107 protein-coding genes and 3 pseudogenes (1 of these 110 cut by a window edge) are annotated in these 111,029 nt (G+C 62.9%); 53 read left to right on the forward strand and 57 right to left on the reverse strand.

What is annotated here, in order from left to right; translation table 11 throughout:
- The 6 genes from AC1DXU_RS06955 to AC1DXU_RS06980 all read left to right on the forward strand — a co-directional run.
- Positions 1-222: the 3' portion of a GNAT family N-acetyltransferase gene (locus tag AC1DXU_RS06955; protein WP_477366189.1), read on the forward strand. 237 nt of this gene lie to the left of the window's left edge; only the last 222 of its 459 coding nucleotides appear in the window; the start codon falls outside the window, past its left edge; it ends in the stop codon at positions 220-222.
- The gene (locus tag AC1DXU_RS06960; RefSeq protein ID WP_477366192.1) at positions 219-887 is read left to right on the forward strand and encodes a 4'-phosphopantetheinyl transferase family protein; all 669 of its coding nucleotides are present in this window, start codon (positions 219-221) and stop codon (positions 885-887) included. Before AC1DXU_RS06955 ends, AC1DXU_RS06960 begins: the two co-directional genes overlap by 4 nt.
- Before the next feature lie 120 nt (positions 888-1,007).
- The gene (locus AC1DXU_RS06965; protein ID WP_477366195.1) at positions 1,008-1,550 is read left to right on the forward strand and encodes a dihydrofolate reductase family protein; all 543 of its coding nucleotides are present in this window, start codon (positions 1,008-1,010) and stop codon (positions 1,548-1,550) included.
- Positions 1,551-1,756: 206 nt separating this feature from the next.
- Entirely contained in the window at positions 1,757-2,797 is a 1,041-nt protein-coding gene (locus AC1DXU_RS06970; protein ID WP_477366198.1) for a class I SAM-dependent methyltransferase, read from the forward strand.
- Positions 2,798-3,115: 318 nt separating this feature from the next.
- Positions 3,116-5,110 (forward strand): putative bifunctional diguanylate cyclase/phosphodiesterase, encoded by a 1,995-nt coding sequence (locus AC1DXU_RS06975; RefSeq protein WP_477366201.1) that lies wholly within the window; start codon positions 3,116-3,118, stop codon positions 5,108-5,110.
- Positions 5,111-5,152: 42 nt separating this feature from the next.
- A complete protein-coding gene (locus AC1DXU_RS06980) occupies positions 5,153-5,293 on the forward strand; it encodes a hypothetical protein (RefSeq protein ID WP_477366204.1) in 141 nt (46 codons plus the stop codon).
- A 200-nt stretch (positions 5,294-5,493) separates the two neighbouring features.
- On the opposite strand, the gene AC1DXU_RS06985 is transcribed toward AC1DXU_RS06980, so the two are convergent.
- The 6 genes from AC1DXU_RS06985 to AC1DXU_RS07010 all read right to left on the reverse strand — a co-directional run bounded on the left by AC1DXU_RS06985 (position 5,494) and on the right by AC1DXU_RS07010 (position 13,577).
- Positions 5,494-6,912: a coiled-coil domain-containing protein gene (locus AC1DXU_RS06985; RefSeq protein ID WP_477366207.1), complete on the reverse strand. Its 1,419-nt coding sequence runs from the start codon at positions 6,910-6,912 to the stop codon at positions 5,494-5,496.
- 246 nt (positions 6,913-7,158) lie between these two features.
- The gene (locus tag AC1DXU_RS06990) at positions 7,159-8,028 is read right to left on the reverse strand and encodes a patatin-like phospholipase family protein (RefSeq protein WP_477366210.1); all 870 of its coding nucleotides are present in this window, start codon (positions 8,026-8,028) and stop codon (positions 7,159-7,161) included.
- Positions 8,025-9,377, reverse strand: a complete 1,353-nt coding sequence (locus AC1DXU_RS06995) for a M16 family metallopeptidase (protein WP_477366213.1) — start codon at positions 9,375-9,377, stop codon at positions 8,025-8,027. The genes AC1DXU_RS06990 and AC1DXU_RS06995 overlap by 4 nt, the downstream gene beginning before the upstream one ends.
- Before the next feature lie 4 nt (positions 9,378-9,381).
- Complete coding sequence (locus AC1DXU_RS07000) at positions 9,382-10,734, reverse strand: M16 family metallopeptidase (protein ID WP_477366216.1); 1,353 nt, start codon at positions 10,732-10,734, stop codon at positions 9,382-9,384.
- A gap of 132 nt (positions 10,735-10,866) precedes the next feature.
- Positions 10,867-11,421 (reverse strand): 16S rRNA (guanine(966)-N(2))-methyltransferase RsmD, encoded by a 555-nt coding sequence (gene rsmD / locus AC1DXU_RS07005; RefSeq protein WP_477366219.1) that lies wholly within the window; start codon positions 11,419-11,421, stop codon positions 10,867-10,869.
- Positions 11,421-13,577: a pseudouridine synthase gene (locus AC1DXU_RS07010; protein WP_477366222.1), complete on the reverse strand. Its 2,157-nt coding sequence runs from the start codon at positions 13,575-13,577 to the stop codon at positions 11,421-11,423. The genes rsmD and AC1DXU_RS07010 overlap by 1 nt, the downstream gene beginning before the upstream one ends.
- A gap of 182 nt (positions 13,578-13,759) precedes the next feature.
- On the opposite strand from AC1DXU_RS07010, the gene AC1DXU_RS07015 reads away from it, so the two are divergent.
- Complete coding sequence (locus AC1DXU_RS07015) at positions 13,760-14,212, forward strand: nucleoside deaminase (RefSeq protein ID WP_477368870.1); 453 nt, start codon at positions 13,760-13,762, stop codon at positions 14,210-14,212.
- Positions 14,213-14,273: 61 nt separating this feature from the next.
- Here AC1DXU_RS07015 and AC1DXU_RS07020 read toward each other — a convergent pair whose 3' ends face one another.
- The 3 genes from AC1DXU_RS07020 to AC1DXU_RS07030 all read right to left on the reverse strand — a co-directional run bounded on the left by AC1DXU_RS07020 (position 14,274) and on the right by AC1DXU_RS07030 (position 19,162).
- Positions 14,274-14,954: a hypothetical protein gene (locus AC1DXU_RS07020; protein WP_477366225.1), complete on the reverse strand. Its 681-nt coding sequence runs from the start codon at positions 14,952-14,954 to the stop codon at positions 14,274-14,276.
- Between the two features lie 202 nt (positions 14,955-15,156).
- A complete protein-coding gene (gene ileS, locus AC1DXU_RS07025) occupies positions 15,157-18,120 on the reverse strand; it encodes an isoleucine--tRNA ligase (protein WP_477366228.1) in 2,964 nt (987 codons plus the stop codon).
- Positions 18,121-18,355: 235 nt separating this feature from the next.
- A complete protein-coding gene (locus AC1DXU_RS07030) occupies positions 18,356-19,162 on the reverse strand; it encodes a MipA/OmpV family protein (protein WP_477366230.1) in 807 nt (268 codons plus the stop codon).
- A gap of 214 nt (positions 19,163-19,376) precedes the next feature.
- Here AC1DXU_RS07030 and AC1DXU_RS07035 point away from each other — a divergent pair, with 214 nt between their 5' ends.
- Positions 19,377-19,931, forward strand: a complete 555-nt coding sequence (locus AC1DXU_RS07035) for an HdeD family acid-resistance protein (protein WP_477366233.1) — start codon at positions 19,377-19,379, stop codon at positions 19,929-19,931.
- Positions 19,932-19,947: 16 nt separating this feature from the next.
- Here the strand turns inward: AC1DXU_RS07035 and AC1DXU_RS07040 are convergent, their stop codons facing one another.
- The 3 genes from AC1DXU_RS07040 to AC1DXU_RS07050 all read right to left on the reverse strand — a co-directional run bounded on the left by AC1DXU_RS07040 (position 19,948) and on the right by AC1DXU_RS07050 (position 22,214).
- Positions 19,948-20,274, reverse strand: a complete 327-nt coding sequence (locus tag AC1DXU_RS07040) for a hypothetical protein (RefSeq protein WP_477366236.1) — start codon at positions 20,272-20,274, stop codon at positions 19,948-19,950.
- 78 nt (positions 20,275-20,352) lie between these two features.
- Positions 20,353-21,327 carry a bifunctional riboflavin kinase/FAD synthetase gene (locus AC1DXU_RS07045; RefSeq protein ID WP_477366239.1) on the reverse strand — a complete coding sequence of 325 codons (975 nt, stop codon included), beginning with the start codon at positions 21,325-21,327 and terminating at the stop codon, positions 20,353-20,355.
- 26 nt (positions 21,328-21,353) lie between these two features.
- Complete coding sequence (locus tag AC1DXU_RS07050) at positions 21,354-22,214, reverse strand: TIGR01459 family HAD-type hydrolase (protein ID WP_477320130.1); 861 nt, start codon at positions 22,212-22,214, stop codon at positions 21,354-21,356.
- A gap of 274 nt (positions 22,215-22,488) precedes the next feature.
- Here AC1DXU_RS07050 and AC1DXU_RS07055 point away from each other — a divergent pair, with 274 nt between their 5' ends.
- The 3 genes from AC1DXU_RS07055 (at position 22,489) to AC1DXU_RS07065 (ending at position 27,274) form a co-directional block, all read left to right on the forward strand.
- Positions 22,489-24,363 (forward strand): pilus assembly protein TadG-related protein, encoded by a 1,875-nt coding sequence (locus AC1DXU_RS07055; protein ID WP_477320132.1) that lies wholly within the window; start codon positions 22,489-22,491, stop codon positions 24,361-24,363.
- Positions 24,364-24,563: 200 nt separating this feature from the next.
- Positions 24,564-26,525, forward strand: a complete 1,962-nt coding sequence (locus tag AC1DXU_RS07060) for a TadE/TadG family type IV pilus assembly protein (protein ID WP_477366242.1) — start codon at positions 24,564-24,566, stop codon at positions 26,523-26,525.
- A gap of 116 nt (positions 26,526-26,641) precedes the next feature.
- Positions 26,642-27,274, forward strand: coding sequence for a LysE family translocator (locus AC1DXU_RS07065; RefSeq protein WP_477366245.1), 633 nt, complete (start codon positions 26,642-26,644; stop codon positions 27,272-27,274).
- Positions 27,275-27,370: 96 nt separating this feature from the next.
- Here the strand turns inward: AC1DXU_RS07065 and AC1DXU_RS07070 are convergent, their stop codons facing one another.
- On the reverse strand, positions 27,371-28,075 hold the full coding sequence (locus AC1DXU_RS07070) for a glutathione S-transferase family protein (RefSeq protein ID WP_477366248.1): 705 nt from the start codon (positions 28,073-28,075) through the stop codon (positions 27,371-27,373).
- A gap of 107 nt (positions 28,076-28,182) precedes the next feature.
- Here AC1DXU_RS07070 and AC1DXU_RS07075 point away from each other — a divergent pair, with 107 nt between their 5' ends.
- Complete coding sequence (locus AC1DXU_RS07075; protein WP_477366251.1) at positions 28,183-28,548, forward strand: winged helix-turn-helix transcriptional regulator; 366 nt, start codon at positions 28,183-28,185, stop codon at positions 28,546-28,548.
- Positions 28,549-28,566: 18 nt separating this feature from the next.
- Here AC1DXU_RS07075 and AC1DXU_RS07080 read toward each other — a convergent pair.
- Positions 28,567-28,965, reverse strand: a pseudogene (locus AC1DXU_RS07080) (VOC family protein).
- Positions 28,966-29,064: 99 nt separating this feature from the next.
- Between AC1DXU_RS07080 and AC1DXU_RS07085 the strand changes: the two are divergent.
- Positions 29,065-29,580, forward strand: a complete 516-nt coding sequence (locus tag AC1DXU_RS07085; RefSeq protein ID WP_477366254.1) for a CAP domain-containing protein — start codon at positions 29,065-29,067, stop codon at positions 29,578-29,580.
- Between the two features lie 67 nt (positions 29,581-29,647).
- Here the strand turns inward: AC1DXU_RS07085 and AC1DXU_RS07090 are convergent, their stop codons facing one another.
- The 4 genes from AC1DXU_RS07090 to AC1DXU_RS07105 all read right to left on the reverse strand — a co-directional run bounded on the left by AC1DXU_RS07090 (position 29,648) and on the right by AC1DXU_RS07105 (position 36,203).
- A complete protein-coding gene (locus AC1DXU_RS07090) occupies positions 29,648-32,329 on the reverse strand; it encodes an EAL domain-containing protein (RefSeq protein WP_477317126.1) in 2,682 nt (893 codons plus the stop codon).
- Positions 32,330-32,623: 294 nt separating this feature from the next.
- Positions 32,624-34,159 carry a DHA2 family efflux MFS transporter permease subunit gene (locus AC1DXU_RS07095; RefSeq protein WP_477366257.1) on the reverse strand — a complete coding sequence of 512 codons (1,536 nt, stop codon included), beginning with the start codon at positions 34,157-34,159 and terminating at the stop codon, positions 32,624-32,626.
- Positions 34,160-34,533: 374 nt separating this feature from the next.
- Positions 34,534-35,727, reverse strand: a complete 1,194-nt coding sequence (locus tag AC1DXU_RS07100) for an HlyD family secretion protein (RefSeq protein WP_477366260.1) — start codon at positions 35,725-35,727, stop codon at positions 34,534-34,536.
- A complete protein-coding gene (locus tag AC1DXU_RS07105) occupies positions 35,724-36,203 on the reverse strand; it encodes a MarR family winged helix-turn-helix transcriptional regulator (RefSeq protein WP_477366263.1) in 480 nt (159 codons plus the stop codon). The genes AC1DXU_RS07100 and AC1DXU_RS07105 overlap by 4 nt, the downstream gene beginning before the upstream one ends.
- A 248-nt stretch (positions 36,204-36,451) precedes the next feature.
- Here AC1DXU_RS07105 and AC1DXU_RS07110 point away from each other — a divergent pair, with 248 nt between their 5' ends.
- The 3 genes from AC1DXU_RS07110 (at position 36,452) to AC1DXU_RS07120 (ending at position 39,499) form a co-directional block, all read left to right on the forward strand.
- Positions 36,452-37,351, forward strand: a complete 900-nt coding sequence (locus tag AC1DXU_RS07110; protein WP_477366266.1) for a glucosamine inositolphosphorylceramide transferase family protein — start codon at positions 36,452-36,454, stop codon at positions 37,349-37,351.
- 117 nt (positions 37,352-37,468) lie between these two features.
- Positions 37,469-38,443 (forward strand): nucleoside hydrolase, encoded by a 975-nt coding sequence (locus tag AC1DXU_RS07115; protein WP_477366269.1) that lies wholly within the window; start codon positions 37,469-37,471, stop codon positions 38,441-38,443.
- Positions 38,444-38,623: 180 nt separating this feature from the next.
- Positions 38,624-39,499: a hypothetical protein gene (locus tag AC1DXU_RS07120; protein ID WP_477366272.1), complete on the forward strand. Its 876-nt coding sequence runs from the start codon at positions 38,624-38,626 to the stop codon at positions 39,497-39,499.
- Positions 39,500-39,599: 100 nt separating this feature from the next.
- On the opposite strand, the gene AC1DXU_RS07125 is transcribed toward AC1DXU_RS07120, so the two are convergent.
- Positions 39,600-40,484 carry a class I SAM-dependent methyltransferase gene (locus tag AC1DXU_RS07125; RefSeq protein WP_477366274.1) on the reverse strand — a complete coding sequence of 295 codons (885 nt, stop codon included), beginning with the start codon at positions 40,482-40,484 and terminating at the stop codon, positions 39,600-39,602.
- Between the two features lie 74 nt (positions 40,485-40,558).
- Here AC1DXU_RS07125 and AC1DXU_RS07130 point away from each other — a divergent pair, with 74 nt between their 5' ends.
- The 3 genes from AC1DXU_RS07130 (at position 40,559) to AC1DXU_RS07140 (ending at position 43,788) form a co-directional block, all read left to right on the forward strand.
- Positions 40,559-41,581 carry an aminopeptidase gene (locus AC1DXU_RS07130; RefSeq protein ID WP_477368872.1) on the forward strand — a complete coding sequence of 341 codons (1,023 nt, stop codon included), beginning with the start codon at positions 40,559-40,561 and terminating at the stop codon, positions 41,579-41,581.
- 198 nt (positions 41,582-41,779) lie between these two features.
- A complete protein-coding gene (locus AC1DXU_RS07135) occupies positions 41,780-43,318 on the forward strand; it encodes a winged helix-turn-helix domain-containing protein (protein ID WP_477366277.1) in 1,539 nt (512 codons plus the stop codon).
- A gap of 275 nt (positions 43,319-43,593) precedes the next feature.
- The gene (locus AC1DXU_RS07140; RefSeq protein WP_477366280.1) at positions 43,594-43,788 is read left to right on the forward strand and encodes a hypothetical protein; all 195 of its coding nucleotides are present in this window, start codon (positions 43,594-43,596) and stop codon (positions 43,786-43,788) included.
- Between the two features lie 138 nt (positions 43,789-43,926).
- Here the strand turns inward: AC1DXU_RS07140 and AC1DXU_RS07145 are convergent, their stop codons facing one another.
- A complete protein-coding gene (locus AC1DXU_RS07145) occupies positions 43,927-44,160 on the reverse strand; it encodes a hypothetical protein (protein ID WP_477366283.1) in 234 nt (77 codons plus the stop codon).
- A 444-nt stretch (positions 44,161-44,604) separates the two neighbouring features.
- Here AC1DXU_RS07145 and AC1DXU_RS07150 point away from each other — a divergent pair, with 444 nt between their 5' ends.
- From AC1DXU_RS07150 to AC1DXU_RS07175, 6 genes are all read left to right on the forward strand, one after another.
- Entirely contained in the window at positions 44,605-45,906 is a 1,302-nt protein-coding gene (locus AC1DXU_RS07150; protein ID WP_477366286.1) for an ABC transporter substrate-binding protein, read from the forward strand.
- Between the two features lie 156 nt (positions 45,907-46,062).
- Positions 46,063-46,989, forward strand: coding sequence for a carbohydrate ABC transporter permease (locus AC1DXU_RS07155; RefSeq protein ID WP_477242629.1), 927 nt, complete (start codon positions 46,063-46,065; stop codon positions 46,987-46,989).
- The gene (locus AC1DXU_RS07160; protein WP_477366289.1) at positions 46,982-47,848 is read left to right on the forward strand and encodes a carbohydrate ABC transporter permease; all 867 of its coding nucleotides are present in this window, start codon (positions 46,982-46,984) and stop codon (positions 47,846-47,848) included. Before AC1DXU_RS07155 ends, AC1DXU_RS07160 begins: the two co-directional genes overlap by 8 nt.
- Positions 47,849-47,881: 33 nt before the next feature.
- Complete coding sequence (locus AC1DXU_RS07165; RefSeq protein WP_477366292.1) at positions 47,882-48,985, forward strand: ABC transporter ATP-binding protein; 1,104 nt, start codon at positions 47,882-47,884, stop codon at positions 48,983-48,985.
- A gap of 69 nt (positions 48,986-49,054) precedes the next feature.
- The gene (locus tag AC1DXU_RS07170; protein WP_477366295.1) at positions 49,055-50,074 is read left to right on the forward strand and encodes a LacI family DNA-binding transcriptional regulator; all 1,020 of its coding nucleotides are present in this window, start codon (positions 49,055-49,057) and stop codon (positions 50,072-50,074) included.
- A 117-nt stretch (positions 50,075-50,191) separates the two neighbouring features.
- Complete coding sequence (locus AC1DXU_RS07175) at positions 50,192-51,025, forward strand: AraC family transcriptional regulator (RefSeq protein ID WP_477366298.1); 834 nt, start codon at positions 50,192-50,194, stop codon at positions 51,023-51,025.
- On the opposite strand, the gene AC1DXU_RS07180 is transcribed toward AC1DXU_RS07175, so the two are convergent.
- From AC1DXU_RS07180 to AC1DXU_RS07195, 4 genes are all read right to left on the reverse strand, one after another.
- Positions 51,022-51,957 (reverse strand): bifunctional helix-turn-helix transcriptional regulator/GNAT family N-acetyltransferase, encoded by a 936-nt coding sequence (locus AC1DXU_RS07180; RefSeq protein WP_477366301.1) that lies wholly within the window; start codon positions 51,955-51,957, stop codon positions 51,022-51,024. The two genes, AC1DXU_RS07175 and AC1DXU_RS07180, sit on opposite strands and share 4 nt — an antisense overlap.
- Positions 51,958-52,035: 78 nt before the next feature.
- Positions 52,036-53,175: a DSD1 family PLP-dependent enzyme gene (locus AC1DXU_RS07185; protein ID WP_477366304.1), complete on the reverse strand. Its 1,140-nt coding sequence runs from the start codon at positions 53,173-53,175 to the stop codon at positions 52,036-52,038.
- Positions 53,172-54,452 (reverse strand): D-arabinono-1,4-lactone oxidase, encoded by a 1,281-nt coding sequence (locus AC1DXU_RS07190; protein ID WP_477366307.1) that lies wholly within the window; start codon positions 54,450-54,452, stop codon positions 53,172-53,174. Before AC1DXU_RS07190 ends, AC1DXU_RS07185 begins: the two co-directional genes overlap by 4 nt.
- Before the next feature lie 8 nt (positions 54,453-54,460).
- Complete coding sequence (locus tag AC1DXU_RS07195; protein WP_477366310.1) at positions 54,461-55,642, reverse strand: MFS transporter; 1,182 nt, start codon at positions 55,640-55,642, stop codon at positions 54,461-54,463.
- Positions 55,643-55,769: 127 nt separating this feature from the next.
- Here AC1DXU_RS07195 and AC1DXU_RS07200 point away from each other — a divergent pair, with 127 nt between their 5' ends.
- The 3 genes from AC1DXU_RS07200 to groL all read left to right on the forward strand — a co-directional run bounded on the left by AC1DXU_RS07200 (position 55,770) and on the right by groL (position 58,590).
- Positions 55,770-56,396, forward strand: a complete 627-nt coding sequence (locus AC1DXU_RS07200; protein WP_477366313.1) for a TetR/AcrR family transcriptional regulator — start codon at positions 55,770-55,772, stop codon at positions 56,394-56,396.
- 177 nt (positions 56,397-56,573) lie between these two features.
- Entirely contained in the window at positions 56,574-56,870 is a 297-nt protein-coding gene (gene groES / locus AC1DXU_RS07205; RefSeq protein WP_006203049.1) for a co-chaperone GroES, read from the forward strand.
- Positions 56,871-56,934: 64 nt separating this feature from the next.
- Complete coding sequence (gene groL, locus AC1DXU_RS07210) at positions 56,935-58,590, forward strand: chaperonin GroEL (protein WP_477273667.1); 1,656 nt, start codon at positions 56,935-56,937, stop codon at positions 58,588-58,590.
- Positions 58,591-58,665: 75 nt separating this feature from the next.
- On the opposite strand, the gene AC1DXU_RS07215 is transcribed toward groL, so the two are convergent.
- A complete protein-coding gene (locus AC1DXU_RS07215; RefSeq protein WP_477317082.1) occupies positions 58,666-59,277 on the reverse strand; it encodes a TetR/AcrR family transcriptional regulator in 612 nt (203 codons plus the stop codon).
- Between the two features lie 101 nt (positions 59,278-59,378).
- Here AC1DXU_RS07215 and AC1DXU_RS07220 point away from each other — a divergent pair, with 101 nt between their 5' ends.
- Genes AC1DXU_RS07220 through AC1DXU_RS07230 form a run of 3 tightly spaced genes read left to right on the forward strand, consistent with a single transcriptional unit; the run spans position 59,379 to position 61,281 of the window.
- The gene (locus tag AC1DXU_RS07220; RefSeq protein WP_477317080.1) at positions 59,379-60,389 is read left to right on the forward strand and encodes a zinc-dependent alcohol dehydrogenase family protein; all 1,011 of its coding nucleotides are present in this window, start codon (positions 59,379-59,381) and stop codon (positions 60,387-60,389) included.
- Positions 60,390-60,421: 32 nt separating this feature from the next.
- Positions 60,422-60,871, forward strand: coding sequence for an OsmC family protein (locus tag AC1DXU_RS07225; protein WP_477366316.1), 450 nt, complete (start codon positions 60,422-60,424; stop codon positions 60,869-60,871).
- Between the two features lie 17 nt (positions 60,872-60,888).
- The gene (locus AC1DXU_RS07230) at positions 60,889-61,281 is read left to right on the forward strand and encodes a nuclear transport factor 2 family protein (protein ID WP_477366319.1); all 393 of its coding nucleotides are present in this window, start codon (positions 60,889-60,891) and stop codon (positions 61,279-61,281) included.
- 75 nt (positions 61,282-61,356) lie between these two features.
- Here AC1DXU_RS07230 and AC1DXU_RS07235 read toward each other — a convergent pair whose 3' ends face one another.
- Both AC1DXU_RS07235 and AC1DXU_RS07240 read right to left on the reverse strand, forming a co-directional pair.
- Positions 61,357-61,872: an OsmC family protein gene (locus AC1DXU_RS07235; protein WP_477366322.1), complete on the reverse strand. Its 516-nt coding sequence runs from the start codon at positions 61,870-61,872 to the stop codon at positions 61,357-61,359.
- 52 nt (positions 61,873-61,924) lie between these two features.
- Positions 61,925-62,350, reverse strand: a complete 426-nt coding sequence (locus tag AC1DXU_RS07240) for a GFA family protein (RefSeq protein WP_477366325.1) — start codon at positions 62,348-62,350, stop codon at positions 61,925-61,927.
- A gap of 11 nt (positions 62,351-62,361) precedes the next feature.
- Here AC1DXU_RS07240 and AC1DXU_RS07245 point away from each other — a divergent pair, with 11 nt between their 5' ends.
- Positions 62,362-63,555 carry an AraC family transcriptional regulator gene (locus AC1DXU_RS07245; RefSeq protein ID WP_477366328.1) on the forward strand — a complete coding sequence of 398 codons (1,194 nt, stop codon included), beginning with the start codon at positions 62,362-62,364 and terminating at the stop codon, positions 63,553-63,555.
- Between the two features lie 24 nt (positions 63,556-63,579).
- Here AC1DXU_RS07245 and AC1DXU_RS07250 read toward each other — a convergent pair whose 3' ends face one another.
- The 8 genes and pseudogenes from AC1DXU_RS07250 to AC1DXU_RS07285 all read right to left on the reverse strand — a co-directional run bounded on the left by AC1DXU_RS07250 (position 63,580) and on the right by AC1DXU_RS07285 (position 68,654).
- Positions 63,580-64,191 (reverse strand): LysE family translocator, encoded by a 612-nt coding sequence (locus AC1DXU_RS07250; RefSeq protein WP_477366331.1) that lies wholly within the window; start codon positions 64,189-64,191, stop codon positions 63,580-63,582.
- A gap of 262 nt (positions 64,192-64,453) precedes the next feature.
- Positions 64,454-64,837: pseudogene (locus tag AC1DXU_RS07255) on the reverse strand (YkgJ family cysteine cluster protein); the annotation flags it as partial.
- A 5-nt stretch (positions 64,838-64,842) separates the two neighbouring features.
- Complete coding sequence (locus tag AC1DXU_RS07260; RefSeq protein WP_477366334.1) at positions 64,843-65,025, reverse strand: hypothetical protein; 183 nt, start codon at positions 65,023-65,025, stop codon at positions 64,843-64,845.
- Between the two features lies 1 nt (position 65,026).
- Positions 65,027-65,434: a hypothetical protein gene (locus tag AC1DXU_RS07265; RefSeq protein ID WP_477366337.1), complete on the reverse strand. Its 408-nt coding sequence runs from the start codon at positions 65,432-65,434 to the stop codon at positions 65,027-65,029.
- The gene (locus AC1DXU_RS07270) at positions 65,434-65,661 is read right to left on the reverse strand and encodes a hypothetical protein (protein ID WP_477366340.1); all 228 of its coding nucleotides are present in this window, start codon (positions 65,659-65,661) and stop codon (positions 65,434-65,436) included. Before AC1DXU_RS07270 ends, AC1DXU_RS07265 begins: the two co-directional genes overlap by 1 nt.
- Before the next feature lie 291 nt (positions 65,662-65,952).
- Positions 65,953-66,162 (reverse strand): cold-shock protein, encoded by a 210-nt coding sequence (locus tag AC1DXU_RS07275; protein WP_010915421.1) that lies wholly within the window; start codon positions 66,160-66,162, stop codon positions 65,953-65,955.
- 295 nt (positions 66,163-66,457) lie between these two features.
- Positions 66,458-67,116, reverse strand: a pseudogene (locus tag AC1DXU_RS07280) (glutathione S-transferase family protein).
- A gap of 98 nt (positions 67,117-67,214) precedes the next feature.
- Entirely contained in the window at positions 67,215-68,654 is a 1,440-nt protein-coding gene (locus AC1DXU_RS07285; protein ID WP_477366343.1) for a patatin-like phospholipase family protein, read from the reverse strand.
- Between the two features lie 172 nt (positions 68,655-68,826).
- On the opposite strand from AC1DXU_RS07285, the gene AC1DXU_RS07290 reads away from it, so the two are divergent.
- The gene (locus tag AC1DXU_RS07290; RefSeq protein ID WP_477366346.1) at positions 68,827-69,006 is read left to right on the forward strand and encodes a CsbD family protein; all 180 of its coding nucleotides are present in this window, start codon (positions 68,827-68,829) and stop codon (positions 69,004-69,006) included.
- 49 nt (positions 69,007-69,055) lie between these two features.
- Here AC1DXU_RS07290 and AC1DXU_RS07295 read toward each other — a convergent pair whose 3' ends face one another.
- Entirely contained in the window at positions 69,056-70,189 is a 1,134-nt protein-coding gene (locus AC1DXU_RS07295; RefSeq protein WP_477366349.1) for a metallophosphoesterase, read from the reverse strand.
- A 134-nt stretch (positions 70,190-70,323) separates the two neighbouring features.
- Between AC1DXU_RS07295 and AC1DXU_RS07300 the strand changes: the two genes are divergently transcribed.
- The gene (locus AC1DXU_RS07300) at positions 70,324-70,917 is read left to right on the forward strand and encodes a hypothetical protein (protein WP_477366352.1); all 594 of its coding nucleotides are present in this window, start codon (positions 70,324-70,326) and stop codon (positions 70,915-70,917) included.
- 7 nt (positions 70,918-70,924) lie between these two features.
- Here the strand turns inward: AC1DXU_RS07300 and AC1DXU_RS07305 are convergent, their stop codons facing one another.
- Entirely contained in the window at positions 70,925-71,557 is a 633-nt protein-coding gene (locus AC1DXU_RS07305) for a TetR/AcrR family transcriptional regulator (RefSeq protein WP_477366355.1), read from the reverse strand.
- 149 nt (positions 71,558-71,706) lie between these two features.
- Here AC1DXU_RS07305 and AC1DXU_RS07310 point away from each other — a divergent pair, with 149 nt between their 5' ends.
- Positions 71,707-72,507, forward strand: a complete 801-nt coding sequence (locus tag AC1DXU_RS07310; RefSeq protein ID WP_477366358.1) for an NIPSNAP family protein — start codon at positions 71,707-71,709, stop codon at positions 72,505-72,507.
- A 10-nt stretch (positions 72,508-72,517) separates the two neighbouring features.
- Here the strand turns inward: AC1DXU_RS07310 and AC1DXU_RS07315 are convergent, their stop codons facing one another.
- The gene (locus AC1DXU_RS07315) at positions 72,518-73,345 is read right to left on the reverse strand and encodes an alpha/beta fold hydrolase (protein WP_477366361.1); all 828 of its coding nucleotides are present in this window, start codon (positions 73,343-73,345) and stop codon (positions 72,518-72,520) included.
- Entirely contained in the window at positions 73,342-74,280 is a 939-nt protein-coding gene (gene choX / locus AC1DXU_RS07320; protein ID WP_477366364.1) for a choline ABC transporter substrate-binding protein, read from the reverse strand. Before choX ends, AC1DXU_RS07315 begins: the two co-directional genes overlap by 4 nt.
- Before the next feature lie 108 nt (positions 74,281-74,388).
- On the opposite strand from choX, the gene betI reads away from it, so the two are divergent.
- Positions 74,389-74,991, forward strand: coding sequence for a choline-binding transcriptional repressor BetI (gene betI / locus AC1DXU_RS07325; RefSeq protein WP_477366367.1), 603 nt, complete (start codon positions 74,389-74,391; stop codon positions 74,989-74,991).
- 119 nt (positions 74,992-75,110) lie between these two features.
- Positions 75,111-75,872, forward strand: a complete 762-nt coding sequence (locus tag AC1DXU_RS07330; protein WP_477366370.1) for an SDR family NAD(P)-dependent oxidoreductase — start codon at positions 75,111-75,113, stop codon at positions 75,870-75,872.
- 14 nt (positions 75,873-75,886) lie between these two features.
- Here the strand turns inward: AC1DXU_RS07330 and AC1DXU_RS07335 are convergent, their stop codons facing one another.
- On the reverse strand, positions 75,887-76,837 hold the full coding sequence (locus AC1DXU_RS07335) for a LysR family transcriptional regulator (RefSeq protein WP_477366373.1): 951 nt from the start codon (positions 76,835-76,837) through the stop codon (positions 75,887-75,889).
- Positions 76,838-76,947: 110 nt separating this feature from the next.
- On the opposite strand from AC1DXU_RS07335, the gene AC1DXU_RS07340 reads away from it, so the two are divergent.
- The 4 genes from AC1DXU_RS07340 (at position 76,948) to AC1DXU_RS07355 (ending at position 80,365) form a co-directional block, all read left to right on the forward strand.
- Positions 76,948-77,427: a cupin domain-containing protein gene (locus AC1DXU_RS07340; protein ID WP_477366376.1), complete on the forward strand. Its 480-nt coding sequence runs from the start codon at positions 76,948-76,950 to the stop codon at positions 77,425-77,427.
- Between the two features lie 300 nt (positions 77,428-77,727).
- Positions 77,728-79,125, forward strand: a complete 1,398-nt coding sequence (gene fumC / locus AC1DXU_RS07345; RefSeq protein ID WP_477366379.1) for a class II fumarate hydratase — start codon at positions 77,728-77,730, stop codon at positions 79,123-79,125.
- A gap of 236 nt (positions 79,126-79,361) precedes the next feature.
- Entirely contained in the window at positions 79,362-79,784 is a 423-nt protein-coding gene (locus tag AC1DXU_RS07350; RefSeq protein ID WP_477366382.1) for a DoxX family protein, read from the forward strand.
- Between the two features lie 158 nt (positions 79,785-79,942).
- Entirely contained in the window at positions 79,943-80,365 is a 423-nt protein-coding gene (locus AC1DXU_RS07355) for a DoxX family protein (protein WP_477317026.1), read from the forward strand.
- Here AC1DXU_RS07355 and ppx read toward each other — a convergent pair.
- Both ppx and AC1DXU_RS07365 read right to left on the reverse strand, forming a co-directional pair.
- The gene (ppx, locus tag AC1DXU_RS07360; protein ID WP_477317024.1) at positions 80,358-81,890 is read right to left on the reverse strand and encodes an exopolyphosphatase; all 1,533 of its coding nucleotides are present in this window, start codon (positions 81,888-81,890) and stop codon (positions 80,358-80,360) included. The two genes, AC1DXU_RS07355 and ppx, sit on opposite strands and share 8 nt — an antisense overlap.
- Positions 81,890-84,091, reverse strand: a complete 2,202-nt coding sequence (locus AC1DXU_RS07365; RefSeq protein WP_477366385.1) for an RNA degradosome polyphosphate kinase — start codon at positions 84,089-84,091, stop codon at positions 81,890-81,892. Before AC1DXU_RS07365 ends, ppx begins: the two co-directional genes overlap by 1 nt.
- A gap of 144 nt (positions 84,092-84,235) precedes the next feature.
- On the opposite strand from AC1DXU_RS07365, the gene AC1DXU_RS07370 reads away from it, so the two are divergent.
- Together AC1DXU_RS07370 and AC1DXU_RS07375 are read left to right on the forward strand one after the other, a co-directional pair.
- Positions 84,236-84,481 carry a zinc-finger domain-containing protein gene (locus tag AC1DXU_RS07370; RefSeq protein ID WP_477366388.1) on the forward strand — a complete coding sequence of 82 codons (246 nt, stop codon included), beginning with the start codon at positions 84,236-84,238 and terminating at the stop codon, positions 84,479-84,481.
- Positions 84,482-84,500: 19 nt separating this feature from the next.
- Positions 84,501-85,730: an FAD-dependent monooxygenase gene (locus AC1DXU_RS07375; protein WP_477366392.1), complete on the forward strand. Its 1,230-nt coding sequence runs from the start codon at positions 84,501-84,503 to the stop codon at positions 85,728-85,730.
- Here AC1DXU_RS07375 and AC1DXU_RS07380 read toward each other — a convergent pair whose 3' ends face one another.
- The gene (locus AC1DXU_RS07380; protein ID WP_477366395.1) at positions 85,731-86,399 is read right to left on the reverse strand and encodes a TIGR02117 family protein; all 669 of its coding nucleotides are present in this window, start codon (positions 86,397-86,399) and stop codon (positions 85,731-85,733) included.
- A gap of 256 nt (positions 86,400-86,655) precedes the next feature.
- Here AC1DXU_RS07380 and AC1DXU_RS07385 point away from each other — a divergent pair, with 256 nt between their 5' ends.
- The 3 genes from AC1DXU_RS07385 to AC1DXU_RS07395 all read left to right on the forward strand — a co-directional run bounded on the left by AC1DXU_RS07385 (position 86,656) and on the right by AC1DXU_RS07395 (position 89,411).
- The gene (locus AC1DXU_RS07385; protein WP_477368874.1) at positions 86,656-87,612 is read left to right on the forward strand and encodes an ABC transporter substrate-binding protein; all 957 of its coding nucleotides are present in this window, start codon (positions 86,656-86,658) and stop codon (positions 87,610-87,612) included.
- Between the two features lie 99 nt (positions 87,613-87,711).
- A complete protein-coding gene (locus tag AC1DXU_RS07390) occupies positions 87,712-88,521 on the forward strand; it encodes an ABC transporter ATP-binding protein (protein ID WP_477366398.1) in 810 nt (269 codons plus the stop codon).
- Between the two features lie 11 nt (positions 88,522-88,532).
- On the forward strand, positions 88,533-89,411 hold the full coding sequence (locus AC1DXU_RS07395; RefSeq protein ID WP_477366401.1) for an ABC transporter permease: 879 nt from the start codon (positions 88,533-88,535) through the stop codon (positions 89,409-89,411).
- Positions 89,412-89,417: 6 nt separating this feature from the next.
- Here the strand turns inward: AC1DXU_RS07395 and AC1DXU_RS07400 are convergent, their stop codons facing one another.
- The 8 genes from AC1DXU_RS07400 to AC1DXU_RS07435 all read right to left on the reverse strand — a co-directional run bounded on the left by AC1DXU_RS07400 (position 89,418) and on the right by AC1DXU_RS07435 (position 97,743).
- Positions 89,418-90,809: a sensor histidine kinase gene (locus AC1DXU_RS07400; RefSeq protein ID WP_477366404.1), complete on the reverse strand. Its 1,392-nt coding sequence runs from the start codon at positions 90,807-90,809 to the stop codon at positions 89,418-89,420.
- Between the two features lie 3 nt (positions 90,810-90,812).
- Positions 90,813-91,487: a response regulator gene (locus AC1DXU_RS07405; protein WP_477366407.1), complete on the reverse strand. Its 675-nt coding sequence runs from the start codon at positions 91,485-91,487 to the stop codon at positions 90,813-90,815.
- A 114-nt stretch (positions 91,488-91,601) separates the two neighbouring features.
- Positions 91,602-92,405 (reverse strand): amino acid ABC transporter ATP-binding protein, encoded by an 804-nt coding sequence (locus AC1DXU_RS07410; RefSeq protein WP_477242543.1) that lies wholly within the window; start codon positions 92,403-92,405, stop codon positions 91,602-91,604.
- Between the two features lie 21 nt (positions 92,406-92,426).
- Entirely contained in the window at positions 92,427-93,590 is a 1,164-nt protein-coding gene (locus AC1DXU_RS07415) for an amino acid ABC transporter permease (RefSeq protein WP_477366410.1), read from the reverse strand.
- A gap of 4 nt (positions 93,591-93,594) precedes the next feature.
- The gene (locus tag AC1DXU_RS07420; protein ID WP_477317012.1) at positions 93,595-94,782 is read right to left on the reverse strand and encodes an amino acid ABC transporter permease; all 1,188 of its coding nucleotides are present in this window, start codon (positions 94,780-94,782) and stop codon (positions 93,595-93,597) included.
- Positions 94,783-94,846: 64 nt separating this feature from the next.
- The gene (locus AC1DXU_RS07425; protein WP_477317010.1) at positions 94,847-95,875 is read right to left on the reverse strand and encodes an amino acid ABC transporter substrate-binding protein; all 1,029 of its coding nucleotides are present in this window, start codon (positions 95,873-95,875) and stop codon (positions 94,847-94,849) included.
- Positions 95,876-96,254: 379 nt separating this feature from the next.
- The gene (locus tag AC1DXU_RS07430; RefSeq protein ID WP_477366413.1) at positions 96,255-97,097 is read right to left on the reverse strand and encodes a DUF2182 domain-containing protein; all 843 of its coding nucleotides are present in this window, start codon (positions 97,095-97,097) and stop codon (positions 96,255-96,257) included.
- A gap of 10 nt (positions 97,098-97,107) precedes the next feature.
- Complete coding sequence (locus tag AC1DXU_RS07435; RefSeq protein ID WP_477366416.1) at positions 97,108-97,743, reverse strand: DUF1326 domain-containing protein; 636 nt, start codon at positions 97,741-97,743, stop codon at positions 97,108-97,110.
- Between the two features lie 368 nt (positions 97,744-98,111).
- On the opposite strand from AC1DXU_RS07435, the gene AC1DXU_RS07440 reads away from it, so the two are divergent.
- From AC1DXU_RS07440 to AC1DXU_RS07460, 5 genes are all read left to right on the forward strand, one after another.
- Positions 98,112-99,284, forward strand: a complete 1,173-nt coding sequence (locus AC1DXU_RS07440; RefSeq protein ID WP_477366419.1) for a cystathionine beta-lyase — start codon at positions 98,112-98,114, stop codon at positions 99,282-99,284.
- Positions 99,285-99,520: 236 nt separating this feature from the next.
- Positions 99,521-100,609 carry an HPP family protein gene (locus AC1DXU_RS07445; RefSeq protein ID WP_477366422.1) on the forward strand — a complete coding sequence of 363 codons (1,089 nt, stop codon included), beginning with the start codon at positions 99,521-99,523 and terminating at the stop codon, positions 100,607-100,609.
- A gap of 104 nt (positions 100,610-100,713) precedes the next feature.
- Positions 100,714-101,388 (forward strand): RNA polymerase sigma factor, encoded by a 675-nt coding sequence (locus AC1DXU_RS07450; RefSeq protein WP_477366425.1) that lies wholly within the window; start codon positions 100,714-100,716, stop codon positions 101,386-101,388.
- A gap of 115 nt (positions 101,389-101,503) precedes the next feature.
- Positions 101,504-102,028 (forward strand): DUF4142 domain-containing protein, encoded by a 525-nt coding sequence (locus tag AC1DXU_RS07455; protein ID WP_477366428.1) that lies wholly within the window; start codon positions 101,504-101,506, stop codon positions 102,026-102,028.
- 5 nt (positions 102,029-102,033) lie between these two features.
- Positions 102,034-102,342, forward strand: a complete 309-nt coding sequence (locus AC1DXU_RS07460; protein WP_477366431.1) for a cupredoxin domain-containing protein — start codon at positions 102,034-102,036, stop codon at positions 102,340-102,342.
- Between the two features lie 48 nt (positions 102,343-102,390).
- Here AC1DXU_RS07460 and AC1DXU_RS07465 read toward each other — a convergent pair whose 3' ends face one another.
- The 4 genes from AC1DXU_RS07465 to AC1DXU_RS07480 all read right to left on the reverse strand — a co-directional run bounded on the left by AC1DXU_RS07465 (position 102,391) and on the right by AC1DXU_RS07480 (position 106,877).
- On the reverse strand, positions 102,391-103,260 hold the full coding sequence (locus AC1DXU_RS07465; protein ID WP_477366433.1) for a LysR substrate-binding domain-containing protein: 870 nt from the start codon (positions 103,258-103,260) through the stop codon (positions 102,391-102,393).
- A gap of 85 nt (positions 103,261-103,345) precedes the next feature.
- Complete coding sequence (locus tag AC1DXU_RS07470; protein ID WP_477366436.1) at positions 103,346-104,461, reverse strand: branched-chain amino acid ABC transporter substrate-binding protein; 1,116 nt, start codon at positions 104,459-104,461, stop codon at positions 103,346-103,348.
- A gap of 52 nt (positions 104,462-104,513) precedes the next feature.
- On the reverse strand, positions 104,514-105,836 hold the full coding sequence (locus AC1DXU_RS07475) for an aminotransferase class I/II-fold pyridoxal phosphate-dependent enzyme (RefSeq protein ID WP_477366439.1): 1,323 nt from the start codon (positions 105,834-105,836) through the stop codon (positions 104,514-104,516).
- Between the two features lie 132 nt (positions 105,837-105,968).
- On the reverse strand, positions 105,969-106,877 hold the full coding sequence (locus AC1DXU_RS07480; RefSeq protein ID WP_477366442.1) for a crotonase/enoyl-CoA hydratase family protein: 909 nt from the start codon (positions 106,875-106,877) through the stop codon (positions 105,969-105,971).
- Between the two features lie 81 nt (positions 106,878-106,958).
- Here AC1DXU_RS07480 and AC1DXU_RS07485 point away from each other — a divergent pair, with 81 nt between their 5' ends.
- Positions 106,959-107,558, forward strand: a complete 600-nt coding sequence (locus tag AC1DXU_RS07485) for a TetR/AcrR family transcriptional regulator (RefSeq protein WP_477366445.1) — start codon at positions 106,959-106,961, stop codon at positions 107,556-107,558.
- Here AC1DXU_RS07485 and AC1DXU_RS07490 read toward each other — a convergent pair.
- Positions 107,555-108,781: an anion transporter gene (locus AC1DXU_RS07490; RefSeq protein WP_477366448.1), complete on the reverse strand. Its 1,227-nt coding sequence runs from the start codon at positions 108,779-108,781 to the stop codon at positions 107,555-107,557. The genes AC1DXU_RS07485 and AC1DXU_RS07490 overlap by 4 nt on opposite strands.
- Positions 108,782-109,393: 612 nt before the next feature.
- On the opposite strand from AC1DXU_RS07490, the gene AC1DXU_RS07495 reads away from it, so the two are divergent.
- Positions 109,394-110,464, forward strand: a complete 1,071-nt coding sequence (locus AC1DXU_RS07495) for a sensor histidine kinase (protein WP_477366451.1) — start codon at positions 109,394-109,396, stop codon at positions 110,462-110,464.
- A 68-nt stretch (positions 110,465-110,532) separates the two neighbouring features.
- Here AC1DXU_RS07495 and AC1DXU_RS07500 read toward each other — a convergent pair whose 3' ends face one another.
- Entirely contained in the window at positions 110,533-110,877 is a 345-nt protein-coding gene (locus tag AC1DXU_RS07500; RefSeq protein WP_477366454.1) for a hypothetical protein, read from the reverse strand.
- Between the last annotated feature and the right edge of the window lie 152 nt (positions 110,878-111,029).

Here is a 111,029-nt window from a genome sequence, read left to right on the forward strand (position 1 = left end):
CGCGCCCATCAGGGCCGAGGCTACGGCAAGGCCGCTTTGCGTGAAGTGCTGGATGAAATCATCGGGCTCGGCCACATCAGGCACGTTTCGATCTGCTACGAGCCTGGGAATGAAGCGGCGCGCCACCTCTATCGCGCTGCCGGTTTCGTCGAAAAAGGGCTGGACGAGGACGGGGAAATGATCGCCGACCTCGCTTTGCCTAGACGGATCGACCAGCCGTGACACGGCTGCTCGACGGCGGCGCGAGCCTGTCAGCGCAGCTGCAGGCGGCCATGGTCACCATGGCGCCGATCGGCGTTCGGATCGGCTGCCGCACGATACGCGAAGGCGATGAGAACCACCTGCTGCCCGAGGAAGCACGCTCCATCCCGTCGCGCCAGCCGATGATGCGGCGAGCGAGCGGCGCGGCGCGGTGGATCGCGCGCGGGCTGCTGGCGAATATGGGCCTGAACGACGTCGCAGTTTTGCGCGCATCATCCGGCGCGCCGGTATGGCCCCCCGGAATAACGGGGTCGCTGGCTCACGACGACGAAACGGCTGTGGCGGCAGTCGCGCCCATTGGCCATATCGCCGCGCTCGGTATCGACGTCGAGCCCGCCCACCCCTTGCCCGACGACATCTTCGCGCTCGTTGCAATCCCTGCTGACCGGACCGACATAACCGACCGACATCTTGCTGGTCGCATCCTCTTTGCCGCCAAGGAAGCTGTCTACAAGGCCGCCTACCCGCTTGATCGCGAGGTGCTGGGCTATGAGGACATCACCGTCGATCTCAACGCAGGCGCTGCGATGACGAAGACAGGCCGCAGAGCGAGACTGGTTTACTGCGTTGCTCCGCGCGTCGTCGTCCTGGCGTTCGTCGACGGTGGCCGAGGTTCGTCCCTGTAAGCACGAACGGGATTCGCCAGCCCCCGACAATGCCACGCGCCTCCCCAGTGCATTATTTTTTCGAAGAGCGGTCGCAAAGGGCTCGCACGGTTCGTCCTCCGACAGAAGAAGGAGAGCGCCATGAGAAAACTTATTGTCACCGAGTTCATCAGCATCGATGGCATCGCCGAGGTCGAGAATCTGCCGGGCGTGACCTGGAACGATGAAATGCAAAGGTTCAAGGAGGACGAGCTTGCCGACAGCGGCGCCATGCTTCTAGGGCGCACGACCTATGAGATTTTTGCCAGCTCCTGGCCCAAGGAAACTGGAGACTTCGCCGACCGGTTCAACGCGCTGCCGAAATATGTCGCGTCGACGAGCTTGAAGGCACTCGACTGGAAACCGGCCGAGCTGTTGAAGGGCGCGCTACCGGAAGCGGTCCGGACCCTGAAGCAAGGCAGCGGCGGCAACATCTATGTGCATGGTAGCCTCAGCGTCGCGCAGGAATTGCTGCGCCATGGTCTGGTCGATCGCGTCAGGCTGCTCAGCTACCCCGGCGCTGTCGGCAAAGGCAAGCCGCTGTTCCCGCCCAGCGAGCAAGTGCCGCTTGAGCTGATTTCGGCCACGCCATTCGGCAACGGCGTGGTGGCGCTTGAGTATGCGCCTGCAGCAACGCGGCCATAGGGCGGGCCGCGTTTCGCCAGGGATCGCGCCGTCTTGCGCTCGGCCCCGCGCGCAAAACCGCGGGAATGGCCGTCGAAGCGGCCAGCGCCGCGGGTGGCCAAGGCCAGACCGTGGATCGTTCAAATTTAACTAAACTTTTATTAAACTATATGGGATCACCCTTGGCGCGCCTATAGTCTCAGACGGCGGATCACAGGGGATGCCGCATGGCGCGAAGCCCGGAAACGAAACTCGACGAACACAGCTTGATAACGTCGATATTGGTCAAGAGGCATCGAGCGGAAGCGCCCGATATTGTCGACGCCGACGAACTGAAGGAGCGGACGGCAGAGCTCGCACTTGTCCTTGACATCGCTCACCAGGCATTCGCCAGGAAAGGGCCGGCAGGACCGATAGTCGACCGTCTGGCAGGCCGACTCCACGAGCTTCGCAGGCAGTCGGCACCCGCGGTCTGGCAGGCACTCATTCCCCTGGCCCAGCAACATCGCGTTGCCAAGTATTTGATGCAGGATCCGTTCACGCGGTGGTCCTTCGAAAAGCCGCGCGGCTATTCCGGCGACGCGAGCCTGCTGGACATTTACTACAAGCACCCCAGCGCGGACGAGATGGTGGCTTCGTCGACCCCGCTTGGCCAGGAGATCTACGCCTATACCAGCGAGGCGGCGAGTTCTGCTGCCGGACGCGAGCGGCGCAACATCCTCGCCAAAACGGTGGACGAAACGGCTCGCCGGGTCGACAATGCCGAGGTGCTTGCGATTGCCTGCGGTCACCTACGCGAAGCCGAACTCTCCGAGGCGCTCTCCGAGGGGAAATTGAAGCGCTGGATTGGACTGGACCAAGATCCTGTCAGCGTCGACATCGTGAACCGCGATTTTGCCGGCACGGTGGTAGAGGCTATGGAAGGCTCCGTGCGCGGCATTCTTCGCCGCGCCTACCCTCTTGGCGCATTTGACCTCGTCTATGCGTCGGGTCTCTACGACTATCTGGCGCCCGCTATCGGCATCCGCCTGTTTCAGCGAGCCATGGAACTGGTCAAGCCTGGCGGCGAACTGCTTTTTGCTAATTTCAGCGACGAGATCACGACCGATGGCTACATGGAAACCTTCATGGATTGGCCGCTGATCCTGCGTTCGGCTGACGATATGTGGGACATCATCAATGCCGCGGTCGACAGGAATCGCGTCGAAGCTGACGTGTTCTACGGATCGAACCGAAACATTGTTTACGGCAAAGTCCGCAAAGCGTGATCCCAGAGCGTGGACGGCAGTGATATTCCGGGTCGGCTTGTGACACCAGGCGCGCAACTCCGAGCGCCTTGGTTTCTTTCGTCGAGGGCCATGAGGTCGAGAATTCGGGTTGAACGTCGGGCAACCGCCGCCGTCTGGCTGTCATTCAAACAAATTTAAGAAAAATGTCCGGGTCGCGCGAAACATTCCGTAAGGCCGCCTCCTTATAATTGTGATTTTCGTGAGGCTTGGCGCGACCGCGGCGCGGAACATCAGCGCTATCTTATGAAACGGGGCGTAGAATCCTGTCCAGCCGGAGCGAATCATTAGGATCAGTGCATGACCCAAACGTTGGCCGATGTGGTTGAAGACGAAGTCCTTCAGCAGCGGCAAGAGCCACTCCCGGGAGACCTGCGCAAGCTTTACCGAATGGAGGGCGAGAGTGCCCGCAGAAAGGCTGCCCGGCAGGGGCTCTGGCTCGCGGTTGCGTGCTATCTCTCGTTTTCCGTCACCGACATACTGCTGATCCCGGATGTCGCGGCTTACACGATCGGCGCGCGCTGTGCGGTCAGCGTAATCGCGCTCGTCGTCCTCGAAACACAGTATCGCCTGGGGTTCAAAACCGAAGGGCTTGATCTCACTTGCGCGGTCGCCCTGGTTTCGGGCTACATAGGCTGGCTGATTCCGGCGATAACGACGGGATACACCGAGAATTTCTCCTACTTCATGATTTTTGGTTCCATCTTCATGATGGGCGCCAACCTCTTCTTTCGCTTCCAGTTTGTGCTTTCGATTGTATCGTCTGGGCTGGTCCTCGCCGCGTTCTTCGTCGCTCTGTATTTGTTTCCTGCGACCTTGTCTTACCAGATCGCCCTCGGGACATTCTACATTTCGTGCTTCACGTTTACCTCCTACGTGAACTGGAAGCTGAATGGGGAGCGTTACAACGTCTTCCTCAATGCGCTGGAAGCCAAAATCCAGCACAAGGAGGCCACCGAACGCGGACAGGCGCTGCTCAATCTGTCGAGAACCGATCCACTTACAGGCCTGGAGAACCGGCGCGCGATTGACGAGAAGCTGCGGGACTACTGGAGTGGTTGGCAGAGGTCCGGCAACAGTTTTGTGGCGATCCTCATCGATGTCGACTTCTTCAAGAAGTACAATGACTGTTACGGCCATCAAGAGGGCGACCGCTGCCTGATCCTGGTCGCCAACGCTCTTAGCGATATGATCAAGCAGCACAATGGCTCGATCGGCCGCTACGGCGGCGAGGAATTCATTGTCCTGGCTCGCCTGGACGAGAAAGAGCAGGTCGTGGATCTTTCGGAAGCCATTCGCCGCACGGTGGAGGATCTGGCACTTACCCACGAACTGCGGCGGGACGGCATCTCGGTCGTGACGGTGAGCGTTGGCGCTGCATTCACCCGGCTGCAGACCGGTGCCAAGCTGGAGAAGATCATCCACGAGGCCGATCGCGCGCTTTATCTGGCAAAGGCCGGCGGACGAAATTGCGCCCGGCTGTTCGATCCATCCGATCCCCAGAGCAGTGACGAGAGTGAGAACATTGCGGCTTTGCTGAAGATCGCGATCGGCCAGGACCTCGTTTCACTCGTCTATCAACCGATCCAGGATGTCGCGTCGGGCCGAGTCGAGGCGGTGGAGGCTCTGATGCGCCTCAAAATGCTGGACGGCACATCGGTTCCGCCGAGCCTGTTCATTCCCGTCGCGGAACGAACCGGCGCAATCCTGGAACTCGGGCGCTGGGCAATAAGGACAGTGTGCGCCGAACTCCTGGCGGACGATCACGTCGCCGTCGTCAGCGTCAATGTCTCTCCAATCCAGCTCAAGACACCCGGCTTTGCCACCTCCGTTGCAGCCATTCTGGTCGAGACCGGCGTGGCTGGCAGCCGGCTGGCCTTCGAACTCACCGAGGGGCTGGAGATCGAGATGCACTCGGACATTCTCCGCTGTATCAGCGACCTCAAGCTGCTGGGGGTCAGGATATGGCTCGATGATTTTGGGACGGGCTTCGCGGGTCTGTCATGGCTTCGCCTGATCGATTTCGATACGGTCAAGATCGACCGCTCTTTTCTTCACGACTGCGCCTCGCCAAGGGGCAAGGCCATGCTCCAGGACATTATTGCCCTGGTCCGAAATCGCGGCCACAAAATCCTGGTCGAAGGGGTGGAAACCGACGAGCAGATGGCGCTCATGCGTGATTTCGGCATAGACAAGATCCAGGGCTATCGTGTCGGCCGCCCCGCTCTGGCCAAGAGTTTCCAGACGAAACTGGCCGCCCGCAAACCCCCACTCGTTATCCTCAAGTCCGCATGACAGGGGTGCCGGCAACTGATCATCAGCCAGCAACAGGAATTTGTGCTTGCCTGCGAGGTGGCGGAGGTTGCCGGCATCGTCAAACTGGCGCGTTCGCAGTGCCTGGCGCTCAAGAAGCAGGTGCTCGAAGCCTTACTTGCCAGCGCCAAGCTGCAGGAAGCCAATCTGCAGACCTTCGCATAGAGCCCATTCCCATCCCGATGAAAGATCGGGATGGGGTTCTATCTCTTTGTTTGAGCATGATCTTTTCCGAACCGAAGGTCAGCGCAGCAAAAACCGGGTTCCCACTTTTCGGGATCATGCTCTGTCTTCTTGTTTGAGCATGATCTTTTCCGAAACCCGGTTCCCACTTTTCGGGATCATGCTCCGAACCGCCTTCCCTGCTATGACGTCGCACGCAGGTTGCGGCGGGCGCGCCGCCTGTTTGTGGCGCGCGCCGCCTCCGCCACCGCGCCGTTGATTTCGACCACGACGCCTTCGCGTGGCTTGGCGTTGGTGACCCTGTGCAGGCGCTCATAGGGCAACAGCTCCTTGATCCGGGCATTGAGCGACGCGACTTCGGCTCGCAAATCCTCGCATTCCTGCCTCTGGACATCGTACTGCATTTGTTCAGACGCCTGCTGCAGGGAAAGCTGCGAATAATTTGCGTTCACCGCCGAAAGGTTCATCTTGTCGCTTTCGCTCTCCTTCATGAGCTCAGACAGTTTTTCATCCGCAACCTGCTTATCGGCCATGGCGTCGCTCCACTGAGCCCTAAGCGTGGCCATCTCGGCGGCGGCTGCGCTGCTCTCGTTCGAGGCCAGTTCCAGTCGCGACTGGAGGTTCTGAATTTCAGAACGCAAGCCGTCCATCTCCAGGTGATTGCGCGTGAGCTCGGCTTGCGTGTCACTTTCCATGAAACGGGCCGCTTCAGTCATTTCCGACATCTTCGTTTGCGCCATCTCGAACGATTTCTGAAGCCGCATTTCCTCCTTCTCGCTCTTGCCAAGCGCAGCCAGCAGTTCCGAAAGCCGCACCGCCTCGCTGGCATGAATCGTCGAGAGCTCATCGAGCCTATGGCGCGTCTCGGTTTCCCGCTTGTGCGCCTTGTCGAGATCAATCGACAGGCTGACATGCTTTTCCCGCAGCATCTTGTTCTCACGCAAGCGTCTATTGGCCTCGACCGTCTTGGCCGCAAGCGTCTTGACGATGTCGCCGAATTCCGCTTCGCGTTTTGCGCTTGCATTGGCTGCCTCGACGAGTTCCAGCCTCACTGCGGCCAGCGCGCCTCGAAGCGCCTCCTTGTCCTGAACCAGGCCTGCCTCATGCTGCTGCAAGACTTCGACGGCGCCTTCGCGCTCGCGCAGCTTTCTGGCTGCATCGTGGAGCTGTTCCGACAGAACTCTTTGGTGTGAGGTCAGGCCGGCATTTGCCAGCTCCAGTTCGTTGGCGCGAAGAACATCGCCGTGGAGGATGTTCAGGAATTCACGTGTCAGATGGTGCGAAGTCGCGATCTCCGACAGTTTCCCGTTGATCTCCTCCAGATAGTCCTGGGCATCGTGAAAGAGCCCATCAACCGCACTCAATGCAGCCAGCCGGGTTTGCGTATGCGACGTCAGCAGTCGTGCGGTCTCTGGACGGTCCGCACCATTCTCTGGCTGGGCGTTGTCGTTGTTTGTCGCGAGATTCTCGTCGGCGTTCTCCGGCGGCGACTGGTCGGCTAGTTTGAGACACTCATCGAACGCGTCCGCCAACTCGGCTTCGAGCTTCTCAAATGCTCTGTCGGAATTAGCGGCACGCCTCATCAACCCCTTGAAACTCATGGCCTAACACTCCCTGCACTCCCTCCATTCTTTTACTTAAGGAATTGCTAACATTCCTTTTTACATCCTCTTCTTCCGTTGGGGAAGCCCCGCCGGGGCCCTGAGCAGCCTTGGTCGATCGATATTTTCATGGGCGCATGCGCAGCAGCCGCGACGCCAGCCCGCGGCTCACCCTGTTTGCGTTTGGCCTTGGTGGCGCCGCCCTAAGGCAGATATCCGGTCACCGCGCAGGGGCCTCAAGCGCCCTCACCCGGCCGTGCGCTTGCCGCGTTTGCTCTTGCCGGCCCGCGCTTCAATCGCCTTCTCGATCTGCCGCTTCAGCTCGTCCTTGATGTCGACGGTCTCGGCCAGCAAGGCGTCGATCTTCATGAAATCGAGCACGCGGTATTTCGAGACCGGCGGGCGGATCAGGATGTCGGGCGGGTGCTGGCGCAGCTTGTTGGCGATGATCGACTGCATCATCAATTGCGTGGCGCCGTACATCAGGTCGACGGTGGTCGGGTGCTTGCGCTCGGCCTCGCTCGGCGCGCCCACCACGTCGATGGCGATGATAATGTCGGCGGCCTTTTCGATCAGGTCGAACGGCACCGGGTTGTAGATGCCGCCGTCGATCAGCACGCGGCCGTCGCGCTCCACCGGGCGGAACACGGCGGGAATGGCGGCCGAGGCGGCGAGTGCCGAATGCAGGTCGCCGTCCTCGAAGACCGCAAGCTTGTGGCCGAAATAGTCGGTCGCCGTCACCTTGAGCGGGATCTTCAGCTGGTCGAAGGTTTCGGGGATGGCGTCGGGCAGGAAGGCCTTGAGGATGCGCTCGATGTTGAACTGGCTGACGCGGATACCACCCTGCATGGCCTCCGCGATGGTGCCCGGTCGCGAGCGCCACATGCGCGCCGCAACCTCGGCGCGGCGGCTCAGGATCGAGCGGGCATAGTCGTGGATGTCTCGGCCAGCCATGCCCGAGGCCATGCCGGCACCCATGATGGCGCCGATCGAGGAACCGGCAATCGCAACCGGCTTGATGCCCAGCTCGTCCAGCGCTTCGATGACGTGGATATGCGCCAGCCCGCGCGCGCCGCCGCCGCCAAAGGCGATGCCGAAGCTCGGGCCAGCACTCATCCCTTGCCGCCCAGCGCCAGTTTCGGCCCGACGACCATGATCGCCGGCTCGGCGGAGAGCAATTTCTTGGCCGCCGCCTTGACCTGGTCCAGCGTCACCCCGTTGATGAGGGCGCCGCGCCGCTGCATGTAGTCGATGCCGAGCTTGTCTAGCTGCAGTTCGACCAGGGTCGCTGCAATCGCGCTCGAGGAATCCAGATTGTTGATGGCATAGGCGCCGACCATGTATTTCTTGGTCGCCTCAAGTTCTTCCTCGGTCGGCCCGACCTCGGCCATACGCTTGACCACCTCGCGCACGACGCCAAGCGTCTCGGCCGCCCTGTCGGAGCGGGTTGCGGTGGTGACGAGCAGCGCGTCGGCGTGTTTCTGGTCGATCAGGTCGGAACTGACGCTGTAGGCGAGGCCGCGCTTTTCGCGCACTTCGTCGAACAGGCGCGAGGTGAAGGTGCCACCGCCGAGGATCTCGTTCATCAGCACCGCGGCGAAAAAGTCCGGCGCGTCGCGTTTCACGCCGGGATAGGCCAGTTGCAGCGAGGTCTGCGGCAGGTCGTAATTGACCTCGAGCTGCTGGCCCAGTTTCGGCTCGATATCGGCGACGGGGTTCAGCGTCTGCTTTTCCGGCAGGTCGCCGAACAGCGCGTCGAGCTTTTGCTTCAGTGTCTCGGCGTCGATGTCTCCGACCACCGCCACATGCAGGCCGTCGCGGGCGAAATTGGCCTTGTGGAAGGCTTTCAGATCATCCGGCGTGATGGCGGCGAGGCTTTGCTTGGTGCCCTGGTCGGACCTGGAATAGGGGTGAGTGCCGTAGATCGCTTCCGCCCATTTGGTCTGGGCTATGGTGCCGGGGTCGTTCTCGCCGGCGATGATGCCGGACAGGATCTGCGACCGAATGCGGTCGATCGGCGCCTGGTCGAAGCGCGGTTTGGTGACCGCCAGCCGCAACAGGTCGAACGCCGCGTCTTTGCGTTCGGCCAGCGTGCGCATCGAGCCATAGGTGCCGTCGCGCCCGGCCTCGAAGCCCATTTCAGCGCCGACATCGTCCAGCTGTATCTGGAAGGCCTCGCTGTCGAGATCGCCGGCGCCCTCGTCGAACAGGCCGGTCATCAGATTGACCAGCCCCTCCTTGCCAGCCGGGTCCTGCGTCGAGCCGCCGTCGAAGACGAAACGGATGGCGATGATCGGCACCGTATGATCTTCCACCAGCCAGGCGGTGATGCCCTTCGGCGATTTCACTTCCTGGATGTCCATGGCGCGAGCGGCGAGTGCCGGCAGGATCAGGAAGACGACGGAAAGGAACAGGGTCGCCAGCGGCGTAGCGGTGCGGCGGGGCAGGATCGCGAGTCTATTCATCGGATCAGTTCCCCGCCTGGGTTTGCGGCAAGAGATAGCCGGTCGTCGAATGGTCGAGGATGAGATAGCGGACGGCGACAGCTTTCACATCGTCGGCGGTGACCTTGCGGATGCGGTCGGGCCATTCCTCGATATCCCTGACATTGCCGCCGACGGCCAGCGTCGAGCCATAGATGTTGGCCATGGAATCCTGCTTGTCGCGGGCGAAGATCATCGAGCGGACGTAGCGGGCCTTGGCCTTCTCCACCTCCTCGCCTGTGACCCCGTCCTTGGCAATGCGGATGATTTCGGCATCGACCGCCGCCTCGACATCGGCGAGCCTGGCATCACCGCGCGGCGCGCCATAGACGGTGAAATTGGTGGCATCGTGCATGGTTCCCTGGAAGAAGGCCCCGGCGCTGGCGGCTATGCCTTGCTTGACCACAAGCTCCTGGTAGAGCCGGCTGCGGCTGCCGCCGCCGAGGATTTCAGCCAGTATATCGAGCGCTTCGGCTTCGCCCGGTTTTGCCGTGCGATAGGACGGAACCACCCATTGCGTCGAAAAACTCGGGACGCTGACGCGCGCATCGGTGAGCGTCACCGTGCGCTTGGTGTTCTGCTCCGGCTCGACCGGACGGATGCGCGGCGGCAGGTCCGGACCGCGCGCGACTTTGCCAAAGGTCTTTTCGGCCAGCGCCTTGACCGCGTCCGGCTCGACGTCGCCGGCCACCACCAGCACGGCATTGTTGGGCGTATAATACTTGTCGTAGAAGGCCGTGGCGTCGGTGCGGTTCAGCTGCTCCATCTCCTGCATCCAGCCGATCACCGGAATGCGGTAGGGCTGGTTCTGCCACAGCGTGGCGTCGACTTCCTCGTCGAGAACCGCCTCTGGATTGCTGTCGATGCGCGCGCGGCGCTCTTCGAGGATGACGTCGCGCTCGGTCTTGATGACGTCGTCGGTGAGGATGAGGTTGCGCATGCGGTCGGCCTCGAAGCTCATCATGTCGCCGAGGGCCGAGGGCGCCACCGTCTCATGGAAGGCGGTGTAGTCATAAGAGGTGAAAGCGTTGTTGGAGCCGCCTATGGCCGAGATGGCGCGGTCGAACTCGCCGGCGGCATGGTTCTTGGTCGCCTTGAACATCAGATGTTCGAAGAAATGGGCGATGCCAGATTTTCCCGGCGGCTCATCGGCGCTGCCGATCTTGTACCACACCATATGGGTGACGATCGGCGCCCGGTGATCCGGGATGACGACGACCTCCATGCCGTTGTCGAGCAGGAAATCCGTCACCTTGCCGTCGTCCGATGCGGCCAGAACCGTGCCGGTGGTGACCAAGGCCAGCGCGGTCGTCAGCAGCATTCTGCGCAGAGATGTCATCAATGGCTCCGGATTTCATGCCGCGACGATAGGCAAGGTCTTGTGGACAAGCAAAGTGAATTGTTCGTCATGTCTCAGGCAAAGGCGGCGGCAAAGAGGCCGCCCGCGAGCGTGAAAGGGAGCTGCAAGCGGTCAGGCGGCTTCGATGAAGCGAATGACGGTCTCGCCATAGCCGCGCTCGTCGACCACCGCAAAACCGGGGCCAACCTCGAAAGCGGCTGCCGCCGCTTCCTCGACGACGCAGAGCGCCCCGGGCGAGAGCCAGCCGCCGGCCTTGGCCGAGCGCAAGGCAAGTTCGCCAAGACCCTTGCCGTAGGGCGGATCGGCAAACACCAGTCCGAAGGCGGCAAGGGTGCCGGCATCGCCAAGTGCCGAGGCATCCCGGCGAAAAATCTTGGTGCGCCCGGTCAGGCCGAAGGCTTCGACATTGGTGCGGATCAGGCCGCGTCCTTCCGCCGATTCCTCGATGAAGACGCCATAGGACGCGCCGCGCGACATCGCTTCGAGGCCGAGCGCGCCGGTGCCGGCGAATAGGTCGAGCACGCGTGCGCCGTCCAGTTTCTCGGGATAGCGATGCGCCAGCACGTTGAAGACGGCCTCGCGGGTGCGGTCACTCGTCGGGCGGATGCCGTTGCTGCGCGGCGTCGCCAGCGGACGCCCGCGAAACTCACCGCCGACGATCCGCATTACTTGCCCTTGGGGCCGTTACGCGGCCGGTCACTGCCGGGACGATCGCCCCGCGGCTTGCCGAACGGCTTGGTGCCGCCTGGCTTGCCATAGGCCGGTTTGAACGAAGCCTTGCGCGCCTTGGCATCGCTGGCCTTGGCCGCGTCGGCTTCCGCCCTGCCCTTGCCGATCGGCCGCGCGCCGGGCGCCATCCAGACATTGGCCTTGCGCTGGCCCGGCGGCTCGATCGGCCGCTGCTCGCGTTCCGGCCTTTTCCCGCCCGGCTTGCCGCCAAAGCCACCACGCGGCTTGTCGCCGAAGCCGCCGCGCGGTTTATCGCCAAAGCTGCGCTCGGGCCTCGGGCCACGCTCGCCAAAGCTCTTTTCCGGTCCCGCACTTCTGTCGGGACTTGTCGACAGCTTGCCCAGCGCCTCGTCGCGGCTGCCTTCGCGGCGCTTGCGGTTCTTGATCAGCCCGCCCTCGCCGATCGGACGGCGCTCGCCGTCGCGGGTGAATTTCGGCCGCTCGGGTTCTTCTTCGCGCTCACGCCGCACCGGCTTGTTGGAAAACGGCTTGGTGATCTCGGCGTCGAAATTGGCGCCGGATTCCTCGACCAGGCGCTCGCCAAGCTGGTCGCGCAGCACGCGGCCCTTGATCTCGAGAACATGGCCCTCCTTCAGATCATCCAGCTGGAACGGCCCGTAGGAAATGCGGATCAGCCGCGTGACGTCGAGGCCAAGCGAGCCAAGAATATTCCTGACTTCGCGGTTCTTGCCCTCGCGCAGGCCAAGCGTCAGCCAGGCATTGGTGCCCTGCTCGCGGTCGAGCGTCGCTACAATGGCGCCATAGAAGACGCCGTCGACGGCAATACCTTCGCGTAATCCGGCGAGCGCGCTTTCCTCGACCTTGCCGTGGACGCGCACGCGGTAGCGCCTGAGCCAGCCGGTGGCCGGCAGTTCGAGCACGCGCGACAGCCCGCCATCATTGGTGAGCAGCAAAAGGCCTTCCGTGTTGATATCGAGGCGACCGATGGTCATCAGCCGCGGCAGGTCTGACGGCAGCACGTCGAACACGGTTTTGCGACCCTCGGGATCGCGGTTGGTGGTGACCACGCCGGCCGGTTTGTGGAACAGGAACAGCCTTGTGCGCTCGATCGGCGGTATTTCCATGCCGTCGAGATGGATGATGTCGCCGGGCATGACATTGAAGGCCGGCGTGGTCAGAGCGCGGCCATTGACCTTGACGCGGCCGGCCGCAATCAGCTCCTCGGCGTCGCGGCGCGAGGCCAAACCGGCACGTGCCAGCCGCTTGGCGATGCGCTCGCCCGCCTCTTCCGTAGCCTCGGTGGCACGCGGGCGCGGCTTGAAACCACCGCCTGATGCGCCGCCCTGGGGCCGATCGCCAAAGTCGCGGTTGGGGCGATCAGCGAAGTCCCGCTTCGGCCGGTCGTCGCGCGGCTTGAAGTCACGCTTCGGGCGTTCGCCTTCGGCGGCCATCGGCCCATCGCCTCGTGGCGCATAGGGTTTGCGCGGCCCTTCGCGCTTTTCATAAGGCTTGCGCTCGCCTTCGGCAGCCATTGGACGGTCGCCGCGTGGTGCATAGGGTTTGCGCGGTCCTTCGCGCTTTTCATACGGCTTGCGTTCGCCCTCGGCGGACATCGGTCGGTCGCCGCGCGGTGCGTAAGGTTTGCGCGGTCCTTCGCGCTTTTCGTACGGCTTGCGCTCGCCCTCGGCGGCCATCGGCCGGTCGCCGCGCGGTGCGTAAGGTTTGCGCGGGCCTTCGCGTTTTTCAAACGGCTTGCCTTCGGGGCGCGGACCCTTGCTGAACGGCCGATCGCCGCTCTTGAAGTCGCGCTTCGGCCGCTCGCCGTCGGCGGCAATCGGACGATCGCCACGCGGGGCATAAGGCTTGCGCGGACCTTCGCGCTTTTCAAAAGGCTTGCCTTCAGGGCGCGGGCCCTTGCTGAATGGCCGGTCGCCGCTCTTGAAGTCGCGCTTCGGGCGCTCGCCCTCGGCGGCCATCGGCCGCTCGCCGCGCGGTGCGTAGGGTTTCTTGGCGCCGAAGGATGGCTTGCCGCCTTTGCCGGCGGCGCCATCGCGGCTGCGCGGTCCCGCGGCTTTCGGGCCGCCTCTGGCCGGACCCTTTTTGGGCCGGAATTTCTTGTCGTTGTCGTCCATGTGGCCTTTGCCTGTTTGCGCTGCTACAGCGTGGCGCATCCTTTCGGGCGCGCAAAGAACGCTGTAGCACTTTTGATTTGGCGCATGATCATTTCCGAAAACCGAGTCCGATTTTCGAGGTTATGCGCTCAATAACAGGATCACGCCTGAGTGGCGAGGAGATAATCGGGATGGAAACCCGCGTGAAGCGGCCGGATTTCATGGCGCTGGCGCTGCAAGAGGCCGAAGCCGCCGCCTTGCGCGGCGAAGTGCCGGTCGGCGCCGTCATTGCCAGCGGCAGCACGGTGGTGGCAAAAGCCGGCAATCGCACCCGCGAGTTGGCCGATCCGACGGCACATGCCGAGATGCTGGCGATCCGCGAGGCTTGCCAGAAGCTCTCCATCGAGCGGCTGACCGGCCACGATCTCTATGTGACGCTGGAGCCCTGCGCCATGTGCGCCGGCGCCATTTCATTCGCCAGGCTGCGCCGGCTCTATTTCGGCGCCGCTGACGAGAAGGGCGGCGCGGTGGTCAACGGCGTGCGCTTCTTCACATCGCCCACATGTCACCACACGCCCGACATCTATCCGGGCATGGCCGAACATGACGCTGCCTTGCTGCTGAAGGATTTTTTCCGGGAGCGGCGCGAACTCTAGAGCGAGTAGGGTTACAGCGTCCGTTGCGTCCAGGAACGCGCGGCGCTGGAAAGCCGCCTGCTTACCAGGGCAGCCAGTCGAACATGCCGCCGCTCTTGCTCTTGGCGGCTGCCTCCTTCTTGAGGCGGCGTTCCTTCTTGTATTCATCCTCGCCGAGCTGATCCTGCGGCGCGGTGTCGGCGGCGACGCGGTACTGCACCGGCGGCTCGCTCAGATATTTGCGCTTGGTCGGATCGCCCTGCTTGCTTTCTACCATGCGGCGCTGGATTTCGGCGGCACGACCCTTGTCCGAGTCAGCCGGCGACCAGCGTGGCGGATGGCTCGAACCCGAATCCGCCATCGCCTTCTTGATCGCTTCCGGGTCGGTCTGCACATCATCGACGATCTGCGACTGGTAGGCAGGATCGTCCTGATGCGCGGTGGCGTCGGCACGCAGGCGGGCGCGGCGTTGCTCGGGCGATTCGGGCCATTCGGCGCTCGCCGTCTCAATGCTGTCCTGCGGCTGCGGCAGCACTTCCTGCTGCCCCGGCGCCGGCTTCACCAGTTCGGGACGAGGCTTGTAGTCTATCTGTTGCTTATGCTTCGGCGCGATCGAAAAAGCGCTGGAGAGGTCACCCGCCAACTGTTCACCGGCGGTCTTGTCGGTGCCGTAGGTAGGCGAGCCCATGCAGCCGGACAGAGCGAGGCCAGACGCGACAAGCGGTGCCAGCAGCGCAACGCGCGCGTAAGTTCTCTCGGTCATGCCAAAAAGTCCCACTCTAGACAGCCTCTCGATCGCCACCGGCCAAAGGTCCGGTCCCCATCGTCCATGCTCTTGCGACGGAAATCCGGCGACAATTTGTCGTCCGGAGTTTCGCGTGTTTACCTCAACCACTCGTTAAGGGCAACGCGCGGGGGATTGTCAGCCCCTCGCCGTGTCATTTGTGCACCGATATGGCGGCTACTCAAACGCGCCCAAGCGCCTTCAACTCATGCAGGACAGCGGCATCCCGGGCCGAAACATCGGGGAATTCTGCATCCTGTCCGACATCGGCGGTGTAGCGCCACGAGCGCGCGCATTTCGCCAGGCCCCGGTCCTGCGCCTTCTCGACCACGACCGCGATGCCCTTGACGTCGTCCAGGGTGAAGGCGCCGGAAGACGCGTTGCCGTGGGTGATGACGAGATCGCTGGTGATCGCCATCTCGGCCATGTCGACATCCGCTATCGCCGCTTCGAGCGCGGCATCGTCCAGCGTGACCACCGGCACTGCTTCCAGCGACGAGCCGATCACCTTCTGGGCACGGGCGATCTCCAGTGCGCCGGTGACGACACGGCGAACCTGCCGCACCTTGCGCCATTTTTCCGCCAGTGCCTCGTTCTTCCAGTCCGCCGGAATTTCCGGAAACTGATCGAGATGCAACGACACGGCATCCGGGTGACGGTCGAGCCAGGCTTCTTCCATGGTGAAGGGCAGCATCGGCGCCAGCCACTTCACCAGGCAGTCGAACAGGTGGCGCACCACTTGAACCGAAGCCTTGCGCTTCACGCTGGAGGGCGCGTCGCAATAGAGCGCGTCCTTGCGGATGTCGAAATAGAAGGCCGACAGTTCGACCACCATGAAATCAAGCAGCGTGCGGGTGACGCGCTTGAATTCGAAGGCGTCGTAGCCCGAGCGCACCACTTCATCCAGCTCGGCCAGCCGATGCAGCATCAGCCGCTCCAGTTCCGGCATCTTGTCGAGCGGCACCTCCTCGCCATCGTCATGGGCGAGCGTGCCCAGCATCCAGCGTATGGTGTTGCGCAATTTGCGGTAGGCATCGATGTTGGTCTGCAGCACGTTTTTGCCGAGCCGCTGGTCTTCCCAATAGTCGGTCGTCACCACCCATAGGCGCAGGATATCGGCGCCGGACTGCTTGATGACGTCCTGCGGCACGACGGTGTTGCCGAGCGACTTCGACATCTTTCGTCCCTCTTCATCCATGGTGAAGCCATGGGTGACGACGGTTTCGTAGGGCGCCCTGCCCCTGGTGCCGCAGCTTTCGAGCAGCGAGGAGTGGAACCAGCCGCGATGCTGGTCGGAGCCTTCCATATAGACGTCGGCCGGCCATTTGAGATCCGGACGGTCCTCCAGCGTGAAGACGTGCGTCGAGCCCGAATCGAACCAGACGTCAAGGATGTCCATCACCTGCTTCCACTTCGAAGCGTCGTGATTGCCGAGGAAACGCTCTTTAGCACCGGCCGCGAACCAGGCGTCGGCGCCCTCTTTCTCGAAAGCGTCCATGATGCGCTGGTTGACGGCCTCGTCCTTCAGCACATTGCCGTCGGCATCGGCGAAGACGGCGATCGGCACGCCCCAGGCGCGCTGGCGCGACAGCACCCAGTCGGGGCGCTCCTCGATCATGGCGCGGATGCGGTTCTGGCCGGCGGCCGGCACAAAACGGGTATCGTCGATCGCCTTCAGCGCGCGACTGCGCAGCGTCGTGCCATCGCCGAGATCCTTGTCCATGTAGACGAACCATTGCGGCGTGTTGCGGAAGATGATCGGCTTCTTCGAGCGCCACGAATGCGGATAGGAATGCTTCAGCCGGCCGCGCGCGAACAGCGCGTTGCGCTTGATCAACTCGTCGATAACCGCCTGGTTGGCATTGCCCTTCTTGCCGTTGTCATCGATGACGCGCGCCGCCCCGCCTTCGCGGTCCGGGCCAAAACCCGGTGCGTCCTTGGTGAAGAAGCCGCCATCATCGACAGGAAACGGGATGGCGGTGTCGATGCCGCGCTGGCGAAGCTCATTGGCGGCATCCGTCCAGGCATCGAAATCCTCGCGACCATGGCTGGGCGCGGTGTGGACGAAACCGGTGCCGGCATCGTCGGTGACATGATCACCGGAAACCATCGGCACCGGGAATTGATAGCCCCCGCCGAAGCCTTTGAGCGGATGCGAAAGCGTAAGACTTCCAAGCTGTTCCGCCGAAACGCTGTGAAGACGATTCAAGGTGACCTTGGCCTTGGCCGCAGAGTCCTCCGCGAGTGCATCGGCAAAGATCAGCTTCTCGCCCGGCTGGGGCCCGAAAGCGTTCGCGGCCGCCGTGACCTCATAAAGACCATAGCCGATACGCGGCGAATAGCTGACCGCGCGGTTGCCGGGGATGGTCCAGGGCGTCGTCGTCCAGATGACGACATGAGCTTCCAGCAGGTCCAGCGACGCCTCGGTCAGCTTTGGATCCCGTGCCGGCTGCCCTGCCTCAAGGCTGGCGACCGGAAACTTCACCCAGATCGTATCGGACTCATAATCCTGGTACTCGACCTCGGCCTCGGCCAGCGCGGTGCGCTCGACCACGCTCCACATCACCGGCTTGGAGCCGCGATAAAGCTGGCCCGACATGGCGAATTTCAACAGTTCGCCGGCGATACGCGCCTCGGCATGGAAGGCCATCGTCGTATAGGGGTTCTTGAAGTCGCCGACGACGCCAAGCCGCTGGAACTCGCCGCCCTGCACCGAGATCCAATGCGCGGCAAACTCGCGGCATTCCTGACGAAACTCGTTGACCGGCACCTCGTCCTTGTTCTTGCCCTTGGCGCGGTATTGTTCCTCGATCTTCCATTCGATCGGCAGGCCGTGGCAGTCCCATCCGGGCACATAGTTGGAGTCATAGCCGCGCATCTGGAACGAGCGGGTGATGACGTCCTTGAGGATCTTGTTCAGCGCATGGCCGATATGGATGTTGCCGTTGGCGTAAGGCGGGCCGTCATGCAGCACGTATTTTTCCCGACCGGCCGCGCTTTCGCGCAGTTTGCGGTAGAGGTCCATGTCCTGCCAGCGCTTGACCAGCAGCGGCTCTTTTTCAGGCAAGCCGGCGCGCATCGGGAAATCCGTCTGCGGCAAATAAAGCGTCTTGGAATAGTCGATCGTATCGGTTGTATCGGTCATTGATCTGCCATTGTGCATTGCCCGGCGGCGAGTGAGCTCGGGCGTGAACTATCATGTTCTGGAAAAAGCGCGAGGGGGGCGCGCAAAGCTCCCGGCGGCTCCGGCGGCGCTCAGGCCGCCCGGAACACCGGGCTCGTAATTCGTATCGTCAGCGCGCGCAGGCGCGAAAAGCTCGTCATGGCAGGGCTTTTAGCGGAGAAAGCCGCAGGAATAAAGCGCCTCTCGGTCGATTCAGCTACATCGTGAAATCGAAGCGATAAGTGGTCGACACGCCGATCATGAACTGGTTGCGGTCGCCACGCTCCTTGACCAGGCTGGAATCGGCCGCTGGACCCATCAGGCGGGAATATTCGCCAAACAGACTGGCCGTCATCGGTTCGGTCACCTTCCAGGTTATGGCGCCGCCAAGGCCCGTCGATTTCAAGCCGCCACCGGGATGGTATTCGCTGAGGCCCGAGGCCACCGCCTCCTGCGCATTGACGCCATAGTAGGCGTCGAAATAGCCGGAAGAGGCGAAGGAAACGCGCGGGCCGCCCGAAATCCTGACATTTGGCGTCACATCATAGAAGGCGTCGGCGGCGATGTCGGCGACGAAACCGTTGTGGGCGCGAATGCCGTGGCGCAGCTCGGCGCGGGCACGCAGCCAGTCGGTCGGATAGAATTCGAAGAAGCCGCCGACCTCGCCACCCCAGCGCACCGGGTCAAGGCCCTTCAGCTCATCATCGCTGCTGCGGGAAAACAGGAATTTGCCGGTCAGGCCGGCGCGGACACCGCCGTCATCGACCAGCGCCAGCGAGATGTTGTCGTTGCGCGAGACAAAGCGTGCGGTGGGACCGGCCTTGCCAAGCGAGATGATCGGCGAGGCACTGAGCATATACTGCTTGCCGCCCTCGAAATTCGGCGCGACCATGCCGGTGGCGCCAACCGTCAGATACCAGTCGCCGGACAGCCAGCCGAAGGTGCCCTCACCGGCCTCGGCAGAGCCTGCCGCGCTCAACACGGCAGCAACCAAAACCACAGACAATTTTCTGACCGGACTCATGGCCACTCCACTAGCACAACACAGCCGCGCACCGGCCACAGCTTTGACGGCCGATTGGTAAAATTTGATTTAAATCCGTGACAGGGGAGCACGGTTTGTTGTCCTTGCAGGTTATCGCCTTCGGCTGGACGCGCGCCACCACCGGTATTAACCTCGTGGCCGGCAAGTGCCAGACGTTCTTCAATGCCAAAGCGAGACTGGAGGAGATGCGGCAATGACCCTGCGTGGCGATGCATTAGAGGACGCGATCGGCCAGACACGAGACAAATGGGGGTGGTTCGTCGCACTCGGCGTGCTGCTGCTCATCTTCGGCGGCATTGCCTTCGGCAATCTGTTCATCGCCACCGTCGCCTCCGTCTATGTCGTGGGCTGGCTGATGCTGATGGCCGGCATCATCGAGATCGTGCATGCCTTCGGCGTCAAGACCTGGGGCCGCTTCTTCTACTGGCTGCTCAGCGGCCTGCTCTATGCCGTCGCCGGGTTCTTCGCCTTCGACAATCCGCTGCTGGCCTCGGCGGTGCTGACCTTCCTGCTGGCGGTGGCGCTTGTCGCGTCAGGCGCGCTCCGAGCCTGGGTCGGCTTCAGCCATCGGCCGGCCAATGGTTGGGGCTGGCTCGTCGCGGCCGGCCTGATCAGCGTGCTGGCGGGCCTGACCATCGCCATGGGCTGGCCGGTCAACAGCCTGTGGGTGCTCGGCCTGTTCCTGGCCGTCGATCTGATCTTTCAGGGCTGGACTTTCATCGCCGTCGGACTGGCGTTGAAGAAGTAAGGCGTTGAAGAAATAATCAGGCAAGGTTGAGCAGCGTCACCGAAACCAGCGCCAGCGCGATGCCGACATATTGCATCAAGGACACCTCTTCCTTGAACACGAAGGTGCCGACCAAGACGGCGCCGACCACGACGATGGTGTTGACCAGCGCTCCCGTTACGGCAAGGTTCAGCCTTGTGTTGATGAGGGCAAAGGCCCAGTAGGAGAGCGGCGACAGCAGCATGACATATGCCAGGCTGCGGCCGTTGCCGGTCTTGCCCCAATGCGCGCTCAGCCCATCGCAGAGGATGAACATTCCGGCGCAAACGAGCACAACGCTCCAGACAAACACGTCGATTTTCATCAAGCAGTGTTGGGCGTTCCAGCGGCGGCTTACGATGAACTGCTTCACAGTTTGGCGGTGTTTCCGGCGCTTTCCGCCTCAAAAAGCGATCGCGCGATCCAGCTCCGACAGCGGGCTGACACCGGCAAGCAGCGCCCTCGCCTCGGCCTCGTCGTGCTTCATCTGCGCGACCAGCGCGTCGAGCCCGTCGAACTTCACCTCCGAACGCAGGAAGCCGAAGAACGACACCGCGCAAATCTCGCCATAGAGATCGCCGGAAAAGTCAAAGACGAAGGTTTCCAGCAGCGGCGCGCCATTGTCGTCGACGGTCGGACGGCGGCCGAAGCTGGCAACGCCGTCATGCAGCGTGCCGTCGGCGCGGCGGAAGCGGACGGCATAAATCCCTTCCTTTAGAGTCGCTTCCGGCGAAAGCCTCATGTTGGCGGTGGGAAAACCCAGCGTCCGGCCCAGCTGCTGACCGCCGATCACCTCGCCTTCGACGGTGAAGCGGTAGCCAAGCAGACCTGCGGCCTCGGCCACCTCTCCCTCGCACAGCAACGACCGGATGCGGCTCGACGACACCACCTCGGCGCCCTCGTCGCGAAAGGCGTCGACGAGGGTGACGCCGAAACCGTGGCGCTCGCCTGCCGCCATCAGAAAAGCCGGCCCGCCTTGCCTGTCCTTGCCGAAGTGGAAATCGAAACCGGTGACGGCATGGGTGATGCCGAGGTTCTTTTCCAGCACGTCGGTGACGAAAGCCTCTGCCGACAGGGAGGCGAAGTCGCGTGTGAACGGCTGTTCGACCAGAGCTGCAAAACCCAGTCGCGACAACAGCCGCGCCTTCATCGGCGGCGGCGTCAGCACGAACAGCGGCATATCGGGCCTGAACACCTTGCGCGGGTGCGGCTCGAAGCTCAGCACCAGCGCGGGTGCGCCGCGCCGCGCCGCCTCAGAGAGCGCGCGCTCGAGCACGGCCTGGTGGCCGCGATGAACGCCGTCGAAATTGCCGATCGCGACAACGCCGCCACGCAGATGGGCGGGCAGCGGCGAGATTGCGGAAATACGGTCCGTCATTGCGAGGCTTCCGTCATGGCGCGACCCTATCGCAGTCTCGGAATAACCGCGACCGGCGGGTAGCCGTGCTTTTCCAGAAAGGCCTGGAGTCGCGCCGGATCCGGCTGCAGCGGGTCGCCATAGTCGCGGGCATGGACGCCGCCAGACACGTAGAGCACGTCGAAGCCATTGTCGGCGGCGCCCTTGACGTCGGTCATCATGCCGTCACCGATGGCCAGCACTTGGCCGCGCTCGACCTTGCGGCCGAGAAGGCCGGCGACCTCTTTCAGCGCGAGGTCATAGACCGGTGCGTAAGGTTTTCCGGCGATCAGCGTGCGCCCGCCAAGCTGGGCATAGTCGCGGGCCAAGGCCCCCGCGCACCAGATCATGCGCTCGCCGCGCTCGACCATGATATCGGGATTGGCACAGATGAAAGGCAGGTTCCTGGCCCGCAGCCGCCGCAGAAGCTCGGCGTAGTCCTCCGGTTTTTCCACCTCGTCATCGAACAGCCCGGTGCAGACGACGCCGGATGCCTCGAACTCCTCGACGAGTTCGACGTCGAGACCGTCATAGAGCGTGAAATCGCGGTCGGCACCGATATGGAAAATCTTGCGCGGACCCTCAGCAATCAGATCGCGCGTGACGTCGCCGGAGGTGACGACCCGGTCATAGGCTTCCGGGGGAACGCCGATCGCGTTCATCTGCGCCACCACGTCTGCGCTGCGGCGCGGCGAATTGGTGATCAGCACGACCGGCAGTTTGGCCGCGCGCGCGGTCTCCAAGGCCAGGGCCGCCGCTGGAAAATGCCGTTCGCCATTGTGAACCACGCCCCAGACATCGCAGAGGATGGCACTATAGGAACCCGACAAATCCGCGAGCGAGCCGATGATGTCGGGCGAATGCGCCATGCCGTGTTCCCAAATGACGATCGTTGCAGGAGCCGCAGCCGACGGTCCGCCGCAGCCGGTTCGCATTAGCCGAAGCGGTTCACCCTGTCACCAGCTTTTGCCAGGCGGGTGACGACCCCCTTGCGATGGGCAGCACTATTCGGCGCCACCGACCGCGTGGTTAATGAGCGTTGAAAGGATGGCGTGATCTTGAAAGCATTTCAGAAACTTGAAATTTAACGATTTGTGGCATCGTCCTGCCGACAACTGGGGTTTGGGCAGGGGTTCTGACGACATGATCCGGAAATTCGGAAGCGACAGGCGTGGCAACTACGCATTGCTGACCGTTATTGCCATGGTGCCGCTGATGGGTGCCGTGGCGCTCGCCGTCGACTATTCGGAGCTGCTGCGGCAGAAGCAGGATACGTTGAACGCGCTGGATGCCGCCGGCATCGCCACCGCACAGCAGATCGTCGCGGGCAAGAGCGACACTGACGTAAAGGCCTTTGCCAAGACTTTCTTCGAGGTCAATCTCGGGCATGTCAAGCCGGCGAATACCTTGCTGACCGTCACGCTGCCCAGCACCAACACAGGCGGCGGCACGCTGAAGCTGTGCGCCGCTTTGCACTACCACCCCTATTTTCTGCCGGCGGCCGCCATGCTGATCGGAAAAACCGCCGAGGATGTCGACTTGTCGGCGTGTTCCGAGGTCCGCCTCAAGAACACGCTGGAAGTGTCTCTCGTACTCGACAATTCCGGCTCGATGAGCACCAACGGCTCCGGTACCGGCCAACCACGAATAGATCTGCTCAAGCAGGCCGCGACCGAACTTGTCAATACGATGGCGCTTCAGGCCGCACAGATGAAGCAGGTCACCAAGCCGATGCAGTTTTCCCTGGTGCCGTTTTCGGCATCGGTCAATGTCGGCGCAGCCTACAAGGACGCGACCTGGATGGACACGACCGGCATTTCGCCGGTCCATCATGAGAACTTCGATTGGTCGACGATGACAGCGGCAGCCAATGCAACCAAATACATCGAAAAAGTGGGCAGTATGTACTACCAGCGGGGCACGGGCTGGGGCACGGACAAAGACAAGCCGATGACCCGCTTCAGCCTGTACAAGGATATGCTGGCCACGACCTGTACGAAAAAGCAAGGCGGCACTTGCAAGACCTCTGTGACCGCCGCGTATGAAGCCTGGAAGGGCTGCGTGGAGGCGAGGCCATATCCCTACAATGACGACGATACATCGCCGACCACAGGCACGCCCGCCACCATGTTCGTGCCGATGTTCGCGCCGGACGAAGCCGGCAATTTCTGGGTCGACACCACTCGCACCGCCACCACGTCGTGGGGTTACACCAATAATTGGTGGATCGATTCTCTAGACACGCTGACCGTGCCCAAGCGCCAGGCGGACATGCGAAAGTATTTCCTGACAAAGCCTTGGGACGCAGCGGCCGCAGCCAGCGATGATGGACCCAATTCGGCATGCACGACCGCCGCCATCACGCCGCTGCAGGACGTAACGACCACGGCCGGCAAGACAACCATTACGAACGCCATCGCCGCCATGGCGCCGACCGGCAACACTAACGTGCCGGAAGGGCTGGCCTGGGGCTGGCGGACGGTGTCGAGCAACGAGCCTTTCACGGAAGGCCGGCCGAATACCGAAAAGGGCAACGACAAAGTGGTCATCGTGCTGACCGACGGCGCCAACACCTACAGCATCGGCCCCAGCAACGACATGACCACCGGCTATGCCAAAAACGGATCGACCTACGCCGCTTATGGTTACACCGGCCCGAAGACGGGGGAAACCGCGACCCGCATGTTCGTCAACACAACGGTCACCAAGACAACCTATACGGACGCCAACTACACAGCCGCGCTTGACCAGCAGATGCAAACGCTTTGTGCCAATGCGAAGAATGCGAACATTCTCTTGATGACGGTCTCGCTTGACCTGGTTTCCACCAAGCCGGCGGAAAAGACTGCCATCGACGCGCTCAAGAAATGCTCCTCGGATTCGCGCTTCCGCAAGGATCCGACCGACCCGACCGGCAAGACACCTGCGAAACTCTACTGGAACGCGACCGGCGCCACTCTGTCGCAAAGTTTCAAGGAAATCGCCGACGAACTGTCGAACCTGCGGATCGTCAGCTGATCTTCTGAACTTTTCGAAACGACACGCCCCGCCTCCGGCGGGGCGCTTGTTTGGAGCGCCTGTTCAAGGCGCGCCGACGCGCTTGGTTAGCTTTTGATGAAATGCCGATCGTGCAATCGACTGGTTTCCCACACCCGTCCTTCAGCGTTTTGTGAAACTCTGGCGGGATTGAGAATACGCAGGCGGGGCCGCTTACAGACATGCGTGAATTCTGGCGTCAATTCTTCCGTGACCGGCGCGGCAACTATGCACTCGTGACCGCATTTGCCATGGTGCCGCTGATGGGCGCCGTGGCGATGGCTGTCGACTACACGGAAATGTCCAACCAGAAGCAGTCGGTGGTGAACGCGCTCGACGCAGCCAATTTCGCCACAGCGCGTCGCCTGGTCCAGGGTGCCACCGACGATCAGTTGAAAGCCTACGCGTACGACTTCTTCAGAGCGAATCTCGACAAAGTCGATCCTGCCAAAACCACGCTCAGCGTCACGCTGCCTGCCACCACCACCGGCGGTGGCATACTGAAGCTGTGCGCCGCCCTGGTGTATGATCCCTATTTCCTGCCGGCGGCGGCGATGCTGGTCGGCAAATCCTCCGGCGAGATCGACTATTCCGTTTGCTCGCAAGTCCGGCTGAAGAACACCCTGGAAGTCGCCATGGTGCTGGACAATTCGGGCTCGATGACCACGCCTGGCACCGGTTCGGGACAAAAGCGCATCGACCTTCTCAAGCAGGCCGCCAAGCAACTCGTAGATACGCTGGCCGTGCAGGCGGCGATGATCAAGCAGATCGACAAGCCGGTCCAGTTCAGCCTGGTGCCCTTCGCTGCCTCGGTCAACGTCGGCCCCGCCAACGACAACGCCTCCTGGATCGATGCCTACGGGCTATCGCCAATCCACAACGAGAATTTCGACTGGTCGACGCTGAACGCCGCCAACAAATATGCCCAGAAAATCAATGGCATCTGGTACAAGAAGGGCACTGACTGGGGCACCGAGGAAGGCCAGATGCTGACCCGGTTCTCGCTCTATCGCGATATGAAGGTCGTCACCAGCCACGAGCGGATCGCCGGCAGCGAGCGCGTCGTCTGCGACGTCTACCGTTCCAACCACACCTGCAAGACCAGTCACAAGGAATACGACTACACCGACACGTATGGCCCATTCGCCAGCTGGCAAGGCTGCGTCGAGGACCGGCCTTATCCCTATAATGTCAACGACGCGCCGGCATCCGGCGGGCCCAACAACAGCGGCATTGGCGTCGGCGATCCGGCAACGATGTTCGTGCCGATGTTTGCGCCCGACGAGCCCGGCAATCACTGGAAGCTGACCCAGGATCCGGATGAGGCGAACCCTGTAACCTATGGAGCGGCAAACAGCTGGTGGAACGACGATCCGTCGAGCAGCACCGGCAAGACGCGGCAATCCAACATGGCCAAATATTTCCAGCCGCGGCCGATCGATGCGCCCGTGCTGGCCAAGGGCGCCGGGCCCAATTACAGCTGCACCACCACGCCGATCACGCCGCTGACCGACGTCACCGATGCCGCAGGGCTGGCCAAGATCAAGGCCGCGATCGACCTGATGACCCCCAACGGCAACACCAATGTGCCGGAAGGCCTGGCCTGGGGCTGGCGCACCGTCTCCAGTACCGAGCCCTTCACCGAGGGACGTCCGGAGACGGAACGCGGCAACGACAAGGTGGTCATCGTGCTCACCGATGGCGAGAACACCTATTCGACGGTGAGCAGCGACCCGGCCGGCAACAAGTCGACCTATGCCGCTTACGGCTATACTGGCCTCGCCTATTATGGCACGGCGGTGACCCGGCTGTTCGGCGGCACGTCGAGCGCCGTCGGCCAGTTCAACTATTCGTCCAGCAACTACACCACCGCGCTCAACGAGCAGATGGCGACGCTGTGCAACAACGCCAAGGCAGCCAACGTCATGGTGATGACCGTCGCGCTCGACCTGTCGACCACCGATGCCAGCGACAAGAAGGCGATCGACGCTCTGAAGGCGTGCTCCTCGGACTCGCGCTTCCGCAAGGACCCGACCGACCCGAGCAAGCCGGCCAAGCTGTTCTGGAACGCAACGGGTGCGACGCTGTCGGATAATTTCAAGGAAATCGCCAACGAGCTGTCGAACCTTCGCGTGGTGAGCTGAGGCAGCTAAACTGGCGCCCTCGCCAATTTTCGACACTGGCGCAACGGTCGGCCCGGCGAAGCCCTTGCGCGTCGGTGTCCCACGAGGCAAGGATCGAAGGCTTCCCGGAGACCACCATGCCCGAAACAGCCAACCATCTCGCCTTCGCGCTGGTCTGCCTCGGCATGGTGCTGACGCCCGGCCCCAACATGATCTACCTGATCTCGCGCTCGCTGTCGCAGGGACCGAAGGCCGGCCTGATCTCGCTCGGCGGCGTGGCGCTCGGTTTTCTCTTCTATGTGCTGTCGGCGGCATTCGGCATCACCGCGCTGCTGCTCGCCGTGCCCTTCGCCTATGACACGCTGCGCTTTGCCGGTGCGCTCTATTTGCTGTGGCTCGCCTGGCAGGCGGTGCGGCCCGGCGGACGCTCGCCGTTCCAGGTGCGCGAGCTGCCGAAGGACAGGCCGCGCAAGCTGTTTGCCATGGGCCTGATGACCAACCTGCTCAACCCGAAAGTGGCGGTGCTCTATCTGTCGCTGCTGCCGCAGTTCATCAGCCTCGACAAGGGCCATGTGCTGTCGCAGCTGCTGGTGCTCGGCGCCACGCAGATCACGATCAGTCTCACCGTCAACGCCATCATTGCGGTGACGGCCGGCTCTATCGCCACCTTCCTCGCCGGACGGCCGCTTTGGCTGGTGATCCAGCGCTGGATGATGGGCACGGTGCTCACCGCACTTGCCGTGAAGATGGCGACCGACGCGCAACGCTAGGGTGCTGTCTCCGGACGCTGCTCATCGGCCGCCTGATCGCTGCTCCGCGCGGCGCCATGCCAGTGGCGCCGCGCGGCTGAAAGTGCCTGATGAGCGTCAGGCCGCGAAGCGATCGATCACCTCGGCCAACGGGACCTGGCCGAGGCAAGCACCCGAACCAGCTGGCTTTTCGCCATCCTCGATCGCAAGGGCGTAACGCACGACCGGATCGGCTTCGATGCGGCGGCGCAACGCCGCCAGTTTGGGATAGGCAGCTCCATCAACCGCCTGGTGGAACTCCGCCCAGCGCGCCACGCCGATCAGCGTGGTATCGGCCAGTGTCAGCCGATCGCCGACGAGAAAGTCCGTGTCGACGATCATCGCTTCAAGACGGTCATGGCGCTCGGTGACCGCCTTGCGGCCGAACTCGCGCAAGGTCGCTTTCAACTCCGGTTCGTCGGCCGCCATTTCCAATGCCACCCAGAGCGGGCTGAAGGCAGCGGTGAAACCGGTGTTCACGAAGGCCATCAGCTGGTGCATGCGGTCGGCTTCCGGTGAACGCGGGTCGAAGCTGACGCGACGTTGCGTGTCGCGGGCCTCTAACCAGGCAGCGATGGCCATGGTCTCGGTGAGCACCTTGCCTTCGTCGGTGATCAAAACCGGTGTTTCCTGACGGCCGTTGATGCTGGCATAGGCATCGTTCTTCATCTCGGCCAACATGTCGACACGACACAGACGATAGGGTTGCCCGACGCGTTCAAAAGCAGCGACGAGCCCCATCGAACTTCCCGCCGGGAAGCCATAAAGGAGGATAGGTTCCATTTGTTTTTCTTCCATGATTTAGGGGATCACGCCGCGCAGCGAAACTTGACCCTAAACGCTGGTCGCCCCATGTAAATTACGCACAATTCTGTAACCAGGGCTCGCCCATGAAAGATGTCGTCTCACGCTGCCCGATCGAAGAGACCATGCGGGTGCTCAGCGGTCGCTGGCCGACGTTGCTGCTCTACTATCTCAAAGACGGCACCAAGCGCTTCAGCGACCTGAGGCGCGACAACCCAACCGTGTCGCACCGCATTCTGGCGCTGGAACTGCGCAAGCTGGAGGAAGCCGGGATTGTGCGGCGAACGGCGCATGCGGGCTATCCGCTACGCGTCGACTACGATCTTACGGCGCCCGGCCGCGAGCTTGTGCCGCTGATCGATGCGCTTGGCGCCTGGTGGGGCCATACCGAAGACGAGCGGATGGGCCAAGTTTCTCTGACCCAAGAAGCCCATCTCGGCACGGCTGCCTAGTCGCAGCCATGCCTACGATTACTCCGGCAAATTGAAAACCGCCTCGATGTGATGGCCGTCCGGGTCGACAACGAAGGCGGCATAGTAATGCGGGCCGTAGTCGGGCCGCAGGCCGGGCGCACCGTTGTCGCGACCGCCATGGGCAAGCGCGGCCACATGGAATTGCGCGATGCTCGCACGGTCAGGGGCGGCTTAGGCCAGATGGAAACCGGGACCGGGCGGACGCTGGCCTTGCGGGCGCAGTTTGATCGCCAGCTTGTCGCCGCCGCCGGGAGGGCCGTAACCGACGGCCTGGTCGGGTTCGCCAGGTTCGAGGTCTTCCCAGACCCTGATATAGCCGAGCGGCGCAAGAGCTGCATCGTAGAAGGCAGCCGAGCGCCCGATATCGGAAACGCCGAAGGAGACGTGGTGCAGCACTTTCGGACCTCCTGCCAGTGTTTTTCGAATCGGCTTGGATGTGGCGATTTTCGCCGCCCTGCCCGGCAAAAGCCATGATCGCCATTATCTCAGGCGGGCATGACCATTGTAAAAATCGAAAACCACCAGATTCCGAACTTGAACAGACGCCTGCTGCTGAAAGGCGCCGGCCTCGCCGCATTGGCCGGGCTTGCTGCTTGCAGCACCGTTTCACTGCCCACCGGCGAAGGCGCCGGCGCCTCATCGTCCGCCGCCGGCACGCTGGCCAGCATCCGCGCCTCCGCAGGGCTCGGACCGCTTGTCCCCGATCGACAGCTCGAACAGGCGGCGCTGCAGCAGGCCAGCTTCATGGCGCGGCGTCGCCGCATGAGCCACACCACCGGCTGGGGCAAGGACTTTGCCTCGCGTGTCAAGGACAATGGCATTTCCGGCGCAGCTGCCGAAAACATCGCTGAGGGCCGCTTCGACCAGCAAAAACTGTTCGACATCTGGATGCATTCGGCCGGCCACCGCCGCAACATGCTCGACCCGCGCTTCAACCGCTTTGGCCTCGCCTATGTCAGGGACGGCCAGGACAGCGCCATCCGCTACTGGAGCCTTGTGCTGGGAAAGTAGCAGCAAGCAAGCGGCGGCGATGTTCGTCGCGTTGCAGATCGTCGACGACCGCCGGTTGACCAGTCCGTCAATCCTGGTGCGAGAGCAATTTCTCGATGTCGCGCGCCGGGATCGGTTTGCTGAAAAGATTGCCCTGCATTTCGTCGCAATTGTTCCGGCGCAAGAAGGCGACCTGCTCGTCCGTTTCGACGCCTTCGGCAAGGACCCTCAGATTGAGCTTTTGACCCAACGAGATCACCGCGCTGGTGACAGCCTGATCGTCCTCGTCGGTGGCGAGATCGTTTATGAAGGACTTGTCGATCTTCAGCCGCTCGACCGGAAAGGTCTTGAGCGCACTGAGGCTGGAATAACCCGTGCCGAAATCGTCGATCGAGATCTGAACGCCCAGCTCTTGCAGCCCGTTCATGGTTGCGACCGCCAGGTCAAAGTCCTGCATGATAAGGCTCTCGGTCACTTCGAGTTCGAGATATCTGGCCTCCAGGCCGCTTTCCTTCAAAGCATTGACGACACGGCTGATCAGGGTCTTCTCCCTGAACTGTCTCGCCGACACATTCACGCAGACGGTCATGGGCGGCAGGCCAGCATGCTGCCATGTCTTGTTCTGCCGACAGGCCTCATGAAGAACCCAGTCGCCGATCGGCACGATCAAGCCTGTCTCCTCGGCAGTCGGAATGAAGGTCAGCGGCGCTACCATGCCTCGCGTCGGATGGTTCCAGCGTATCAACGCTTCGACGGCGACGACCCGCCCTGATCGGAGATCGACTTGCGGCTGATAGTGCAGGGTAAATTCCGAACGCGCGAGCGCGTTTCGCAATTCGTCCTGAAGCAGGAGTTTTTCATGTGCCCTCGAGTTGAATTCGGGAGCGTAAAACTGGAAATTGTCGCGGCCGATTTCTTTCGCGCGATACATGGCTGCATCGGCATTGGCGAGCAGTGTGTCCGGGCTCGCCCCGTCCTTGGGATAGTTGGCGATGCCGATACTGGCCGTCGTTCTCAGGCGATGCTCTCCGATATGAACCGGCTCGGCAATCGCCTCCCGGATCGTTTGCAGCGCCTCCGAAACAAGATCGATGTTGGCGGGCTGGTCGAACAGAACGATGACAAATTCGTCGCCGCCGAGCCGCACCACGGTATCGGTCGCCTTTACGCATTCAACCATACGACTGGCGACAGTCTTCAGCAGTTCGTCGCCGGCATTGTGGCCAAGCGTGTCGTTCACCAGTTTGAAATTGTCCAGATCGATGAACACCACCGTCACCCAGCGGCCGTATCGTTGCGCATACAGGACCGCTTGTGAGAGCCGGTCCTCCAGCAAGGCGCGATTGGGAAGCCCGGTCAGCACGTCATGGTTGGCCATGAAGTGGATTTGATCTTCAGCCAGTTTGCGTTCGATCGCGATCCCGGCGATGTGTGTCGTGAATTCTATCAGACGGGTCTCGGCCTCGACCGGCTCACGCACGGTCATCGAATACATGGCAAAGGCGCCCAGGACGACGCCTTGGTGCGACAGGATCGGGGTCGACCAGCACGAACGATAGCCATGGGGCGCCACCAGTTCGAGGTAATCCTCCCAGAGGGGATCCTGCATGATATCAGCCACCATCACCGGTTCCCGCCGGAAGACGGCGGTTCCGCACGACCCCACCTTGGGACCGATAGCGACCCCATCGATGGCGCTCGTATAGGCTTTCGCCAGGCTCGGCGCCGCACCGTGGCGCAAATGGATGCCGTCCTTGTCGAGCAGCAAGACGGAACCGAATATCCCCTTTAGCTGGGCCTCGACGAAGCGCATGAGACGGTCGAGCACGTCCTCCAGCGGGGCGCTCGTGGCGATCATTTCGAGTATCTGCGCCTGCCCGTCGCGAAGGACATCCGCCTGCTTGCGGGCCGTGATGTCGTGGGCGATGCCAACCAGGCCGAAGATCTCATTTTGACGATTGCGCAACGGCACCTTGGTCGACGACAGCCATTTGACGACACCCGACGCATCGACAACAAACTCCTCCGCGTCGATCATCGGTTGCCCGCTGCGCAGGACCCTCTCCTCGATCTGGCGAAATTTCTCCGCAACCTCCGGAGGATGGAGGTCGAAATCGGTCAAGCCGATCATGTCGCTGGTCTTGTCATAGCCACTGTCGGTCGCAAGGGCGCTGTTGACCACGACGAAGCGGCTTTCGGTATCCTTGACCCAAAGATAGTCGGGCACCCAGTCGATCAGCGCTTGCAGCGAGATGCGCTCGTCGACGATCTGGCGATTGAGGGTGAGTTCGGTAATGTCCTCATGCGTGGCCACCCAGCTGCCATCGGGCATCGGCTGGTTGCGGATCTGGATTGTCCGTCCGTCGGCAAGTTTGGCGGTCCAGAGCCGCGAAGCCTTGCCCGAATTGTTCGCCCGGGCCGTTGCGAGGTAGGTGTCGGCATCCAGCGCCGCGGTGCCGGCGACAACGCGTCTGTCGACGATTTCGCGCAGTGTCGTGCCAGGCCGTAATTCCTCGGGCGCAATGCGGTAGATTTCCGCATAGCGACGATTACTCAGGATCAGCCGTTCATTGGCATCGAAAAAACAGATGCCTTGCGAAATGTTATCGACCACCGTCTCGAATCGCAGCGCCTGTCCCTCGAGCGTTGCGATCGCAGCGCGAAGCTCGCGCTCGAGTGTGTCATTGGAGGCAGCCGCGAGTTTCGCCAAAGTGGCCAGACTGGCGGGCTCTCGCGCATCGGCGGGTTTCCTGGATGATTTTGTGACCAAACAGACCTCCTCCAGTTTGGCGCATGGAACTAAGCAGAAAGGACCCTCCTGCCATCCGACAGTCGGTTCATAGTGTTACTTATGTACTAATAGCAGATAAACTGGATCGAGGTCAGAAGCGACGGCGGCTGGTTGCCTCCAGCAAAGCCGTCTTCAATCTGCTATTGTAGTAGCAGAATCGATATTCTTCGACATCTGGAGAATTTGGCGATCATCCAGCAAGCGCCTCGGCCTTACATGTCTGCAGGCGCATCCGCGATAGCGTGATCTGCTACCGCAAATATCGGCGCTCGTTCAATCCATATGCGCGGCAGGCGCTCCGCCGGCGGCCGGACCAGCCTTCGGCTTGCGCAGCAGGAACACGAACGGCACGGCAAGCAGTGTCATCATCATCAACAGCTTGAAGTCATTGACGTAAGAGATCATCATCGCTTGGATATTGACCAGCCCGTCCACTTGCGAAAGCGCCGTTGGGTCGCCGCCTGCGGCTGCCGGCGAAGCCGCCCAGAGGTTAGGGTTGAACGGGTTGATGAAGGCCGAAAGCTCGGCATGGTTGATCTGCGTGTTGCGCACAAGCAGAACCGTCACGACCGATACGCCGATCGATGAGCCGAGATTGCGCACCAGGCTGAACAAGGCGGTGGCATCGGTGCGGTAGCGCGGGTCAAGCGTGGCGAAGGCCACGGTCGACAGCGGCACGAACACCATACCCATTCCCAGGCCCTGGATGATGCCGGAGCTGAGGATCAGCCAGTTGTCCATCTGAGGCGTGAAGCTGGCCATGGTGTAGAGCGACTGCGCGGTGAGCAGAAAGCCGATGACGACGAGGATCCTGGCATCGACCTTGCTCATCAGCCGCCCGACGACGAGCATCGAAATCATCGTGCCAACGCCGCGGGGGCCGATGACGACGCCGATGGTCATGGTCGGATAGCCGAAGATGGTCGCCAGCATTGGCGGCAGCAGCGACATCGAGGCCAGGATAAGCACACCCATGACGAAGATGAACGCCAGCCCGGTCACGAAATTGCGGTCGAAGAATATCTTGGGGTCGATGAACGGGCGCTCCGCCGTCACCGTGTGGATGATGAACACCCAGAAGCCGGTTATCGAAAGACCGAGCTCGATCCAGATCTCGACCGAGGAAAACCAGTCGACCTCGCCGCCGCGATCCAGCATCAGCTGCAGCGCGCCGACGCCGAGCGAAAGCATGGCGAAGCCGAAGAAATCGAAGCTGCGCACCCGCCGGGCAACCGCCGGCAGATAGGCGGCCATGCCGAGGAAGGCTGCGATGCCGACCGGCAGGTTGATGAAGAAGACCCAACGCCAGTTGAAATTCTCGGTCAGCCAGCCACCGAGCGTCGGGCCCAGGATCGGCCCCAGCATGATGCCGGCTCCCCAGATGGCCATCGCCTGGCCGTGGCGTTCCCTGGGGTTGATGTCGAGCAGGAAGGTCTGCGACAACGGCACGATCGCGGCGCCGAAAACGCCTTGCATCAGCCGGAACAGCACGATGCTTTCAAGGCTCCACGCCAGACCGCACAGCATGGAGAAGATGGTGAAGCCGACCACCGCCGTCAGGAACAGTTCCTTGCGGCCGTACCGATCGGCGAGCCAGCCGGTCACCGGCGTCATGATGGCCGCGGCAACGATGTAGGACGTCAGCACCCAGTTGATGTTGTCTGGAGAGGCGCCGAGATCGCCGGTCATGGTCGGCAGCGCAACATTGGCGATCGTGGTGTCGAGCGCCTGCATGACCGTCGCCAGCATGAGCGCAACCGTGATCAGGCCTCGGTGCGGCACTTCCTTGAAGGGTTCTGGCGTGCTCATGATGCGGAACTTCCGACAGGTAACAAAAACGTGTACACTAGGTTTCCGGGCGGCGAGGCCTTCCAAGTGGAAAGACACTCATCGCGGTGGGACGCGACTATCGATGTGGGGGTTACATCGACTGAACGTCTCGACACATCAGGCATCTGCCGCCCGGAAACCTGAGGACCGAAGAGCCCTGCGTCGAGTCGTTCAGGTTTCGATCAGGCCACAATGTGGCCCGGTCCAACCCCAACCCCTCGCACACCTCCCATCGGACCAATCCTGTCATCTGCATTCACCCCGTCTGTACGGCGAGTGCTGGCGTTCGTCCTTGGCCATGAGTTTTGCCGAACACCGATTTTCACTTTTCGGTATCACGGTCCATTCACGGTCTATTGAGCCTCGCCAGCCGTGGCGTGGCCAAGGATACTTGGAAGCCCGCGCGAAACGCCGGTGTCGACCGTGACCGAGGCGCTCATGCCGGTGCGCAACGCCATTTTGGCGTCGGCATCGGTCAGTTCCAGGCGCACCGGAATGCGCTGCGTGACCTTGACCCAGTTGCCGGTGGCATTCTGGGCGGGCAGCAGCGAAAACTCGGCCCCGGTGCCGGCGCCGATCGCCTTGACCGTGGCTTCGAAGGTCCTGCCCGGATAGGTGTCGACGACGATCTCGGCCTTCTGGCCAGGCTTCATGTGGGTGAGCTGGGTTTCCTTGAAATTGGCGTCGATCCAGGTGTCGCCGGTCTCGACCAGTGCAAACAGCGGCGTGCCCGAACCGACATACTGGCCGACCTTGAACGAGGACGCCTGGCTGACGACGCCGTCAGCCGGCGCCTTGACCGTGGTCTGCGCCAGATCGTAGGCGGCCTTGTCGCGCGCGGCGAGTGCGGCCATCACCGTCGGGTGCTTGTCGGTCTCGATGTCGGGATTGCCGGCAAGTGCCGCCTTGGCGCTGATGATGCCTTGCTGGGCCACTGCCAGCTGCATCTTGGCCTTGTCGAGGTCGTTCTTGGCCTGATCCAGCGCCGACTTGGTGTTGATGCCCTTCTGGGCAAGGTCGGCGGCGCGGTCATATTGCGACTGCGCGTAGTCGACTTCGCTGGTGGCGGACTTTTCCTGTGCTGTTGCCTGGCTGTAGGCGGCGCGCAGCTGCTCGATGCCGACCCGTGCGACCGCAACCGCCGCGTCGGCCTGGGCCAGCGCGATCCGGTAAGGTTCCGGGTCGATGGCAAACAGCACGTCGCCCTGCTTGACCAATTGGTTGTCGGCGATATCGACCTGAACGATGCGGCCAGCCGTATCCGAGGCGATCGACACCTTGGCCTGCTGCAGATTGGCGTTCTCGGTCTCTTGGTAGCGGCCACCGGTCACCCAGACGTAAGCGCCGCCGGCGATCAGCGCCGCAGGCAGTGCAAACATCAAAAGGAAACGACCGGAGCGGCGCTTCTTCTTCGGCGCCACTGGCGCCGGCTGAATCGGGGGAGCAACCGTCACCGCCGGCTGCGCCGGCGCTTCGGCGACCGGCTGCGCGGCCGCCGCCATTTCCAACCTGGTTGCGTTCTCGTCTACCTTGGCCACCGCGTTCATGCTGCTGCGCCTTTCGCATTCTCAATTTTGTCGCCGGACGCCGTCTCGGCATCCGCAAGGTTCTCGGCCATCGCCTCGAGCGCCTTGATCAGGACGCGGCGATGCTCCAGCGAAACGCCGGTCAGTGATTGTTCATAGACTTCGCCGGCCAGGCTCTTGATCTCGGCATAGGCTTCGCTTGCCTTGGCGGTCGGGAAGATCATGCGGACGCGGCGGTCGGTGGCGTCGGAACGGCGCTCGATCCAGCCGCCCTCCTCCATACGATCGACAAGGCGCGAAACGCTGATCGGCTCGATTTCGAGCAGCTCGGCAAGCCGCGCCTGGCTGATACCTTCTTCCTTGGCAACGCGGACCATAAGCCGCCATTGCGCTGAAGACAGGCCAAGCCCACTGGCGCGCGTCTCGAAGCGCTTGCGCATCAAACGCTGCACGTCGTGGATCAAAAAGCCCAATCTGTCGATACCGTCGGAAACCATGAGCGGGATATATAATGAGCGTGCTTACTATTCAAGATGCGGCCGTGCACCAGAAGCTCAAATAATCGTGTGGCAGCCATCGAAGGCGGTCATGGTTAGCGATTTCTGAAGGCCGGGTCGGTGTGATGAGACGTAGGAAATTGACCGCGGCAAGGGTCGTGCGTTCAATTGAACGCGAGTGCCCGCACAGGCACGTTTCCATACAGTACCGTTAGTTCAGTGGATTGAGTCGGGAGGACGCGAAACCAATGGTCGATATCTGGCGCGTGGGGATCGTGCCTGAACCAATCCACCGGGTTCTTGACCCGCAAGGCCTCGACAAAGGCAGCGTTGTCTGGCTGCCCGACCAGGGCTCGTTCCGCTTTGTCGCCGACCCGTTCGGTCTTCGCCACGGCGACCTCTTCACGGTGCTTGTCGAATTTTTCGACTACCGGGTGAAGCGCGGCGAAATCCACTATTACAGCTACGATGCGGCCTGGAGGCTGAAGCAGCACGGCGTCGCGCTGAAGCAGGATTTCCATCTGTCCTACCCGCAGCTCATCCAGTCGGACGGCGACATCTTCATGCTGCCGGAGGCCTATGAAAGCGGGCGCCTGACGCTCTACAGGGCGGTCGATTTCCCCCGGAAATGGCAGCCCGTCGCCGTCCTCCTGAACGCGCCGGCGGTCGATGCAACCATCGTTTATCACCAGCAGCGCTGGTGGATGTTCCATGCCTTGTATGGGGCCGACAGCAGGGACCTGCGCGAGATGCATGTCGCCTTTGCCGATGCGCTGACTGGCCCCTGGCAAAACCACCCACAAAACCCGGTGCGCACCGGCCTCAATTCATCTCGCCCCGGCGGCTCGCCATTCGTGCATCTAGGGCAACTCTATCTGCCGGCGCAGGACTGCATGACCGGCTATGGTACGGGTCTCAATCTGTTGCGCATCGACCGACTGAGCCCGGACGACTTCGCGGCCAGCATCGTCAAGCGCCTGTCGCCCGAGGGTTGGCTCGACGGCCATGCGGACGGGTTTCATACGCTGTCGGACGGCGGCGCCGTCACCCTGATCGACGTCAAGGGCATCAGGCGTTCGCCGATGCGCCACTTCATAAAGCTGCAGCATTGGTTTCGGCAGCGTGGAATGGGCTCGCGCCGGAGGTAGAAGATAGCGAAGGCGTCAGAGCGGGTTGGCACTTGGCTGCCGAGCACCAGAACCTTGACCGCGCAGGCACGCCAGTCTCTTGTCGCAACAGGGTCGGGCGACGGAAGAGGTGCCACCATGGAAAAGATCATTCTCGACTGCGACCCCGGGCATGATGACGCCATCGCCATCCTGCTGGCGGCAGGCAATCCAAAGATCGATCTCCTCGGCATCACCACGGTTTCGGGCAACCACAATGTCGAGAACACCACGCGCAATGCGCTTTCGGTCTGCACCGCCTATGGCATCAAGGTGCCGGTGGCGAAAGGCTCTCCAGGGCCGCTCCTCATCGACCAGGTGCTGGCCGTCGAGATCCACGGCGAAACCGGGCTCGACGGCCCCGTGCTGCCGCCGGCGTCGTTCGAGCTCGACAAGCGACATGCCGTCGACTTCATCATCGACACGGTGATGGCGCATGAGCCGAAGACAGTCACGCTGGTGCCGGTCGGCCCCTACACCAACATCGCGCTTGCAGTGCGCAAGGACCCGCGCATCGTCAGCCGGGTGAAGCGGGTCGTCGCGATGGGCGGCGCCTACACGCGCGGCAACATCACGCCGGGGGCAGAGTTCAACATCTATGGCGACCCAGAGGCCGCCGACGTGGTGTTCCGTGCCAATTGGGACGTCACCATGGTGGGGCTCGACCTGACGCATCAGGCGCTGGCCACGCCGGACCTGCAGGACAGGGTGCGGGCTGTCGGCGGCCCGATGGCCAAGTTCATTCTCGACATCTGGGAGTTCATAGCGACCACGCATGGCGGCCTGCTGCAGATCGAGTATCCCGCCATCCATGACGCATGCTGCGTCGCGGCAATGATCGACGGAAGCGTCTTCACCACCGAGAAGGCCGATATCCGCGTCGAGCTTGCGGGACGCTGGACCAAGGGCATGACCGTCTGCAATTTCGAAAAGATGGGCGGCATGCACCATTTCGGCGGCACGGCGAGCGAGCAGACCGACTTCCGCCACACCGTGGCGATGAAGCTCGACCATCCAAAATTCTGCGATCTGATCGTAGATGCGCTGGAGCGGTTGGTGAAGGCCAAGGGGTGACCCGCCATCGGCGTCCGCCCGCGTGGCTATGGACGAATCCAATCATGCGCAATATGGATGGGATATGGTCTGCCGTGGCGCTTCGCGCTGAGGCAGGCGACGTTCGTTCAATGACGCTGCGCCGGGCGCCTTTCGATGTGACGCCGCCCTGCAAAAGTGTTGACACCGGGGGATCTGGTCATGACCGACAATAAGCCGACCGTAGACGTTACCAAGGATTGGCAAGCATCGCAGGGCCAGAAGTCCGGCGCCTCGCGCCTCCGCCTCTTCGCCGTGCTGGCGTGGATTGTTGCCATTGGCGGCGAGATCGCCGGGATTGTCTTGCTCCGCCAGCACAAATTCGACCACGGAAACCTGCCGCTGCTGATCGGCATTCTGGTCGGGATCGCGATTTTCGCCATCGCCGGCAATCTGCTGTGGAAGGCGGCCAACCGGCAGGACCCTGCCCGCGCCTCCGAGACGTTCAAGTTCTTCGTCCAGAACCAGCTCGGCGCGATCATCACGCTGATTGCCTTCCTGCCGCTGGTTATCCTGATCTTCACCGACAAGAACATGGACCCGAACACCAAGAAGGTTGCCGGCGGCGTCGGCGCCGTGCTGGCCGTGCTGGCGACGGTGATCGGGGTCAGCTTCCAGCCGCCATCGGTCGAGCAGTATACCCAGGACATGAACGCGTGCGCGTCCCAGATCAAGGCGGGGCAGCCGACCACGGCCTGTTCGCCCGAGGTCGCCGCCCAGGCACAGGCGATCGCCACCGACTCCACCACGGTGGCTGCGGCGACGAAGGACGCGGCACACCCCAATGGCCAGGATATCGTCTACTGGATCGCGCCGGAAAACGGCGCCGCGAAGTCCGAGACCGAGCATGTCTTCCACCTCTGCGCGGCCGTCAGCCCGCTGAAGGACAAGACCGTGAACAGCGGCTCGGTGACGGAGGCCTACGCACAGAACGCCATCCGCATTACCAAGCAGATCGAGATGGAACAGAAGCAGTGCGGGTTCACGACGGCGGCGGCACCCGCGGCAGCGGCACCCGCGCCGGCGCCGGCGCCATAAATCCGATTGCGTTCTGGCGCGCCCGGCCGGGCGCGCCTGCAGCATGGCGGCAAAGGCGGTCTGGGCTTTGCCCGCTCACCGCAGGGGCGGAGGAACCCGCCTATAGCTTTCTGAAAAAGCCGGACAGAATGTTCGGACCCCCCTCGCCCGGCCGCAACCTGATCCCGTCCTCGAATCCATTCAGCGTCACGCACTCAAAGCCGTGATGCGCGAGCAGCGCCACCAGCGATTGACGGTCGAAATGGTGCAGGTGCTCGTTGGGCAGACGCATGCGCCATGTCCGGAACCACGCGTCGCCATCGGCGCCGAGCTCACGCCAGCGGCAATGGGGAACGGCGATGGCCAGATGGCGGGCCTGAAGGCGGGCGAGGAAACCCAGGTCAGGGATGTGCTCGAGCACGTCGAACATGGCGACGAGATCCCACGAGCCGGCGAGCGCCTCGTCCCAATCGACAAAGCGCACACCCTCGGGCAGCGGAAACCTGGTGATGTCGCAGCCGGCGCAATCGGCAACCCCGGTAATCCTGGCGGCTTCAACGAAGGTGCCGGTGCCATAGCCAATCTCCAGCACCGACCGCGGTATCTCGCCGGTGATCCCCAGCACCCAGCCAAGCCGCTGATAGCCGAGCTTGATGGTCCGGTCGCTCAAATCCTCGTAGTAGGAAATGTACTGCTTGTCGTAGGTGATCGGCGTGGCGTCGATCTGGTGGATCACGCCGAAGCGGTCGAGTTCGTAATTGTCCAACATTGGCGTGCGCCCCCGGGATTTTGGATCCTTACATGGCGGAGCTAAACGCGAGGTAAGCGGCTGTGGCGCACGCCGCCGTCCGTATCTCGCCGACACCGCCCTGCGGTGGACTTCCGTCAATCCTAGTCGAATGGCCGCATTGCCAACCCTGCCGTAGTCGAAAGTCCGACCCGCTGCCCCCCGCAGACCTTGACGAAAATTGGTGCGCCTGTTTGAGACATGGGGCAAATGGGGCATTTGCTCCGTGGGGGAGATGAGCAAGCGGTGGGCAAACAGTGAAGCGCGTTTTTCGATGGCTTGCCGCTGTCATCATGGCGTCCGGCGTGACCGGTTGCACAAGCATTTCCTACTACGCGCAGTCGCTGGAGGGTCATGTGCAGATCATGGCCGCGCGCAGGAATGTCGGGAAACTCATCCATGATCCTTCGACGCCCAAGGCATTGCGCGCCAAGCTGACGTCGGCGAGCGCCATACGTCGCTTTGCCACGGATGAACTGGCACTGCCCGACAACAGCAGCTACCGCAGCTATGTCGACATCCATCGGGACGCCGTCACCTGGGCCGTTTTTGCCGCGCCGCAATTCTCGCTGGCGCCGGTAACATGGTGCTTTCCGGTGTTCGGCTGCGTTCCATACCGGGGTTATTTTTCCCCGAAATCCGCGACTGAGAGCGCTGCCAAATTGCATCGGCAGGGGCTGGATGTCTACGTCTCGGGCGTCACCGCCTATTCCACGCTGGGCTGGTCCAGCGACCCGCTGCTCAGCACCATGCTTCGCCAGGACGACACGTATCTCGCAAGCCTTATCTTCCATGAACTGGCGCATCAGAAAATCTATGTGAACGGCGATTCCGCGTTCAACGAGGCTTTCGCGGTTTCGGTCGAAACCAGCGGCGTCAGGAAGTGGCTGCGCGCCACTGGCAATCGCGCCGGTTTGCGCCGCTACGAAACGAACCGCAGGCGCAGCGCCGATTTTCTCGACCTGATTGCGAAAACCCGGGACGAGTTAGGGCAGGTCTATAAAAGTTCCCGTACCCCGGAGCAGATGGCGGCCGCCAAGGCAGCCACGATCGACAGGCTGCGGATGCGCTACCGGCAGATGCGCGACAAAAGCTGGGCCGGATACCGGGGATACGACGCCTGGTTCGGTAGCCCCATCAACAACGCAAAGCTCGCCGCGACTGCTGTCTATGGTGAGCAGGTCCCGGCCTTCCTTCGCTTGTTCGACCTGTGTTCCGGCGACTATCCAAGGTTTTACGCTTCCGTTCGACGGATCGCGGATTTGCCCGAACCTTCCCGTGCCGAAGCACTTAAGGCTGCCGATACCTGTGGTTGACTTCACGCACGGGGGCCCGGTTGCCGGTTGAGTATCTAATCTCTGTAGCGCAACTCCTGGCAGAGGTCATATCCGGTAGATGGCTCGCACCAATCTTCGAGCGCTGACCAGCTTACCGCGCCGTTCAATATGGGGTCGCAATTCCCGTATGACACGGGGCTTCTCACAGCGGTTCTTGCTCTATGCTATCATGCCCCAATGGACTCCGAGACGTTCGGCCCGTTCGCCTTCAACCGCGGCAAGGGAACGCTGGCGCGGGAGGGTAAGTATATCCCGCTGGGAAGCCGCAGCACGGCGCTTCTGATTGCGCTGCTCGATGCTCATGGCTCGGTCGTTTCCAAGGGCGAACTGATGGAGCGTGTCTGGCCGGGAGCGACCGTCGAGGAAGGCAACCTTACTGTGCAGGTGGCGGCCCTCCGCAAGGTGCTCGGGCAGCGCGCCGACAACAGCGACTGGATCGCCACCGTTGCAAGGATCGGTTACCGGCTTTGGGCCGAGGACGCCGTAGCGCCGCGGGAAGCGTCGTCGCCGCTTCCCTCGCTGGCGGTGTTGCCGTTTCACAACCTCAGCGGCGAGCACGCCCAGGACTATTTCGCCGACGGGATCGTTGACGACCTCATCACCGCCCTGAGCCGGTTCAAGACCTTTGCCGTGATCTCGCGCAACTCGTCATTCGTCTACAAGGGGCGGGCGGTGGACGTTCGCGAGATCGGCCGCGAGCTCGGCGTCCGCTACCTTCTCGAAGGCAGCATACGGCGGTCGGGCAACCGGTTGCGGGTCACGGCCCAACTGGTGGACGCGGCGACCGCGGCGCACCTTTGGGCACAGAATTACGACGGTGCCCTCGAGGATGTCTTCGACATGCAGGATCGCATCACCGAGAGCGTCGTCTCGATCGTCGAGCCGATGGTCAAGCGCGCCGAGATCGAACGCACCCGTTTGAAGCCGCCGACCAGTCTCGATGCCTACGACCTTTACCTTGAGGCCATGGCGTTGGTCCTGAAGACGGAGCCCGGCGCCACACTGCGCGCCATAGAGCTGATCGAACGTTCGCTGGCACTCGACCCCAACTTCCCGCCCGCGATCGCCATTGCAACGATCGCCTACACCTCGCTCTACGACCGGCAAATGCCGGGGGCGACCGAGGAAACGCGGCGCAAGGGTCTCGACTATGCCCGAGTTGCGCTGGCCGTCGCCGGCAGCGACGCCCATATCCGCGTAACCGGCGGAATATCGGTCATCATGCTCGGGGGCGAATATGAGTCCGGGCTGGCCGCGATTCGCCAGGCGACTGTCGAGAATCCCAACAGCGTCCACGTTCTTGGCTATGCCGGGGTGGGGGCGCTGTGGGCCGGCAAGGTCGAGGAGGCGGAAGGGTATCTCCTGCGGGCGATACGGCTCAATCCCAACGACTTGGTCAGCCACTGGTCGCTGACGCGATTGGCCCATATCCGTATCCTTCAGGGCCGTTTCGAGGAGGCGCTCGACTGGGCGAGCCGGGCGTATGCCGTGTCGCCCAGCAACGCGATCACCCATTCCATGCTGGTGGCCGCCAACGCGTTCCTCGGGAGGCTCGATGAAGCCGCCCGCTGGGCCGAAGCGCTACGCAAGGTGTCACCCGAGACCACCTTCGCGAACATCCGCCGCGGCCATCAGATGATGCGGGACCAGCGCCAGGTCGAGGTGGTGATCGAAGGGTTGCGATTGGCGGGGATGCTTGAGGACGAGGCCCGCTAGAGCCTGTTCCATCCCGATGGAATCGGAATGGGGCTCTATCTTTTTGTTTAAGCATGATCTCTGGACAAAACGGTTCCCGTTTTTGTCCGAGAAAACCGGGTCCCACTTTTCGGGATCATGCTCTAGCGGCTGCACGGCTTCAAGACAGGCGCCCAGCCCTGATTTGGACCGCCTAGGATCATTTAGGAACATTTTGGACCCAAGACCACGACCTGCCGTGGCCATGCGCCCAATCTCCTCCTCAACGCCCAAAGGGCAAACAGGAGGAGAAGCAAATGTCGGTTCAACTGTTTGGAGCAGACATAGCCCCGGCGTCGAACGCCGGGCAGCGGGGGCTCGCAGCGATCGCCAAGACGGTCTCCGTTGTCGTGGATGTCGTGCACAGGATCGCCGGTGAGGTCGTCTACATGCTCCGCGAAGATTTCCGTCACGGCCAGATATCGCGCGACCCGAAAGACTGGGAGCGCTGAGGCGCCACGACGAGAAGAGCTAGCCGCATTGGCGTTCCGCTTTTGTGGCAAAATACTCCGAGCGGCCGAGATGCGGCGCAGTGCCGACGTCCAGATGGCGAACCGCCGGACCGGCCCGGGAACTCCCCGCGCGCGGCTCTACTCGCCCGAAAAGCTCACGCTCACGCCGCGCTGCCGGAAATACGCCTGCATCAGCTTGCGGCCCTGGCGGTTGTTCTGGACCAGTTTGGTCGGATCGAACACAGCCTGCTTTATGCCTTCCCGTGCCAGCGCCGCCTTGAGTGTCGCGATATGGGCGTCGATGTCGGCATTGTCCGCCCGCAGCGAGGCATAGATGTTTTCGATAGCCTGGGCCAAGGTCGGTTCGCTCACTTGTGTCGTCCTTTGGTTGATCGAGCGGCGGCTTAACACAGATTCGCTGATACGCGATACCGATGCGACCGTCAGTGGGCAGCGTCGAAGCTGGCATTCTTCGGCAGGGCCAGCCTTCCCCAAAACAACAAGGCCCCCTTCCTTGCCGTATCAACCTCAATGGCGGGCTCCAATCGCCCCCCCTCACTTCCCCACCAGCTGCCTGGCATTCTCCGCCGTGACTTAACAAGCAGCAGAAAAAAGCCAAAAATTGATCATCGAAGCGCTTGCGCAAGCGCTTCGATTGGATTAATTCAATCTCCGTGACGAATTTGGTGCCGCAGAGCAGCGCCACCAAATTCGCCTTCGGAGGGTCAGCAACAGTCACTGTCGACACACGTCGCGCTCGCGCTTCGTGGCGGCCTGGTGCTGCCTGTCATTGTCGGATTGAACCGGGAGGAAGTGATGAACATCAAGCAGAATGGACTGTCTCGCCGCACCTTCATGAAGGCTTCCGCGGCACTTGGCGCGACCGCCGTGGCGGCGGTGTCTGGGGTAAAGGTGGCGCGGGCCGCGCCAGCCGAACTCAGATATTTCTACCGGGCGCCCTGGCCGTCTTCGGAGGTCTACGCCAATTGGCTAATCGACGAGTGGAACAAGAAGAACGGGGATCGGGTCCATGTCACCGGCGCCAGTGTCGACGGCGAAACCTACAAGACCAAGCAGACCATCGAGCTGTCCTCGAGCAATCCGCCGGACCTTTTCTATTCCTGGGAAGGCGGGCGCGGCAAGGAAATCGTCGACAACGGATTCTCCGCCGATCTGACGCCCTATTACGAGAAATATGGCTGGGACAAGAAACTGAACCCGGCCGGCGTGACGCTGTCAGTCTACAACGGCAAGAAGCATTTCGTGCCGACGGAAATGTGCGCCTCGGTGGTCTGGTACCGCAAGGACATCTACGAGAAGCTTGGCCTCAAGGTTCCGACCACATGGGACGAGCTCATGGCCAACGCGCAGAAGGGCAAGGAAGCCGGCCTCGCCGCTTTCATGCTGGCCAACCAGAAGAAATGGCCCTCGCAGTTCATGTGGTCGGCAATCCTGGTCAACAAGCACGGCCTGGACGTCTATGACGGGCTGATCAACGGCACCATTCCGTGGACCGACCCACGCGCCGTCGATGTCACCGCAATGATGCAGAAGCTGGCCCAGGACGGCATGTTCGAGCCGTCGTTCAACTCGATCGATCTCGGACCGGCCATGGTGCCGTGGACGCAAGGCCACGGCCTGCACTGGTATCAGGGCTCGTTCAATCTCGGCCGCTTCCGCGGCGACCAGCCGCAGTGCTGCGTCGTGCCCATGGACTTCTTCCCGATGCCGGCCTTCCCGGGCAAGAAGCCGATCATGTCGGTCTTCGCCGAAGACACGATCATGATCCATGCGAACAGCCCGAACAAGGATGCCGCGGCCGAGTTCCTCGACTGGATGGTGTCCGACGAAGCGATGAGCAAGAAGCTCGAGATCGACAAGCCGTTCCCGTCGAACGTCAATTCCAACCTGTCGCGGCTGAGCGAGATGGAGCAGCGCCTTGGCAAGGCAATGGCGGAGTCCGGCTCGTTCACCTTCATGCATGTCGACCATGCCACGCCGCCGGCGATCTCGGACAAGTTCCTCGACGGCGTCCAGGGCGTTCTGGCCGGCGCCATGTCGCCTGAAGACGCGATGAAGCTGACCGAGGACGAGGCGGCGCGCGTCAAAAAGTCCTAGGCGATGACCGAGCGGGAGGGGCGCAGCGCCCTTCTCCCGCGTCCTCCCCGGCGGCGGTGCACTTCGGCGCACCGCCGCTTGGCGGGAGCCGCTTGCTGGTGAGCCCGATGCCGGCGCAGACAGCCATTTTCCCAATCAATCGAAAGGCGCGTACCCATGGCCAGCAGCGCAAGGCGCTTCGATGATGGCACCTTCGTCGGCTTCGCCCGCCAGCATGTGTTCGTAACCGTGTTCGGCGTCGCAGTGCCGTTGCTGGTGTTCGCCTGCTTCATCGGCTACCCGATCCTCTATACGATCTACCTCAGTTTCTTCGAATGGAACGGCATGGCGCCGCAGAAGAAATTCGTCGGCTTCGCCAACTACGCCTACCTCTTCCACGACAATTATTTCTACATAGCGCTGGTCAACAACGCCAAGTGGCTGGTCGTTTCGCTGGTCTTTCCGGTCTCGCTCGGTTTCCTGATCGCCTATGTGATGAAGGCGCGCCTGGTGTTTGCGCCATCGCTGTTGCGCACGATCGTCTTCTTTCCGGTGACGATGTCGCTGATCGCGGTCGGCCTGATGTTCCTGCTCATCCTCAATCCGGTGTTCGGCGCCTTCGACACCTTGCTGCGATCGGTCGGCCTCGGCTTCCTGGTGCATGAATGGTTCGGCGACTACCGCATTGCGCTCTACACGCTGGCGGTCATTTCCGGCTGGGCCTTCACCGGCATGCCGATGATCTTCTATTTTGCCGGCCTCGGCGACGTTCCCAAGGAAACCTTCGATGCCGCGCGCATCGAGGGTGCCGGACATTGGCGCATGATCCGCAGCGTCGCCCTGCCCCAGTTGCGCCCGGTCACCGCGATCATCGTCATGTTGACGCTGTTCGAATCGCTGCGCGCCTTCGACCTGATCGCCGTGCTGACCAAGGGAGCGCCTTTCGGCATGACCAACGTGCTTGGCTATCTCGTCTACATGGAGAGCTTCTGGAATTCCCGCTTCGGCTACGGCGCGGCGCTCAGCGTCGTCATCCTGGTGATCGCCGGATCGCTGGCGGCTGTCCTGCTCGGCAAGGTCCTGAAGGGTGCTTTCGATGTCTGACACGACCATGAACGCAACGGGCCAAAGCCGCCTCCTGGCGGTTCTGCCCAAACTCGCCGCAACCGTCCTCATGCTGGTGCTGGCGGCGGTCTGGCTCGGACCGTTGCTTTTGATCGTCATGACGTCGATCAAGTCGAACGCCGAATTCCTGGCGGGGCCTTTCGCCTTGCCGAAATCGCCAACCATCCAGCCCTACATCGACGTCTGGTTCGGGCTTGGGTTCGGGACGCTTTTGAGAAACAGCCTGATCTATGCGACGGCCGGTTCGGCGCTCGCGGTGACGCTGGCGCTGGTCCCTGCCTTTGCGCTCAGCCGCATGAACGTTCCTGGGCGCAAATGGATCTTCGGCCTTTTGCTGACCGGTCTCATGCTGCCGCAGCAGACGGTGCTGATCCCGCTCTATGACACGCTGCGCACATTCCACCTGCTGGATACCAAGATTGGCCTGATCATCGTTCACGGCGTCTATGGAATGCCCTTGCAGGTGCTGATCCTGCGCGGCTTCATGACGACAATTCCGCCGGAAATCGAAAAGGCCGCCTATGTCGAGGGCGCGACCGACTTCCAGGTTTTCTGGAAGGTGATCCTGCCGCTGTCGGTTCCCGGCATTCTCGTCGGCTACACGCTGAACTTCATCGCCATCTGGAAGGAATTCGTGTTCGGGCTGGTGTTCCTCAACAGCGAGGACAATTTTCCGGTGACGGTCGGCATGCTGAAACTGAACAGCGACCGCTACCTCGCCGTCTTCAACCTGCCGGCCGCGGGTCTCGTCATCTCGCAATTGCCGATCGTCCTGCTGTTCATCCTCACCTACCGGCAGATCTCGGGCGGCAATCTCTCGGGCGCGGTGAAGGGCTGATGTCGGTGGCCTCTTTGCAACAAGGAATTTGTAATGGCTGAAGTGTCCCTGAAGGACGTCGAGAAGCGCTATGCGATGGTACCGGTTTTGTCCGGGCTGAACCTGGACATAGAAGACGGCGAATTCACCGTGCTGGTGGGCCCGTCGGGCTGCGGCAAGACGACGACGCTGAACATGATCGCCGGGCTGGAATCGATTACGGGCGGCACGCTGCGCATCGGCGCGCGCGACGTGACCACGCTGCCGCCGAAGGACCGCGACATCGCCATGGTGTTCCAGTCCTATGCGCTGTTTCCGCACATGACGGTTCGCGACAACATCGCCTTCGGCATGAAGATCCGCAAAACCCCGAAAGCCGATATCGAAGCACAGATACGGGAAGTCTCGCAGCGGCTGCATATCGATGACCTGCTTGACAGGTTGCCCAAAGCGCTGTCCGGCGGCCAGCGACAGCGCGTCGCGCTTGGCCGCGCGCTGGTTCGCCGCCCGGGCGTCTTCCTGATGGACGAACCGCTGTCCAACCTCGACGCGAAGATGCGCATCGAGGCGCGCAGTTTCCTGACCAAGATGCATCAGGAGATCGGGACCACGACCGTCTATGTCACGCATGATCAGGCGGAGGCCATGACCATGGGCAGCAAGATTGTTGTCATGAATGGCGGCAAGATCCAGCAGGCGGCAGCACCCCTCGAAGTCTACAATCGGCCAGCCAACCAGTTTGTCGCCGGCTTCATCGGATCGCCCGCCATGAACTTTCTGCGCCTGGCTTACGACGGCAACGCCCTCTCGGACCAGGCCTGCGGGCTGCGGATCTTGGTTCCGGAGTGCCGGCGCGCGGCACTCGCCGGCCGGGTGGGAAAGGTGGTTACGCTGGGCGTGCGCCCAGAGCATTTCAGAATCCTGCAGCCCGGCGCAGGCGTCGATTCGATCGCGTTCAATGTCGATGTGGTCCAGCATCTCGGCCACGAAATTCTTCTCGACCTCAGCATCGGCGATCACCGGTGCATCGCGCGGCTGCCGCCCAGCGACCGTTCCAAGCTTGGGGAAAGCAGGCTGTTTTCCATCGACATGGACCATGTCCACTACTTCAACGGCGACAGCGGCGAAAACCTCATTGATTATGCCCTGCAACAATGAATAGTCGGCGACGGATCGGCGACTGGGGACCATTCTCCGGCAGGCGGGTGCCGCATCGAGGGTAAAGGGATGGCGAGAGCGACTGCAACGATCAGCGACGTCGCCCGCCGCGCCGGAGTATCCACCTCCACCGTGTCGCATGTCATCAACGGCACGCGCCTCGTCAGCCCGGAGAAAACCGCTCTCGTCAACGAAGCGATCGCCGCGACGGGATATCAGCCGAACGCGCTGGCACGGTCGCTGGCGCGCAAGGTCAGCAACTATGTCGGCATCGCCGTGTCGGCGATTACCAATCCCTATTTCAGCGACATCATCTGCGCCATCGAGAACGAGTGCGCCCGCCTCGGCCTGCTGGTCTTCCTCGCCGACACGCGCGACGAGCCTGGCCATGAACTGGCCGTCGTTCAGGCGCTGCAGGAGCGAAGGGTCGACGGCATCATCCTGGCCCCCTGTGGCGACCCTGAAAACGCGACCGTCCGCTACCTGGAAAGGAGCGGCATCCCGACCGTTCTCGTCGACCGGTTCACGGCGTCGGCCTTCGATCATGTCGGAGTCGAGAACAAGCAGTCCGTCGCCAATCTGGTTTCGCACCTTGCCGGGTTCGGCCACAGGCGGATCGGCATGATTGGCGGCCATGCGGGCTTCAGCACCACGACGGAGCGCATCGAAGGCTACAGGCTTGGCCTGAAGCGCCACGGGATCGCCTTCGATCCGGAGTTGGTACAGTCATCAAACCAGACCTTTGAAGCTGCCCAAAACTCGACCACGGCGCTACTGAACCTGACAAAACGGCCAACCGCTATCATTGCCGGAAACAACCAGACGACGATCGGCGCCGTGGCCGCCATCCGCAATGCGGGCCTCAGAATACCGCTGGATATTTCGCTTGCAGGCTTCGACGACTTCGAGTGGGCGAACTACTTCGAGCCACGGCTGACCCTGTTGGCGCAACCCTGCGACGACATTGGCCGCAAGGCCGCGCAGATGCTTGTCGAGCGGATCGGCGGTTTGCACGCCGCGCCACGTACCGTCAGGTTGAAATCGACCCTTGTCACCCGGAACTCCTGCGCGGCTCCAGCGATTTTCTGAGCCGCCTGACGGGATCGCGCCGAGACGCGAGCCGAGCTGATTTGCGCCAAGCGCAATTTCGATCAAACTAACCTCGCCAGGAAACGGCAACATCATCAGGCCTATGCGAGGAGACCCATGAACCCAACCGAGAAGGCCCTGTGGTTTGTCGAGAGCCACCTGCCGGAAGCGATCTCGCTCGACGATGTCGCGCAAAGCAGCGGCGTGTCGCGCTTCCAGGTGACGCGGGCCTTCGGCGCCGCCACCGGCCGTTCGGTGATGGGCTACATGCGCGCGCGCCGGTTGAGCGAGGCGGCGCGCAAGCTGGCCGGCGGCGCACCCGACATCCTCTCGGTCGCGCTCGATGCCGGCTATGCTTCGCATGAGGCTTTCACCCGCGCCTTCCGCGACCAGTTCGGCACCACACCGGAGCTGGTGCGCGCGCAGGGCACGCTCAAAAACCTGGATATCGTGGAGCCGATCCTGATGGACCAGTCCTTGCTCGCCAACCTGGAGCCACCGCGTTTCGAGACCAGCCGGCCGTTTCTGATTGCCGGGCTCGGTGAACGCTACAGTTGCGAAACCAGTGCCGGCATCCCGATGCTTTGGCAGCGGTTTGGTCCCTATATCGGCAACATCCCGGGCGAGATCGGCGACGTCGCCTATGGCGTCTGCGTCAATGGCGACGATGCCGGCAATTTCGACTACATCGCCGGCGTCGAAGTGTCGGACTTTTCCGACCTGCCGAATGAGTTCTTTCGCGTGCGCGTGCCGGCGCAGAAATACGCCGTGTTTTCGCATCGCGAGCACATCTCGACCATCCGCCGCACGGTCAACACGATCTGGAACAAATGGCTGCCGGCCTCCGGCCACGAGATATCGGATGCGCCGGAGTTCGAGCGCTACGGCCCTGAATTCGATCCACGCAGCGGCAATGGCGGGCTGGAGATCTGGATCCCGGTGAAGAGCTAGAGTTCCAGATTCCAGTTCTGGCCGACCAGGTCCTTGCCGAAGGAATGGTGGCGCTCCTCTTCGACAAGCTTGAATCCCGCAGTCTCGTAGATATGGCGCGCCGCGGTGAGAATGTCGTTGGTCCACAGGGTCAGCGTCTTGTAGCCCCTGGCGCGGGCGAAGCCGATGCATTCCTCGACCAGCCGCTTGCCGATGCCCAGCCCACGCGCCGAAGGCTCGACATAGAGCAGGCGCAGCTTTGCCACCTCGTCGGACTTGCGCACGAGAAAGACCGAGCCGACGACCTCGCCTTGCCGCTCGGCGATCCAGCTGCGCTCCCATTTCGGGTCGAAGGACTTAATGAAGGCGCCGAGGATCTCGGCAACCAGCGCCTCGTAGGTCTCGTCCCAGCCATAGTCCTGGGCGTAGAGCATGCCTTGGCGACGGACGATCCAACCGATGTCGCCGACCTGCAAAGGTCGCAGCGTATAGGGGACTTTGGGCTCGGCGCCCTCGCCCAGCAGACGCTGCACGGTCTGCATGGCCTTGACCAACCGGTCCTGATCCAGAGCAGGAAGCCGATCGAGCAAGGCCGCGACCTGGTCGTGCGAATCCTGGTTCAGCGGTGCGAAGGCCTGCCGCCCGGACGGCGTCAGCGTGATCGAAGACTGCCGTGCATCCGACACCAGCGTCGAGCGCGCGACGAGCCGAAGACGCTCGAACTTCTTCAGCAGCCGGCTGACATAGCCTGGATCGAGGCCGAGATCGCGCGTCAGATCAGTGGCGGTCAGGCCATCACGATGTGCCAATTCGTAGAGCACCCGCGCCTCGGTCAGTGAGAAGGCGCTTTTCAGCAGCCCTTCGTCGAGCAGCCCGATCTGGCGGGTGTAGAAACGGTTGAAGGCCCGCACCGCGTCGATGCGCTCCTTGCCGAGGTGGTGGTGAATCGTCATGGCGCGTTCTCCAGTCGAGGAGAGGATCGGGCATTTAGTTGACGGAGTCAAGTAAATGCCCAATCCTGCGCGCGCGCCTCACCCCATTGGCAGCGCCGGCCAGCGATCGACGATCTTGCCGCCGGAGAGCACCGCGATCGATCCGAACTGCTGCAGCACCGCCTCGCTCTGCGTCGGGCGCAGGTAAGCGTAGTCGCCGGATCTGGCCGTCGCGTCGCCGGGCAGACCCATGAATTGCTGGTTGGAGGACAGGCCGAGCAGGTTGTTGGTCTGCATGCCCTCCGGAAATACCGGTTCGGCCATCCATTTGCCGCCATAGAGATAGCAGCCCTTGCGCGGAAACCGGCCGAGCGCCTGCAACAGGCGGGAAACGGCCGGCGGACCCGGCAGCATCGGCTCGACCACTTTCAGGATCGGCGTGGCGATGAAGGCAGCGGCCTGAAAACCATCGAGGCCAAGCGTGTCGAAATCGCTGGGCAGCACGAAGGCCGACCCCATCGACACTTCATTGGCCACCCCGCCGTGGTGAAGCAGCGCGGTCTTGCTGCCGCCGATGTTGAGAGTGCGGCGCTGGTCCTCGCCGAGGCAGGCAACAAACGAAGCTGCCAGCACCGACGCCTTCGCCAACGCTTTTACCGGCCCGCCGAACAGGCCGGGAATGTGCGGCGCATGCGCCTCGTAGGCCATGACGCCTTCGCAGCGCAGCCGGGCCGAGAGCAACTTCAAAGCCTGCGACAAGGCCTCCGGGCTGGCAAAGCCGCCGCGATGCAGCCCGACATCGATCTCGAAAGCGATGCGCAGCACGGTGCCGAGTTCGGCTGCAAGCGCTCCGTACTCCGCCAGCCGCTCCGGCGTATCGATCAGCCAGCAGACGCGCGACCAGTCGGCGTCGCCTTTCGAAAGCACAGCCTTCGCCGCGCCGACCGGCATCGGCTTGCCGTACAACAGGTCGGCATCGGGAAACGCCTTCAGCACCGCTGCCGTGATCGGCGGATGGAAGGTCATGAAGCGGCTCGTACCGAGCGCCTTGCCGATATGCGAAAGCAGCGGCAGGCAAGCCAGCGACTTGTCGACCAACCGCACGGCAAGACTGGGCGCCAGTCGTTCCCGGACCAGCGCAATGTTGTTGTCCAGGCGGTCGCGGTCCAGTACGAGCGCGGGCTGGAAGATGCCCGCAGCCTTCAGCGCGTCCGACAGGATGGCGAAATAGGCGCTCATGGTTCGATGCCGAACAGGCCGGCCATGTAGGGTGAAACAAAACGGTTTTCGGGATCGATGTCGCGGCGCACCGCCATGGCGTCGTCCCAGCGCGGATAGAGCTTTCTCAGCTCCGCCGCTTTCAGGCTGTGCATCTTACCCCAGTGCGGCCTGCCGCCATATCTGAGGAAGATCGGCTCGGCCGCGCGCATGAAAGGCTGCGGGTCGCTCGCCGCATCATGGTGGATGGCGATCGAGCAGGTCTGCCGATGATAGAATGGCGAGAGCCAGAATTCGTCGGGCGCGACCGTGCGCACCTCCATCGGGAAATACACCTGGGGAAAGCGCTTCTCCGTCAGTTCGATGATCTCGGCCAGCGCCTTCGGCCCCTCCTCGAATGGCAGGTGATATTCCATCTCGTTGAACTTCGTCTGCCGGTCGCTGGCGTAGACGTTGAGCCAGTCCTGCACGTAGTCCTCTGGAGGCAGTTTGGCGATGGCGCCCAGGATCAGCCGGCGGCGCAGCGACGGCAGCCAGGCCAGCGCGGTGCGCAACCGGCGCAGCGTCCTTAAGCCAGCCTCGTCCTCTTCCGCCGGCCGCTGTGTCGGTGCTGCGTCGCTAAGGTCGCTGGCGATGAACTGCGCGTAGCCGGAAAACGGGATGTAGTAGAACTCGGCCGAACGATGCGCGGCCATCATCGTCTCGAAATCGCACAGCATGTCGGCGATCGGCAGCACCCATTTGCGGCGGCGCAGCCGGTAGGTCGCAATGTTGTTCAGCGTCACTTCGGTCAGCACGCCGAAGGCGCCAAGCGCGACGCCGATGGCATGAATGGTTTCCTGATCGCTCGACCGGCTGACGTTGCGGACCTTGCCAAGCCCGTCGACGATCTGCACCGTCTGCAATTGCGTGTGATAGGCGCCGAGCGTCGGTCCTGAGCCATGGGTGGCAGTGCCGAGCGCGCCGCCGATGGCTTGCCGGTCGATGTCGCCCATGTTGGGCAGGCCCTGGCCAATGCCTTGCAGGATGTGCATCAGCGCGCCGAGCCGCGTCCCTGCCCTCACCTGCGCCTGATTTCGCTGGACGTCGTGCGACACCAGCCCCTCGAGTTTTTCCAGCGACAGGATCGTGCCTTGCGAGGCCGCCAGCGGCGTGAAGGAATGGCCGGCGCCGACAACCCGCACCGGGCCGGGCGCGGTACGCACCAGATCGCCAAGCTCGCCAGCGTCGGCGGGACTGGCGATCAGTTTTGGTTCAGCACGGACAAAACCGGACCAGTTGCTCCAGCTGTTCGGCATGCCGCCTCCTAGGCAATTGCGCGGCGACGCCGCACCACGAGGACGAACAGGCCGAGCAACACGACGCTGGCGGCGGCGCTGGCGGCGGCGAATTCCGGCACCGGCCTAAAATCCTTGCCGTCAATCAGCAGTGACGCCGCAATCGGCCCGATCGCCAGGCCAAAGAGCTGGGCTGCCGGCACCAGCAGCACAGCGGTGCGCGTCTCGTCGGCGGTGATCGCCAGCCGGATCTGATAGGGCACGATGAACAGGAGGATGAAGCCCATGGCCAACGCAGCGGCCCAGAACACTGTCAGGCCCGGGCCGCTGGCGAGAACCGCGGAGCTGGCAACAGCGATCACGCCGATCGCCGCGATGGCGAGGCGGTAGTCGATGCGCGCTTCGAAGCCAGTCGCTGTCATCGCGCCCAGAATCTGCACCGCGAGGCTGGCCGAGACGATGAGGCCGACGGTACGTCCATCAATGCCGTATTGCGCGCCAAGCGGTTCGAGAAAGGCCCATATCGCACCGAAGAACATGAAGTAGCAGAAGACCGACAACAGCGCGGTGAGCGAGGGGACGGTCAGCACATTGGCCAGATTCTCGTCCTTGGGCAGCTCGGCATAGTCATCAGGCACAATGAAGGCGACCGCCAGCGAGGCGACGCAAACGACGGCAAGGACGATGAAGCCACCGACCGACCCGGCGGCCGGGATGACATAGAGCGCCAGCAAGAGGGCAAGCGCGCATTGCGCCAGGGTCTGCATGGTGACGAAATAGCCGCCGATGCGCTCGGCCCGACGCGAACGGGCGATCAGTTCGGTGGCGACCGCCACAAGGCCCCCTTCGGCCAGCCCGGCGACGGCGCGCACTGATATCAGCAAGCCGGCGCTGACCGCATAGGCCGTCCACAAATTCGCCAGCGCCAGCAGGATCAAAAGGGCAGCACTTTTCCAGCGCATATTGTGCGCCGAGAGCAACATCGCCACGACAGCCGAACCGATGGCAATCGCGATCATCTCGGCCGTGGCGACCAGAGCCAGTTCGTCGCCGCTGACATGCCCCTCGGTGTAGAGCGCGCCGAGCAGCACCGGTTGTAGCCCGAGGATGAGCAGGCCGACCGAACCGATCCACAACGCCGAGGCAAGTTGGCCGCCGGTCGGGTTGCCGACCAGCCAATCGGCATTGTGCTCAGCCTTTGCTAACGTCACAGGCTCCTCCCCAGCGTCCTTGCCGTGCTTCAAAAAATCTGACAACCTGTCAGCATTCCTCAAAGCTGATACTTGATCATATTTTTTGTCAAGCATGAATTTGGGTCTGCCGCGGGAGATCTGGCGCATGAAAGAAGCAAGCCGGACAGTGACCGAGCCGAGGCGCATGCCGAAGCAGGAGCGCAGCCGCGACCGCATCGACGCCATCCTGGCAACGACCATGCGGCTGATCGGCGAAAAGGGCATCGACGCCGTCACCATGAAGGAAGTCGGCATGCTGGCGGGCGGGCCGATCGCCACCGTCTATCACTACTTCCCCAACAAGTCGGCGATCCTGGCGATGCTCTATGAGCGGTTCTCTGAAGTCAGCCGCGCGCGCTTCGGCGCGATCATCGCCGAGATTGCCGGGCGAGACGATGTGACCGCAGCAGCGGACCGCCTGCTCGACGACTACTATCGCCGCGTCGCCGAAGACCCCGCCATCCAAGATTTGCAGAATGCAATCCAGGCCGACAAAGCGCTGCAACATCTCGACATCGCCGAGACAAGGCTGCAGGCGAAACTGTTCTGCGACCGGGTGGGCCCTCTGCTGCAGCCGGAGAAGCGCGAACAGTTCGCCCGTGTGGTTTTCCTGTTCTTTCAGCTTGCCGGCGGCGTCGTGCGTCTGGCACTGACCCAGGACGAAAAGGAAGGCCGCCGGACCCTCGAGGATTACCGCTCGATCATCCACACCCAGCTGCGGCTGTTTCTTTAGCCAGCGGAAGAACGCGAAATTTCCCGCGCCTCGAAAGCGGCGCGCGCCTTGACTCTCGCCGGCCGCGCGCCTATTTCACCGGCACGTTAGCACTCGCCTTTGGTGAGTGCTAACTCATACGTCCGGCGCCGCCGGATGGAGGAACTGCTCTCACCGTTCTCATTCGAGGAAGAAAAAATGGCAAAGTCGAAGTTCCGCCCGCTTCATGACCGCGTGGTCGTTCGCCGGGTCGAATCCGAATCCAAGACCGCCGGCGGGATCATCATCCCGGATACGGCGAAGGAAAAGCCGCAGGAAGGCGAGATCATCGCCGTTGGTTCCGGCGCCCGCGACGAAGCCGGCAAGCTGGTCCCGCTGGACGTCAAGGCTGGCGACCGCATCCTGTTCGGCAAGTGGTCGGGCACCGAAGTCAAGCTCAATGGCGAAGACCTTCTGATCATGAAGGAATCCGACATCATGGGCATCATCGGCTGATTATCGGCCTCACCGTCAACTGAATTTTCGGGCTTGATCCCAAGCCCCTGCCAGGAGCTAAAACATGGCTGCCAAAGACGTAAAATTCTCCCGCGACGCCCGTGAGCGCATGCTGCGCGGCGTCAACATCCTCGCCGACGCGGTGAAGGTCACGCTCGGCCCCAAGGGCCGCAACGTCGTCATCGACAAGTCGTTCGGCGCCCCGCGCATCACCAAGGACGGCGTCACCGTCGCCAAGGAAATCGAGCTTGAAGACAAGTTCGAAAACATGGGCGCGCAGATGGTCCGCGAAGTTGCTTCGAAGACCAACGACATCGCCGGCGACGGCACCACGACCGCGACCGTTCTGGCGCAGTCGATCGTCCAGGAAGGCCACAAGGCGGTTGCCGCCGGCATGAACCCGATGGACTTGAAGCGCGGCATCGACCTCGCCGTTGCCGACGTCGTCGCGACGCTGATCAAGAACGCCAAGAAGATCAAGACCTCGGAAGAGGTTGCCCAGGTCGGCACCATCGCCGGCAATGGCGACTCCTCGGTTGGCTCGATGATCGCGGAAGCGATGCAGAAGGTCGGCAATGAAGGCGTCATCACCGTCGAGGAAGCCAAGACCGCCGAGACCGAACTCGAAGTCGTCGAAGGCATGCAGTTCGACCGCGGCTACCTCTCGCCCTACTTCGTCACCAACGCCGACAAGATGGTTGCGGATCTGGAAGACGCCTACATTCTCCTCCACGAGAAGAAGCTCTCCAACCTGCAGGCCATGCTGCCGATCCTCGAGGCTGTCGTGCAGACCTCGAAGCCGCTGGTCATCATCTCGGAAGACGTCGAAGGCGAGGCCCTGGCCACGCTCGTCGTCAACAAGCTGCGTGGCGGCCTGAAGATCGCTGCCGTCAAGGCGCCGGGCTTCGGTGATCGCCGCAAGGCCATGCTGGAAGACATCGCCATCCTCACCGGTGGCCAGGTCATCTCGGAAGACCTCGGCATCAAGCTCGAGAACGTCGGCCTCAACATGCTCGGCCGCGCCAAGAAGGTGTCGATCTCCAAGGAGAACACCACCATCGTCGACGGCGCCGGCAAGAAGGCCGAGATCCAGGGCCGCGTTGCCCAGATCAAGCAGCAGATCGAGGAGACCACCTCGGACTACGACAAGGAGAAGCTGCAGGAACGTCTGGCGAAGCTCGCCGGCGGCGTTGCGGTGATCCGCGTCGGCGGTGCGACCGAGATCGAAGTCAAGGAAAAGAAGGACCGCGTCGATGACGCCCTCAACGCGACCCGTGCGGCCGTCGAAGAAGGCATCGTTCCCGGCGGCGGCGTCGCCCTGCTGCGCGCTTCGCTGACCATCAAGGCAACCGGCGCAAACTCCGACCAGACCGCCGGCATCAACATCGTGCGTCGCGCTCTGCAGGCTCCGGCCCGCCAGATCGCTGCCAACGCCGGTGCGGAAGCTTCGATCGTTGCCGGCAAGATCCTTGAGAACAAGGGCGCGACCTTCGGCTACAACGCCCAGACCGGCGAATATGGCGACATGATCGCCATGGGTATCGTCGATCCGGTCAAGGTCGTTCGCACAGCTCTCCAGGACGCGGCCTCGGTCGCCGGCCTGCTCGTCACCACCGAAGCCATGATCGCCGAAGCTCCGAAGAAGGAAGCGGCTGGCGGCGGTATGCCTGGCGGCATGGGCGGCGGCGGCATGGGTGGCATGGGCGGTATGGATTTCTAATCCACGCATCCATCAGCCTTCAAATACGGAAAGGGCGCCGAAAGGCGCCCTTTTTGTTTGTGTGAGCTGTGAGGTTCAGACGGCGGCATTCGCGTGTCGCCGTGTTTCTCGCCCGGCCAGCACTGCGGTTTCGATCAATGCTGCGACCTCATCGGCTACCGCCTGCAGCGGGGAGCGGTCGCGGGTGGCGCGGGCGATCACCATCAGACCTTCCAGCGATGATTCGACGAGCAACGCCAAAGCATGCGCGCGGCGCTCCGGCACCCCTGCCCTGACAAAGGCTTGTTGCAGCAGGCCTATCCATTGCACAAAGGCCGAGCGGCATAATTCGGCGAGCTCCGGCACATCGGTCGGAGAGTCCAGCACCACAGGTGCGATCGGGCAGCCGAGCGAAAACTGATTGTCCTCCAGCATGCGCCCGACCGCCTGGTAGATGTGGTGCACGGCGACCGCCGGGTCGGCTTCTGCGGCCAGCGCCTCACCCAGCCTTTGCGTCACCCCGGCGACGCTGTCGCGCGTCACCTCGATGACCAGCTGATCCTTGCCGCCGGGAAAATGGAAATAGAGCGAGCCTCGCGGGGCACCGCTGGCACTCAAAATGTCGTTGAGCGAGGTGCCGTGATAGCCGCGCTGCCTGAGCAGCAGCGCCGTCGTCTCGAGTATGCGGGTGCGGGTGTCGTTCGCCATGTCAACCTCTGTCAGCACTAAGCATTATAGGCCTTGCATCGAATATGACAATCGGTCTACATACTATGTAGATCAGTCTACATATTTATGAGAAGGCCGAAATGCAAAGCTACCGTCTTGAAGGGTTCGGCGGGACCGAATGCCTGGTGATGCGCGACGAGGTGCAGCCGGAGCCGAAACCGCATGAGATCGTGGTGCGTGTTCGCGCCACCTCGCTCAACCGCCGCGACACGATGATCCTTAACGGCACCTATCCGCTGCCGCCGCGCCAGCGCGTCGTTCCCTTGAGCGATGGCGCCGGCGAGGTCGTCGCCATCGGCGATGCGGTCACCCGCTTTGCCGTCGGCGACCGCGTCACCGGCAGCTATTTCGCCCGCTGGATCGACGGCCGCATCAATGCCGGGTTGATCGACCAGCTCGGCTGCACGCTGGACGGCATGCTGGCCGAATACGCTGTGCTCGACGAACAATGGGCGGCGCGGCTGCCCGACCATCTCGACTGGCATGAGGCGGCAACGCTGACCTGCGCTGGCCTGACGGCATGGAACGCAGTGACCGGAGCCGGGATTCCGAAGCCTGGCCAATGGGTTCTGGTCATCGGCTCGGGTGGCGTCTCGCTGTTTGCGCTGCAGTTCGCCAAGCTGCTCGGCTGCCGCGTCGTGGCCGTCACCTCGCGCGCCGAGAAGGCGGCCAGGCTGCGCGCGTTGGGCGCCGACCTCGTCATCTCCAGCACGGACACGCCGGAATGGGGTGCGACTGTCCGCGAACAAACCGGCGGGGTCGACCTCGTCGTCGAGACCGGCGGCCCGGCGACCTTCGCGCAGTCGCTGATCGCCAGCACACTTTACGGGCACATCGTGCTGCTCACGCTGCAGGATGCGAAAGGCGGGTCAATCCAGCTGCCGGCAGCACTCTATCAGCGCAGCCTCGCGACCATCAGCCGCCTCTTTGTCGGCAGCCGGACCAACCTCGAAACCATGCTGCGCGCCGTCGCGCAGCATCGCCTGAAGCCCGTCATCGACAAGGTCTTCCCGTTCACCGGGGCCGGCGATGCCTACCGTTATTTCCAGCGGGGCGACGTCTTCGGAAAAGTGGTCATCGCCGGCGCCTGATTTTTTGACCCTCAAACAAGGGAGAGCAGACAATGACAATTCGTGACGCTTCGGCCGAGTGGCAAGGCACGCTGAAGGAGGGTTCGGGCCGCTTGCGGCTTGGCAGCGGCGTTTTCGAAGGCGCCTATTCCTTCCCGTCGCGGTTCGAGAACGGTCCCGGCACAAACCCCGAAGAACTGATCGCGGCGGCGCATGCCGGCTGCTTTTCGATGGCGCTGAGCGCCATCCTGGGCAGGGATGGATTTGTGCCCACGCGCATTCGCACCGTCACCAAGGTACATCTCGGGGCGACCGCGGCCGGGCCGACGATCACCCGCATCGAGCTTGAAACGCAAGCCGAGATCCCTGGCCTTGACCCGGCGGAATTCCAGCGGCTTGCCGAGACGGCGAAGACGACCTGCCTCGTTTCCCGCGCCCTGGCCGGGGTGGCAAGCATCGCGCTCAGGGCGGAGCTTGTCGCGCCCGTCAGCGCGGAAGCATGAAACCCAGGAGATTTGAGATGAAACAGGAGAGCATCATGGACATCCATGCGGACGACAAATCCCGTGAGACGGCCGAGATCATGCAGCGCTTCAACGACGTGTTCCAGCTGCACGATCCGTCGGCGCTCGCCGAACTGGTGGCCGAGGACTGCGTCATCGAAAACACCGTGCCGGCGCCCGACGGCGCCCGCCACACCGGCCGCGACGCCTGCGTTGGGCTGTGGTCGGCGATCGCCACCCAGGCCGGCACGCGCTTCGACCTCGAGGAGACCTTCGTCGCCGGTGAGCGGGCGACGATCCGCTGGCGCTATTTTCAGGCCGACGGCAACTCCATCCGCGGCGTCAATTTGATGCGCGTCGCAGACGGACGCATCGTCGAGGCGATGGGTTATGTGAAGGGTCGACCATGACTGGTGGTGCAGGAAATTGCGCCCTGGCTCCAGCCCGGAATCTCCCAGCAATTCGAGATTCCGGGCCAGTCCTGGTTACTGGCCGACCCTGTGAAGCTTCACCGTGGTTTTGGGGCTGTTCTGGATGGTCTGGAAGATCACGCAGTAGCGATCCGTGAGTTCGAGCAGCTGATCAAGCCGGTTCTGCGGGGCGTCGGTCTTGATGTCGAAGCGCAAGCGGATTTCCTTGAAGCCTACCGGGACGCCTTCAGTAACACCGAGCGTGCCACGAAGATCGACGTCACCTTCGGCGGAGACTTCGGCCGATTTGATCGGAATCTCAAGCACGGCCGCGGCCGCCCGCATCGAGACGCCGGCGCATGCGATCAGCGCCTCCAGCAGCATGTCGCCGGAGCAGAGTTCCTGACCGCTGCCGCCGGCCATCGGATGGATGCCCGCCAACGCAAGCCCGCGTCCGGTTTCGACCTTGCAGGTTACGGTGGACGCGTCGGCGACGCCCCTGGCCTTCAAAGTAAGAAACGCGGCTTGTGCGTCCTTGCGGTAAAGGTCCTTGATCGGCTCCTGCGTGGCGCGAAATGTTGCGATTTCCATGGAAGATCTCCTGTCTTGGATTGTCGTTGTGAAAATGGCGAGCGGGCCCTGCCTATTCCGGCACGGCGATGCCGGAGCCGCCGAGTTCCGCCGGAAAATCCCTGAGCTTGGGCAATCCGTCCTTCATCGGCAGCACCGTCTCGGCATAGTTGACGTGAACCCCAGGCGTGAATTTCACGCCGGGTATCGTCGCCGCGTAGACATCGACCAGCCCGAGCGGCGGATGATCGGTCATCAGATGGCCGCCGCATTGCGTGCAAAACTGGCGATCGCTCATGTCGGTTTTCTCGAAACCGGACAGGAACTCAGCGCCTTTGGTGACCTTGACGTTCTCCGGCTTCCACAGCGTGAAGGCGTTCACCGGAGACGCCGACCACGATCGACAGGAACTGCAATGGCAATAGCCCATTGCCTCGGCGTTCCCGTGCACTTCGATCTCCACGGCGCCGCAAAAACACCCGCCTCTATGTACCGTCATGACTTTTGTCCTTGGTTGGTTTCGACGGTGCTCAGCGTCCGGTTTCGGCAGTGCTCGAGCACCAGCGGAGGTTTAGGAGTTCCGGCTGCGAACTGAATGATGCGGCGTCCGTCTTGCTTGACAGCGCGTCCGGAACTGGAAAGGGATGTCGCACCGGCACCGCCCTTGGCGGTGCCGGCTTGCCAAGGGATGGTGCGGGACACAACGGAATGGCCGGGGATGCTCTGTCTGACCTGTTGAGGACGGTACGTCTTACTGGCGCGACGTTTTTCGACATTGAGGGCCACGAGCCATGGGCCGTCTGCTCGCCGGCGCGATCGTCCATCTTGCCGAAGATTCTCCCCGGCGCGGATCATCTGATTTCCTACCATGTGGTGACCGCCGGCCGCTGCTTCGCCCGCATCGTCGGCCAGGAAGCGATCGCGCTCGAGGCTGGCGAAGTCGTGGTCTTCACCCGGAGCGACCCGCACATCATGTCGAGCAATCCGGCGCTGCGTGCCGATCCGCCGACAGCTGATGTGCTCGAGATAGCGACCGCCGGCCGGATGCCGTTCTACATCAACTGCGCCGGCGACGGGGCGATCTCGGCCAGGCTCGTCTGCGGCTACCTCGCCTGCGATGCACAGCCGTTCAATCCCCTGCTCGAAGCGTTGCCGCCAGTCATCAAGGCTGGAGATGCGAAAGGCGATGCCGGCTGGCTCGGCCAGTTCATCAATCTGGCTGTCACGGAGGTGGCGCAGAAACGCGCGGGCAGTGAAACCGTGCTCACCAAGCTCAGCGAACTGATGTTCGTCGACGTGCTGCGCCGCTACGTGGAATCGCTACCGCCGCAACACACCGGCTGGCTGGCAGGCCTGCGCGATCCGCACCTGGCGCGGGCGCTGGCGCTGATCCACGACCGGCCGGCGCACAACTGGACGGTGGAGGCGTTGGCGAAGGACTGCGCGCTGTCACGCACCGTACTCGCCGAACGTTTTACCAAGCTGGTCGGCATGCCGCCAATGCACTATCTCGCCAAATGGCGCATGCAGATTGCCTCGGAACTGCTCACCGCCGGCAACAGCAACATGGCCAGCATCGCGGCCGAAATTGGCTACGAGTCCGAGGCGGCGTTCAGCCGCGCCTTCAAGAAGATGATCGGCGTTCCACCCTCGGCGTGGCGCCTCGGTATCCGGACCGGGTCCGGAAGTAACGAGGAGCTTTAGGCCGAGGGGCTGACAGTTCCTGTTCTACCGGTCGGCCAGCGCCAGCTTGGCGCCGAGCATGACGAAGGCGCCGGCAAAAGTGCGGCGCATCCAGGTGAGCACCATCGGCCGCGACACCACATGGCTGCGGATTGAGGCGGCGAAGATGCCGTAGCCGACAAAGACGACGAAGGTCAGGAGCATGAAGACGCTCGAGAGCTCCAGCATCTTCGACAGCGCGTGCGGCTCGGTGGTGCTGACGAATTGCGGCAGGAAGGCAAAAAAGAAGATCGACAGTTTCGGGTTGAGGATGTTGATGAGGATGCCCGAGGTGATCACCTTGCCGGCCGAGCGCGGCGCGACATTTTCCTCGACGCTCAAGCCGCCCTTCTCCTTCAGTGTATTCCAGGCCATGTAGAGCAGATAGGCGACGCCGAGATATTTCAGCGTCTCGAAGGCGACAGCACTTGTGTGCAGCAGTGCCGCCAGGCCGGTGATGGCTGCCGCCATATGCGGGATGATGCCGAGCGTGCAGCCGAAAGCGGCGACGATCGAGGCACGGACGCCGCGCGACAGCCCAGCGCTCAGCGTGTAGAGAACGCCGGTGCCGGGCGAAGCCACGACGATCAGAGACGTCAACAGAAATTCTATGCTCACGGATGATCCCTCCGACGCGCCCTGCCCTCAGGGAAGGTATCGGGAGGCGGAGGCTGCGGCAAGCGGCGGTGCACGCAATCTCCCCCCTCGTGGGGGAGATGGCCGGCAGGCCAGAGGGGGGCGCGAAGGATCGCCCACGTCTCGAACCTTCCAGCCGAATCTACTTAGGCGTGCGATTGAAGGTCGACAGAGAAGCCGGCGGGACAGCGCCCCCCTCTGCCCTGCCGGGCATCTCCCGCACATGGGGGGAGATCGGCAACTCCACCGGCAACCCGTGCGCCTTGCGCGCCATCAGGCAATCGTCGTCGCCGGGCATGCAGGCGCGGCAGACATCGGGGCGGATCTCGTAAATGCCGCAAGCGGTTCGTTTGCCGACCTCGCCGGTGAGCGCGGAGCAACGCACGCCGTCGCAGCGCATACCGGATTCGTCGGCGGATACGTGTTTTGCCGGAATCAGGTCGAGCTGCGCGTCATCCTCGGTGGAGAAGCGCGGCCAGTCGGCCGAATAGGAACAGCAGGCGCCGCAGCTCTGGCAGTCAAAGATGGCGACCGGGCCGGCACCCTCCCGGGGCGATAAAAAGGCCGCGGCAGCGGCCGGGCCAAGCAGCCCGGCGGCGGTGGGATTGCGGTCGGCGTCTTTCGGCAAGGAGGCTATTTCTTCTTGCCGGCCTTGCCCTTCGACGGCGCCGCCGGCGAAAGAAACAGGTCGGTCGAGGCCTCGGCGGACCCCTCCACCGGCTTCACCGTCGCCGGCTTCTTGTCGTTGGCGGCCTTGGCCGGCTTCGTGGCAGCAGGCGCTGCCGGCTGGTCCTTGGCGGAAAACTTGATGGCCATGTCAATCCTCGTCAGAAAAACGCGATGATGGCGCATTCGGGTTGCGCAAGCGGCCGATCAGCGCCGAGACCGCCGTGATGTTCATTTCCTCGGGCGACCAGTTCCTGGCCTCCGCAATGTGATGCGGCGCCAGCTCGCGGTGCGTGCTGCCGCTATAGGCGGCGTCCTGATGGGTGACGCGCTCATGGGTTTTTTTGTCCTCGCGGACATATTCGATCAGGTAGTTCGGAGCTTCGGCGCGGCCGCGCACGCCGACGCGCACCTGCGCATCGCCATGGGCGCGCTTGCAGCGCTCGAGCTTTTCCAGCACTCGGCGGACATATTCGACCGGCTTATCCATACCGGGAGCCATGGACGCAATGGTCGCATCGGCATCGATCGGCGTTGGCGGCACGCGTTTGGTGGCCATCAGCGTTTGCCCGCCCGCTTCGGCAGGGCCGCGAGCGCGGCAGCAGCGGCCAGGTCGTCGGCTTCCTTCTCGAGGCGAAGTTCGCGCAGCCGCGCGGTCTTGGCTTCTCGGGCCTGACTGACGGCATCCTGTTCGGACGTGATGCGATTGAGCGACATCGACTGGGTCTGGGCCTTGCTGAAGATGGATTCGGCCTGGTCGCGGGTTCTCTTTGAAGTGGCGGTCAAGGTCTTTCTCCCGTTCGGAGCATGATGCCGAAAAGCGGCGAGATCGGTCTTTCGGCCAGGACCACGCACAAAGCAAGACGGCAGTCGGATTCAGGTGCTGGAGCGTCCTTAGCACGTTCGATCAACGCGCGGCGCTCTTTTGAACTTTTGCAGCGTCGAAAAATGAAAAAGGCCAGGCATTGCCTGACCTTCCATCACAGCGCCGCGCCTCCCTAAGGAGACGCAGGCCTCAGAATTCGCCATTCACCGGTGCCAGTACATCCGTGGTCACCGGGACGGCTGAATTCCGTTTTAGGCCGCCTTCAACTGATCGGCGGACATCTTGCCCGACTTGTTGTCGCGGACCATCTCGTAGCCGAGCTTCTGGCCTTCGACGATGTCGCGCATTCCGGCGCGCTCGACGGCCGAGATGTGAACGAAAACGTCGGCCGAACCGTCGTCAGGCTGAATAAAACCAAAACCTTTGGTGGCGTTGAACCATTTAACTGTGCCGGTGCTCATGACGAACCCTTTCCATGGCAAATATTCGTTAATCGCGGTGCGAATGCACAACGATTTTTGTCTCGATTTTTGATGGGGAAGTTCGTCAAAGGCGCGCATGTGTGCGCGGATAACAAAAGTCGGTCAAACAAATATCGACGAGTTTCTTCTACGCTTCTTTTGGAGCCGTGTCAATTTTTGGTTTAGCCACCGCCAACATTCAACTCAGGATTGTTCCGCGCGGCGCATCTCAACTCGGCCCGAAGTCCTGTCTGAGATAAGCCGTACCAAGCGTCCTGGAAGCCTGCCCCTGCGGTCAGTCCTGTTCGTGGGGACCGGGTTCCGGCCAGGTTTCCTTGGCGGCCTCCGCGTACCAGTGGCGCATCGCCGGCGTCGCCAGCACGGCATCGACATAGCACGGGTATCCGGCGCCAGCTCCCCGCCAAAGGTGTCGAACCGGGTGACGATCGGCGCGTACATGGCGTCGGCCGCGGTGAAATGACCGAACAGGAACGGACCGCCCTTGCCGTACTGGGCGCGGCACTGGCGCCAGATCGCCTCGATGCGCGCCCGCTGCACCTCGCCTTCGGCATCGAGCGGCTTGTGACCCCTGGGACGGCGCAGGTTCATCGGCCAGCCATAGCGGACCTCGCGAAAGCCGGAATGCATCTCGGTCGCCACCGAGCGGGCGAGCGCGCGGGCGCCGATGTCCAGAGGCCACAGCCTCTTCTCGGGAAACAGGTCGGCAAGATATTCAAGGATGGCAAGGGTTTCCCAGACGATCCTGCCATTGTGATTCAGCACCGGAACCAAGCCGGTCGGCGACACTTTGGCCAGATTAGCAAAGGTCTGCGGCGTGCGCAGGCGCACGAAACCTTCCTCGAACGGGATCTCCAGATGCTTCATCGCCACCCATGGCCGCAGCGACCAGGACGAAAAGCATTTGTTGCCGATGGTGAGCGTGAATTCAGCCAAGATTGTTTCCCCAATTTTTCGTCACACTAGCCAGCGGATGCGAGGCCAGCAAAAGGTTTCGGCCGCGATGCACTGGTCCAGCCCTCACCCTGGATCAATCAGTTGGCCTGTGCCGTCATTTGCGCCCCCGGCGAGACACCGGCGCGGGCGCGGATCGCCGCAACGGCGCTGGCAATGTCGGCATTGACACGCAGCGCCTCGCGCCCGGCCTCTACGGTGAGCTCGACCTGTTCGACCGGCAATTTCAACCTGGTCGGGATGGCGTTGAGCCTGACCTGCATGGCTGGATCAACGTCGGCGAAGGACAGATGCTGCACCACCAGCTGCACATCGCGGCAGTTCCAGCCGCCAGCCGAACCGCGATAGCCGGCCACGGTGGCGGCCGGCAAGGCACAGCGGTAGCGCACCAGCTCGTCCTGCCATTGCGAGACGGCCAGCGTCAGCGCATCGAATTCGTCACGCACCGAGGCCTCCAGCGTTGTGCCGGTCACGGCGTCGAACAGCTGGCTGAGCTTCGGCCCGTGGATCGACTTGGCCCAGGTCACATCGCGGTCGCTGCCGGCGTCGGCGACGATGAATAGCAGCGTCCTCAACCTGACGGCGGCGGAGGGCGACAGCGGACCGTAAGGCGTGCCGGCGGCGGAGCGCTCCAGCGTGAAGCCGGTGACGCCGATATTGTCGGTCAGGCCACCGTCGAGCAGCTTCACAAAGTCGAGTGGATCCTCCTTTTGGTAGGCATCGAGCGCCCTGGCATGGGCCCTGAGCCGGGTCGACGCGTTGCGATCGGCCAGCGCCCGCTCCAGCCACTGCGGCCGGTGGTAGTTGCAATGCGGACTGGTGGCGGAGATCACGATCGGCGCGAAGACGACAGGCACGGCGGCGGAAGCTGCCACGGCGTCGGCCAGCCGCACCTTGTCGAGATCGCTGCACAGGGCCGCGAAAGTGTCGTAGCTGAACAGGAACGGCGTGCGGTTGTAGATATCGGACGCATTGACCCAGACGATGGGCCGGTCCGGCTGGCGGAAGGCCTCGAACGTCGCTCCATCGAAGAGATGGTCGTTCAGCCATCTGGCGAAACCGCTGCGGTCGTTGACGCCGCCATTGTAGGCGCGCACCAGATTAAGCGGCGACAGCGATGTCCTGAGATCGGCTTCCGCATCCTGGATGAGGAAGCGCTCGCGAAAATCCTGATACCCGTCCTTGCCCCTGTAGCCGAAATAGGCTGCCGCGATGGCGCCGCCGGACGCGCCGGAAATCATCCTGATGTCGTCGACCAGCGTGCGGCGGTACGGCCGCTCGTCGATGACGATCTCGTCCAGTGCCCGCAGCACCCCATAGGAAAAGGCCGCCGCCCTGGTGCCGCCGCCGGAAAAAGCGAGGCCGACCACAGTCGAGCCGTCGTCGCCCGGATCAGGCAGGAAGGCCGGCGACGGGTGGCCAACCTGGGAGACCTCGACGTTGATCGGTCCGACATCGTCGGCGACGCAGCCGGCCATCAGCATGACAGCAGCCAAGGCAAGGCCTGGACGAAAACGCATCCGACACCCCAGGGCCAACCCTCAAATTGCGGCCCAAGCGGAGCCTATCCGGATTGAGGCACCGGGCGCAACCGGAGCGGTCGGCATGGCAGGTGTGTGGAACCAGAACGACGCCGGCTCGTTTGCCTCTCGCGAACAAAGCACCGGAATTCAAAATCCCAGGAGATGCAAAATGGTGAACAAGGATCAGGTCGCGGGCGTGGCCAAACAGGTCAAGGGCTCGATCAAGCAAGCCGCCGGCAAGGCCACCGGCAACCGGCAGACGCAGGCCGAAGGCACGGCCGACAAGATCGCCGGCAAAGTGCAGAAGACCTATGGCGACCTGAAGGACAAGATCAAGAAGGCACTCTGATCCCGCATCGCTAATGTCTATCGGAAAGCAGGCCGCTCAGGCCGCCCTTTCATGTGTTCCAGCCTTTGCTGAAGGCGTTGGTGAAGGTAACCGCGCCATGGTCGTCGGCGGCTTCGCCCAGCACCACGTCCATGCCGTCACTGGTCACCCGCGCGACTGCGAAACCGCCCATATAGGCGGCCTTCGGCTTGAACAAATCGAGCCCGTCGCGGCGGTAGATCAGCGGCGTGTCGTGCTGGTGGCCATGGAAGACGGCAACGACATTGTAGCCCTTCAGCGTCGCCAGCAACGCCTGGCGATCGGCCTCGCTCCACCAGTGCGGCGCGCCGTTGCCGTCATCGTCGTAGGTTCTTTTGGCCGCATCCCAGCGTTCGGTCGAAAAAATATCCCAGCCATAGTGCTGGAACAGGATGACGGGGCGGCCATCCGCCGCGTAGGTCGCCAGATCCTGCTTCAGCCAAGGCAGGCTGGAGATGGCGCCATGGCCGGTGTCGCCGGCGAAACGGTGCGTCTGGACGAGATGCAGGCCGCCCCAATCCCATGAATAGCAGTCGGTATCGACATCGTAGTCGGTCGCCGGCACCGGTGGCTTGAAGAACACGCCGGCGCGGTGATTGACCTCGACATAGTCGCGCATCTCGCGGCGGTACCAGTCGACATGCGGCGGCGGGCCGTTCTGGTCGAGGTCGTGGTTGCCGAGCCCGACATAGACCGGCATGTGCACGCGGTCGGGGCCAACGCCTTGGCTGTAGCGCTGGCTGAACTGCAGCAGCTGCGTGCCTTCGCTCGGCTGGGTGATCTGGCCACCGCCATCGTCGGTGATGTCGCCGCCGACGACGAGACCGAGCGGCGTGCCGATGCGGCTGCCGGCCGAACGCAGGCCGGTAGCCACGCCGTTGATTTCGGCTGGCCATTCCTTGTCACCGAGGCCGTTCAGGGCCGCGACATTGCGCAGCAAGGCGGCGTCGGTCTTGCCTTCCTGCTGGCAGTTGGGGCTCAAGCCGCTGGCCATGCGGCAGGCGTGGATATCGGCGACGAACAGAAAGGTGGCGTCGATGGGCGCAATGCGCTGCCCGGTCTGGCTGAGCGCCGGGCGCGCGACGGCGCCGGCCACAACAAATCCCATAGCCTGCGCCAGGAAGCTGCGCCGGGTGACCAATTTTTGCGAAAGGCGAGTCATCATGGTGCGAGATTCAGCACGGCCGGCAACGGTTCGTCCAGTTTGCTGCGCGGATCACATGACCTGCCGGCCATCGACAGCGTGTTGCGGGTCTGTCATTTCTACGCGCGCTAACGTTCAGGTGTACGAGGGACGCGATGAGAGCTGCACCTATCGGCATGATGCTGGCCACATTGCTGTCGGCCGGCGTCGCACAGGCCGCCGGTTGCATCGACGCGAAATCCGCCAAGGCTGGCTTCGCGCTGGAAATGCCCGGCATCCGCAGCGAGTTCCGGCCGGCAGCGGGCGGCATGGTTTCCGTCGCCAACACATACCAATCCGAATCGCCGCAGACACAGTTCCTGTTCGGCGGCTTGATCGAGGTGTTTCGCGACAGTGATACCGGCCGGCTGGCTATGATCCCGTTTTCCGATTTGCGAAAACTGTTTCCGCTGAAGACAGGGGCGAAGAGCACGATAGAATTCGTCGAGCTGTCGGCGAACAAGCAGCCGAAGAGCACCAAGACGCTGACTTTGGTCGTCAAGGGCAAGGAGACGTTCAGCCTCGGCGACTGCAAATACAATGTGCTTGCCGTCAAGGAGACCTTCAAGAACGGGGCCGGCGAGACGCTGGATACGTTCACCGCGCTCTATTCGCCCGATCTGCAGGCAGCTCTCGCCCGGCGCTACGATGAAGGCACCAGCGCGGAAACAGTGAACGGTTACATGACGATCAAACCGCTGCCCAATTAGAGCCAGTTCAAGGCGTTCCCGGCCGCAGCAGCACCCTGCGACGCCGCTTGGCTCTGGCTCCGTCCTGGACCGACGAAGTTGTGCGGGTCACGTGCTGCAATTCCTCCAGGCAGTCGCGCAGCACGCTGGCTTCCTGCGCCGTCTTGGCCATCGACATCGCGCCGGAATAGGCGGCGACGGTCAGTGCCGCAAAGCGCTCGGGATCGGTGCCTTGCTCCCTGCCCGCTTGCTGGTCGGCCCTGACCTTGTCGGCGATCGCCTGGCGCCATGCGGAAAAGATGTTGGCCAGGCCGACGCGGAAATCCGGATCGGCCAGCGACATTTCATGCGCCAGATTGTTGAGCGGGCAGCCGCGCACGAAGCCTTGCTGTTCCAGCTCAGTCGCCACCGTGTCGAAGACGCCGCGCACACCCTCGCGCGCCGAGCCCGCCGCCAGCAGCGGCGCGATCCAGGTTTCTTCGACGGCTGCGGCCACGCGCTCCTCGATCACTGCCAGGGCCAGCGCCTTCTTGGTCGGGAAATGGTGGTGCAACGCGCCACCGGTAACACCTGCCGCCGCCATCAGGTCGCCCATGCTGGAAGCATGATAGCCGCGCGCCTGAAACGCGGCCTCGGCCACGTCGAGCACTTTGTTGCGCATGCCTTCGGGGTCGTTGGTGCGTTTTTGGCGTCGCGATCTTGGGCGCGCGGTAATCTCTGCTGACATTCCCTAGGGATAGCAGATTGACAAAACAGGACAACCGGTCTGTTTTACAAACAGGATGATCATCCTGTTTTGGAGAGCGTGCGATGAACCTGCCCTTGAATGCCCCTGCGACGTCCGGCCTGCTCGCTTCGCCGGTCGTCGAACTCCGGCAATACACGCTGAAGCCCGGCAAGCGCGACATGCTGATCGATATCTTCGACACCCATCTGATCGCGGGCCAGGAAGACGCCGGGATGACCATCATCGGTCAGTTCCGCGACCTCGACCGGCCGGACATGTTCGTCTGGATGCGCGGTTTCGACGGCATGGAGGCGCGAAAAGACGCGCTGACCGCTTTCTATGAAGGGCCGGTGTGGGGCGCCTACAGCGATGCCGCCAATGCCACGATGATCGATTCCGACGATGTGCTGCAGTTGAAGCCGGCATGGCCGGGCGCCGGCTTCGACCTGTCGGGGTTGCAACGACCAGCGCTGGCATCGTCAGGTCATGAAAACGCCAACCTCGGAAAATCAAGCGACGACAGTCGCTTGAAGGGTATTGTTGTTTTGCAGATTCATCATTTGCGGCGGGGCGCTGAGGCCGGCTTTGCCGAAAACTTCGAGGCAGTGGCCGTTCCGGTGCTCAAAGCGCTCGGCGCAAAGTTGCTCGCCGCCTTCATCACCGAACACGCCGAAAACAGCTTCCCGCGCCTGCCGGTGCGATCAGCCGAAAACGTCTTCATCAGCGTCACCGGCTTCGACAGCGCCGAGGCGCACGCCCGCCACGAAGCAGCCCTGGCGAACGCGCCGCAGTGGCAGGCGTTCCTGCAAGCGGCGCAGTCGGCCATCGCCAAGCCGACTGAAACGTTGCGCCTGTCGGCGACCACGCAATCGCTGCTGAGGTAGCCCCCTCGTATCAGGCCCCTGCCCTGAACTTGCCGGTGATGGCGGCGGCGACAAGCGCTGGATCCTCCCAGTGCGGATTGTGGCCACAGCCTTCAATGCGGAGGAAGTCGGAGCCTGGAAGCGCGCGCAGCAGCGCCTGCTGATGCGCTTCGCCGAACAGCGGATCGACCGCGCCGGCGACGACCAGCGTCTCCTGCCGCACGCCCGGCGCCCTGCCGGTCAGATCGGCGCGGAGAAGCTGTTCGAGGATCAGCCGCCAGCGCGCAGCCGGCATTGTAGAGGCCTCCTGCGCCATCAAGGCGAGGAAGGCCTGCGGCACGCCGGGCCGGCAGGCATGCCACCAGGCATAGAACGGGTCGGCCGGCGAGATCGGATCGCTCAAGCCCCTGACGCCGGTCACCATGGGATGGTCCTGCGAGATGCCGGGCTTCAGCGTACCCGCCAGCAGCACCAGTCCGCCAATCAGCTCGCCATGGCTGGCCGCCGTCTCGATGGCGATCATGGCGCCAAGCGAATGGCCGACGAGAACCGGCCGCTCGAGCCGCAACCGCCCGATCAGCCCAGCAATGTCGTCGGCGAAGTCCGCAGGCCGGAAAGCTTGCGATCCGGCCTGCGAGGCGCCGTGGCCGCGCAAATCCGGGATGATCAGCCTGCGACCGGGCAGATGCGGCGCCAGTAGCGAAAAGCTGCGGCTGGTGTCGGTAAAGCCGTGGATCAGCAGCAGGGGCGGCTCGGCGCCGGGGATTTCGATGCAGGCCATGGCGATGCCACCGACATCGACCATGCGCTTGCGAGCGGCCCAGGCGTGCTGACCGGCCTCTGATCCAGCGGAATTCACAGGCCGAGCTTTTCCTTCACCGCAGCCAGTCCCGGCTTGCCATCGAAAGTGGTGACACCCGCAAGCCAGGCGTCGAGACGGCCCTTGTTCAAGGTGATCGCTTTCAGTCCCGCTTCTTCCGGCTTCATGCCATCGTTGATCAGGTAGCCCATGCCGACATTCTCGAAATCGACGTCGAAGGCGAGGTTCTTCAGCAATTGCGCGGCATTCGGGCACTGTTCGAGATAGCCCTTGCGGACCTGCGTGGTCACCGTCGCCGCGCCAAGATTCGGGCCGTAGAATTTGTCGCCGCCTGTCAGATATTTGAAGTCGTACATCGTGTTCATCGGATGCGGGGCCCAGCCCTGGAAGACGATGAACTGCTTTTCCTTTATCTCGTAGCCGACCTCGGAGAGCATGCCGGCTTCGCTCGATTCGACGACCTGCCAGCCGTCGAGGCCAAGCGACGGATCGGCGATGGCGTCCATCATCAGCTGGTTCGAGCCGGGCTCGATGCCGTACATTTTCTTGCCGAATTTTTCCGCGAATTTGTGCAGGTCGGCAAAATCCTTGACGCCGGCGTCCCAGACATAGGTCGGGACGGCGAAGGTGTATTTGGCGCCTGCCAGATTGACGCGCACGTCCTCGACCGAACCATCCTTCTTGTAGGGGTCGTAATAGGTGACCATGGCCGGGTTCCAATAGCCGAGGAACAGGTCGAGATCGTTGTTCTTCATGCCTTCGTAGATGACGTTGATGCCCAGCACCGAACTCTGCGGCTGGTAGCCGAGTGCGCCGAACAGGACATTGGCGACACCGGTGGTGAAGGCCAGATCGTTCCAGCCAGGCTCGGCCATGCGGACAGCCTTGCACTGCTCGGCCTCTGCGGCGCGGGCCGCATGCATTGTCAGTGCCAGCGCCATCAAAGACACGCCAATTCCAAGGATGCGACGCATTCGAAATCTCCTCTTTGTCCATTCGGACTGATAATTGTCCCAACGGTCAATGATTGATCTCAACGGACGAAAATGTCAATCTGCAATCTTGAAACACCGGATCCTCTCATGAAGCTCAGCCGCATCAGCGATATCAGGCGCAAGGAATTGCGGCAGGCGGCCTTCGCCGTCCTGCAGCGCGAGGGCATTGCCGGAGCGACCCTGGAAAAGGTCGCCGCCCATGCCGGCGCCTCGAAGGGCATCGTGCTGCACTACTTCCGCAACAAGCAGGAACTCTTCGAGCATGCGATGCGCGAGGCCAATGCGGTGTTGCGCGATGCGGTGATCGCACGGCTGAGCCGGGCTCGTACACCGATGGAGCGGCTGGACGCGGTGATCCAAGGCAATTTCGAGCCGCATCTGTTCCAGCCGTCGATCTGCCACGCCTGGCTATCGCTGTGCGCCGAGGTGCCGCGCGACGCGACGCTGGCGCGCATCCAGCACGTGCTGCATGCGCGCATGCGCTCCAACCTTCTGTCCGGCTTGCGTGGTATCGCCTCACCGGCAGATGCCGACGACATCGCGCTTGGCGTCACCGCGTTGATCGACGGGCTTTGGCTGCGGCTCGGCCTGCAGCCGGGCAGTGTTACGCGCGAGCAGGCGATCCGCCAGGTCAAGGATCATGTCGCAGCACGGCTGGCCTTCCGTAGACCCTTGCATAGCGAAGGATGAGCAGTCGCCCCTGGTTGGCAGCCAGGCGAAGTTCATACTGTGCGATAGGCCGATGACTTGACCGCGATCCCCGACAGCGATGCTCTGACCGTGCGGCGGGTAGCGCGTGGGAGTGTTCGATGAGGTTGGGCGGCAAACGGGCGCTGGTCACCGGCGGTTCGGACGGCATCGGCCTGGCCATTGCCGAGGCCTTTGTGCGAGAGGGCGCTGACGTTCTGGTTGTCGGACGCGACACCAGAAAGCTTGGTGCCGCTCGTGAAAAACTCGGCGGCGGCGGCGAAACGCTGGCGGCCGATCTTTCGACATCCGCCGGCATCGACGCCGTTGTCGAGCACGTGAAAAAGGCGGGCCGGCCGATCGATATCCTGGTCAACAATGCCGGCGTCGCCTTCCTGGTGGCGTTCGAGACGGTCAGCGAAGAGCAGTTCCAGCAGTCCTTCGCGCTCAATGTGACGGCGGCGTTCTTTCTCACCCAGCGCCTGCTGCCGCATCTCACGCCAAGCGGCGCCTCGGTGATCAACATCTCGTCCTACTTCGCCAACAAGATGATCCCGAAGCGGCCCTCGAGCCTCTATTCGCTGTCGAAGGGCGCGCTGAATTCGCTGACCAAATCGCTGGCCTTCGAGCTCGGTCCGCGCGGCATCAGGGTCAATGCCATCGCCCCGGGCACGGTCGACACCGCGATGCGGCGCAAATCGATCGAAAACCTGCCGGCAGCAGCACAGGCCGAGTTGAAGGCCTATGTCGAGCGCAGCTACCCGCTCGGCCGCATCGGCCAGACCAAGGACCTCGCCGGCATTGCGGTGTATCTGGCCAGCGACGAGGCGGCGTGGACCAGCGGTGGCATTTTTGCCATCGACGGGGGCTTTACCGCGGGGTGAGAAGCGGTCGGCCGCTACGAGCCGCCGGAGTCCCTGAAACCCAGCACTTCAACAGCTTCGAGTATCTGATCGCGAACCCAGCGATGCGGCGGCTCGTCGTCGTGGCGCGCGTGCCAGTACATCCTGATTTCAGGAACAGAAATGGGGAGCGGCGGTTCAAAGATGGCGAGCGGCAGGCTCTTCGCCGCCCAAACCGCGAACTGCCTGGGAACCGCGGCAAGATGGTTTCCGTTCGCCACCGCCAGCGCGACAGCCTGAAAGTGCGGCAATGCCAGGCTTACACGACGCGTCCGCCCGATCCTGCCCAGCGCCTCGTCGGTGGAGCCCGACATCGAACCGTCGATGGAGCGAAGAACGTGGGGCAATTCGCAGAAAAGGTCCATCGGCAGGCGCTCGCCGTCCGCGATCCCGGTCTGCCTGATCGCGGCGTTGTCCCTCGCCGCAATGATTGCAAATGGCGAATGGAACAGGGGCGTGCTGGAGACCCAGTCAGAAACCTCCAGCGGACGTTCGAGTGCCGCGTCGATTTCATCCTCCTGGAGCAGCCTCGAAACGTCGCCGCGCGCGCTGTCGAGAAAGCGGAACGACACGCGGGGCGCCGTGTCGGCGATACGTGCAGCCAGAAACGGCATCAGCATCATGGAGAAGAAATCCGCGCCCATCAGCGTGAAGGTTCGGTCGAGCTGGGCCGGATCGAAGCTCTTCGTGGACTGGAAGACACGTTCGATTTCGCGAAGCGCCACGCGCAGCGGCTTCGCCAGGCTCTCGGCGCGTGGCGTTGGCACCATTTCATTGCCGCGCCGCACGAACAGCTGGTCGTTGAGGACATGCCGCAAGCGATTGAGCGCAGCGCTGACCGCAGGCTGGCTGAGGCCGATCTGCTCGCCGGCACGCGTGACGCTTCTTTCCCGCAAAAGCGCGTCGAACACCCGGACAAGATTGAGGTCGAGCGCGTTCAAATTCATCGCATCAATTCATCCCATACGATCATTCGATTTCCGTAGCGGGCATGTCCTTGGCTAGATCGTCGTCAGCGCCACCCAGTCGGCACAGGCAACAAAAGGAGCAGAAAGCCATGACAATGACCCCCGGGACGATCACAGGCAAGGAACTCTTCTGGTTCAACAACACGCTCATCGCGATCCACATCCCGTCGGCCGCAGGACAGGACGGCATCTGCGTGGTCGAGCATCGCATGCCATTTGGCGACTCTGCGCCGCTGCATGTGCATCGCCGGGAAGATGAGGTGTTTCATGTTCTGGAAGGGCGCATGCGCTTTCAGATCGACGGCCAGGAACGACTTGCGGGGCCCGGCGATACGGTGATCGCGCCGAAAGGCCTGCCGCACACCTACCGGGTCGAGTCGCCCGAAGGCGCGCGAACCCTCACCGTCACGCGCGGTGCGGATTTCGAAACGCTTCTGCGCCAGGCGGGTCGCCCTGCCGAACGGCCGGAATTGCCACCCCAGATGGAACCGACGCCGGAAATCATCGCGGCTCTGGTGCAGCTCTGCGCAAACAATGGCATCGACATCGTCGGCCCGCCATTGGGGTGAGAGACCGAAACTGCCGATCTCCCCCCTCGTGGGGGAGATGGCCGGCAGGCCAGAGGGGGGCACTGTCCCGCCGATCTCTCAATCGATCGCAATGACGCCTCAGGCTTTGTTTCTCGCTAGTCACAGGTGAACGAGGTTGGCGATCCTTCGCGCCCCCCTCTGCCCTACCGGGCATCTCCCCCACGAGGGGGGAGATCACCATCCCTTCAACCGATTCGCATCCTCACCCTTCGCAATCTTCGCTTGAAGCGATTTGTGCAACGCGATACGCCGTTGCCGAATTCGACAGCGGAGAGAGCCGTGAGCGCGCCAAAGACCAGAACCGAAACCGACACGTTCGGTCCCATCGAGGTCGCCGCCGACCGCTACTGGGGCGCGCAGGCGCAGCGTTCCCTGGGCAATTTCAAGATCGGTTGGGAAAAGCAGCCGGCCTCGATCGTGCGCGCGCTCGGCATCGTCAAGCGGGCGGCGGCTGAAGCCAATATGGAGCTGAAACGGCTCGACCCGGCTATCGGCAAGGCGATCGTCGAGGCCTCCCAGGAGGTTATCGACGGCAAGCTCAACGAGCATTTCCCGCTGGTCGTCTGGCAGACCGGCTCGGGCACGCAGTCGAACATGAACGCCAATGAGGTGATCTCGAACAGGGCGATCGAGATGCTGGGCGGCGTCATGGGCTCGAAGAAGCCTGTGCATCCCAACGACCACGTCAATATGAGCCAGTCGTCGAACGACACCTACCCGACGGCCATGCACATCGCCTGCGCCGAGCGCATCGTGCACGACCTGCTGCCGGCACTGAAGCATTTGCATGCGGCGCTCGAAGCCAAGACCAAGGCGTTCGCCCACATCATCAAGATCGGCCGCACCCACACGCAGGACGCGACTCCCCTCACCCTTGGCCAGGAGTTTTCCGGCTATGCGGCGCAGGTCGCCTCATCGATCAAGCGCATCGAGCTGACGCTGCCCGGCCTGCAGGAACTGGCGCAGGGCGGCACCGCCGTCGGCACCGGCCTCAACGCGCCGGTCGGTTTCGCCGAAAAAGTGGCGGCGCGCATTGCCGACATCACCGGCATCGACTTCGTCACGGCGCCGAACAAGTTCGAGGCACTCGCCGCGCACGATTCCATGGTGTTCTCGCACGGCGCCATCAACGCGGCCGCAGCGGCACTGTTCAAGATCGCCAACGACATCCGCTTCCTCGGCTCCGGCCCGCGCTCCGGCCTTGGCGAACTCTCGCTGCCGGAGAATGAGCCGGGCTCGTCGATCATGCCGGGCAAGGTCAACCCGACGCAGTGCGAGGCTTTGACGCAGGTCTGCGTGCAGGTGTTCGGCAACAATGCGGTGCTGACCTTCGCCGGCAGCCAGGGCCACTTCGAGCTCAATGTCTACAATCCGCTGATGGCCTATAATTTCCTGCAATCGGTGCAGCTGCTGGCCGACGCCTCGATCTCCTTCACCGACAATTGCGTCGTCGGCATCGAAGCGCGGGAAGACAACATCAAGGCGGCACTCGACCGCTCGCTGATGCTGGTGACGGCACTGGCGCCGACCATCGGCTACGACAATGCCGCCAAGATCGCCAAGACAGCGCACAAGAAGGGCACCACGCTGCGCGAGGAAGCGCTGGCCACCGGGCTGGTCAGCGAAGCCGACTACGACCGGCTGGTGCGGCCCGAGGACATGACGCATCCAGGATAAGCAATTCCAGGAAAAGCGCTTAGCGCTTCCCTTGAGGACTGCGTCGACGAGAAACCGGAAATTTGGCGGCGGGAAAATTTACTGCCGTCAAAGGTTGACCCGACACGAATTTTGCGTCCTTCGCCCGATCACGGAAATGTACGCTCTGTGAACAATGTGTCGTCGGACTGGCGGCTTTGGTGAACAGTCGGCTTGGTCTATCTGACGGGGCATCAACCCTTTTTCGGAGAGCCACCATGTCCATCAACACATCCACTGCCGGCGCCAGCGTCGCGTCCAACAGCTCCACCACCATCCTGCTCGGCCGCATCCTGCTCGCTGCCATCTTCCTGCTTTCCGGCTTCGGCAAGCTCACCGCCATTTCCGGAACCGCCGGTTACTTCGGTAGCCTCGGCCTGCCGCTGCCGACCGTGACTGCAATCCTCGTTGGTCTCATCGAACTTGTCGGCGGTCTCGCCATCCTCGTCGGTTTCCAGACCCGTATTGCTGCCTGGGTGCTCGCGATCTTCACCATCGCCACCGGGCTGGTCGCCCACACCGGCTGGGCCGACCAGATGCAGATGATCCAGTTTCTCAAGAATCTCGCCATTACGGGCGGTTTCCTTCTGCTGGCCTCCTCGGGCGCCGGCGCCTATTCGGTCGACGCCAAGCGCGGCTGAAGCCCACTTACGCGAAATGCAACAAATGGGGTCCGGAATTTTCCGGGCCCCTTTTTCGTTGTCTGTGCATGGCGTCCCGGCCAGCCGATTCCTGCTAAGATCGCGGCGTCGGGGTTGAGGAACAGGGCCAGCCGGCCCGACCGACAACGGAGGTGACCATGCCCCGCAATGCGCTACTGCTGCTATCTCGCCTGTTGCTTGCCGCTTTGTTCGTGCCGTCCGGTTTCCAGGCGCTTGCCAACATTTCCGGCACGATCGGCTATTTCACCGGTCTCGGCCTGCCGCTGCCGACGCTGGCGGCCTGGGGGACGGGCCTGTTCGAGTTGATCGCCGGGCTGCTGATCCTGGTCGGCCTCCAAACGCGCATCGTGTCGCTGCTGCTCGCCGCCTTCTGCATCGCGGCAGGCTTCATCGGCCACTACGGCCAGGGCGGCGACGACCCGATGCTGACCTTCCTGCAACAGCAGATGCTGATGAAAGACATCGCCATATCAGGCGGGTTCCTGGCGCTGGCGATTGCCGGCGCAGGTGCCTGGTCGATCGACGGCCGGACCTTCGGGATCGGGTCTGAGGCTACTTGACCGAAATGCTCGGCCCGCCCTCGACCGCCAGCACCAGCCGGCGGTTGGTGATTTTCGCCAGCTGCGCCAGCCGGCCTGCCGGCCGCTCGCCGTAGAGGTCGACCAGCGCTGCGGGCAGCACCAGCGCCAGCGCGCCATTGGGGCGGGGTTCCCATTTCAGCCTGGGCATGATGCCCGGCATCGCCGCCGTCAGCAGGTAGACGACGCGCAGCAGCGCCGCCAGCAGGCGCGCGCGCTCAAGATAGCGCGGCGTTGCCAGCCCGCGAATTTCGGGCGCGGCTTCGTTGAACACGCCCTCGTGGCGAAACAGGCCGACAAGCGCCAGGAAGGCCCGGCCGGGGTGATCGACGCCGATGAAAGAGGCGTGAGCGATGATGTTGAGCGACTGCTTGCCGCGATATTCGGGGTGTGCGCGCCAGCCGATGTCGGCGAGCAGACAGGCGGCCTGGCGATAGCGGACTTCGTCCTCGGTTTCGTCGATGCCGAAGGCGGCGAAAGCCTTTCCCGTCCATTCGACAAGCTCATGCGCGTGGGTGACCGAGCGCGAGCGCAGCTGGGCCAGTTCCTCCGCCGCGGAAATCAGTGGATCGGCCTTCTGCTCGGCTTCATCAAGCAGCGAATAGAGAAAGCCCTCGCGCACGCCGAGCGCCGAGACGATGATCTTCGACGGCTGCATCGCCGCCATGATTTCCTGCAGCACGATGGCACCATACGGCAGCAACGAGCGGCGGTTCTTGGAGACGCCCTCGATACCCTTGACCTTCTCGATCTCGCCCCTCGCCACCTGCTTGAGGAAATTCGAGGCACTTTCGGCCGGGATTTCGTAGTGGTGCATGACGCCGAGCGGATAGTTGCTCATTTCCATGTGCAGCCGGGCGAGATTTCGCCAGGTGCCACCGACCGAATAGAAGGCTCTGCCCTGCCCGCCCTTCAACAGCTTTGCCCGCGCCAGTTCCTCGCGCGCGATCTTTGCCGCCTGGGCGAGCGAGTTCTTGGCCATGTCCTGCAGGCGCAGGCCGCCGAGCGGCAACGTGATGCCGTCGCCGATCGCCTCGCCGTTGACGTCGATCAGTTCAAGGCTGCCACCGCCGAGATCGCCGGCAATGCCGTTGGCCGGATGGAAACCTGAGATAACGCCGAGCGCCGAATAGTGCGCTTCCTGGCGGCCGCTCAGCACCCGGATCTCGGTCTTGAGCACATCCTCGGCACGGTGGATAAAGTCGGGCCCGTTGACCGCCTCGCGCGCGGCGGCGGTTGCCAGCACATACATGTGCTCGGCGCCGGCCTGGTCCGAAAGGGCGCGGAAACGCCGGAATTCCTCCATCGAGCGCGTTACCGCCTCGGGATCGAGCTTTCCGGTCGAAACGATGCCGCGGCCGAGGCCGGCCAGCATCTTCTCGTTGAACAGCGTGGTCGGCGACCGCGCCAGTCCCTCATAGATGACTAGGCGGATCGAGTTCGATCCGATGTCGATGATGGACAGCGGTCGGCGGCCCTGAAGCCGGCCCTGGGACGTTGCAATCATCAGCCGGACGCTGCGGCGTTTTTCTTGCGGCGCTTGAACTGCGCGATGCGCTTGGGCGCATGCGACTTCAGCGCATCGCCCCGTCCGGACAGGCTCGGATTGGTCATGAAATATTCCTGCGCGTTGAACGGTTCCTCACCCTCCTCCAGCATCACACGCCGGGAGGTTCCGTCAGCCAATACGTCGAAACTTTGCTGGTTGTCCATGATGTTGCCCAGCATGATCTGGCCAAGGATCTGTTCATGCACAGTTGGATTGGTGATCGGCACCATAGTCTCGACGCGGCGGTCGAGATTGCGCGGCATCAGGTCGGCCGAGGCGATGTAGACGATCGCCTCGTCGGACGGCAGGCCGTGACCGTTGCCGAAGCAAAAGATGCGGCTGTGTTCGAGGAAACGTCCGACGATCGACTTGACCCTGATGTTTTCCGACAGGCCCGGCACTTGCGGTCTCAGGCAGCAGATGCCGCGCACGACGAGGTCGATCTCGACGCCGGCACGGCTGGCGTCATAGAGCGCGTCGATGATGATAGGATCGACGAGAGCGTTCATCTTCATCCAGATGCGCGCTGGCCTGCCCTCGAGCGCATGGGCAGCCTCGTCGGCGATGTGCTTCAAGATACGGCTTCTCAGCGTGAAAGGCGAAATGGCCAGGCGCATTTCATCGGTCGGCTCGGCATAGCCGGTGATGAAGTTGAACAGCTGGGCGACATCGCGCGCGATCGTCGGATCGGTGGTGAAGAAGGACAGGTCGGTGTAGATGCGCGCGGTGACGGGATGGTAGTTGCCGGTGCCGAGATGCACGTAGTTGCGCAGCTTGCCGTCCTCGCGCCGCACCACCAGCGACATTTTGGCGTGGGTCTTTAGTTCGAGGAAGCCAAAGACGACCTGGACGCCGGCGCGCTCGAGATCTCGCGCCCAGCGGATGTTGGCTTCCTCGTCGAAGCGCGCCTTGAGCTCGACCAGCGCCGTCACCGACTTGCCGGCCTCGGCGGCGTCGACCAGCGCGCGCACGATCGGGCTGTCGTTGGAAGTGCGGTAGAGCGTCTGCTTGATCGCCACCACTTCCGGGTCGGCCATCGCCTGACGGAGGAACTGCACCACCACGTCGAAGGATTCGTAAGGGTGGTGAACGACGATGTCCTTCTCGCGGATGGCGGCGAAACAATCGCCGCCATGTTCGCGGATGCGCTCGGGAAAGCGCGGATTGTAAGGCGTGAATTTGAGGTCGTCGCGGGCAACGGCAACGATTTCGGAGATCTGGCTGAGCGCCAGCGGACCGGTAAGCACGCTGATGCGGCTCGACGACACGCCAAGCTCGCCGGCGACGAAGTCGCGCAATTCATCCGGCATCAGCCTGTCGAACTCGATGCGAATGACCGAACCGCGGCGGCGGCGTTTCAGCGCCGTCTCGAATAGCCGCACCAGATCCTCGGATTCCTCCTCGACCTCGATATCACTGTCGCGGATGATGCGGAACGTGCCGGAGCCCTTGACCTCGTAGCCGGGGAACAGCTTGCCGATATAGAGGCCGACCGCCTCTTCCAGCGGAATGAAGCGGACATGATGCTTGCGGTCCGGCAAGCGGATGAAGCGCTTCAGCGCCACCGGCAGGCGCAACAGCGCACTCATCTCCTCGCCGTTCTTGCGATGGCGCAGTTGCAGCGCCATCGAGAAACCGAGATTGGGAATGAACGGGAACGGATGCGCCGGATCAATCGACAGCGGGGTCAGCACCGGAAACACCTGTTCCTGGAAATGGTCTTCCAGCCAGACCTTCTCGTCCTTGGTCAGGACGTCACGGGCGATGCTCTCGATGCCCTCCTTGTTGAGCAGCAGCATCAGCGCCGAAAGGCTCTTCTGCTGGTCCTCCTGCAGCCGCTCGACCTCGCGCAGCAATTGTTCGAGCTGCTGCTCCGGCGTGCGGCCGTCCGGGCTCTTCAGCGTGATGCCCTCGCGTACCTGGCCAGCGAGACCGGCGACCCGGACCATGAAGAACTCGTCGAGATTTCCGGCCGAGATCGAGAGGAAGCGGACACGCTCGAGCAGCGGGTGGTTGTCGTTGAGCGATTCCTCGAGCACGCGCCGGTTGAATTGCAGCCAGGAAAACTCGCGGTTGACGAAGCGGTCGGGGTTGCCGCCCTCGGACCTCGCCTTTTCCACGGTGGTGAATTCGCTCTGCACCGGCTTCAGTTCGTTCATGATTCCTGCTCTTCCCGCACCGCTCGCCGGTTAACCGGCTTAACTTATCCTCTGACACGCTTTTGCGACAGTTTCATTTCATCGATCTTGCAAAGAGACTTGATATGATCCAGATGCAATTCCTGAGAGAGCAAGGAGACGACGATGGCAGGCGGTTCCATTCCCCATTTCCAGAACGATGCGGGCCACGCGGCGATCGACATCGGCGTCAAGGAATTCATGTGCACCGGCGCCAATCCGCCTTTCGACCATCCGCATGTGTTTCTCGATATGGGCGACGACAATGAAAAAGTCTGCCCCTATTGCTCGACGCTCTATCGCCATTCGCCCAAGCTGAAGGCGACGGAAACGGCGCCGGCCGGGTGCCTGTACATCGACCAGGCCGCCTGATTCTTTCGCGGCAATCCCCATGAGCGACACGCAGTCCCGGCAGATCGTTGTCGCCGGGGCGGGTGTTGCCGGGCTGACCGCTGCCCTAGCGTTCGCCGAACGCGGCTATCCGATAAAGCTGTTCGAACAAGCGCCGCGCCTCGAAGCCGCCGGCGCCGGCATCCAGCTTTCCCCCAACGCCACGCGCATCCTTGGCAAGCTCGGCGTGCTCGACCGGCTGCAGCAGGCAGCGGTGCGGCCTGAAGCGGTCGTGCTCAAGGATGCAAGAACTTTGCGCGAGCTGGCGCGCGTACCGCTTGGCGACATGGCCGAAAAACGCTGGCAGGCCCCCTATCTCGTTGCTCACCGCGCCGATCTGCAAGGCGCGCTGACGGCGCGCCTGGCGGAATTGCCTGCTATCGAGCTTGTCACCGGCGCGCGCGTCAGCAGCGTCGCCACAGGGCCGCATGGCCCCACCGCAACGGCCGACATTGCCGAGAGGACCGTCGTGGCCGAGGGGGCCCTGCTGATCGGCGCCGATGGTGTCTGGTCGGCGACCCGCGCCCTTGGCGGATTTTCGTCCAGAAGTCGATTTTCGGGCGAACTCGCCTGGCGCGCCACGGTTGGTGCCGACAGTGCTGCCGGAAAAGCCTTCGCGGCGGTCGGTGCAACCGACTGCGTCACCACCTTCCTGCATCCCGGCTTTCACCTCGTCGCCTATCCGGTCAGCAAAGGCACCGCCTTCAACCTCGCAGCCTTCACCAAGGGCGAAAGCATCGCCGAGACCTGGTCCGGCAACGCCGATGCCAAGATTCTCACTGGCGCCATGCGCGGCACGGCGGCGGCACTGGCCCGGCTGGTCGAGGATGCCGGGCCGTGGACGGCATGGCCGATCCATACGGTGGACCAGAAGCAACCTTGGACGACGCCTGACGGCATCGCACTGATCGGCGATGCGGCGCATGCGATGACACCGTTTGCCGCACAGGGAGCGGCAATGGCGATCGAGGATGCCGCAACGCTTGCCGGCTTTGTGGCCGCTTCGCCTGCCGATCTCAGGGCTGCGCTTGCCGCGTGGGAACAGGAACGGCGTCCGCGTGTGGCAAAGGCTGCCCGCCGTGGCGCCGTCAACCGGCTCGCGTGGCACGCTGCGGGGCCGGTGGCGATGGCCCGCAACCTGTTCCTGGCGGTGCGTTCGTCCGAAAAGCTCGCCGCCGATCTTGACTGGCTCTACGGCTGGCGTGCGCCCGAAACCGGCGGACGTCGATAGCTAATTGTAAAGCCGCATCGACAGGCCGAGGGAGACCGGCAACGGGTTCCACCAGCCGGTGCGCAGGCCGGCCGTGCGCAAGGCCGCCGCTGTCCAGGTGTTGCAGCCGACCAGCGCATTGAAATGGCCGTTGGCTTGATAAAAGCCGTCATACCTGGAATAGGCCGCGTCCGGGACAAGGATCGGGCCATTCGGTCCTTGCTGGAAGCTCGCATCGATGAAATCGAGCAGCGCGGCAAACCGCTCCTCGCCGATGTCGAAGCCAGTCACATCGGGGCGCGGTTCGTTGATGTCGCCGGCGACATCGACATGCATCACCGATGCGTCGAGGGTCAGCGCCTTCAGCACAGGCACCGCCCTCAGCTGCGACCAGGTCGGTGTCTCCAGATAGAAAGCGCGACCGCCCCAGCCGAAGACGATGTAGCGAACCTCGGGACTATCGGCGGGAATGCCGGCATCGACCAGAAAATGGAAGCGCTGACGCACGGCGTCGTCGACCGGAATGGCGATATCGGTGTGGATCGGATTTTTCAGCACGAGGATATGCCGCGGAGCGGCGGTGCTGGCATTGGCCGCCCGCCACAGCGGGCGCGGCACCAGTGCACCCAGCGCTGTGGCAAGCATTGCCGCCAACACAAGGATACCGAGAAAGCGCCCAAACTTTTTCATGAACCAACCCGTGACCAATCGAATGCCCTCATAGCACGCGCCGGCCGTCGGATATCGATCGTATCGTCCACCTGACCGCGCCGACGCCGCTTGAAAGGTTGATGAAAGGTTGCTGCCATAGACATTGGCAGGCGTCCCCGCATCACTGCAAAGCAGCGAGAGAAGAGAGGACGAGGGAAACGAACGAAGGGAAGAGGCCATGTCGCTTACGCGAACACTGCTTGGTTCAGCCGCTACAATCGCACTCGTTGTCACCATGGCCCTGTCAGCGCCGTCAGCTCGCGCCGACGACAAGATCTCGATCATGGTCGGCGGCTACGAAAAGCAGATCTATCTGCCCGCCAAGCTGGCGGAAGCCCTCGGCTACTTCAAAGACGAGGGTCTCGATGTCGAGCTCCTCAATGAGCCGGCCGGTGTCGATGCGGAGAATGAGATGCTGGCCGGGGCCGTGCAAGGGGTGGTCGGATTCTATGATCACAGCATCGACCTGCAGGCGAAAGGCAAATTCGTCGAATCCGTCGTCCAGTTCAGCCAGGCGCCCGGCGAAGTCGAGCTTGTTTCGACCAAGCATCCCGAGATCAAGTCGCCTGCCGACTTCAAGGGCATGAGCCTGGGTGTGACCGGCCTGGGCTCCTCGACAAACTTTCTGACGGAATATCTTGCCGTCAAGAACGGGCTCAAGCTCGGCGAATTCACCTCGGTTCCGGTTGGCGCCGGCAATACCTTCATCGCCGCCATGCAGCAGGACAAAATCCAGGCAGGCATGACCACCGAACCGACAATCACCCGCCTTCTGAAAACCGGCGAAGCCGCCGTTCTTGTCGATATGCGTACCATTGAAGGCACCAAAACCGCGCTTGGCGGCACCTACCCGGCCGCCTCCCTCTATATGCAGACGGACTGGGTCGACGCGCACAAGGAGACCGTGCAGAAACTGGCGAATGCCTTCGTCAAGACACTGAAGTTCATCAACACCCATAGCGGTGCGGAAATCGCCGACAAGATGCCGAAGGACTACTATGTCGGCGACAAGGAAGGCTATGTGAAGGCGCTGGACGCCGGCAAGGCGATGTTCACTGCCGACGGGACAATGCCCGAAGGCGGCCCGGAGACTGTGCTGACGGTTCTTTCGGCCTTCAAGAAGGAACTGCAGGGCAAGCAGATCGACCTCTCCAAGACCTACACTTCGGAATTCGTCAAAAACGCCAAGTAGCCGATGGCCGGCGCGAATGGATCGCGCCGGCACCGTCCATTTTTACGTCTGGCGACGCCTGGCCACAGGCGGTCGCTCGACCTTGGAGTGTGCTTGACAATGGCTGTCGAAAAAACCGTCCCGGCGATTGAGCTGATCAATGTCAGTCGCCGCTTCCTCTCCCCCACCGGCAAGTCGCTGACGGCGTTGCGCGACTTCACCATGACCGTCGAGCGCGGCGAATTCGTCGCTGTCGTCGGCCCGACAGGTTGCGGAAAGTCGACGACCCTCAACCTGATCACCGGGTTGGCAAGCCCAAGCGCCGGCGAGGTTCGCGTCATGGGCGCCCCCGTCAAGGGAATAGACCCGCGCATCGGCTTCGTATTCCAGAGCGACGCGCTGTTTCCCTGGCGCACTGTGATCGAGAACGTCATGGCGGGTCCGCTGTTTCGCGGCAAGGCGAAGTCGGCGGCCATGGCCGCGGCGCGCGACTGGCTTTCGCGCGTCGGCCTGTCGCGGTTCGAGCAGCACTATCCGCACCAGCTTTCGGGCGGCATGCGCAAGCGCGTGGCGCTCGCCCAGACCTTCATCAACGGCCCCGAGATTCTTCTCATGGACGAACCGTTTTCCGCGCTCGACGTGCAGACGCGTGTGCTCATGCATGAAGAGCTGTTGCGCCTCTGGTCCGATGCCAAGGCCTCCGTGGTCTTCGTCACCCACGATCTGGAAGAGGCGATCGCGCTGGCCGACAAGGTCTATGTGCTGACCGCCGGGCCGGCAACAGTGAAGTCGGTCTACACCATCGATCTGCCGCGGCCGCGCGTCGTCGCCGATATTCGCTACGAGCAGAGCTTCATCGATTATTCGCGCACGATCTGGGCCGACCTCAAGGAAGAGGTCGAGACCAGCTATGCACGCGCCGCGGCCTGAGGGAGAACATTATGACCGATGCTGCCATCGACATCAGCGCCGGAAGCTTCAGGCCGGGAACCTCGGATGCCGAAATCGAAGCCGCCGCCGCCAAGGCGGCGACGCACCGCCGCCGCACGGTAATCTTCTGGCGGGTCGCCATCCTCGTCGTTTTCCTCGCCTTGTGGGAGATCGCCGCCCGCCTCGCCTGGATCGATCCGTTCTTCTACGCGATGCCGAGCACGATCGCCGAAAGGCTCTACGAATGGACGACGGAGGGAACGTCCGAAGGACCGCTCTGGTACCATCTCTACGTCACCATGGAGGAAGCCACGATCGGCTTCGTCACCGGGTCGGTCGCCGGCATCATCATCGGCGTCGCGCTCGGCCGCAACCGCATGGCCGCCGATATCTTCTCCATCTACATCAAGGTCATCAACTCCATTCCTCGCGTGGTGCTGGCGCCGATCTTCATCATGATCCTGGGTCTCGGTCTGGCTTCGAAAGTCGCGCTGGCCTTCGTCATGGTTTTCTTCGTCGTCTTCCACAACGCCTTCCAGGGCGTGCGGGAAGCCGACCGGGCGATGATCGCCAATGCCCGCATCCTCGGCGCCTCCAACTGGCAATTGACCCGTTCGGTGATCGTACCGTCGGCGATGAGCTGGATCTTCGCCAGCCTGCATGTCAGCTTCGGCTTCGCCATCATCGGCGCCATCGTCGGCGAATTCGTCGGCTCCCGCTACGGCATCGGCCTGCTTATCAACATCGCCAAAGGGTCCTTCGACGCCGCCGGCATGTATGCGGCCATCGTCATCGTCATGGTGGTGGCCCTCGGCGCTGAATATCTAATGACACTGGTCGAGGACCGGCTGGCGAAGTGGCGTCCCCAGCCCCTGCACGAGACGCAGTAAGCTGCATCAAGTCTCGGCTGGCGGGTGGGCCGGCAGCCTGACCTGGGCACTCAATCCGGGCGGCGGCCGGCGATTGGCGAGTTCGATGTGGCCGTCATGCGAGGAGACGATCTCGCGCACGATGGCAAGACCCAGACCGGTGCCTTCGCTGCCGGCCTCGAAGCCGCGGAAAAAGCGCTCGAACACCTTTTCCCGGTCGCCGTCAGCAATGCCGGGTCCGGTGTCCTCCACCTTCAGCGCGACCCAGCCCGCCTCTTGGCCAATCCCTACCGTGACCGAGCCACCTTGCGGTGTGTAGCGCAGGGCGTTGTCGACCAGGTTGACGACCAGTTCGCGCAGCAAGGTCGGATGTCCCCACACGGCCAGGCCATCTTCCCCGGACTCGAAGCCGAGGTCGATGTTGCGCGCCAGTGCCGCCTGCGCCAGCCCCTCGAGAGCATCCCTGGCCACGGCGCCGAAATCGACTTCGGATTTCATCAGCGACGCACTGCCCTGCTCGGCGCGGGCAAGTGAAAGAAGCTGGTTCGACAGCCGCGCCATGCCATCGACCGACATGTCGACTGCGGCCAGAACTTCGTCCTTGGTACCGATATCGCGTTCGCGCAGGCCGACGCTGACTTGCGTCTTCAAGAGCGCCAGCGGCGTGCGCAACTGGTGCGCCGCGTTGGCGACGAAGCGTCTCTGCGTGGCCATCTGGCGCTGGATGCGGTCGAAGGCCTCATTCAGCGCCTCGACAAGCGGCCGCAATTCGCTCTGGACGGTGTCGGCGGCGAAGGGTTTCAGCTCCGCCGGATCGCGCTCCATCACGTCGTTGCGAAGCCGCAGGATCGGCGCCAGGCCACGGCGCAGCCCGAAAACGCCGAGCAGGCCGGCAGCGGCGACGAGCAGCACCTGGTCGCGCAGCGCCTTCAGCCACAGGCTGGTCATCAGCTTGTCGTGCGCCCTCAGCGTCTGGCCGACCGCCACCATCGCATTGCCCGGATTCAGCTTGCTGACGATAGGCTGGGCAATGGCGACCGCGTGGACAGGCTGGTCGCGAAACGTTGTTTCGAAATAGACCGGGTTGAGGTCAACAGGCTGCCCTGGCGGGGCGATGACGTCGGGATAGCCGGCAATGACCTGGCCGCGCGGCGTCGTCACGCGGTAGACGACGCGGTCGGGCTGATCGGAGGCGAACATTTCGAGTGCCGCCGGCGGGATCGGCGCTTCCAGCACACCGTCATTCTCGCGAATGTTTTCCGCGATCACCCGGGCCGACGCCAGAAGGGTTCGATCTGTGATCAGATTGGCGGTTTCTGCCGCGTTTTTGTAGGTCGTCCACACGTTGAACGAGACGACCGCCGTCAGCGGCACGACCAGCCAGCCGAGCAGTTCACGCTGGAGGCTTCTGTTGGCCATCGTCTATTGGCCATCGTCGATTCTGAGGGCGTAGCCGAGACCGCGAAGCGTGGTAATGGCCATGCCGCTGCCCTCGAGTTTCTTCCTGACGCGGTGGATGCAAATTTCCAGGGCGTTCGGGTTCGTCTCGTCGTCAAAGCCGAAGATGTTCTCAGCCAACACGGTCTTCTGCACCGGCCGGCCGGCGCGCATGATCAGCGTTTCAAGCACGGCGTGTTCCCTGGCCGTCAGATGAAGTGGTGTTTCACCGAGCACGAAGGTCCGCCCTTGTGTGTCGAAGGCGAGTCTACCGAACCGCACCATGGGATCGAAATTCGCCCGCCCGCGCCTGAGCTGCGCACGGACGCGAGCTTCGAATTCATCGACGTTGAACGGTTTGACCAGATAGTCGTCAGCGCCGCTGTCGAGACCACGAACCCGGCTCGATACGGCATCGTTGGCGGTGAGAATGATGACCGGCGTCGTGCTGCCGCGGCCTCGCAGCCGCCGCAGCACCTCGATGCCGTCAAGATGCGGCAACGCCAGATCGAGGATCACCAAAGCGTAGTCCTGGCTTGCCAGCGCGGCATCGGCATCATCGCCGCGAAAGACGCAATCGATCACGTAATTGTCGCGCCGCAGCAGGCGGGCAAGCCATGTCGACAATTCGCGATTGTCTTCAGCGAGCAATATGCGCATCGGTTGATCCGTCGACGGTGCCGCGTTGCAGTTCTCGGGTCGTGCACTGGCGGCGGAAACGAAAAAGAGCCCGGCCGGGTTTTGGCCGGGCTCTTCCGTTTGGCATGAGAAGTCTCAGTGCAGGATCTGCGACAGGAACAGCTTCGTGCGCTCATGGCGCGGATGGTCGAAGAATTCGGCCGGCGTGTTCTGCTCGACGATCTGGCCCTGATCCATGAAGATCACCCGGTTGGCGACCTTGCGGGCAAAGCCCATCTCGTGGGTGACGCACAGCATGGTCATGCCCTCTTCGGCCAGACCGACCATCGTCTCCAGCACTTCCTTGATCATTTCCGGGTCGAGCGCCGAGGTCGGCTCATCGAACAGCATGATGCGTGGGTTCATGCACAGCGAGCGGGCAATCGCCACGCGCTGCTGCTGGCCGCCGGAGAGCTGACCTGGATATTTGTTGGCCTGTTCCGGGATTTTCACCCGCTTGAGGAAGTGCATGGCGATTTCCTCGGCCTGCTTCTTCGGCGTCTTGCGCACCCAGATCGGCGCCAGCGTGCAGTTCTCCAGAATGGTCAGATGCGGGAACAGGTTGAAGTGCTGGAACACCATGCCGACTTCGCGGCGCACCTCGTCGATCTTCTTCAGATCGTTGGTCAGTTCCTTGCCGTCGACAATGATCTTGCCCTTCTGGTGCTCTTCCAGCCGGTTGATGCAGCGGATCATCGTCGACTTGCCGGAGCCCGAAGGACCGCAAATGACGATGCGCTCGCCGCGCATCACCTTCAGATTGATGTCCTTCAGCACATGGAATTCGCCATACCATTTGTGCATGGCGATGATGTCGATGGCGACATCGGTGGTGGAGATATGCATCTTTTTGGCATCGACCTTGATCTCTTCCGCGCTGACCGCATTTTCTATGACCATGGCAGGGTCCCCTTTTTCTTTTTAGCGTTTGTGGCCGGTGTCGAGCCGGCGTTCCGTGTACATTGAATAGCGCGACATGCCGAAGCAGAACAGCCAGAACACGAAGGCCGCGAACACCAGCCCGGACTTGGCCGTCACCGGCGTCGCCCAGTTGGGGTCGGAGAAGTTCTGTTTGACGATGCCGAGCAGGTCGAACATCGAAATGATCGAGACCAAGCTGGAGTCCTTGAACATGCCGATGAAGGTGTTGACGATGCCTGGAATGACCAGCTTCAGCGCCTGCGGCATGACGACGAAATACATCTTCTGCCAGTAGCCGAGGCCGAGCGAATCGGCGCCTTCATACTGGCCTTTCGGAATGGCCTGCAGGCCGCCGCGCACCACCTCGGCCATATAGGCGGCCGAGAACAGCGAGACGCCGATCAGCGCGCGCAGGAACTTGTCGAAGGTGACGCCGGCCGGCAGGAAAAGCGGCAGCATGACGCTGGCCATGAACAGCACTGTGATGAGCGGCACGCCGCGCACGGTCTCGATGAAGATCACGCACAGCGTCTTGACGATGGGCATCTTCGAACGTCGGCCGAGCGCCAGCACAATGCCGAGCGGCAGCGATACGACGATCGCGACGAAGGAGAGCGACAGTGTCACCATGAGCCCGCCCCAGCGCGACGTCTCGACCAAAGGCAGCCCGAACACCCCGCCGGAGAGCAGGATGAAGGACACGATCGGCAAGACGATGAGCAGAAGGATGGCGTTGAGGCCCTTGCGCGGCGCGCGGGGCATCAGCATCGGTACGAGCAGCGCGACCAGCAATATGCCGACAAGGATCGGCCGCCAGCGCTCCTCGATCGGATAGGTGCCGAACAGGATCTGGCCGAACTTGGCATTGACGAAAGCCCAGCAGGCGCCGGACCAGCCATCGGGCTGGATACCGCCCTGCGCCTGCGCCGCCGTGAGACAGACGGTGCGGTCGGCACCGGTCCATTGGGCGTTGATGAAAGCCCAGTTGATGATTTGCGGCAGGATCAGTGCCACCAGGGCGATACCGATGATGGTCAGGATGGTATCGCTGACCGAACCGATCAGGTTCTTGCGAACCCAGGCGCCCATACCGGTTACCCCGGCCGGCGCGGGCTGCGCCAGCACCATTTCCGTACGGACCCAAGACATGTCGTGTTCTTGCATGGCCCTACCTCTCCACCAGCGCCATCTTGGCGTTGAACCAGTTCATGAACAGCGAGGTGAGCAGGCTGATCGACAGGTAGACCGTCATCATGATCAGCACGCACTCGATCGCCTGGCCGGTCTGGTTGAGCACGGTGCCAGCGGTTGCCGTTAAATCGGGATAGCCGATGGCGATGGCGAGCGAGGAGTTCTTGGTCAGGTTGAGGTATTGGCTCGCCAGCGGTGGGATGACGATGCGCATCGCCTGCGGCACCACGACCAGACGCAACGCCTGCCCCGACCGAAGGCCGAGCGCCTCCGAGGCCTCGCTTTGACCCCTTGCCACGCCGCGAATGCCAGCGCGCACGATCTCGGCGATGAACGCGGCCGTATAGAAAGACAGGGCCAGATAAAGCGACAGGAACTCCGGCTTCACGACGAAGCCGCCGGTCAGGTTGAAGGTCGATTGTTTTGGAAAATCGAAGCTCAGCGGGAAGCCGCTCAGCGCGAAAGCAAGCAGTGGCAGTCCGACGATCAACGCCAGCGACGTCCAGAACACCGGGAATTGTTGGCCGGTCGCCATCTGCCGCTGGTGCGCCTTGCGGGCGACGAACCACGCCATGGCGATGCCGACCAGAAAAGCGACGAAGATCAGCCAGGAGCCGTCGCCCCACACGGCGCGCGGAAAGTAGACGCCGCGCTGGTTTAGAAGGGAACCGAACGGCAGATGAATGCTTTCCTTGGGCGTCGGCAGCACGGCCAGCACGCCGGAATACCAGAAGAAGATGACCAGCAGCGGCGGGATGTTGCGGAAAGTCTCGACATAGACCGTGCAAATCTTCTGGATCAGCCAGTTGCGCGACAGCCGGCCAATACCGACAAAGAAACCGACGATGCTGGCTGTGACAATGCCGACAGCGGCGACAATCAGCGTGTTGATGATGCCAACGATGATGGCCCGGCCATAGGTCGAATCGGACGTATAGGCGATCGCACTGTCGCTGATGTCAAAGCCGGCGCGCCCTTTCAGAAAGCCGAACCCCGATGCGATATGAAGTCGCGTCAAATTGTCGATGACGTTGTTGACGATCCACCAGACGCCCCCCACCAGCAAGACGACGACCACAGTCTGGAAGACAAAACTGCGGACTTTCGGATCGTTGATGAAGGAACCGCGGCTCGGCTCCTCGCGAAGAACTTCCTGCGATGCCATTCGACCTGTCCCCTGGAAAGAGAAACCGGAAGGCAGAGAATCTGCCTTCCGGATCACATTTCGATCAGCGGATCGGCGGAGCGTATTGCAGGCCGCCCTTGGTCCACAACGCGTTGATGCCGCGCGCGATCTTCAGCGGGCTGCCCGAACCGACATTGCGTTCGAACATTTCGCCATAGTTACCGACCGCCTTGACGATGTTGACGACCCAGTCATTGGAGACGCCGAGATCGGTACCGATCTTGGTGTCTGCTTCCTGGCCGAGCACGCGCTTGATCTCGGGGCTTTCCGAGGTCTTCATCTCGTCGACATTGGCCTTGGTGATGCCGAGCTCCTCGGCGTCGAGCAGCGCGAAATAGGTCCACTTGACGATGTGGTACCACTGGTCGTCGCCTTGGCGCACGGCCGGTCCGAGCGGTTCCTTGGAGATGATCTCGGGCAGCACGACATGGTCGGCCGGCGCACCCAGCGTCAGGCGGATGCCATAGAGGCCCGACTGGTCGGTGGTGTAGACGTCGCAACGGCCGGCGTCATAGGCGGCGTTGACCTCTTCCAGCTTTTCGAAGACGACCGGGTTGTACTCCATCTTGTTCGCCTTGAAGTAGTCGGCGAGGTTGAGCTCGGTGGTGGTGCCGCTCTGCACGCAGACGGCGGCGCCCGAAAGCTGCAGCGCGGAATTCACGCCCGGCAGTTTCTTGGCGTTGATCATGAAGCCCTGGCCGTCATAGTAGGTGACGCCGATGAAGTTCAGGCCAAGTGCGGTGTCGCGGTTGATGGTCCAGGTGGTGTTGCGCGACAGGATGTCGACTTCGCCAGACTGCAGTGCGGTGAACCGCTCCTTGGCGCTGAGCGGCGTGAACTTGACCTTGGTGCCGTCGCCGAAGACGGCAGCCGCGACAGCGCGGCAGAAATCCGCATCGATGCCTTGCCATTCACCCTTGTCGTCGGGCGCCGAGAAACCGGCCAGACCGGTCGAGACGCCGCATTGAATGAAGCCCTTCGCCTTGACTGTATCCAGCGTGCCTGCCGAAGCGGCCGAAGCCATCAATCCGAGCGCGGCGGCTCCAAAAATGCCAATTGCAATATGTTTCATAACCCACAGACCCTTCTCTGTTTTTCAGGCAAACCCTGATCATTGTTCCCGTGCGTGAACGCAGCCCCCTTCCGATCTATTCCCGAAACCCGCATCGTAATCGACGCGCTGCCTCCCATTCACGAACTGCATCGAAGGCGATTATTCCAGTGAGGTCAAGGGAAATGACCGAATCCCAACGCGTTTGAAAACCAATTGCCGGAAATGCCCGAATTGCGGACAAGAGCGTCAGGAAATTAGCAAGCCGCGCAAAGAAAGTCGGCAAAATCCGATCACGCAAGTTCGTGTGGCGCCAGGTCGAACTTGTCCTTCGGCATTGCTCCGCACGACCGCATTTTGTCGTGATCAATTGGCGTGGTCTGTCCCTGCGCCGGCGCGCTCAAACCGCTCCGGCAAGGAGCCAGAGGCCGGCACCCGCCATCAGCACCCCGGAGATGCGGGGGATCAGTTGGCCGGTCGGAATTGTCTTCTCCAGGAGGATGAGGACGGCGATGCCGGCGATCCACAGGACGTTCATGACACCGCCGACGAACAGCAGAGCCATCAGCGCCCAGCAGCAACCAAGGCAATAGGTGCCGTGCTCGGCCCCGAACCGCAGTGCGCCAAGCGGATCGGACCGGAACCCGCCGTGACTGGCCAGGAACGCGATCGGCGCCTGGCATTGCCGCAGGCACACCGCCTTCAACGGCGTCCATTGATAGAGGCCGGCAACGACCAGAACGAGACCGGCCAGAATCCTGCTGTTGGTTGCCATCGTCGGGCTCAGCAAGGTGAGACCAGCCAGCAGCCATTGCGCGCCGGTCGCCACGACGCTGAAGGCAATCCAGACCAGCAGATAGCCAGAGAAAAACCATGCCGTCGATGCGATGGGCCGGCCGCTCGCGCGCGCCTTGCGACCAACGCCGGCATAGAGCAGCACCATCGGCGCAACCGATGGCGTCATCATGCCGACCATCATCACCGCCCACATGGCGAAGATGAAAGCGAAGTCGGTGGGCGCCCAGGCCCGGAAACCCGGCGCAACCGTGGCGCCCATATCCATGCCTGACATGTCCATGCCGGCCATGTCGCCGCCCGCGGCCGGCGCGGTCGCGGCAGGCATGGCCATATCGGCGGCGAGCCACAGAACATAGGCCCAGGCGAGCACGGCAATGATGACGAGCGCGACCGTCACGACCGCGCGGTCGCGCCGCAGCACCGCCTCGAGGGTCGTATCGGTCATCGGGATCAGGTCAATGCACGATGCCGCTTTGCGAGAGATGCAACCTGGCGAAATGACTGTGCGAGTCCGCCAGTTCGAATTTGATCGGCCCCGAGGCCTTGGTCCAGCCGCGCCCGACCTCAGCGAGCGCATATTCGAAACCGTGCGTGAGGTCGATGCGCGCCCGATGCTCGGCGCCCGTGACAGGATTCTTGATCGGTTCGCCATGGCCCGAGGTCACGCCCGTCACGTCCAGACGAGCCGTTCGGGCGTCGATGTCTACCTCGAAGTCTATTGCCGCGAAGATCGGATCGTGGACCGTCTCCAGCGTGGTCGAAAAGACCTGGAATATGGTCGCGCCGGGTTCGGTGTCCTCACCGCTGAGAATGCGCAGCAGAGCTCCGCGCTGCGCCTCGGTCGCCCGCTCGTCGATGACCACCGCCGCCTCGCCCTTGCCTTGGTGGATCGCGCCAGGCCAGCGGAAGACTCCGGCAAAACGCAAGCCATCCAGCTTGGTGTCGCCGTGATAGCCGCTTTCGATTTCCACGCCGACCACCGCCCGGCAGGATCCGTGCGTCGGCAGGGCGTTGAACTGGCAGGGGCAGCCATAGGCGCAGTTGCAGTTGACGAATTCGCGCGCGTTGATCATCCATTTGACGTCGGCCATGACATTCCTCCCCTGTTGCCGCGCCCATGCTCTGTGAGCGCGATGTCCGGAATGGGGACCAGGAATGCAACCGGCAACCACCGTCCGGCAGCTCTGATCGAGTCAATCCGGCAATAAATATTAGAATTCAAGTATATGCCTTTCGCGGCCACCGACAATAGGTCGATCGGCGGAGGCCGGTGCAGCAACCCGCGAGGCACTGACCGGCACCCTGGCGGAATCCCGCGAGAGATCTGCCTCGCCACTGTTGCCGCCGTGAATTGGCATATCCGAAGACTGCCGGCTGGCGGCTCTCGGCCGGTTGCACGGCCGGTGCTGCCGCACTATGGCTAGCGCCCTCCTCACGTGACCAAGAACGGCAAAGAACAATGGCTAAAAAAGACGGCAGCGAAATGGGCATCAACACGCGGCTTGCCCATTCAGGCAACAATCCGCACGACTATTTCGGCTTCGTCAATCCGCCGGTCGTGCACGCCTCGACTGTGCTTTATCGCGACGCGGCCTCAATGGCGGCGCGCAGCCAGAAATACACTTATGGCACGCGCGGCACGCCGACCACGGATGCGCTTGCCCAGGCCATCGACGTGCTGGAAGGCTCGGCCGGCACCATCCTGGTGCCCTCGGGGCTGGCGGCGGTGACGATACCGCTGCTGGCCTTCGTGTCGGCGGGCGATCATCTGCTGATCGTCGATTCCGTCTATCATCCGACGCGCAATTTCGCCGACACGATGCTGAAGCGGCTCGGCGTCGAGGTCGAGTATTACGATCCGCATGTCGGCGCCGGAATCGCCAAGCTGATCAAGCCCAACACCAGGGTCGTGTTCACCGAGTCGCCAGCCTCCAACAGCTTCGAGGTGCAGGACATACCGGCCATCGCCAAGGCGGCGCATGCCGCCGGCGCGCTGGTCATGATGGACAACACCTGGGCGACGCCGCTCTATTTCCGCCCGCTCGACCACGACGTCGACATTTCGATCCACGCGGCAACGAAATATCCGGCCGGCCATTCCGACGTGCTGCTCGGCACCGTGTCGGCCAACGAGGCTTGCTGGAAACAGCTCTATGAGAGCTTCTGCACGATGGGCTGCTGCGCCGGGCCAGACGACGTCTATCAGGTGCTGCGCGGCCTCCGCACCATGGGCGTGCGGCTGGAGCACCATCAGAAAAGCGCGCTTGATATCGCCGGCTGGCTGGAGGGGCAGAAGGGCGTCGCACAGGTGCTGCACCCGGCGCTCCCCAGCCACCCCGACCACGCTCTGTGGAAGCGCGATTTCTGCGGCTCGAGCGGCATCTTTTCGGTCGTGCTCAAAGGCGGCGGCCAGAAACAGCAGCATGCCTTCCTCGACGCGCTGAAAATCTTCGGCCTCGGCTATTCCTGGGGTGGTTATGAGAGCCTCGCCGTGCCGGTCTGGCTCGGCGACCGCGTCGTTGCCAAGGGTCCCTATGACGGTCCGCTGATCCGCCTGCAGATCGGGCTCGAGGATGTCGAGGATCTGAAAGCCGATCTGACACGCGGCCTGGCCGCGGCAGAAGCTGCCTGACCAGGCGGAGCCTGCCGGAATGAATCCGCAGACTGGCGCAAGGTGCTGAAAGGACTGGCCAGACGGCTCTCGCGAGACGCCGGATGTCGCAAAGACGGCCTGCAACGGCTACGCGCAATGTTATTTCCCCAATGCGCGTTTTTCCGGATTGATTTGACTTTCCAATCGAGCAGCGCCGCCCCATTGCAGGGCGCTTCGAGCAGCAAACCCTAGCCGGACCCGTTCCAGAGCTTGCCATGGCCTTCCGCCTCTTTGTTCCCATTCTTGCCGGCGCGACGCTGCGCGAGCGCATCATCGCCTGTATCGGCGCGACGATCGGCATTGCGCTGACCGGCGCCATCGGCGGCCTGGTGCTCGGCAACGGCCCGCACGTGCCGCTGCTGGTGGCGCCGATGGGCGCGTCGGCCGTGCTTTTGTTCGCGGTGCCGGCAAGCCCGCTGGCGCAGCCCTGGTCGATCATCGGCGGCAACACGATATCGGCGCTGGTCGGCGTGATCGTGGCACATTTCGTCCATGAACCGGCACTCGCCACCGGCATTGCGGTGGCGCTGGCGATCGCCGCGATGTCGTTTGCGCGCTGCCTTCATCCCCCCGGCGGAGCGGCCGCGCTGACTGCGGTCTTCGGCGGCCCGGCCGTCATCAGCGCAGGCTTCCTGTTTCCCTTCGTGCCGGTGGCGCTGAACTCGATCGTGCTGGTCGCGCTCGGCTACGGCTTCCACAGGCTGTCGCGGCGCAGCTATCCCCATGTGCCGGCCCCTGCCCCGCAAAGCACGCACGGAACCATCGATCCGCCGGCACAGGAGCGCATCGGCTTCCGGCGCGAGGATATCGATGCCGCGCTCAGCGCACTCCACGAGACCTTCGACATCGACCGCAACGATCTCGAACGGCTGCTGCGACAGGTCGAATTGCAAGCGACGATGCGTGCGCACAGGACCATGCTATGCGAGGACATCATGTCGCGTGATGTGATTTCGGTCGATGAACACGCGCCCGCCGATCGGGCGCGCCATCTGCTGCTCGACCACAATATCCGCACGCTGCCGGTTGTCGACATGGACGCCAGGCTGGTCGGCACCGTGGGATTGAGGGAATTGGCGCGAGCCGACGAAGCCGTCGCAAGCGTGACGTCGACAGCGTCGACCGCCGCCGCCGGCTCGCCCGCCATGGCCCTGTTGCCGGTGCTCACCGACGGCCGCACTCATGCAGTCATCATCGTCGACGATGAAAGCCGCATTCTTGGCCTGATCACACAGACCGATCTGCTTGCGGCGACGGCGCGAGCGCAGACTGCTGACAAGCCGCCGGCGGAGGCGGTACTCTAGCCGCCGTCGGACCCCGGCGAAAATAGCTGGGAACCTTTTGCCGGCGATGTCATCCAATGTCTTGATCGTGCTTTGGTCAGGAGACTGGATTGAGGAAACTGGCCATGCCTGCTGTCTTGACGGCAATTCCCACTGCTGCTTCCAGCGAGATGCTGCTGGTGCGCCGTGCGCTGGCGCGCGAGGGCAATGCCTTCCGCACCATCATGAAGACCCACAATCAACGGCTCTACCGCATCGCGCGTGGCGTAGTGCGCAACGACGCCGAGGCCGAGGACATCGTCCAGGAGGCCTATGTCAGGGCCTTTGCCCATCTCGATGCCTTTCGCGGCGAGTCCTCGCTGGCCACTTGGCTGTCGCGCATCGTCATCAACGAGGCGCTCGGCCGTCTGCGCAAAAAACGCCGGACGGTGGCGATGCCGGAAAATCCGCAAGCCGAAATCATCCAGTTCCCCCTCAATCCCAGCGACGATCCGGAGCGGACGATGGCGCAACGGCAGATCCTCAGCCTTGTCGAGCGGGCGACAGACGGCCTGCCCGATGTCTACCGGAGCGTGTTCGTGGCGCGGGTGATCGAAGGGCTCAGCATCGAGGAGACCGCCGACCTTCTCGGCGTGCGGCCGGAAACCGTCAAGACGAGGCTGCACCGCGCCCGCGTTTTGGTGCGCAAGGCACTGGACGACCAGATCGGTCCGGTGCTGCTCGACGCCTTCCCCTTCGCCGGCCGGCGCTGCGACAGGCTGACCAGCGCCGTTATGCAACGCCTCGGCCTGGAAAGCTGATCATCGGCTGATTTGGCTGATTTTGGCGGGAACGTTTGCCGCCGTCCCGCATCCAATGACCGTCAACTGAAAACATGGCCCGGCGCGATCCTCACGTCCGGGCGAAGGAGATGCCATGCTTATTCGTCACACCGCCGCCCTCGCCGCCTTGCTGCTGCTTGGCACCGCCCCGCTCGCACAAGCCGGGGACAAACCGACCGACCCGCAAATCGCCCACATCGCTTACACGGCCGGCGTCATCGATGTGGAAGCCGCCAAGCTGGCGATCGAGAAATCGAAGACCAAGGAAGTCGTGGACTTCGCCAACGACATGGTGCGCGACCATGAGGCGGTGAACGTGCAGGCGCTCGACCTGGTCAAGAAGCTCAATGTGACACCGGAGGACAACGCCACCAGCCAGGCGTTGAGCAAGGCTGCGGAGGAAGAACGCGCCAAGCTCGCCAAGCTCGACGGCGCCGCCTTCGACAAGGCCTATGTCGACAACGAGGTCGCCTACCACAAGCAGGTCAACGGCGCGCTTGAAACGCTTTTGATCCCGTCGGCGCAGAATGCCGAGCTGAAGAGCCTGCTGGAAACCGGCCTGAAGATTTTCCAGGGCCATGAGCAGCATGCCGAACATGTCGCCGGCATGTTGAAGTAAGGACCATGTTGAAGCGGCATCTGTGGATTGCCTTTGCGCTGGCCATCGGCATCGGTCCGGCACAAGCCGAAACCATCCAGGTCACCATCGACAAGCTTGTCTTTTCGCCAGCCACCGTCGAGGCGAAGGTCGGCGATACGATCGAGTGGGTGAACAAGGACGTGTTCGCCCACACGGCGACCGTGAAGGGTGGATGGGAGGTGATGATCCCGCCGAAGGCAACAGCGAGCCTGACGCTGAAGACAGCGGCAGCGGTCGACTATTTCTGCCGCTTTCACCCGAACATGAAAGGCCGTCTCGACGTGACGCCATGAAGGTTGAAACCGGCGGCGAAGCGATCGCTTGCCGCCGGTAGCTCTAAGTCAGTCCCGGCTTGCTCCGCCCTGCGCAAGCAGCCACTCGATCATCTGCGCGGCTTGGGCGGGCGGGCGGTCCGGCGCCAAGATCGAGAGGCTGAGGCCAGTTGCGACGCGTTGAGGGAACGGCGCCACCAGCGAACCGGCGGTGAGCGCGCGCGACACAAGCGCCTCGTGCCCCATCAGAACGCCGGCGCCGTCGATGGCCGCCTGCAGCGCCATGCTGTAGAGCGAGAATTCGGAGCCGGACTCGATCGACGGGCCTTTCAGGCCGATAGCCTCGAACCACAGGCTCCAGTCGCCGGTCCAGGTGGTGTCCCAAAGCAGAAGCTGAGATGATAGATCCGCCGGCGTTTTCAGCTGCCTGGCGAGGGCCGGCGCGCAGACCGGAAAGATCACGTCGTCGCTGAGCTTGAACGCGCGGCTGCCCCCCGGGGCGTGCCTGGTCAGGAAGATGGCGAGGTCGAAAGGTTCACGCCTGAAGTCCGGCGGCTCCTCCAGCGCATGGATGGACGGGCGAAGGGCGGGATGCGCGGCGCGGAGGCCCGGCAAGCGCGGTGCCAGCCACAGCTGGGCGATCGACGGCAGCGCGGCAATGCTTACCTGCGGCCTTGGCGCCCAGATGCGCAATTCCTGGACCGCAAGGCCCATGGCGTCGAATGCCGTGGAGAAGGCTGGCAGCGCGGCGCGCCCAGCCTCGGTCAGATGCAGCCCCTGGGCATGGCGCACGAACAGCGGCGAGCCGAGCCAGGCCTCCAGCGCCTTGACCTGATGCGACACCGCCGCCGGGGTGACGCCGAGTTCGTCGGCCGCCTTGGCGAAGCTTTCATGGCGAGCGGCAGCTTCAAAGGCGCGCAAGGTGTTGAGAGGCGGCATTCGAGGTCGCGGCGGATTTACGGCCATCGTCCGACGTTTCCCGGAAAGCGTCGGCGGCCGGTGACGGGCCGCCGACGCGGTGTTTCTACTTCAGGGCGACCGGGGTCAGCTTGCCGTCGACCTTCTGCCATTCAAATACGACGAAGCCCGGCTGCTTGATATCCCCCTTGTCGTCATAGGAGATCGAACCGAGCACCGTCGAGATACCGGCGCCGGAATGGAGATAATCGGAAACGGTCTTTGGATCGTCGGCCTTGGCTTTGGCAATAGCCTCGGCAAGAATCTGCGTCGCCGCGTAGGCGTAGAGGGTCACCGCTTCCGTGGGCACGTTCTTGGCCTTCAGATCGGCGACGGCATCCTTGGCTTCCGCAAACGTTGCCGGGTCGGGGAATGACGTCATCAGGGTTCCAACCGCACCATCACCGCCGATAGCGCCGAATTCGCTGTTGGAGATGCCGTCGCCGCCCATCAGGATTGTGGTGACACCCTGATCGTGCATCTGACGCACGATCAGGCCGGCCTCGGTGTGCTGACCGCCATAGTAGACGAGGTCCGCGCCCGATTGCTTGATCTTTGCGACGAGCGGGCTGTAGTCCTTCTCGCCTGGGTTGACCTCATCATGGAGGACCTCCTTGCCGCCGCCGGCGTTGTAGGCCTTGGCCATTTCATCGGCGAGGCCCTTGCCCGCCGTCGACTTGTCATCGACGATCGCGATCTTCTTGTCCTTGAAGCGGTCGAGGATGAATTTGGCGGCGATCGTGCCTTGCTGATCATCGCGCCCGCACGCCCTGAAGGCGTTCCACAGGCCGCGCTCCGTCACCATCGGGTTGGTGGCCGTCGGCGTGACGAACAGGACGCCATTCTCGGCATAGACCTCGGAAGCGGGAATGGTGACGCCGGAATTATAGTGCCCGACGACGTAGTGAACGCCATCAGCGACGAATTTGTTGGCGACCGAAACACCCTGCTTCGGGTCGGAGACATCATCGCCGATCGACACGGCAAGCTTTTGTCCGAGAACGCCGCCATTGGCGTTGATGCGTTCAACCGCTGTTTCGACGCCGACACGGTACTGTTCTCCATAGGCGGCGTTCGGCCCCGACATCGGGCCGGCGACACCGAACACGATATCCGCCCTCGCAACGCCGACAGCCGCGGCTGTCATAAGGGCAGCAGTCATCATCTGCACGATCATGCGCATTGTTATTCCCCTGTTTTTTGAGAAAGGCGGGTTTTTCCCGCCGCTTCAGGCGTCAGTTCACAAAGCGAAGCTTGTTGAACCGGCGCCGGAATGCCGTGACATCAGCCGCGATCTGCTCGCTGGAGTCGTTGCCGCGCAGCCCCCTGGCGATGAGGGACGCCAGTTCCGGCATGTCGTCTTCGGTCATGCCCCAACGGACGATCTCGGGCGTGCCGAAGCGCAATCCGTTCATGTCGCCGTCGACAGCGTCTATGGGCAAGCCGATGCCGCAGGTCAGGATGTTGGCCAGCCGCAATTTCCTTGCCGCCGCCTGGCCGCCGCCAAACTCGGCTGCCTTGATGGCGAACTGGTGCGATGTCGTGTAGCCCTTGCCGGTCGAAAAAACCGGCAGGCCGCGATCGGCAAGGCTTTCGGCCAGCGCCTTTGCCGTTCGCGCCATCGTCGCGGCGTAGGCCTTGCCATGGTCTTTCCAGTCCAGAAGCGTGATCGCCAAGGCTGCCGACTTGGCGGCATCGAAGTTGGCGGTCATGCCGGGAAACGCGATCCGGTCGAGCTTTTCGGCGACGGCGGCGTCGTTGGTGACGATCAGCCCGGACGGCGGACCGCCGAGGCTCTTGTAGGTGCTCATCGTCATCAGATGAGCGCCTTCCTCCAGCGGCTGCTGCCAGGCGTGCCCGGCAATCATGCCGCACAGATGGGCCGCGTCGAACAGAACCAGCGCACCGACCTCGTCGGCGATCGCCCGGATCTCGCGAATGGGATGGGGCAGCAGGTTGAGGCTGCTGCCGATGGTTATCATCTTCGGCCTTGTCGATCTGGCCAGGTCGCGCAATTTGCCGACGTCGACGGTGTAGCCGTCGGCATCGACCGGAGCGGTGTGGATATCGAGCCCGTAGAGCCCCGCGCAACCGGCCATATGGTGGGTTACATGGCCTCCGATCGCTGGCGACGGGACAATGATGCTGTCGCCCGGCCTGGCTGCAGCCATGAACGCATAGAGATTGGCGATCGCGCCGGACGGCACCCGGATCTCGGCATAGCTGGCGCCGAAAACTTCGGCAGCGAGCTCCGCAGCGATCACTTCGATCCGCTCGATGCCCTCCAATCCCATTTCATATTTGTCGCCGGGGTAGCCAAGCGACGGGCGCGACCCCAGGCCGGAGGCGAGTGCGGCTTCGGCCTTCGGGTTCATCACATTGGTCGCCGGGTTAAGGTTGATGCAGTCATCCTCGTGGATCGAGCGGTTCAGCTCGATGCCCCCGTTGATTGCTGCCATGACGGCATCGGTCTTCTCAGCGCTCGTCTTCTGCGCCAGTTGCTGGGCGAACTCGTCGCAATGCGAGGGAACCCAGGGCCTGCGAGCGAGAGCGACCATCGATGCCTCCTTTGCCAGCCGGCTGACAAAACGGCTGTGAATGGAGCCTAAGGTGGAGCCGACGGTCGCCATGGCGCAAGCGAGTAGTTCTAGCGCCTAGGCTTAGAAAAACTAGGTCTACCCATCCCGCCCCTATTTGGAAGGCCGCTTCCATCCAGACATCGCGACGGCAGCGCCTTGATCCTGTTCGGCCAGCCGGTCCTGCTCCAGCGACGCCCGCCTTGCTTGATCCGGCCGGGTGATGTGCGTCCACGAGCCGTCGCAGCCCGGCTTGCGGCGTGCGATCCAGGCATCCAGCCCTGCGCGCAGATCGGCGGTCGGGGCCATGCGGGCGAACTGCTCGGCCTCGACAGCCAAGCCTTCGGCGATGCTCTGGTTGAGGCCGCGCGCCACCGCAGTGAGGATGCTGGCGACCGCCAGTTGCGAATGCCTGGAAATACGCCGGGCGAGGTCAAAGGCTGCCGGCATCAGATCCTCATGCGGCACCACCTGGTTGACGAGGCCGAGCTCAAGGGCGCGCGGTGGCGGAAACCAATCGCCGGTCAAAAGCAGTTCGAGCGCACGCTTGCGCCCGGCCAGCCTGGGCAGGCGCTGCGTGCCGCCAAAGGTCGGCGGCATTGCGAGATTGATTTCCGGCTTGGCGAACAGCGCGCGGTCGCTGGCGATGGCGAGCGGCACGGCCTCGGTGATTTCGCAGCCGCCGCCGAAGGCAATGCCGTTGACGGCGGCAATGATGGGTTTGCGAAATGCCTCCAGCCGCGCCGTAAGCCGCTGGCCGCGCATGACGAAGTCGCGCAGCGCGACATCGGCGCCGCATGCGACGCTTGCGGAGAATTCATGGATGTCGCCGCCGGCTGAGAACGCCCGTTCGCCCGCGCCGGTCAAGATGACGGTGCGGACGGCATCATCGACCTCGACGGCATCGAGCACCGCCAGCAGCCGGTCGATCAGCGCGTAATTCAGCGCGTTGAGTTTTCCGGGACGATTGAGGGTTAGGACGGCTACCCCGTCGCGGGTCTCGCTCAGGACAAGATCGGGCATCGTTGTTCCTTTCCAGATTGTCTCGGGAAAGGAGCAGGCTTTCGATTGCATGTATATTCACTAGTCGGTATACATGAGGCCATGCCTGAAGCTCAGAGCCCTACCCGTAAACGCATTGTCGATGCCGCGACCAGGCTCTTCTATGCCGAGGGAATCGGCCGCGTCAGCGTCGATGCGATCGCTGAAAAAGCGGGGCTGACCAAGCGGACGCTGTACTATCACTTCAAGAGTAAGGACGATCTGGTCGCCGCCTATCTCGAAAGCCGCGACCAGCCCAATCTGAAACAGATGGCCGGCTGGTTCGAGGCCGCCGAAGGTGACGCCGACCGCAAGGTCGAGGCGATCTTCACGAATCTGGCGCAGGCGGCACGCCACCCGAAGTGGAAAGGGTGCGGTTTCCTGCGCACGGCGGCCGAACTCGCCTCGATGCCCGGCCACCCCGCGGTCAAGGCGGGATCGCGCCACAAGGCAAACTTCGAAAGATGGCTGGCGGCGGAACTGTCAGGCCGCGGCATCGCCGAGCCGCAGATGCTGGCGCGCGAGATCGTGCTTTTGATGGACGGCGCTTTTTCGATCATGCTGGTCCATCGCAACCCCGACTATATCGAGGCGGCCGGGCATGCCGCTGCCACGCTGGTGCGGGCGAGATCGCAGAATGGGTTCATTGTCGCGACCGCCTAGAACCCGTACGCCAGCCATGCAGTGCCCGCGGCAAGGGTGATCAGCGTCAGCGGCAGGCCTACCCTGAAGAAGGCGCCGAAACTGAGAGCCGTGCCGGCGCGCCGCGCCTGCTCGGCAACGATCAGATTGGCGACGGAGCCGAGCAGGGTGAAATTGCCGGCCAGCGTCGAGCTCATGGCGACGACTAGCCAGGCGCGCTGCGGGTTTTCCAGGCCGGGTATGAACGGCCTGAGCGCCAGCACGGCCGGCACGTTGCTCATGATGTTGGAGAGCACGGCGGTGAAGCCGGAGAGACGCCAGACATCGTCAAGCCCAAGGTTCTTGGCCGAGGCGATGATGTCTGATGTCAGCAGCGTCTTTTCTGCGCCGGCGACGACCACGAACAGGCCGGCGAACATGAACAGCAGCGGTCCATCAATCTCGTGGTAGATGCGCGCCGGCTTGATGGCGCGGGTGAGCAGCAGGATAGCGCCACCGATGAGTGCCGCCTTGGCGACCGGAACGCCGGCGAAGAAGGCGGCCGCCAGCCCGATGCAGACGACCACCGCCTTCAGCACCTGCCCCGGCAGCATGCGGCCGCGATAGACTTCGGGGCTCAACTCGGCCGACCGCTGGAATTCGGCACGGTAGACGATGCGGACGAGGACGATAACGGCGATGAGGCCGAACAGGGCGACCGGCGCAAGCGCTGCCGAAAAGGCCGGATACGAAATCCCCGACAGCGCGCCGATGACCATGTTCTGCGGGTTGCCGGTGATGGTGGCGACGCTGCCGCAATTGGACGCCGTGGCGGTGGCGATCAGATAGGGGATGGGGTTGCGATTGATGACGCGGGTGACATGGACGACGATCGGCGCCATGACCAGGCAGATGGCGTCGTTGACCAGGAACGCCGAAAGCACGCCGGTCAACAGCGTCACCATCACCAGCAGCATGAAGGGCGCATGCGCGTGCTCGATGGCGTAGGCGCCCAGCGCCCGGAAGGCGCCCGACACTTTCAGATGCGCCACCACGATCATCATGCCGAGCAGCAGCGTGATGGTGTCGAAATTGATGGCGCGGTAGGCGTCTTCCATGCTGAGCGCGCCGATGGCGATCATCGACGCGCCTCCGAGCAGCGCGATCCCTGCCCGGTCGAGGCGCAGGCCAGGTATCCTCCCGACAGCGACGCCGGCATAGGTCAGGATCAGGATCAGCAATGCCGCCGCACCCATCAATGTCATTGGCAGAACCCCTATTCAAATCGGCCCGGCTCCGGGGCGAGGTCCCTCCCCGCCCGACCGTTTCGTCTATGCAGCTTTAGCAAGGCCCCCGCAAAGCGAAAGCGCCGATGGGCGACCGATCGTGAAAATCAGGAAGCAAAATCACCCGCCATGGCGGGCGCCTCGCCGACGTGGGGCCAATTTGGCGCCTGCGAAACTTGTCGGCCGTCAGCCGCGTGGCTTTAGCCACGGCCGGCCACTGTCGCTAGCTGGCTTACAAATTTTCTCGGCCTTTCGGATGTTTCAGATGGGCCAGAACGTTGAGAGGGAGTACCGGATTTCGCAGAGGGAGGAAGCGATGCACTCGACGGAATGCCCGCGCTGCCATGGCGCCGGCAAGGTTTTCATATGCGCGCGATGGGTCGATTCGAAAGGGTATTGCTGCCCTGGCGGGACACACCGGCTCAGTTGCCCCGGCCGCACCGTTGCTTGCCGGGAATGCGCTGGACGGTAATGCTGAGCCGAGAGCGGCGAAGGTGCATTCAATTCATTCAATTCGCGACTCCGGCCCGGTAATGGTGTAATAGAGAAGGTTGAGAGGAGGCAAAAATGCCTCCAGATCGGCTTTGAGCCTTGTTCCACCCCATTGCAAATATCGAGGATGCGCAGACGCTGGCGCAGGCGATCGTCAATACGATCGTCGAACCATTCCTCGTCCTCGACGAAAAATTTCATGTGCTGGCGGCCAGCCGCTCCTTCTATCAGACCTTCAAGGTCGACCCTGGGGAGACACATGGCGCCCTGCTCTATGCGCTGGGCGACGGCCAGTGGGATATCCCGGCGCTGCGCCTGCTGTTGGAGACGATCATCCCCGAGAAGACCGCCATGGACGGCTTCGAGGTCTCACATGATTTCCCCAACATCGGCCACCGCACGATGCTGCTCAACGCCCGCAAGGTGCTCTACGACCACAGCTCGACCATCACCATCCTGCTCGCCTTCAACGACATAACAGCGCGGCGCGCCATCGAGAAGGAAAAGGAAGAGCTTCTCGCCCGAACCGAAGAATTGCTGCGACAGAAGGACGTGCTGCTGCGCGAGATGGAGCACCGGGTTGCCAACAGCCTGCAGATCATCGCCAGCATCCTGTTGCTCAAGGCCCGCTCGGTCACCTCGGAGGAAACCCGCCAGCATCTCAAGGATGCCCATCAGCGCGTGCTGTCAGTGGCCGAGGTGCAGCGCCATCTCCACACCGAGGCAGGTCTCGAAGAGATCGACGTCGTGTCCTATCTGTCGAAACTGTGCAGCAGCCTGGCCTCGTCGATGGTCGGCGATGTCCAGCCGATCGCTGTCAACGTCACTGCGCAAGGCGGCAGAATCGACTCACAGAGGGCGGTGAGCCTAGGCCTCATCGTCACCGAACTCGTCCTCAACGCCATCAAGTATGCCTTCCCGATGGAGAAAACCAAGGCGCTGATCCAGGTAACGTACGAGACCGAAGGCAGCGACTGGAAGCTGACGGTGTCGGACAATGGTGCCGGCAAGCCCGCCAACATCGTCGCCAGTGCGGGCCTGGGAACCGCCATCGTCGAGGCGCTGGTCAAGCAACTCGAGGCCAAGATCGAGGTCATCAGCGACAAGAACGGCACCAGCGTGTCGGTGACCAGGGCAACGTTCACCTCGCGCGTGCCGCGCGCGGCGTAGGGTGATCCATCCGGTAGCGGGAGCCCCAGGCTCCAAGCTATTAGACCGGATTGCGGCAAGGATGATTTCTATTTCTTCGGCGTCGACGAAACCGATGCCGGCGGACGCTCATGCAAGGGCGATGGGCCATTCAGGGCCAGATTCAGATTCTGGGCGGCCGTGTCGCACCTGACACGTGAAGGGCCAAAGTTCTTGGTGATCCGCCGTGCCTGAGCCTGGGTGATCCCATGCTTCCTGGCGAAATAGGCGGGTTCGTAGGGTTTTTGCACCGGTATCTCGCTTGGCCTTTGGCATTCCGTTCCGCGGCTAACGCCATCTTTTCCTGGCATCGACAGGCAGCTGGCGTCCTGCCCCAGGTCGAAACGTGTAGGTGGCGGATGGATCTGGCTTGTGAGCAGGATGCCCAAATCCAAATGGCCCGCCGAAATCGCCTTCGACCGCGCCGGCGTTGGAAGGTGGTGGTTGCCCGGGTGATTCAGTCGAACCGGTATGCTCGTGATCTTCCATTCGCGGCGCCCCAGATTGCTTCACGCAGCTAAAAAGATCGGAGGGCCGGCTGGTTCCC

It is taken from the genome of Mesorhizobium sp. P3_A10 (assembly GCF_056403175.1).

What these genes read in the sequence shown, in the direction of transcription:
- AC1DXU_RS06965 (WP_477366195.1), top strand. Translation starts at nt 1,008, where the DNA reads ATGAGAAAACTTATTGTCACCGAGTTCATCAGCATCGATGGCATCGCC.
- AC1DXU_RS06970 (WP_477366198.1), top strand. Translation starts at nt 1,757, where the DNA reads ATGGCGCGAAGCCCGGAAACGAAACTCGACGAACACAGCTTGATAACG.
- AC1DXU_RS06975 (WP_477366201.1), top strand. Translation starts at nt 3,116, where the DNA reads ATGACCCAAACGTTGGCCGATGTGGTTGAAGACGAAGTCCTTCAGCAG.
- AC1DXU_RS06985 (WP_477366207.1), bottom strand. Translation starts at nt 6,912, where the DNA reads ATGAGTTTCAAGGGGTTGATGAGGCGTGCCGCTAATTCCGACAGAGCA.
- AC1DXU_RS06990 (WP_477366210.1), bottom strand. Translation starts at nt 8,028, where the DNA reads ATGAGTGCTGGCCCGAGCTTCGGCATCGCCTTTGGCGGCGGCGGCGCG.
- AC1DXU_RS06995 (WP_477366213.1), bottom strand. Translation starts at nt 9,377, where the DNA reads ATGAATAGACTCGCGATCCTGCCCCGCCGCACCGCTACGCCGCTGGCG.
- AC1DXU_RS07000 (WP_477366216.1), bottom strand. Translation starts at nt 10,734, where the DNA reads ATGACATCTCTGCGCAGAATGCTGCTGACGACCGCGCTGGCCTTGGTC.
- rsmD (WP_477366219.1), bottom strand. Translation starts at nt 11,421, where the DNA reads ATGCGGATCGTCGGCGGTGAGTTTCGCGGGCGTCCGCTGGCGACGCCG.
- AC1DXU_RS07010 (WP_477366222.1), bottom strand. Translation starts at nt 13,577, where the DNA reads ATGGACGACAACGACAAGAAATTCCGGCCCAAAAAGGGTCCGGCCAGA.
- AC1DXU_RS07020 (WP_477366225.1), bottom strand. Translation starts at nt 14,954, where the DNA reads ATGACCGAGAGAACTTACGCGCGCGTTGCGCTGCTGGCACCGCTTGTC.
- ileS (WP_477366228.1), bottom strand. Translation starts at nt 18,120, where the DNA reads ATGACCGATACAACCGATACGATCGACTATTCCAAGACGCTTTATTTG.
- AC1DXU_RS07030 (WP_477366230.1), bottom strand. Translation starts at nt 19,162, where the DNA reads ATGAGTCCGGTCAGAAAATTGTCTGTGGTTTTGGTTGCTGCCGTGTTG.
- AC1DXU_RS07035 (WP_477366233.1), top strand. Translation starts at nt 19,377, where the DNA reads ATGACCCTGCGTGGCGATGCATTAGAGGACGCGATCGGCCAGACACGA.
- AC1DXU_RS07040 (WP_477366236.1), bottom strand. Translation starts at nt 20,274, where the DNA reads ATGAAAATCGACGTGTTTGTCTGGAGCGTTGTGCTCGTTTGCGCCGGA.
- AC1DXU_RS07045 (WP_477366239.1), bottom strand. Translation starts at nt 21,327, where the DNA reads ATGACGGACCGTATTTCCGCAATCTCGCCGCTGCCCGCCCATCTGCGT.
- AC1DXU_RS07050 (WP_477320130.1), bottom strand. Translation starts at nt 22,214, where the DNA reads ATGGCGCATTCGCCCGACATCATCGGCTCGCTCGCGGATTTGTCGGGT.
- AC1DXU_RS07055 (WP_477320132.1), top strand. Translation starts at nt 22,489, where the DNA reads ATGATCCGGAAATTCGGAAGCGACAGGCGTGGCAACTACGCATTGCTG.
- AC1DXU_RS07060 (WP_477366242.1), top strand. Translation starts at nt 24,564, where the DNA reads ATGCGTGAATTCTGGCGTCAATTCTTCCGTGACCGGCGCGGCAACTAT.
- AC1DXU_RS07065 (WP_477366245.1), top strand. Translation starts at nt 26,642, where the DNA reads ATGCCCGAAACAGCCAACCATCTCGCCTTCGCGCTGGTCTGCCTCGGC.
- AC1DXU_RS07070 (WP_477366248.1), bottom strand. Translation starts at nt 28,075, where the DNA reads ATGGAACCTATCCTCCTTTATGGCTTCCCGGCGGGAAGTTCGATGGGG.
- AC1DXU_RS07075 (WP_477366251.1), top strand. Translation starts at nt 28,183, where the DNA reads ATGAAAGATGTCGTCTCACGCTGCCCGATCGAAGAGACCATGCGGGTG.
- AC1DXU_RS07085 (WP_477366254.1), top strand. Translation starts at nt 29,065, where the DNA reads ATGACCATTGTAAAAATCGAAAACCACCAGATTCCGAACTTGAACAGA.
- AC1DXU_RS07095 (WP_477366257.1), bottom strand. Translation starts at nt 34,159, where the DNA reads ATGAGCACGCCAGAACCCTTCAAGGAAGTGCCGCACCGAGGCCTGATC.
- AC1DXU_RS07100 (WP_477366260.1), bottom strand. Translation starts at nt 35,727, where the DNA reads ATGAACGCGGTGGCCAAGGTAGACGAGAACGCAACCAGGTTGGAAATG.
- AC1DXU_RS07105 (WP_477366263.1), bottom strand. Translation starts at nt 36,203, where the DNA reads ATGGTTTCCGACGGTATCGACAGATTGGGCTTTTTGATCCACGACGTG.
- AC1DXU_RS07110 (WP_477366266.1), top strand. Translation starts at nt 36,452, where the DNA reads ATGGTCGATATCTGGCGCGTGGGGATCGTGCCTGAACCAATCCACCGG.
- AC1DXU_RS07115 (WP_477366269.1), top strand. Translation starts at nt 37,469, where the DNA reads ATGGAAAAGATCATTCTCGACTGCGACCCCGGGCATGATGACGCCATC.
- AC1DXU_RS07120 (WP_477366272.1), top strand. Translation starts at nt 38,624, where the DNA reads ATGACCGACAATAAGCCGACCGTAGACGTTACCAAGGATTGGCAAGCA.
- AC1DXU_RS07125 (WP_477366274.1), bottom strand. Translation starts at nt 40,484, where the DNA reads ATGCCCCATTTGCCCCATGTCTCAAACAGGCGCACCAATTTTCGTCAA.
- AC1DXU_RS07130 (WP_477368872.1), top strand. Translation starts at nt 40,559, where the DNA reads ATGGCGTCCGGCGTGACCGGTTGCACAAGCATTTCCTACTACGCGCAG.
- AC1DXU_RS07135 (WP_477366277.1), top strand. Translation starts at nt 41,780, where the DNA reads ATGGACTCCGAGACGTTCGGCCCGTTCGCCTTCAACCGCGGCAAGGGA.
- AC1DXU_RS07140 (WP_477366280.1), top strand. Translation starts at nt 43,594, where the DNA reads ATGTCGGTTCAACTGTTTGGAGCAGACATAGCCCCGGCGTCGAACGCC.
- AC1DXU_RS07150 (WP_477366286.1), top strand. Translation starts at nt 44,605, where the DNA reads ATGAACATCAAGCAGAATGGACTGTCTCGCCGCACCTTCATGAAGGCT.
- AC1DXU_RS07155 (WP_477242629.1), top strand. Translation starts at nt 46,063, where the DNA reads ATGGCCAGCAGCGCAAGGCGCTTCGATGATGGCACCTTCGTCGGCTTC.
- AC1DXU_RS07160 (WP_477366289.1), top strand. Translation starts at nt 46,982, where the DNA reads ATGTCTGACACGACCATGAACGCAACGGGCCAAAGCCGCCTCCTGGCG.
- AC1DXU_RS07165 (WP_477366292.1), top strand. Translation starts at nt 47,882, where the DNA reads ATGGCTGAAGTGTCCCTGAAGGACGTCGAGAAGCGCTATGCGATGGTA.
- AC1DXU_RS07170 (WP_477366295.1), top strand. Translation starts at nt 49,055, where the DNA reads ATGGCGAGAGCGACTGCAACGATCAGCGACGTCGCCCGCCGCGCCGGA.
- AC1DXU_RS07175 (WP_477366298.1), top strand. Translation starts at nt 50,192, where the DNA reads ATGAACCCAACCGAGAAGGCCCTGTGGTTTGTCGAGAGCCACCTGCCG.
- AC1DXU_RS07180 (WP_477366301.1), bottom strand. Translation starts at nt 51,957, where the DNA reads ATGACGATTCACCACCACCTCGGCAAGGAGCGCATCGACGCGGTGCGG.
- AC1DXU_RS07185 (WP_477366304.1), bottom strand. Translation starts at nt 53,175, where the DNA reads ATGAGCGCCTATTTCGCCATCCTGTCGGACGCGCTGAAGGCTGCGGGC.
- AC1DXU_RS07190 (WP_477366307.1), bottom strand. Translation starts at nt 54,452, where the DNA reads ATGCCGAACAGCTGGAGCAACTGGTCCGGTTTTGTCCGTGCTGAACCA.
- AC1DXU_RS07200 (WP_477366313.1), top strand. Translation starts at nt 55,770, where the DNA reads ATGAAAGAAGCAAGCCGGACAGTGACCGAGCCGAGGCGCATGCCGAAG.
- groES (WP_006203049.1), top strand. Translation starts at nt 56,574, where the DNA reads ATGGCAAAGTCGAAGTTCCGCCCGCTTCATGACCGCGTGGTCGTTCGC.
- groL (WP_477273667.1), top strand. Translation starts at nt 56,935, where the DNA reads ATGGCTGCCAAAGACGTAAAATTCTCCCGCGACGCCCGTGAGCGCATG.
- AC1DXU_RS07215 (WP_477317082.1), bottom strand. Translation starts at nt 59,277, where the DNA reads ATGGCGAACGACACCCGCACCCGCATACTCGAGACGACGGCGCTGCTG.
- AC1DXU_RS07220 (WP_477317080.1), top strand. Translation starts at nt 59,379, where the DNA reads ATGCAAAGCTACCGTCTTGAAGGGTTCGGCGGGACCGAATGCCTGGTG.
- AC1DXU_RS07225 (WP_477366316.1), top strand. Translation starts at nt 60,422, where the DNA reads ATGACAATTCGTGACGCTTCGGCCGAGTGGCAAGGCACGCTGAAGGAG.
- AC1DXU_RS07230 (WP_477366319.1), top strand. Translation starts at nt 60,889, where the DNA reads ATGAAACAGGAGAGCATCATGGACATCCATGCGGACGACAAATCCCGT.
- AC1DXU_RS07235 (WP_477366322.1), bottom strand. Translation starts at nt 61,872, where the DNA reads ATGGAAATCGCAACATTTCGCGCCACGCAGGAGCCGATCAAGGACCTT.
- AC1DXU_RS07240 (WP_477366325.1), bottom strand. Translation starts at nt 62,350, where the DNA reads ATGACGGTACATAGAGGCGGGTGTTTTTGCGGCGCCGTGGAGATCGAA.
- AC1DXU_RS07260 (WP_477366334.1), bottom strand. Translation starts at nt 65,025, where the DNA reads ATGGCCATCAAGTTTTCCGCCAAGGACCAGCCGGCAGCGCCTGCTGCC.
- AC1DXU_RS07265 (WP_477366337.1), bottom strand. Translation starts at nt 65,434, where the DNA reads ATGGCCACCAAACGCGTGCCGCCAACGCCGATCGATGCCGATGCGACC.
- AC1DXU_RS07275 (WP_010915421.1), bottom strand. Translation starts at nt 66,162, where the DNA reads ATGAGCACCGGCACAGTTAAATGGTTCAACGCCACCAAAGGTTTTGGT.
- AC1DXU_RS07285 (WP_477366343.1), bottom strand. Translation starts at nt 68,654, where the DNA reads ATGCGTTTTCGTCCAGGCCTTGCCTTGGCTGCTGTCATGCTGATGGCC.
- AC1DXU_RS07290 (WP_477366346.1), top strand. Translation starts at nt 68,827, where the DNA reads ATGGTGAACAAGGATCAGGTCGCGGGCGTGGCCAAACAGGTCAAGGGC.
- AC1DXU_RS07295 (WP_477366349.1), bottom strand. Translation starts at nt 70,189, where the DNA reads ATGATGACTCGCCTTTCGCAAAAATTGGTCACCCGGCGCAGCTTCCTG.
- AC1DXU_RS07300 (WP_477366352.1), top strand. Translation starts at nt 70,324, where the DNA reads ATGAGAGCTGCACCTATCGGCATGATGCTGGCCACATTGCTGTCGGCC.
- AC1DXU_RS07305 (WP_477366355.1), bottom strand. Translation starts at nt 71,557, where the DNA reads ATGCGCAACAAAGTGCTCGACGTGGCCGAGGCCGCGTTTCAGGCGCGC.
- AC1DXU_RS07310 (WP_477366358.1), top strand. Translation starts at nt 71,707, where the DNA reads ATGAACCTGCCCTTGAATGCCCCTGCGACGTCCGGCCTGCTCGCTTCG.
- choX (WP_477366364.1), bottom strand. Translation starts at nt 74,280, where the DNA reads ATGCGTCGCATCCTTGGAATTGGCGTGTCTTTGATGGCGCTGGCACTG.
- betI (WP_477366367.1), top strand. Translation starts at nt 74,389, where the DNA reads ATGAAGCTCAGCCGCATCAGCGATATCAGGCGCAAGGAATTGCGGCAG.
- AC1DXU_RS07330 (WP_477366370.1), top strand. Translation starts at nt 75,111, where the DNA reads ATGAGGTTGGGCGGCAAACGGGCGCTGGTCACCGGCGGTTCGGACGGC.
- AC1DXU_RS07335 (WP_477366373.1), bottom strand. Translation starts at nt 76,837, where the DNA reads ATGAATTTGAACGCGCTCGACCTCAATCTTGTCCGGGTGTTCGACGCG.
- AC1DXU_RS07340 (WP_477366376.1), top strand. Translation starts at nt 76,948, where the DNA reads ATGACAATGACCCCCGGGACGATCACAGGCAAGGAACTCTTCTGGTTC.
- AC1DXU_RS07350 (WP_477366382.1), top strand. Translation starts at nt 79,362, where the DNA reads ATGTCCATCAACACATCCACTGCCGGCGCCAGCGTCGCGTCCAACAGC.
- AC1DXU_RS07355 (WP_477317026.1), top strand. Translation starts at nt 79,943, where the DNA reads ATGCCCCGCAATGCGCTACTGCTGCTATCTCGCCTGTTGCTTGCCGCT.
- ppx (WP_477317024.1), bottom strand. Translation starts at nt 81,890, where the DNA reads ATGATTGCAACGTCCCAGGGCCGGCTTCAGGGCCGCCGACCGCTGTCC.
- AC1DXU_RS07365 (WP_477366385.1), bottom strand. Translation starts at nt 84,091, where the DNA reads ATGAACGAACTGAAGCCGGTGCAGAGCGAATTCACCACCGTGGAAAAG.
- AC1DXU_RS07370 (WP_477366388.1), top strand. Translation starts at nt 84,236, where the DNA reads ATGGCAGGCGGTTCCATTCCCCATTTCCAGAACGATGCGGGCCACGCG.
- AC1DXU_RS07375 (WP_477366392.1), top strand. Translation starts at nt 84,501, where the DNA reads ATGAGCGACACGCAGTCCCGGCAGATCGTTGTCGCCGGGGCGGGTGTT.
- AC1DXU_RS07380 (WP_477366395.1), bottom strand. Translation starts at nt 86,399, where the DNA reads ATGAAAAAGTTTGGGCGCTTTCTCGGTATCCTTGTGTTGGCGGCAATG.
- AC1DXU_RS07385 (WP_477368874.1), top strand. Translation starts at nt 86,656, where the DNA reads ATGGCCCTGTCAGCGCCGTCAGCTCGCGCCGACGACAAGATCTCGATC.
- AC1DXU_RS07390 (WP_477366398.1), top strand. Translation starts at nt 87,712, where the DNA reads ATGGCTGTCGAAAAAACCGTCCCGGCGATTGAGCTGATCAATGTCAGT.
- AC1DXU_RS07395 (WP_477366401.1), top strand. Translation starts at nt 88,533, where the DNA reads ATGACCGATGCTGCCATCGACATCAGCGCCGGAAGCTTCAGGCCGGGA.
- AC1DXU_RS07400 (WP_477366404.1), bottom strand. Translation starts at nt 90,809, where the DNA reads ATGGCCAACAGAAGCCTCCAGCGTGAACTGCTCGGCTGGCTGGTCGTG.
- AC1DXU_RS07405 (WP_477366407.1), bottom strand. Translation starts at nt 91,487, where the DNA reads ATGCGCATATTGCTCGCTGAAGACAATCGCGAATTGTCGACATGGCTT.
- AC1DXU_RS07410 (WP_477242543.1), bottom strand. Translation starts at nt 92,405, where the DNA reads ATGGTCATAGAAAATGCGGTCAGCGCGGAAGAGATCAAGGTCGATGCC.
- AC1DXU_RS07415 (WP_477366410.1), bottom strand. Translation starts at nt 93,590, where the DNA reads ATGCAAGAACACGACATGTCTTGGGTCCGTACGGAAATGGTGCTGGCG.
- AC1DXU_RS07420 (WP_477317012.1), bottom strand. Translation starts at nt 94,782, where the DNA reads ATGGCATCGCAGGAAGTTCTTCGCGAGGAGCCGAGCCGCGGTTCCTTC.
- AC1DXU_RS07425 (WP_477317010.1), bottom strand. Translation starts at nt 95,875, where the DNA reads ATGAAACATATTGCAATTGGCATTTTTGGAGCCGCCGCGCTCGGATTG.
- AC1DXU_RS07430 (WP_477366413.1), bottom strand. Translation starts at nt 97,097, where the DNA reads ATGACCGATACGACCCTCGAGGCGGTGCTGCGGCGCGACCGCGCGGTC.
- AC1DXU_RS07435 (WP_477366416.1), bottom strand. Translation starts at nt 97,743, where the DNA reads ATGGCCGACGTCAAATGGATGATCAACGCGCGCGAATTCGTCAACTGC.
- AC1DXU_RS07440 (WP_477366419.1), top strand. Translation starts at nt 98,112, where the DNA reads ATGGCTAAAAAAGACGGCAGCGAAATGGGCATCAACACGCGGCTTGCC.
- AC1DXU_RS07445 (WP_477366422.1), top strand. Translation starts at nt 99,521, where the DNA reads ATGGCCTTCCGCCTCTTTGTTCCCATTCTTGCCGGCGCGACGCTGCGC.
- AC1DXU_RS07450 (WP_477366425.1), top strand. Translation starts at nt 100,714, where the DNA reads ATGCCTGCTGTCTTGACGGCAATTCCCACTGCTGCTTCCAGCGAGATG.
- AC1DXU_RS07455 (WP_477366428.1), top strand. Translation starts at nt 101,504, where the DNA reads ATGCTTATTCGTCACACCGCCGCCCTCGCCGCCTTGCTGCTGCTTGGC.
- AC1DXU_RS07460 (WP_477366431.1), top strand. Translation starts at nt 102,034, where the DNA reads ATGTTGAAGCGGCATCTGTGGATTGCCTTTGCGCTGGCCATCGGCATC.
- AC1DXU_RS07465 (WP_477366433.1), bottom strand. Translation starts at nt 103,260, where the DNA reads ATGCCGCCTCTCAACACCTTGCGCGCCTTTGAAGCTGCCGCTCGCCAT.
- AC1DXU_RS07470 (WP_477366436.1), bottom strand. Translation starts at nt 104,461, where the DNA reads ATGCGCATGATCGTGCAGATGATGACTGCTGCCCTTATGACAGCCGCG.
- AC1DXU_RS07475 (WP_477366439.1), bottom strand. Translation starts at nt 105,836, where the DNA reads ATGGTCGCTCTCGCTCGCAGGCCCTGGGTTCCCTCGCATTGCGACGAG.
- AC1DXU_RS07480 (WP_477366442.1), bottom strand. Translation starts at nt 106,877, where the DNA reads ATGCCCGATCTTGTCCTGAGCGAGACCCGCGACGGGGTAGCCGTCCTA.
- AC1DXU_RS07485 (WP_477366445.1), top strand. Translation starts at nt 106,959, where the DNA reads ATGCCTGAAGCTCAGAGCCCTACCCGTAAACGCATTGTCGATGCCGCG.
- AC1DXU_RS07490 (WP_477366448.1), bottom strand. Translation starts at nt 108,781, where the DNA reads ATGACATTGATGGGTGCGGCGGCATTGCTGATCCTGATCCTGACCTAT.